At 70.0% G+C, this 113,066-nt stretch carries 105 protein-coding genes, 1 tRNA gene, 1 pseudogene and 1 riboswitch; of the genes and pseudogenes, 35 read left to right on the forward strand and 72 right to left on the reverse strand.

Annotated elements, in window-relative coordinates; genetic code table 11:
- Positions 1 to 248: 248 nt before the first annotated feature.
- Together ACIA8X_RS35725 and ACIA8X_RS35730 are read right to left on the reverse strand one after the other, a co-directional pair.
- The gene (locus ACIA8X_RS35725; protein WP_393458767.1) at positions 249 to 461 is read right to left on the reverse strand and encodes a hypothetical protein; all 213 of its coding nucleotides are present in this window, start codon (positions 459 to 461) and stop codon (positions 249 to 251) included.
- Between the two features lie 89 nt (positions 462 to 550).
- Positions 551 to 632: transfer RNA gene (locus tag ACIA8X_RS35730), tRNA-Tyr, on the reverse strand.
- 226 nt (positions 633 to 858) lie between these two features.
- On the opposite strand from ACIA8X_RS35730, the gene ACIA8X_RS35735 reads away from it, so the two are divergent.
- Complete coding sequence (locus ACIA8X_RS35735; protein WP_393458764.1) at positions 859 to 1,347, forward strand: YajQ family cyclic di-GMP-binding protein; 489 nt, start codon at positions 859 to 861, stop codon at positions 1,345 to 1,347.
- A gap of 120 nt (positions 1,348 to 1,467) precedes the next feature.
- Here ACIA8X_RS35735 and ACIA8X_RS35740 read toward each other — a convergent pair whose 3' ends face one another.
- The gene (locus ACIA8X_RS35740) at positions 1,468 to 1,734 is read right to left on the reverse strand and encodes a GlsB/YeaQ/YmgE family stress response membrane protein (RefSeq protein ID WP_393458762.1); all 267 of its coding nucleotides are present in this window, start codon (positions 1,732 to 1,734) and stop codon (positions 1,468 to 1,470) included.
- 212 nt (positions 1,735 to 1,946) lie between these two features.
- On the opposite strand from ACIA8X_RS35740, the gene ACIA8X_RS35745 reads away from it, so the two are divergent.
- Complete coding sequence (locus ACIA8X_RS35745; RefSeq protein WP_393458759.1) at positions 1,947 to 3,215, forward strand: APC family permease; 1,269 nt, start codon at positions 1,947 to 1,949, stop codon at positions 3,213 to 3,215.
- Positions 3,216 to 3,459: 244 nt separating this feature from the next.
- Here ACIA8X_RS35745 and ACIA8X_RS35750 read toward each other — a convergent pair.
- The 13 genes and pseudogenes from ACIA8X_RS35750 to ACIA8X_RS35810 all read right to left on the reverse strand — a co-directional run bounded on the left by ACIA8X_RS35750 (position 3,460) and on the right by ACIA8X_RS35810 (position 16,922).
- A pseudogene (locus ACIA8X_RS35750) lies at positions 3,460 to 4,028 on the reverse strand (SMI1/KNR4 family protein).
- A 128-nt stretch (positions 4,029 to 4,156) separates the two neighbouring features.
- Positions 4,157 to 4,552 carry a YccF domain-containing protein gene (locus tag ACIA8X_RS35755; RefSeq protein ID WP_393458752.1) on the reverse strand — a complete coding sequence of 132 codons (396 nt, stop codon included), beginning with the start codon at positions 4,550 to 4,552 and terminating at the stop codon, positions 4,157 to 4,159.
- Positions 4,549 to 5,412 (reverse strand): zinc metalloprotease HtpX, encoded by an 864-nt coding sequence (gene htpX / locus ACIA8X_RS35760; RefSeq protein ID WP_393458749.1) that lies wholly within the window; start codon positions 5,410 to 5,412, stop codon positions 4,549 to 4,551. The genes ACIA8X_RS35755 and htpX overlap by 4 nt, the downstream gene beginning before the upstream one ends.
- 271 nt (positions 5,413 to 5,683) lie before the next feature.
- The gene (locus ACIA8X_RS35765) at positions 5,684 to 7,207 is read right to left on the reverse strand and encodes an NADH-quinone oxidoreductase subunit N (RefSeq protein WP_393458746.1); all 1,524 of its coding nucleotides are present in this window, start codon (positions 7,205 to 7,207) and stop codon (positions 5,684 to 5,686) included.
- Positions 7,204 to 8,778: a NuoM family protein gene (locus ACIA8X_RS35770; protein WP_393458743.1), complete on the reverse strand. Its 1,575-nt coding sequence runs from the start codon at positions 8,776 to 8,778 to the stop codon at positions 7,204 to 7,206. Before ACIA8X_RS35770 ends, ACIA8X_RS35765 begins: the two co-directional genes overlap by 4 nt.
- 6 nt (positions 8,779 to 8,784) lie before the next feature.
- Positions 8,785 to 10,779 carry an NADH-quinone oxidoreductase subunit L gene (locus tag ACIA8X_RS35775; protein ID WP_393458740.1) on the reverse strand — a complete coding sequence of 665 codons (1,995 nt, stop codon included), beginning with the start codon at positions 10,777 to 10,779 and terminating at the stop codon, positions 8,785 to 8,787.
- Complete coding sequence (gene nuoK / locus ACIA8X_RS35780; RefSeq protein WP_393458737.1) at positions 10,776 to 11,165, reverse strand: NADH-quinone oxidoreductase subunit NuoK; 390 nt, start codon at positions 11,163 to 11,165, stop codon at positions 10,776 to 10,778. The genes ACIA8X_RS35775 and nuoK (ACIA8X_RS35780) overlap by 4 nt, the downstream gene beginning before the upstream one ends.
- A complete protein-coding gene (locus ACIA8X_RS35785; RefSeq protein ID WP_393458734.1) occupies positions 11,165 to 11,881 on the reverse strand; it encodes an NADH-quinone oxidoreductase subunit J in 717 nt (238 codons plus the stop codon). Before ACIA8X_RS35785 ends, nuoK (ACIA8X_RS35780) begins: the two co-directional genes overlap by 1 nt.
- On the reverse strand, positions 11,878 to 12,393 hold the full coding sequence (locus tag ACIA8X_RS35790) for a 4Fe-4S binding protein (RefSeq protein ID WP_393458731.1): 516 nt from the start codon (positions 12,391 to 12,393) through the stop codon (positions 11,878 to 11,880). Before ACIA8X_RS35790 ends, ACIA8X_RS35785 begins: the two co-directional genes overlap by 4 nt.
- Positions 12,394 to 12,506: 113 nt before the next feature.
- Complete coding sequence (locus ACIA8X_RS35795; RefSeq protein WP_393458728.1) at positions 12,507 to 13,475, reverse strand: NADH-quinone oxidoreductase subunit H; 969 nt, start codon at positions 13,473 to 13,475, stop codon at positions 12,507 to 12,509.
- Entirely contained in the window at positions 13,472 to 15,790 is a 2,319-nt protein-coding gene (locus tag ACIA8X_RS35800; RefSeq protein WP_393458725.1) for an NADH-quinone oxidoreductase subunit C, read from the reverse strand. Before ACIA8X_RS35800 ends, ACIA8X_RS35795 begins: the two co-directional genes overlap by 4 nt.
- Positions 15,787 to 16,509, reverse strand: coding sequence for an NADH-quinone oxidoreductase subunit B (locus tag ACIA8X_RS35805; RefSeq protein ID WP_393458722.1), 723 nt, complete (start codon positions 16,507 to 16,509; stop codon positions 15,787 to 15,789). The genes ACIA8X_RS35800 and ACIA8X_RS35805 overlap by 4 nt, the downstream gene beginning before the upstream one ends.
- A complete protein-coding gene (locus ACIA8X_RS35810; RefSeq protein WP_393458719.1) occupies positions 16,500 to 16,922 on the reverse strand; it encodes an NADH-quinone oxidoreductase subunit A in 423 nt (140 codons plus the stop codon). Before ACIA8X_RS35810 ends, ACIA8X_RS35805 begins: the two co-directional genes overlap by 10 nt.
- A gap of 379 nt (positions 16,923 to 17,301) precedes the next feature.
- Between ACIA8X_RS35810 and ACIA8X_RS35815 the strand changes: the two genes are divergently transcribed.
- The 5 genes from ACIA8X_RS35815 (at position 17,302) to ACIA8X_RS35835 (ending at position 24,258) form a co-directional block, all read left to right on the forward strand.
- On the forward strand, positions 17,302 to 18,510 hold the full coding sequence (locus ACIA8X_RS35815) for a sensor histidine kinase (RefSeq protein ID WP_393458716.1): 1,209 nt from the start codon (positions 17,302 to 17,304) through the stop codon (positions 18,508 to 18,510).
- A 123-nt stretch (positions 18,511 to 18,633) separates the two neighbouring features.
- Complete coding sequence (locus ACIA8X_RS35820; RefSeq protein WP_399460044.1) at positions 18,634 to 19,998, forward strand: sensor histidine kinase; 1,365 nt, start codon at positions 18,634 to 18,636, stop codon at positions 19,996 to 19,998.
- 265 nt (positions 19,999 to 20,263) lie between these two features.
- Complete coding sequence (locus tag ACIA8X_RS35825) at positions 20,264 to 20,962, forward strand: LuxR C-terminal-related transcriptional regulator (protein ID WP_393458710.1); 699 nt, start codon at positions 20,264 to 20,266, stop codon at positions 20,960 to 20,962.
- Between the two features lie 295 nt (positions 20,963 to 21,257).
- Positions 21,258 to 23,186 carry a 2-oxoacid:acceptor oxidoreductase subunit alpha gene (locus ACIA8X_RS35830; RefSeq protein ID WP_399460045.1) on the forward strand — a complete coding sequence of 643 codons (1,929 nt, stop codon included), beginning with the start codon at positions 21,258 to 21,260 and terminating at the stop codon, positions 23,184 to 23,186.
- The gene (locus tag ACIA8X_RS35835) at positions 23,179 to 24,258 is read left to right on the forward strand and encodes a 2-oxoacid:ferredoxin oxidoreductase subunit beta (RefSeq protein WP_393458704.1); all 1,080 of its coding nucleotides are present in this window, start codon (positions 23,179 to 23,181) and stop codon (positions 24,256 to 24,258) included. The genes ACIA8X_RS35830 and ACIA8X_RS35835 overlap by 8 nt, the downstream gene beginning before the upstream one ends.
- 96 nt (positions 24,259 to 24,354) lie before the next feature.
- Here the strand turns inward: ACIA8X_RS35835 and ACIA8X_RS35840 are convergent, their stop codons facing one another.
- From ACIA8X_RS35840 to ACIA8X_RS35850, 3 genes are all read right to left on the reverse strand, one after another.
- Positions 24,355 to 24,618: a hypothetical protein gene (locus ACIA8X_RS35840; RefSeq protein WP_393458701.1), complete on the reverse strand. Its 264-nt coding sequence runs from the start codon at positions 24,616 to 24,618 to the stop codon at positions 24,355 to 24,357.
- A gap of 183 nt (positions 24,619 to 24,801) precedes the next feature.
- A complete protein-coding gene (locus tag ACIA8X_RS35845) occupies positions 24,802 to 25,524 on the reverse strand; it encodes a DUF6082 family protein (protein WP_399460046.1) in 723 nt (240 codons plus the stop codon).
- Positions 25,525 to 25,599: 75 nt separating this feature from the next.
- A complete protein-coding gene (locus ACIA8X_RS35850; RefSeq protein WP_393458695.1) occupies positions 25,600 to 25,950 on the reverse strand; it encodes a winged helix-turn-helix transcriptional regulator in 351 nt (116 codons plus the stop codon).
- Between the two features lie 239 nt (positions 25,951 to 26,189).
- On the opposite strand from ACIA8X_RS35850, the gene ACIA8X_RS35855 reads away from it, so the two are divergent.
- The 4 genes from ACIA8X_RS35855 (at position 26,190) to ACIA8X_RS35870 (ending at position 29,975) form a co-directional block, all read left to right on the forward strand.
- Complete coding sequence (locus ACIA8X_RS35855) at positions 26,190 to 27,044, forward strand: SDR family oxidoreductase (protein ID WP_393458692.1); 855 nt, start codon at positions 26,190 to 26,192, stop codon at positions 27,042 to 27,044.
- 156 nt (positions 27,045 to 27,200) lie between these two features.
- Positions 27,201 to 28,154: an EamA family transporter RarD gene (gene rarD / locus ACIA8X_RS35860; RefSeq protein ID WP_393458690.1), complete on the forward strand. Its 954-nt coding sequence runs from the start codon at positions 27,201 to 27,203 to the stop codon at positions 28,152 to 28,154.
- A gap of 179 nt (positions 28,155 to 28,333) precedes the next feature.
- On the forward strand, positions 28,334 to 28,819 hold the full coding sequence (locus ACIA8X_RS35865) for a VOC family protein (RefSeq protein ID WP_393458687.1): 486 nt from the start codon (positions 28,334 to 28,336) through the stop codon (positions 28,817 to 28,819).
- A gap of 202 nt (positions 28,820 to 29,021) precedes the next feature.
- Positions 29,022 to 29,975 carry a M28 family metallopeptidase gene (locus ACIA8X_RS35870; RefSeq protein WP_393458684.1) on the forward strand — a complete coding sequence of 318 codons (954 nt, stop codon included), beginning with the start codon at positions 29,022 to 29,024 and terminating at the stop codon, positions 29,973 to 29,975.
- 17 nt (positions 29,976 to 29,992) lie between these two features.
- Here ACIA8X_RS35870 and ACIA8X_RS35875 read toward each other — a convergent pair whose 3' ends face one another.
- Entirely contained in the window at positions 29,993 to 31,339 is a 1,347-nt protein-coding gene (locus ACIA8X_RS35875; RefSeq protein ID WP_393458682.1) for a tetratricopeptide repeat protein, read from the reverse strand.
- Positions 31,340 to 31,661: 322 nt separating this feature from the next.
- Here ACIA8X_RS35875 and ACIA8X_RS35880 point away from each other — a divergent pair, with 322 nt between their 5' ends.
- From ACIA8X_RS35880 to ACIA8X_RS35890, 3 genes are all read left to right on the forward strand, one after another.
- Positions 31,662 to 32,183, forward strand: coding sequence for a DUF6668 family protein (locus ACIA8X_RS35880; protein WP_393458680.1), 522 nt, complete (start codon positions 31,662 to 31,664; stop codon positions 32,181 to 32,183).
- Positions 32,184 to 32,209: 26 nt separating this feature from the next.
- A complete protein-coding gene (locus ACIA8X_RS35885; RefSeq protein ID WP_399460047.1) occupies positions 32,210 to 33,595 on the forward strand; it encodes an amidase in 1,386 nt (461 codons plus the stop codon).
- Positions 33,596 to 33,664: 69 nt separating this feature from the next.
- Positions 33,665 to 34,249 carry a flavodoxin family protein gene (locus ACIA8X_RS35890; RefSeq protein WP_399460048.1) on the forward strand — a complete coding sequence of 195 codons (585 nt, stop codon included), beginning with the start codon at positions 33,665 to 33,667 and terminating at the stop codon, positions 34,247 to 34,249.
- On the opposite strand, the gene ACIA8X_RS35895 is transcribed toward ACIA8X_RS35890, so the two are convergent.
- The 5 genes from ACIA8X_RS35895 to ACIA8X_RS35915 form a co-directional block, all read right to left on the reverse strand.
- A complete protein-coding gene (locus ACIA8X_RS35895) occupies positions 34,250 to 35,134 on the reverse strand; it encodes an ABC transporter permease (protein ID WP_393458791.1) in 885 nt (294 codons plus the stop codon).
- A gap of 25 nt (positions 35,135 to 35,159) precedes the next feature.
- Positions 35,160 to 36,224: an ABC transporter ATP-binding protein gene (locus tag ACIA8X_RS35900; RefSeq protein WP_399460049.1), complete on the reverse strand. Its 1,065-nt coding sequence runs from the start codon at positions 36,222 to 36,224 to the stop codon at positions 35,160 to 35,162.
- Between the two features lie 61 nt (positions 36,225 to 36,285).
- Positions 36,286 to 37,563 (reverse strand): outer membrane lipoprotein carrier protein LolA, encoded by a 1,278-nt coding sequence (locus ACIA8X_RS35905; protein WP_393458668.1) that lies wholly within the window; start codon positions 37,561 to 37,563, stop codon positions 36,286 to 36,288.
- A gap of 322 nt (positions 37,564 to 37,885) precedes the next feature.
- Positions 37,886 to 38,896, reverse strand: a complete 1,011-nt coding sequence (locus ACIA8X_RS35910; RefSeq protein ID WP_393458665.1) for a CHRD domain-containing protein — start codon at positions 38,894 to 38,896, stop codon at positions 37,886 to 37,888.
- Between the two features lie 238 nt (positions 38,897 to 39,134).
- On the reverse strand, positions 39,135 to 40,145 hold the full coding sequence (locus ACIA8X_RS35915; RefSeq protein ID WP_393458662.1) for a polyprenyl synthetase family protein: 1,011 nt from the start codon (positions 40,143 to 40,145) through the stop codon (positions 39,135 to 39,137).
- A 207-nt stretch (positions 40,146 to 40,352) separates the two neighbouring features.
- On the opposite strand from ACIA8X_RS35915, the gene ACIA8X_RS35920 reads away from it, so the two are divergent.
- From ACIA8X_RS35920 to ACIA8X_RS35930, 3 genes are all read left to right on the forward strand, one after another.
- Positions 40,353 to 41,855, forward strand: a complete 1,503-nt coding sequence (locus ACIA8X_RS35920; protein WP_393458659.1) for a peptide MFS transporter — start codon at positions 40,353 to 40,355, stop codon at positions 41,853 to 41,855.
- A 19-nt stretch (positions 41,856 to 41,874) separates the two neighbouring features.
- Complete coding sequence (locus tag ACIA8X_RS35925) at positions 41,875 to 43,893, forward strand: CocE/NonD family hydrolase (RefSeq protein ID WP_399460050.1); 2,019 nt, start codon at positions 41,875 to 41,877, stop codon at positions 43,891 to 43,893.
- Between the two features lie 266 nt (positions 43,894 to 44,159).
- Positions 44,160 to 44,347: riboswitch (cyclic di-AMP (ydaO/yuaA leader) on the forward strand.
- Positions 44,348 to 44,352: 5 nt separating this feature from the next.
- A complete protein-coding gene (locus tag ACIA8X_RS35930) occupies positions 44,353 to 45,105 on the forward strand; it encodes a transglycosylase SLT domain-containing protein (RefSeq protein ID WP_393458653.1) in 753 nt (250 codons plus the stop codon).
- 14 nt (positions 45,106 to 45,119) lie between these two features.
- Here the strand turns inward: ACIA8X_RS35930 and ACIA8X_RS35935 are convergent, their stop codons facing one another.
- Together ACIA8X_RS35935 and ACIA8X_RS35940 are read right to left on the reverse strand one after the other, a co-directional pair.
- A complete protein-coding gene (locus ACIA8X_RS35935) occupies positions 45,120 to 45,950 on the reverse strand; it encodes an HAD family hydrolase (RefSeq protein WP_393458650.1) in 831 nt (276 codons plus the stop codon).
- Between the two features lie 168 nt (positions 45,951 to 46,118).
- Complete coding sequence (locus ACIA8X_RS35940) at positions 46,119 to 46,580, reverse strand: carboxymuconolactone decarboxylase family protein (RefSeq protein ID WP_393458647.1); 462 nt, start codon at positions 46,578 to 46,580, stop codon at positions 46,119 to 46,121.
- A 205-nt stretch (positions 46,581 to 46,785) separates the two neighbouring features.
- Here ACIA8X_RS35940 and fahA point away from each other — a divergent pair, with 205 nt between their 5' ends.
- The 4 genes from fahA to ACIA8X_RS35960 all read left to right on the forward strand — a co-directional run bounded on the left by fahA (position 46,786) and on the right by ACIA8X_RS35960 (position 50,445).
- Positions 46,786 to 48,009: a fumarylacetoacetase gene (fahA, locus tag ACIA8X_RS35945; protein WP_393458644.1), complete on the forward strand. Its 1,224-nt coding sequence runs from the start codon at positions 46,786 to 46,788 to the stop codon at positions 48,007 to 48,009.
- A gap of 120 nt (positions 48,010 to 48,129) precedes the next feature.
- Entirely contained in the window at positions 48,130 to 48,927 is a 798-nt protein-coding gene (locus ACIA8X_RS35950; RefSeq protein WP_393458641.1) for a hypothetical protein, read from the forward strand.
- Positions 48,924 to 49,301 carry a GntR family transcriptional regulator gene (locus tag ACIA8X_RS35955; RefSeq protein WP_393458639.1) on the forward strand — a complete coding sequence of 126 codons (378 nt, stop codon included), beginning with the start codon at positions 48,924 to 48,926 and terminating at the stop codon, positions 49,299 to 49,301. Before ACIA8X_RS35950 ends, ACIA8X_RS35955 begins: the two co-directional genes overlap by 4 nt.
- Before the next feature lie 205 nt (positions 49,302 to 49,506).
- On the forward strand, positions 49,507 to 50,445 hold the full coding sequence (locus ACIA8X_RS35960) for a M56 family metallopeptidase (RefSeq protein WP_393458636.1): 939 nt from the start codon (positions 49,507 to 49,509) through the stop codon (positions 50,443 to 50,445).
- 252 nt (positions 50,446 to 50,697) lie between these two features.
- On the opposite strand, the gene recQ is transcribed toward ACIA8X_RS35960, so the two are convergent.
- The 15 genes from recQ to ACIA8X_RS36035 form a co-directional block, all read right to left on the reverse strand.
- Complete coding sequence (gene recQ, locus ACIA8X_RS35965; RefSeq protein WP_393458788.1) at positions 50,698 to 52,728, reverse strand: DNA helicase RecQ; 2,031 nt, start codon at positions 52,726 to 52,728, stop codon at positions 50,698 to 50,700.
- 159 nt (positions 52,729 to 52,887) lie between these two features.
- On the reverse strand, positions 52,888 to 54,537 hold the full coding sequence (gene nuoN / locus ACIA8X_RS35970) for an NADH-quinone oxidoreductase subunit NuoN (RefSeq protein ID WP_393458633.1): 1,650 nt from the start codon (positions 54,535 to 54,537) through the stop codon (positions 52,888 to 52,890).
- Positions 54,534 to 56,105 carry an NADH-quinone oxidoreductase subunit M gene (locus ACIA8X_RS35975; RefSeq protein ID WP_393458630.1) on the reverse strand — a complete coding sequence of 524 codons (1,572 nt, stop codon included), beginning with the start codon at positions 56,103 to 56,105 and terminating at the stop codon, positions 54,534 to 54,536. The genes nuoN and ACIA8X_RS35975 overlap by 4 nt, the downstream gene beginning before the upstream one ends.
- Before the next feature lie 5 nt (positions 56,106 to 56,110).
- Complete coding sequence (gene nuoL, locus ACIA8X_RS35980; protein WP_393458627.1) at positions 56,111 to 58,024, reverse strand: NADH-quinone oxidoreductase subunit L; 1,914 nt, start codon at positions 58,022 to 58,024, stop codon at positions 56,111 to 56,113.
- A gap of 15 nt (positions 58,025 to 58,039) precedes the next feature.
- Positions 58,040 to 58,339, reverse strand: coding sequence for an NADH-quinone oxidoreductase subunit NuoK (nuoK, locus tag ACIA8X_RS35985; RefSeq protein ID WP_003998919.1), 300 nt, complete (start codon positions 58,337 to 58,339; stop codon positions 58,040 to 58,042).
- Positions 58,336 to 59,178: an NADH-quinone oxidoreductase subunit J gene (locus tag ACIA8X_RS35990; RefSeq protein ID WP_393458623.1), complete on the reverse strand. Its 843-nt coding sequence runs from the start codon at positions 59,176 to 59,178 to the stop codon at positions 58,336 to 58,338. Before ACIA8X_RS35990 ends, nuoK (ACIA8X_RS35985) begins: the two co-directional genes overlap by 4 nt.
- Positions 59,175 to 59,786: an NADH-quinone oxidoreductase subunit NuoI gene (gene nuoI, locus ACIA8X_RS35995; protein ID WP_399460052.1), complete on the reverse strand. Its 612-nt coding sequence runs from the start codon at positions 59,784 to 59,786 to the stop codon at positions 59,175 to 59,177. The genes ACIA8X_RS35990 and nuoI overlap by 4 nt, the downstream gene beginning before the upstream one ends.
- Positions 59,779 to 61,143, reverse strand: a complete 1,365-nt coding sequence (nuoH, locus tag ACIA8X_RS36000) for an NADH-quinone oxidoreductase subunit NuoH (protein WP_399460053.1) — start codon at positions 61,141 to 61,143, stop codon at positions 59,779 to 59,781. The genes nuoI and nuoH overlap by 8 nt, the downstream gene beginning before the upstream one ends.
- Positions 61,140 to 63,644 carry an NADH-quinone oxidoreductase subunit G gene (locus ACIA8X_RS36005; RefSeq protein ID WP_399460054.1) on the reverse strand — a complete coding sequence of 835 codons (2,505 nt, stop codon included), beginning with the start codon at positions 63,642 to 63,644 and terminating at the stop codon, positions 61,140 to 61,142. Before ACIA8X_RS36005 ends, nuoH begins: the two co-directional genes overlap by 4 nt.
- Complete coding sequence (gene nuoF / locus ACIA8X_RS36010) at positions 63,641 to 64,990, reverse strand: NADH-quinone oxidoreductase subunit NuoF (protein ID WP_093905357.1); 1,350 nt, start codon at positions 64,988 to 64,990, stop codon at positions 63,641 to 63,643. Before nuoF ends, ACIA8X_RS36005 begins: the two co-directional genes overlap by 4 nt.
- Positions 64,990 to 65,862 (reverse strand): NADH-quinone oxidoreductase subunit NuoE, encoded by an 873-nt coding sequence (nuoE, locus tag ACIA8X_RS36015; RefSeq protein ID WP_393458611.1) that lies wholly within the window; start codon positions 65,860 to 65,862, stop codon positions 64,990 to 64,992. Before nuoE ends, nuoF begins: the two co-directional genes overlap by 1 nt.
- Positions 65,859 to 67,181 (reverse strand): NADH-quinone oxidoreductase subunit D, encoded by a 1,323-nt coding sequence (locus ACIA8X_RS36020; RefSeq protein ID WP_393458608.1) that lies wholly within the window; start codon positions 67,179 to 67,181, stop codon positions 65,859 to 65,861. Before ACIA8X_RS36020 ends, nuoE begins: the two co-directional genes overlap by 4 nt.
- The gene (locus ACIA8X_RS36025) at positions 67,178 to 67,939 is read right to left on the reverse strand and encodes an NADH-quinone oxidoreductase subunit C (RefSeq protein ID WP_393458605.1); all 762 of its coding nucleotides are present in this window, start codon (positions 67,937 to 67,939) and stop codon (positions 67,178 to 67,180) included. The genes ACIA8X_RS36020 and ACIA8X_RS36025 overlap by 4 nt, the downstream gene beginning before the upstream one ends.
- Positions 67,936 to 68,490: an NADH-quinone oxidoreductase subunit B family protein gene (locus tag ACIA8X_RS36030; RefSeq protein WP_328424788.1), complete on the reverse strand. Its 555-nt coding sequence runs from the start codon at positions 68,488 to 68,490 to the stop codon at positions 67,936 to 67,938. The genes ACIA8X_RS36025 and ACIA8X_RS36030 overlap by 4 nt, the downstream gene beginning before the upstream one ends.
- A gap of 15 nt (positions 68,491 to 68,505) precedes the next feature.
- The gene (locus tag ACIA8X_RS36035) at positions 68,506 to 68,865 is read right to left on the reverse strand and encodes an NADH-quinone oxidoreductase subunit A (RefSeq protein ID WP_030950624.1); all 360 of its coding nucleotides are present in this window, start codon (positions 68,863 to 68,865) and stop codon (positions 68,506 to 68,508) included.
- A 713-nt stretch (positions 68,866 to 69,578) separates the two neighbouring features.
- Here ACIA8X_RS36035 and ACIA8X_RS36040 point away from each other — a divergent pair.
- A complete protein-coding gene (locus ACIA8X_RS36040; RefSeq protein WP_393458601.1) occupies positions 69,579 to 70,412 on the forward strand; it encodes a C40 family peptidase in 834 nt (277 codons plus the stop codon).
- Positions 70,413 to 70,520: 108 nt separating this feature from the next.
- On the opposite strand, the gene ACIA8X_RS36045 is transcribed toward ACIA8X_RS36040, so the two are convergent.
- On the reverse strand, positions 70,521 to 72,347 hold the full coding sequence (locus tag ACIA8X_RS36045) for an FAD-dependent oxidoreductase (protein WP_393458598.1): 1,827 nt from the start codon (positions 72,345 to 72,347) through the stop codon (positions 70,521 to 70,523).
- 108 nt (positions 72,348 to 72,455) lie between these two features.
- On the opposite strand from ACIA8X_RS36045, the gene def reads away from it, so the two are divergent.
- Positions 72,456 to 73,097 (forward strand): peptide deformylase, encoded by a 642-nt coding sequence (gene def / locus ACIA8X_RS36050; RefSeq protein ID WP_393458595.1) that lies wholly within the window; start codon positions 72,456 to 72,458, stop codon positions 73,095 to 73,097.
- A gap of 47 nt (positions 73,098 to 73,144) precedes the next feature.
- On the opposite strand, the gene ACIA8X_RS36055 is transcribed toward def, so the two are convergent.
- Positions 73,145 to 74,464 carry a geranylgeranyl reductase family protein gene (locus tag ACIA8X_RS36055; RefSeq protein WP_393458592.1) on the reverse strand — a complete coding sequence of 440 codons (1,320 nt, stop codon included), beginning with the start codon at positions 74,462 to 74,464 and terminating at the stop codon, positions 73,145 to 73,147.
- A gap of 98 nt (positions 74,465 to 74,562) precedes the next feature.
- On the opposite strand from ACIA8X_RS36055, the gene ACIA8X_RS36060 reads away from it, so the two are divergent.
- The gene (locus tag ACIA8X_RS36060; protein WP_393458589.1) at positions 74,563 to 75,069 is read left to right on the forward strand and encodes a GNAT family N-acetyltransferase; all 507 of its coding nucleotides are present in this window, start codon (positions 74,563 to 74,565) and stop codon (positions 75,067 to 75,069) included.
- Positions 75,070 to 75,218: 149 nt separating this feature from the next.
- The gene (locus tag ACIA8X_RS36065) at positions 75,219 to 75,530 is read left to right on the forward strand and encodes a PASTA domain-containing protein (RefSeq protein ID WP_393458586.1); all 312 of its coding nucleotides are present in this window, start codon (positions 75,219 to 75,221) and stop codon (positions 75,528 to 75,530) included.
- Positions 75,531 to 75,560: 30 nt separating this feature from the next.
- Here the strand turns inward: ACIA8X_RS36065 and ACIA8X_RS36070 are convergent, their stop codons facing one another.
- The 4 genes from ACIA8X_RS36070 to ACIA8X_RS36085 are packed head-to-tail and all read right to left on the reverse strand — an operon-like array spanning position 75,561 to position 80,282.
- Entirely contained in the window at positions 75,561 to 76,256 is a 696-nt protein-coding gene (locus tag ACIA8X_RS36070) for a demethylmenaquinone methyltransferase (protein WP_393458583.1), read from the reverse strand.
- The gene (locus ACIA8X_RS36075; RefSeq protein WP_399460055.1) at positions 76,253 to 77,482 is read right to left on the reverse strand and encodes an acyltransferase; all 1,230 of its coding nucleotides are present in this window, start codon (positions 77,480 to 77,482) and stop codon (positions 76,253 to 76,255) included. The genes ACIA8X_RS36070 and ACIA8X_RS36075 overlap by 4 nt, the downstream gene beginning before the upstream one ends.
- Positions 77,483 to 79,846, reverse strand: coding sequence for a bifunctional polysaccharide deacetylase/glycosyltransferase family 2 protein (locus ACIA8X_RS36080; protein ID WP_399460056.1), 2,364 nt, complete (start codon positions 79,844 to 79,846; stop codon positions 77,483 to 77,485).
- 19 nt (positions 79,847 to 79,865) lie between these two features.
- On the reverse strand, positions 79,866 to 80,282 hold the full coding sequence (locus tag ACIA8X_RS36085) for a hypothetical protein (RefSeq protein ID WP_393458578.1): 417 nt from the start codon (positions 80,280 to 80,282) through the stop codon (positions 79,866 to 79,868).
- Positions 80,283 to 80,518: 236 nt separating this feature from the next.
- On the opposite strand from ACIA8X_RS36085, the gene ACIA8X_RS36090 reads away from it, so the two are divergent.
- A complete protein-coding gene (locus tag ACIA8X_RS36090) occupies positions 80,519 to 81,565 on the forward strand; it encodes a chitinase (protein ID WP_399460057.1) in 1,047 nt (348 codons plus the stop codon).
- A gap of 113 nt (positions 81,566 to 81,678) precedes the next feature.
- Here ACIA8X_RS36090 and ACIA8X_RS36095 read toward each other — a convergent pair whose 3' ends face one another.
- The 5 genes from ACIA8X_RS36095 to ACIA8X_RS36115 all read right to left on the reverse strand — a co-directional run bounded on the left by ACIA8X_RS36095 (position 81,679) and on the right by ACIA8X_RS36115 (position 87,131).
- Positions 81,679 to 82,284 (reverse strand): hypothetical protein, encoded by a 606-nt coding sequence (locus ACIA8X_RS36095; RefSeq protein ID WP_399460058.1) that lies wholly within the window; start codon positions 82,282 to 82,284, stop codon positions 81,679 to 81,681.
- Positions 82,285 to 82,291: 7 nt separating this feature from the next.
- Positions 82,292 to 83,506, reverse strand: coding sequence for a cyclic dehypoxanthinyl futalosine synthase (mqnC, locus tag ACIA8X_RS36100; protein WP_399460059.1), 1,215 nt, complete (start codon positions 83,504 to 83,506; stop codon positions 82,292 to 82,294).
- 156 nt (positions 83,507 to 83,662) lie between these two features.
- On the reverse strand, positions 83,663 to 84,406 hold the full coding sequence (locus ACIA8X_RS36105) for a prepilin peptidase (RefSeq protein ID WP_399460114.1): 744 nt from the start codon (positions 84,404 to 84,406) through the stop codon (positions 83,663 to 83,665).
- Positions 84,407 to 84,411: 5 nt separating this feature from the next.
- The gene (locus ACIA8X_RS36110; RefSeq protein WP_399460060.1) at positions 84,412 to 86,184 is read right to left on the reverse strand and encodes a serine/threonine-protein kinase; all 1,773 of its coding nucleotides are present in this window, start codon (positions 86,182 to 86,184) and stop codon (positions 84,412 to 84,414) included.
- A gap of 98 nt (positions 86,185 to 86,282) precedes the next feature.
- Positions 86,283 to 87,131, reverse strand: coding sequence for a menaquinone biosynthetic enzyme MqnA/MqnD family protein (locus tag ACIA8X_RS36115; protein WP_393458560.1), 849 nt, complete (start codon positions 87,129 to 87,131; stop codon positions 86,283 to 86,285).
- A gap of 308 nt (positions 87,132 to 87,439) precedes the next feature.
- Here ACIA8X_RS36115 and ACIA8X_RS36120 point away from each other — a divergent pair, with 308 nt between their 5' ends.
- Positions 87,440 to 87,643, forward strand: a complete 204-nt coding sequence (locus ACIA8X_RS36120) for a cold-shock protein (protein WP_003992177.1) — start codon at positions 87,440 to 87,442, stop codon at positions 87,641 to 87,643.
- Between the two features lie 136 nt (positions 87,644 to 87,779).
- On the opposite strand, the gene ACIA8X_RS36125 is transcribed toward ACIA8X_RS36120, so the two are convergent.
- Positions 87,780 to 88,328 carry a helix-turn-helix domain-containing protein gene (locus tag ACIA8X_RS36125; protein ID WP_393458557.1) on the reverse strand — a complete coding sequence of 183 codons (549 nt, stop codon included), beginning with the start codon at positions 88,326 to 88,328 and terminating at the stop codon, positions 87,780 to 87,782.
- A 104-nt stretch (positions 88,329 to 88,432) separates the two neighbouring features.
- Between ACIA8X_RS36125 and ACIA8X_RS36130 the strand changes: the two genes are divergently transcribed.
- Genes ACIA8X_RS36130 through ACIA8X_RS36145 form a run of 4 tightly spaced genes read left to right on the forward strand, consistent with a single transcriptional unit; the run spans position 88,433 to position 90,402 of the window.
- Positions 88,433 to 89,125: an AzlC family ABC transporter permease gene (locus ACIA8X_RS36130; protein ID WP_393458782.1), complete on the forward strand. Its 693-nt coding sequence runs from the start codon at positions 88,433 to 88,435 to the stop codon at positions 89,123 to 89,125.
- Complete coding sequence (locus tag ACIA8X_RS36135) at positions 89,122 to 89,436, forward strand: AzlD domain-containing protein (protein ID WP_393458554.1); 315 nt, start codon at positions 89,122 to 89,124, stop codon at positions 89,434 to 89,436. The genes ACIA8X_RS36130 and ACIA8X_RS36135 overlap by 4 nt, the downstream gene beginning before the upstream one ends.
- A gap of 24 nt (positions 89,437 to 89,460) precedes the next feature.
- Complete coding sequence (locus tag ACIA8X_RS36140) at positions 89,461 to 89,727, forward strand: hypothetical protein (protein WP_393458551.1); 267 nt, start codon at positions 89,461 to 89,463, stop codon at positions 89,725 to 89,727.
- A 27-nt stretch (positions 89,728 to 89,754) separates the two neighbouring features.
- Complete coding sequence (locus ACIA8X_RS36145) at positions 89,755 to 90,402, forward strand: class I SAM-dependent DNA methyltransferase (protein WP_399460061.1); 648 nt, start codon at positions 89,755 to 89,757, stop codon at positions 90,400 to 90,402.
- 33 nt (positions 90,403 to 90,435) lie between these two features.
- Here ACIA8X_RS36145 and kstD read toward each other — a convergent pair whose 3' ends face one another.
- The gene (gene kstD / locus ACIA8X_RS36150) at positions 90,436 to 92,211 is read right to left on the reverse strand and encodes a 3-oxosteroid 1-dehydrogenase (protein ID WP_399460062.1); all 1,776 of its coding nucleotides are present in this window, start codon (positions 92,209 to 92,211) and stop codon (positions 90,436 to 90,438) included.
- A gap of 104 nt (positions 92,212 to 92,315) precedes the next feature.
- The gene (locus tag ACIA8X_RS36155) at positions 92,316 to 92,870 is read right to left on the reverse strand and encodes a DUF6817 domain-containing protein (RefSeq protein ID WP_399460063.1); all 555 of its coding nucleotides are present in this window, start codon (positions 92,868 to 92,870) and stop codon (positions 92,316 to 92,318) included.
- Positions 92,871 to 93,056: 186 nt separating this feature from the next.
- Here ACIA8X_RS36155 and ACIA8X_RS36160 point away from each other — a divergent pair, with 186 nt between their 5' ends.
- Complete coding sequence (locus ACIA8X_RS36160) at positions 93,057 to 93,968, forward strand: LysR family transcriptional regulator (protein ID WP_393458539.1); 912 nt, start codon at positions 93,057 to 93,059, stop codon at positions 93,966 to 93,968.
- 82 nt (positions 93,969 to 94,050) lie between these two features.
- On the opposite strand, the gene ACIA8X_RS36165 is transcribed toward ACIA8X_RS36160, so the two are convergent.
- From ACIA8X_RS36165 to ACIA8X_RS36185, 5 genes are all read right to left on the reverse strand, one after another.
- Positions 94,051 to 95,187, reverse strand: coding sequence for a sugar ABC transporter substrate-binding protein (locus ACIA8X_RS36165; RefSeq protein ID WP_393458536.1), 1,137 nt, complete (start codon positions 95,185 to 95,187; stop codon positions 94,051 to 94,053).
- A gap of 237 nt (positions 95,188 to 95,424) precedes the next feature.
- The gene (locus ACIA8X_RS36170) at positions 95,425 to 95,646 is read right to left on the reverse strand and encodes a helix-turn-helix domain-containing protein (protein ID WP_393458533.1); all 222 of its coding nucleotides are present in this window, start codon (positions 95,644 to 95,646) and stop codon (positions 95,425 to 95,427) included.
- Entirely contained in the window at positions 95,646 to 96,137 is a 492-nt protein-coding gene (locus tag ACIA8X_RS36175) for a DUF2975 domain-containing protein (RefSeq protein WP_393458530.1), read from the reverse strand. Before ACIA8X_RS36175 ends, ACIA8X_RS36170 begins: the two co-directional genes overlap by 1 nt.
- 115 nt (positions 96,138 to 96,252) lie before the next feature.
- Complete coding sequence (locus ACIA8X_RS36180; protein WP_393458527.1) at positions 96,253 to 98,181, reverse strand: AMP-dependent synthetase/ligase; 1,929 nt, start codon at positions 98,179 to 98,181, stop codon at positions 96,253 to 96,255.
- Between the two features lie 234 nt (positions 98,182 to 98,415).
- Positions 98,416 to 99,747 carry an acetyl-CoA C-acetyltransferase gene (locus ACIA8X_RS36185; protein WP_399460064.1) on the reverse strand — a complete coding sequence of 444 codons (1,332 nt, stop codon included), beginning with the start codon at positions 99,745 to 99,747 and terminating at the stop codon, positions 98,416 to 98,418.
- An 84-nt stretch (positions 99,748 to 99,831) separates the two neighbouring features.
- On the opposite strand from ACIA8X_RS36185, the gene ACIA8X_RS36190 reads away from it, so the two are divergent.
- Both ACIA8X_RS36190 and ACIA8X_RS36195 read left to right on the forward strand, forming a co-directional pair.
- Positions 99,832 to 101,151, forward strand: a complete 1,320-nt coding sequence (locus ACIA8X_RS36190; protein ID WP_399460065.1) for a 3-oxoacyl-ACP reductase — start codon at positions 99,832 to 99,834, stop codon at positions 101,149 to 101,151.
- On the forward strand, positions 101,151 to 102,011 hold the full coding sequence (locus tag ACIA8X_RS36195; RefSeq protein ID WP_399460066.1) for a MaoC family dehydratase: 861 nt from the start codon (positions 101,151 to 101,153) through the stop codon (positions 102,009 to 102,011). The genes ACIA8X_RS36190 and ACIA8X_RS36195 overlap by 1 nt, the downstream gene beginning before the upstream one ends.
- On the opposite strand, the gene ACIA8X_RS36200 is transcribed toward ACIA8X_RS36195, so the two are convergent.
- The 9 genes from ACIA8X_RS36200 to ACIA8X_RS36240 form a co-directional block, all read right to left on the reverse strand.
- Positions 101,993 to 102,655 carry a TetR/AcrR family transcriptional regulator gene (locus ACIA8X_RS36200; RefSeq protein WP_393458515.1) on the reverse strand — a complete coding sequence of 221 codons (663 nt, stop codon included), beginning with the start codon at positions 102,653 to 102,655 and terminating at the stop codon, positions 101,993 to 101,995. The two genes, ACIA8X_RS36195 and ACIA8X_RS36200, sit on opposite strands and share 19 nt — an antisense overlap.
- Before the next feature lie 58 nt (positions 102,656 to 102,713).
- Positions 102,714 to 104,057 (reverse strand): SPFH domain-containing protein, encoded by a 1,344-nt coding sequence (locus tag ACIA8X_RS36205; protein WP_399460067.1) that lies wholly within the window; start codon positions 104,055 to 104,057, stop codon positions 102,714 to 102,716.
- Entirely contained in the window at positions 104,054 to 105,706 is a 1,653-nt protein-coding gene (locus tag ACIA8X_RS36210; RefSeq protein ID WP_393458509.1) for an SPFH domain-containing protein, read from the reverse strand. The genes ACIA8X_RS36205 and ACIA8X_RS36210 overlap by 4 nt, the downstream gene beginning before the upstream one ends.
- A 115-nt stretch (positions 105,707 to 105,821) precedes the next feature.
- Positions 105,822 to 106,124: a DUF4229 domain-containing protein gene (locus ACIA8X_RS36215; RefSeq protein ID WP_393458506.1), complete on the reverse strand. Its 303-nt coding sequence runs from the start codon at positions 106,122 to 106,124 to the stop codon at positions 105,822 to 105,824.
- 87 nt (positions 106,125 to 106,211) lie between these two features.
- A complete protein-coding gene (locus ACIA8X_RS36220; RefSeq protein WP_399460068.1) occupies positions 106,212 to 106,736 on the reverse strand; it encodes a GNAT family N-acetyltransferase in 525 nt (174 codons plus the stop codon).
- A gap of 16 nt (positions 106,737 to 106,752) precedes the next feature.
- On the reverse strand, positions 106,753 to 107,415 hold the full coding sequence (locus ACIA8X_RS36225; protein ID WP_393458502.1) for a UdgX family uracil-DNA binding protein: 663 nt from the start codon (positions 107,413 to 107,415) through the stop codon (positions 106,753 to 106,755).
- Positions 107,416 to 107,445: 30 nt separating this feature from the next.
- A complete protein-coding gene (gene mqnE, locus ACIA8X_RS36230) occupies positions 107,446 to 108,609 on the reverse strand; it encodes an aminofutalosine synthase MqnE (protein WP_393458499.1) in 1,164 nt (387 codons plus the stop codon).
- Between the two features lie 46 nt (positions 108,610 to 108,655).
- The gene (locus tag ACIA8X_RS36235; protein WP_093905400.1) at positions 108,656 to 109,111 is read right to left on the reverse strand and encodes an Lrp/AsnC family transcriptional regulator; all 456 of its coding nucleotides are present in this window, start codon (positions 109,109 to 109,111) and stop codon (positions 108,656 to 108,658) included.
- A gap of 50 nt (positions 109,112 to 109,161) precedes the next feature.
- Positions 109,162 to 109,854: a UbiX family flavin prenyltransferase gene (locus ACIA8X_RS36240; protein WP_393458495.1), complete on the reverse strand. Its 693-nt coding sequence runs from the start codon at positions 109,852 to 109,854 to the stop codon at positions 109,162 to 109,164.
- An 89-nt stretch (positions 109,855 to 109,943) separates the two neighbouring features.
- On the opposite strand from ACIA8X_RS36240, the gene ACIA8X_RS36245 reads away from it, so the two are divergent.
- Positions 109,944 to 110,579, forward strand: coding sequence for a rhomboid family intramembrane serine protease (locus tag ACIA8X_RS36245; RefSeq protein WP_393458492.1), 636 nt, complete (start codon positions 109,944 to 109,946; stop codon positions 110,577 to 110,579).
- A gap of 60 nt (positions 110,580 to 110,639) precedes the next feature.
- Here ACIA8X_RS36245 and mqnP read toward each other — a convergent pair whose 3' ends face one another.
- Positions 110,640 to 111,542 carry a menaquinone biosynthesis prenyltransferase MqnP gene (mqnP, locus tag ACIA8X_RS36250; RefSeq protein WP_399460069.1) on the reverse strand — a complete coding sequence of 301 codons (903 nt, stop codon included), beginning with the start codon at positions 111,540 to 111,542 and terminating at the stop codon, positions 110,640 to 110,642.
- Positions 111,539 to 112,996, reverse strand: a complete 1,458-nt coding sequence (locus ACIA8X_RS36255; RefSeq protein ID WP_399460070.1) for a menaquinone biosynthesis decarboxylase — start codon at positions 112,994 to 112,996, stop codon at positions 111,539 to 111,541. The genes mqnP and ACIA8X_RS36255 overlap by 4 nt, the downstream gene beginning before the upstream one ends.
- Positions 112,997 to 113,066 lie beyond the last annotated feature (70 nt).

The following is a 113,066-nucleotide window of genomic DNA, read 5'->3' on the forward strand; positions in this document are numbered from 1 at the left end:
CGGCTCGATCCACTTCGGATCATCCGCTGAGATCACCCCACCCATGCCCAGCCAACGCACCAACCGCCCCACCGGTTACGGGACAACCTCTAGGGGGTCGGGCCCGGGTGGGAGCGCCCAGGTGAGTGGGCTCAGGTGAGTGGGCCGGGGGGGCGGCGCGGCGGGGGCGCTCCGGCGGCGGCGCGAGACGCTGAGCGAAGGGCTGTTTTGGAGACTGCGGAGAAGAGGTTCGGTGGGCTTTCGGAACCTCAGAACAGCGGAAGCTGACCGGGGAACTCGGGCAGGACGTACCCGTCCAGGGCGGGCTGCGCGGCCCCGAGTTGTGCCAGTCGCCGTGATCCGGGACACGACACCAGCTGCCCGTTCTCCCGCGCGCCGGGCGGATCGTGCCGTGCGAACCGACCAGCGACGACCGCGATCTCACGCCGGCACTCGGGGCAGTTTCTGCGACGCGTCGTCATGGGGTTCAGTGTGCCCCGAGCGTGGTCCTGGGACGTGAAAACCCCCTCCGCTCTACGTTTCCGCAGATCGGAGGGGGTTTCTCTCAGCGTGGCGGCGCCAGGATTCGAACCTGGGAAGGCTGAGCCGGCAGATTTACAGTCTGCTCCCTTTGGCCGCTCGGGCACACCGCCGAGGTTGCTGCCGTTCGAACCGCTTCTTCGGCGGTGCTCCCTGGCAACGACGTAAACAATACCCGATGGGGAGGGGTGCTTCGCCACCCGATTGATCGCCTCCCGGGGGACCAGGGGTGGCTAGGCTTGTCCGGATGCGGCCCGGGGCCTCCCCCGGGCTCGGCGGCCACCCCCACGCCCGCCGATACGCACCCCACACGCACCCCGATACAAGGAGCCACAGGACATGGCCGACTCCAGTTTCGACATCGTCTCGAAGGTCGAGCGGCAGGAGGTCGACAACGCCCTCAACCAGGCCGCCAAGGAGATCTCGCAGCGCTACGACTTCAAGGGCGTGGGTGCCTCGATCTCGTGGTCCGGTGAAAAGATCCTGATGGAGGCGAACTCCGAGGACCGGGTGAACGCTGTCCTCGACGTCTTCCAGTCCAAGCTGATCAAGCGCGGGATCTCGCTGAAGGCCCTGGACGCGGGCGAGCCCCAGCTCTCGGGCAAGGAGTACAAGATCTTCGCGTCGATCGAGGAGGGCATCTCCCAGGAGAACGCGAAGAAGGTGGCGAAGATCATTCGCGACGAGGGCCCGAAGGGCGTGAAGGCTCAGGTGCAGGGCGACGAGCTGCGGGTCAGCTCGAAGAGCCGTGACGACCTGCAGACCGTGATCGCCCTGCTGAAGGGCCAGGACTTCGACTTCGCACTGCAGTTCGTGAACTACCGGTGAGCCACTGACCCACGGGGCCATACGGACTGACGGTTGCAGGGAATACGAGGAAGGGGGGGCGCCCGTCGGAGCCCACCCTTCTCGCCTGCTGGCCGCGGTCCGGGAATGTGCTGCGCTCACTCAGTTGCGCGAGTGGCCGAACAGGATGCGGTAGGCGATCAGGAGCACGAGCGAGCCGCCGATCGCGGCGGCCCAGGTGGCGCCGTCGTAGAAGTCCTTGGTGATCGGGTGGTCCAACCAGCGGGCCGAGATCCAGCCACCGATGAACGCGCCCGCGACGCCGATGATCGTCGTGCCGATGAAGCCGCCCGGGTCCCGGCCCGGCAGCAGGAACTTTGCGATGGCCCCGGCCAACAGCCCCAGGATGATCCAGCTGATGATCGTCATGCCCTGAACCTGCCCTTCCGCGCTGTGCTTTCACTGTCCGCACTGTGTGACTTCTGTGCGGACAGGCTGTGCCTGGCGCGACGTGCGTGTGCGCTGGCGCCGCATGCCGCTCGGCACTGAGTCCGGCTCGCGGCGCGCCTGTTCGTGCGCTGTTGAGGATGAGGACGTCACGGCGGCACTCCTCGGTTGCACTGATCAGTAGGGTTCGAGCCATGACAGGCTCAGATTCCACTTCCCAGCTGCGGCGCACCCTGGGGGTCGGGGACGCCGTGGTCATCGGGCTCGGCTCGATGGTCGGGGCCGGAATCTTCGCCGCCCTGGCGCCGGCCGCGCACGCGGCCGGATCCGGGCTGCTGCTCGGGCTGGCGGTGGCGGCCTTGGTGGCTTACTGCAACGCCATGTCGTCGGCACGGCTGGCCGCCCTGTATCCGGCCTCGGGCGGCACGTACGTGTACGGCCGCGAGCGGCTCGGGGAGTTCTGGGGGTATCTCGCGGGCTGGTCGTTCGTGGTCGGCAAGACGGCTTCCTGTGCGGCGATGGCGCTCACCGTGGGCGCGTACGTCTGGCCGGGGCAGGCACACGCTGTTGCCGTCGCGGCCGTGGTGGCGGTGACCGCAGTGGACTACGGCGGCGTCCAGAAGTCCGCCTGGCTGACGCGGGCGATCGTTGCGGTGGTCCTGGCTGTCCTCGCTTGTGTGGTGGTCGTGTGTCTGGGGTCCGGGGAGTCCGATGCCGGGCGCCTGGACGTCGGGGCCTCGGGGGGCGTGGGTGGGGTGCTGCAGGCGGCGGGGCTGCTGTTCTTCGCGTTCGCCGGGTATGCGCGGATCGCGACCCTCGGTGAGGAGGTGCGGGACCCGGCACGCACCATCCCTCGGGCGATTCCGCTGGCCCTTGGCATCGCGTTGGCGGTGTACGTGTGTGTGGCGGTGGCTGTCCTTTCCGTGCTGGGGGCGGAGGCTCTCGGGGACGCGGGCGCCCCGCTGGCCGACGCGGTGCGGGCGGCAGGGGTGCCGGGGCTGGCGCCCGTGGTGCGAGTGGGCGCGGCCGTCGCCGCGTTGGGCTCGCTGCTCGCCCTGATCCTGGGCGTCTCGCGGACGACGCTGGCCATGGCCCGCGACCGGCATCTGCCCGGTGCTCTGGCAGCCGCGCACCCGCGCTTCCAGGTGCCGCACCGGGCCGAGCTGGCCGTGGGTGCGGTGGTCGCGGTCCTCGCCGCCACGGTGGACGTGCGGGGCGCGATCGGGTTCTCCTCCTTCGGTGTGCTGGCGTACTACGCGGTGGCCAACGTGTCGGCCTGGACTCTCGACTCGAAGCCGACCGCGCGGGTCGTGCCGGCGGTGGGGCTCCTCGGGTGCGTGGTGCTGGCGTTCTCGCTTCCGGGGGTATCGGTTGTTGCTGGTGCGGGGGTGCTGGTGGTGGGTGTGGTCGCGTATGGGGTGCGGCGGTGGGTGGTGGAGCGGTCGGGTGGGCGGGGGCAGTAGGGCCGTAGGGCGGTATAGGGGTGGGGGTCGCTGGTGAGGGGGGCTAGTGGTGGCGGGTGTACGGCCGATTGGCACGAAGGAAAGGCAGCAGGCCGGAAGTGCAGCGGGGCGTAGTGGCACACCGGACGTCATCGAATAGCGCGCGGTAGCCGATATCCGTTGGGTAGCCGACGGATTCCTCTCGACAACGAGCCGTCCGATCAGCGCCCGACGATCCAGCCGGTAATCGCCGGTGCGCGCCTCCTCAGGACAGCGCCCGAGTCTCCGTCGTCCGTATGCGGAAGTCGGCCCAAGGGGCCATCTCCAGTTCCTCGTTCATCTCCTCGTACCAGCCCGTGCCGTCGGTCCAGGCGCTCAGCCAGTCTGTGAGGCTCGGGGCATCCACGTACCAAGCCTTGTCGGCGTCGTCGGCGTTCGGTTCGAAGAGCAGGACGGTGGCCTGGGGGTTGCGGCAGTCCACGCACGCGTACATCGCGCAGCCCCAGTGGGATATCGGCAGGACGCCTTCGGGCCAGGGCCAGTCGGGGGCCTTGCGGGCGTTCTCACGGTTGGTGAGGTACTGCGTGACGGCGGCGGGCTCGTCGGCCGGAGGGTTGTCGAGCAGGGGCAACAGGCCGTACTCCGGGCCGAATCCGCCGTCTCCTATGCGCAGGTAGAGGTCGGCGAGCAGTGGGGCAGGCGGAAGCCGAGGGCGGCCTCGGCACGGGCCAGGGTGGCCGGGTCCACGGGCTCGGGGAGTGAAGGCCAGCCCCACGGGCGGGTGTTGCGGGCCTTGGCCGCCAGCCTCGTCAGCAACTGCTCGTTCTCGGTCATGCATTCATGATGCAAGCCGCCGCTGACAGTCGGTCCGGCCTGTGGATAACCACCGAGTTGTGGAAAACCCCACGCCGGGCTTGGTCACCGCGCCGGTCGGCCAGGACCGACTGCCCCGGCCTGCTCGGCTACCAGCGTGACGCGAACGGCTGGTCCGTCGACACGATTTCGCGGCCCAGCGGGAACAGCGACACCGGGATCAGCTTGAAGTTGGCGATGCCGAACGGGATACCGATGATCGTGACGCACAGCGCGATGCCGGTGACGATGTGGCCGATGGCCAGCCACCAACCCGCGAGGATCAGCCACAGGACATTGCCTATGCAGGAGGGCGCTCCGGCGTCGCGGCGCTCGACGGTCGTGTATCCGAAGGGCCACAGGGCGTAGATGCCGATACGGAAGGCCGCGATGCCGAACGGGATACCGATGATGGTGATGCAGAGCAGGAGGCCCGCGAGCATGTAGCCGAGGAACAGCCAGAAGCCGCTCAGGACGAGCCAGATGACGTTGAGGATGGTCTTCACTGTTGGGGGCCTGCCATCTTTTCGAGCCGGGCGATACGGTCCGCCATCGGCGGGTGGGTTGAGAACATTTTGGAGAACCCCTGACCCGGACGGAAGGGGTTCGCGATCATCATGTGGCTTGCGGTCTCGATGCGGGGCTCGGGGGGCAGTGGGAGTTGCTTGGTGCCGAGCTCGAGCTTGCGCAGGGCGCTGGCCAGGGCGAGCGGGTCGCCGGTGAGCTGGGCGCCGGCGGCGTCGGCCTCGTACTCTCTGGAACGGCTGATGGCCAGCTGGATGAGCGTGGCCGCGAGCGGGCCCAGGATCATGATCAGCAGGAAGCCGAGGATGCCGGGGCCGTCGTCGTCATCGGAGCGACCGATCGGGATCAGCCAGGCGAAGTTGACCAGGAACATGATCACCGAGGCGAGGGCGCCGGCGACTGACGAGATCAGGATGTCGCGGTTGTAGACATGGCTGAGTTCGTGGCCGATGACGCCGCGCAGTTCGCGTTCGTCGAGGAGGCGCAGGATGCCTTCGGTACAGCACACGGCGGCGTTGCGCGGGTTGCGGCCCGTCGCGAACGCGTTCGGCGCCTCCGTCGGGGAGATGTAGAGGCGGGGCATGGGCTGGCGGGCCTGGGTGGAGAGGTCGCGGACCATGCGGTAGAGCCCCGGAGCCTCGAACTCGCTGACCGGGCGGGCGCGCATCGCGCGTAGCGCCAGCTTGTCGCTGTTCCAGTACGCGTACGCGTTCGTGCCCAGTGCGATCAGGACCGCGACGATGAGCCCCATGCGGCCGAAGAAGCTGCCGATGAGGATGATGAGTGCGGACAGTCCCCCGAGGAGTACTGCGGTCCTGAGCCCGTTGTGCCGGCGGTGCACGGTACGCCCTCCAAGTGGTGCGGCAGGGGAACCCTTTGCTGGTCGATCTCCGGTGCCACTGGTGCCGTGGTGTCACGTCCAGTGGACCCTTCCGTACTGGTCAACGCCAGGCGAGGGCCGCGGGTTCCCTTGGGCGTGCGGCGGCGGGCGTGGGCCGTCCGGGTGAGGGCGCCGGCATGCGGGTGCAGGGGCGTGGGTGCGTCACGCGCGAGGGCGTGCGTCACGCGCGCGGGCATGGCTCGTCACGCGCGCGTGCGGAATGCGCCAGGGCTCAGAAGAGTGCGGTGTCGGCGAAGCGCAGGATCAGCTGAGGCGCTCCGGACAGGGCGACGGCGACGACGCCGGTGAGGGCCATCGTGGCCGTCACGGGGGCGGGTACGAGGTGCTTGACCGGCTCGCCCTCGGGGGCACGGAACAGCAGGGCCGTCCACTGCAGGTAGTAGTACAGCGCGATCACGACGTTGACGGCCATGATCACGGCCAGCCAGCCGAGGCCGGCGTCGACGGCGGCGGAGAAGACGGTGACCTTGGCGAACAGACCGATGATGCCCGGCGGGAGTCCGGCGAGGCAGAGCAGGAAGAAGGCCAGGATCAGGGCGGACAGCGGGTTGCGCGCGTACAGGCCGCGGTAGTCGCTGATGCGGTTGAGGGGCTTCGTACGGCCGACGAGTGCGGCCACCGCGAAGGCGCCCAGGTTCACGGCGGCGTACATGAGGGCGTAGGCGACGGTGGAGCCGATGGACCGCTCGGCGTCGTCGGAGTACGCGGCCGCGGCGATCGGCACCAGGAGGTAGCCGGCCTGACCGACGGATGACCAGGCGAGCAGGCGTACCGCGCTGTACGCGCGCGTGGCCTGCTGGCGCAGTGCTCCGACGTTGCCGACGGTCATGGTGAGGGCGGCGAGCGCCGCGAGGGCGGGGCCCCAGACGTCGGCGTAGGACGGGAGGGCGACGACCGTGACGAGGATCAGGCCGGTGAAGCCGACCGCCTTGCCGACGACCGACAGATAGGCCGCGACCGGCAGGGGCGCGCCCACATAGGTGTCCGGCACCCAGAAGTGGAAGGGCACGGCGGCCGTCTTGAAGGCGAAGCCGACCAGGGTGAGAACGACTCCGGTCTGGGTGAGGATCTGGAGCTGTCCGTCGACGTTCTGGATCCGCTCGGCGATCTGCGTGAGGTAGAGGGTGCCCGTGGAGGCGTACACGAAGCTGATGCCCATGAGGCTGACCGCAGTTGCGGTGACCGAGGACAGGAAGAACTTCAGGGCCGCTTCCGAGGACTTGCGGTCGCCGTAGCGCAGACCGACCAGCGCAAATGCCGGGAGAGAGGCGACTTCAAGGGCGACGATCAGGGTCGCCAGGTCCCGGGAGGCCGGCAGGAGGGCGGCTCCGGCGGCCGAGGAGAGCAGCAGGAACCAGAACTCCCCTTCGGGGAGTCCCTTGTTGGCGTCCTTGAGCGCGGTGACCGAGAGGAGGGCCGCCAGGAGGGCGCCGCCGAGGACCAGGAACTGGATGACGAGCGTGAAGCGGTCGGCCGTGTAGCTGCATACGCCGGGGTCGCCGGTGAGGCAGAAAGTGGAGCGGTCACCGTCCAGCAGGGGCAGCAGCAGGAGCGCGGAGGCGGCGAGGCCCAGCACGGAAGTCCAGCCGAGCAGGTCCTTCTTGTGCTCCGCGACGAACAGGTCGGCGACGAGGACCACGAGTCCCGCGACCGCCGCGATGGTGGGCGGCGCAATGGCGAGCCAGTCGACGGACTGGACCAGCGACTCGGCCACGGGCTGGGCCAGGGAGCTCAACGGGTGCCTCCTGCGAGGAGCTGCTGCACGGCCGGGTCGGTCAGGCCGAGGAGGGTCTTCGGCCACAGTCCGGCAACGACGGTGAGGGCGACGAGCGGGGTCCAGGCCGCGAACTCGTACGTCTGGACGTCGGCGAGCTTCGGGGCTTCCTGCGGTACGGCGCCCATGCAGACGCGGCGGACCACGACGAGCAGGTACGCGGCGGTGAGCAGGGTGCCGAAGGCGCCGATCGCCATGAAGGTGAGGAAGGCCGGGCGGCTGAGGCCGGCGGCGGGCTCGAACGCGCCGAACAGCGCGAGCATCTCGCCCCAGAACCCGGCGAGCCCCGGCAGTCCGAGCGAGGCGACCGCGGCGAACGCGAGCAGGCCGCCGAAGCGCGGGGCCTTGCCGTACAGCGCGGCACCTGTCGTCTCGGCGAGGGCGTCGAGGTCGGTCGTGCCCGTACGGTCCTTCAGCGCGCCGACCAGGAAGAAGAGCAGGCCGGTGATGAGGCCGTGGGCGATGTTGGCGAACAGGGCGCCGTTCACGCCGGTCGGCGTCATCGTGGCGATGCCGAGCAGGACGAAGCCCATGTGGCCGACGGAGGAGTAGGCGATGAGGCGCTTGAGGTCGCCCTTCGCTCCCCGCTTGGCGAGGGCGAGGCAGGCCAGGGATCCGTAGATGATCCCGACGACGGCGAAGGCGGCGAGATACGGCGCGAAGTCGGCGAAGCCGTCGGGGGTGATCGGCAGCAGAATGCGGACGAACCCGTACGTTCCCATCTTCAGCAGCACGCCGGCCAGCAGGACCGAGCCGACGGTCGGCGCGGCGGTGTGGGCGTCGGGCAGCCAGCTGTGCAGCGGCCACATCGGCGTCTTGACCGCGAGCCCGATCCCGATCGCCAAAACGGCGATGACCTGCACGGATGCGGTCAGTGACCGGCCGTTGTCAGTGGCGAGTGCCACCATGTCGAATGTGCCCGCCTTGAGTCCGATCAGGAGCAGGCCGAGCAGCATGACCACGGAGCCGAGCAGCGTGAAGAGGATGAACTTCCAAGCTGCCGCGGCCCTGCCCTCGCCGCCCCAGCGGGCGATGAGGAAGTACATCGGGATCAGGACCATCTCGAAGGCGAGGAAGAAGAGGAGCAGGTCGAGGACGGCGAAGGTGGCGAGGGTGCCGGACTCCAGGACGAGCAGCAGTGCGACGAAGGCCTTCGGGGTCGGGCCCGAAGGCATCTTGAAGTACGAGTAGAGCGCGCAGAGGAAGGTCAGCAGCGCGGTCAGGACCAGAAGGGGGAGGGAGATGCCGTCGATGCCGAGGTGGAGGCGCACGTCGAGTGCGGGGATCCAGCTGATGTCCGTGCTGGCCTGCATCTTCGACGGCTGGTCGTGGTCGAAGCCGAGCGCGAGGACGATCGCGGCGATGAGGACCGCGCCAGTGACGGTGACACCGTGCCGGAGGACGGCCTGCTCGGGGGACTTCCTCTTCAGTCCGGGCGGGGCGGGCAGGAGAGCCGCGGCGGCGCCGAGGAGCGGGCCGACGACGACGAACGCCAGAAGGAACTGCATCACGGACTCGTTGATATCGATCACGCCTGCTCACGCTCCCGTGGCGACGAGGACGGCGGCAACCGCGAGGACGACGGTGCCGGCGAGCAGCGCGCTCACATAGGTCTGCACATTGCCGGTCTGGGCGCGCCGGACGGCGATGCCGAGCCAGCGGGGTAGAGCACCCGCCCCACGCACGTAGGTGTCGACGACCTCGCGGTCGAGGAACCGGACGAGACTGGCGCCGGCCTGCACCGGGCGCACGAACAACGCCCGGTACACGGCGTCGAGGTGGAAGCCGACGGCGGCGTGGCGGTGCAGCGGGCCGAGCAGGAGTCGGCCGGGGTCCGCCGGGTCGGGTGCGTAGGCGACTCCGCCGTACACGGGCGCGTGGCTGGCGATGGCCTCGGCCTCGACCTGAGCGGCGTCGCCCTCGGGGTGGGCCGCGACCGCACCCAGCGGGACGCGGGCGGCGATGGCCGTGGTGTGGCGCCAGGCCGCGTAGGTGACGATGCCGCCGATGAGGGCGACGCCCGTGCCGAGGACGGACGTGGTGAGGGTCGGGGCGAGATCGCGGCCGTCGAACCAGTCGGGCAGCGTGCGGTAGGCGAGCGCGCCGACGGCTAGGGACGGGACCGCGAGGACCCACAGCACCACGGTCATCGTCAGCGGCTGCCTGCCGTGGTCGGGTGCCTCGGCGCCCCGGCCGCGGAAGGCCAGCAGCCACAGACGCATCGCGTAGGCGGCGGTGAGCAGGGCCGTGAGCAGGCCGGCGACGAGGACGAGCCAGCCCGTGGCGCCGGGGACGCGCTCGGCGTGGCCGGTGGCGACGTGCTCGGCGGCGCCTAGGACGGACTCCTTGGAGAAGAAGCCGCTGAACGGCGGGATCGCGGCGAGCGCGAGGAGCGCCACGGTCATGGTCCAGAAGGCGTCGGGGACACGGTCGCGCAGGTGGGTCATGCGGGACATGGCGGCCAGCGAGTTGGTGCCGGCGGCGTGGATGATCACGCCCGCCGCGAGGAACAGCAGCGCCTTGAAGGCGCCGTGCGAGAGGAGGTGGAAGACGGCGGCACCGCGGTCGGCGACGGCGAGGGCGCCGGTCATGTAGCCGAGCTGGCCGATCGTCGAGTAGGCGAGGACGCGCTTGATGTCGTCCTGTGCGAGCGCGGCGAGGCCCGAGCCGATCATCGTGACGGCGGCCATGACGGCGAGGACGATCATCGCGGCCTGGGATGCCTCGAAGACCGGGAGGAGACGGGCGATGAAGTAGACACCGGCGGCGACCATCGTCGCGGCGTGGATCAGCGCGGAGACGGGAGTCGGGCCCGCCATCGCGTCGGGGAGCCAGGTGTGCAGCGGGAACTGCGCGGACTTGCCGGCCACGCCTGCGAGGAGCAGCAGGGCGATCAGCGTCGGGTGGTCGAGTCCACCGCTCGCGACGGTGCCGAGGACCTTCGTGATGCGGAAGGACCCGGCGTCGGTGGCGAGCGCGAACAGGCCGATGAGGAAGGGGACGTCACCGAGCTTGGTGACCAGGAAGGCCTTGATGGAGGCGGCGCGGGCCTCCGGGGTCTCCCAGTAGTGGCCGACCAGGAAGTACGAGCAGATGCCCATGATCTCCCAGCCGACCAGCAGCACCATCAGGTCGCCGGAGTAGACGACGAGCAGCATCGCGGAGGTGAAGAGGGAGACGAGCGCGGCGTACGAGGGGTAGCGCGGGTCCTCGCGGAGGTAGCCCGTCGAGTAGATCTGCACGCAGGTCGCGACGACGCCGACCAGGACGGCGACGAGGGCGGCGAATCCGTCGATGTACAGCGCGAGTTCGATCGGGACCGAGCCCGTGGGTGTGAGCTCGGTGGCGGCGTTGATCGCCTGGTCGCCGCCCTGGCGCAGGGCGACCACCGCGGCGAGCACGAGGGACGCGAGCGTCGGCAGGACGGCGAGCGGGCGGACGAAGCCGGGGGCGGTGCGGCCCAGGAGCAGGCCGGCCGCGGCGCCGAGGAACGGAAGGAGGGGGACGAGTACGGCGAGGGTGGTCGTGGTCACGCGGTGGCCTCAGCCTTCTCGGCCTGCGGGGCCGTGGAGGCGTCGCGGTCGGGGCCGTCGTCGTCGTGGCTCTCGGCGGTGTCGCGGAGCTTGTCGATGTCCGAGGTGCCGCGGTTGCGGTAGACGGCGAGGACGATCGCCAGGCCGATGCCGATCTCGGCGGCGGCGATGGTGATCGTGAACAGGGTCAGGGCCTGGCCGGAGTGCAGGGTCTCCTCGGCGGTCTTGCTGAGCCAGACGTCGAAGGCGACCAGGTTGAGGTTGACGGCGTTGAGCATCAACTCGACCGACATCAGGACCAGGATCGCGTTGCGGCGGGCGAGGACGCCGTACAGGCCGGTGCAGAACAGGAGGGCGGAGAGTACGGCGGGATAGGCGAGGTGCATCAGCGGGCGCCTTCCTGCTCGGCCGGATCGGTTCCCTGTACCGGCTTGTTCCGCCCGATCGGGTGATTACGGGAATCTGGGACGGATGAGGAACCACCGGTCACGGCACGGGAGTTCACAGGGGGAGAGCCCGACTCCGTCTTCGCCTTGCGGGACAGGACGATCGCCCCGACCAGGGCGGTGAGGAGGAGGACTGAGAGGGCCTCGAAGGGGAGGACCCAGTTCTGGAAGAGGCTCTCGCCGGTGGCCCTGGTGGAGCCTGCGGCGGGGCCGTCGAGGTCGATCCAGGTCGCGCGGAAGGCGTCGACGACCACCCAGATCAGGGTGGCCGCGGCGGCGACGGCCACGGTGAGGGCGGCCCAGCGGTTGCCGGAGTCGGCGTCCGGGGAGCGGCCGATGGGGGCCTTGGTGAGCATCAGACCGAACAGAAGGAGGACGACGACGGAACCGACGTAGATGAGGACCTGTACCCAGGCGATGAACTCGGCGGTGAGCAGGAGGTACTCGACGGCGAGGCCGCCCAGGGTGACCACCAGCCACAGGGCGGCGTGCACCAGCTGCCGGGTGGTGACGGTGACCAACGCGGCGCCGAAGGTGACCAGGCCGACGAGGAGGAAGGCGATCTCGACGCCGGTCGGGGAAAGGAAGCCGTGGGTCTGATCGGCTGCCGTGGTCGTGGCGTGCGCCGCTGTGGCGCCGACTGCGGCGAGGCTCACGACTCTCCCTCCTGCGGTTCGGCAGGCTCGGCCTGGGCGGCCGCCTGGGCGGTTGCCAGCTTCTCGGCGGTCTTGCGGGCGGCGGCGATCTCCTTGGGCTCCTCCGCGCCGGGGTCGAGAGCGGGCGGGGCCGGGACGGTCCACATCCACTCACGGAGCTTGTCGCGTTCGTGGGTGAGTTCGTGGATGTCGGTCTCGGCGTACTCGAACTCCGGGGACCAGAACAGCGCGTCGAAAGGACAGACCTCGATGCAGATACCGCAGTACATGCACAGGGAGAAGTCGATGGCGAAGCGGTCGAGGACGTTGCGGCTGCGTTCGCGGCCACCGGGGGTCGCCGCCGGGACGGTCTCCTTGTGGGAGTCGATGTAGATGCACCAGTCCGGGCACTCGCGGGCGCAGAGCATGCAGACCGTGCAGTTCTCCTCGAACAGACCGATCACACCGCGGGTGCGGGGCGGGAGGTCGGGCTGGGCGTCCGGGTACTGCGCGGTGACGGACTTCCTCGTCATCGTGCGGAGGGTGACGGCCAGGCCCTTGGCCAGGCCACTACCGGGGACCGACAGGCGGGGCCGCCCGGAGGGCGTCGTTGAGGGGCTGTGGTCGGGTGACGGGCGGGACATGGTTACTGGATCACCACCTTCACGACGCCGGTGAGGGCGATCTGGGCGAGGGAGAGGGGGACGAGGAGGGTCCAGGAGAGCTTCTGGAGCTGGTCCTCGCGCAGACGGGGGTAGGTGACGCGGAGCCAGATCACGATGAAGGCGAGGACCGCCGTCTTCAGCAGGGTCCAGACCCAGCCGAGGCCGTCGGCGCCCCAGGGTCCATGCCAGCCGCCCAGGAAGAGGACGGTGGTCAGGCCGCACAGGACGACGATTCCGGCGTACTCGGCGAGGAGGAAGAGGGCGAAGCGGAGACCGGTGTACTCGGTGTAGGCGCCGAAGATGATCTCCGAGTCGGCGACGGGCATGTCGAAGGGCGGGCGTTGGAGTTCGGCGAGGCCGGCGACGAAGAAGACGATCGCGCCGACGATCTGCCAGGGCAGCCACCACCACTCGAAGGCGTCAACGATGCCGGGGAGGGAGACGGTGCCGGCCGCCATCGCGACGGAGGCGGCGGTCAGCAGCATCGGGAGTTCGTAGGCGAGGAGCTGGGCGGCGGTACGCAGGCCGCCGAGAAGGGAGAACTTGTTGGCGGAGGCCCAGCCGGCCATGAGCGAGCCGAGGACGCCTACGCCCATGACGGCGAGGACGAAGAAGATGCCGGCGTCGATGACCTCGCCGACCGCGCCCTCGCCCGGGCCGATGGGGATGGCGAGGAGGACGAGCAGGTACGGGAGGAGGGCCACGGCGGGGGCCAGCTGGAAGATACGGCGGTCCGCTCCCGCCGGGACAATGTCTTCCTTCTGTGCGAACTTCACGCCGTCGGCGACGAGCTGGGCCCAGCCGTGGAAGCCGCCGACGTACATCGGGCCGAGGCGGCCCTGCATGTGGGCCATCACCTTGTGCTCGGTCTGACCGATGATGAGGGGAAAGGTGAGGAAGACGACGAAGACGATCAGGAGTCGCAGGGTGACGTCGAGTGCGTCGTTCACTGCGGGCCTCCGGCGGGGTCGGTGGGGCCGTCGGTGGGGTGGGTGAGGTCGGTGGGGTTGGTGAGATCGGTGGGGGCTGGCGAGTCCGCGTCCGCGGGGGTTGTCGTGGATTCGGACGGGGCGGGCTCGCGGGGAGCAGCACCGAGGGCTCGCTGGGCTTCGGTGGGCTCTTCGCCGGGTGCCGGGGTCTGGTCGGGGGTTACGGCCTGATCGGCTTCAGGTTCGTGCGTGACTTCAGGTTCGTGCGTGACTTCAGGTTCGTGCGCGACTTCGGGGGCGTCCGCGACTTCGGGGGCATCCGCGGTGGGCGGGCCGGACTCGCCAGGCTCGGACTGTGGCTCGGGCCGATCGGAGGCTGACTCCGACCGCGGCTCGTTTGCAGGGCGGGGCTCGCGGTCGGGATGCGTCTCGTGGCCAGAATGCGACTCGTGGTCGGGGCGAGGCTCGGCTTCGGCATCCGGTTGAGTCACGTCGGTCGCGGGCGCCGCGGAAGTCACGGGCTTCGTGCCGGTCTCCGGCGCAGGCTCGGCCTTGGTCTCCGGCGCAGGCTCGGCCTCGTCCACCGGCGCTGGGTCGGCCTCGTCCACCGGCGTCCGCTCGGCCTTGGTCTCCGGCGCCGGCTCGGCCGCGGCCTGCGGCTCGGGCTCAAGTTCAGCTCGTCCCTGGGGTTCGGGCACGTCGAAGGCTGGGCGGGCGTGGTGCCAAGGGGCGTCCGGGCTGCGGGGAGCCGTGGGGGGCTTCGGAGTGGTCGAGCGGGTCGCGGGCGGGGTGGCTTGGCCGTCCGCATCCACCGGCGTTGCGTCGGATGCCGTTGTGTCGGACGCTGCGGCGCCGGAAGCGGCACCCTGGCTCGCTGAACCCTCCGAGGCGCTGCGTGATCGGCGGGTTCCGGTCGGGGTGGAGCCCGTCCCAGGGCGCTGTGATGCCGAGCCCTCACCCGCGCTACGGGAACGCCGGGTCGGCGGCGGGGTACTGCTCGCGGTCGCGGAGGTGCCGGGCGGGGCCGTGTTCTGGCCATCGCCCGCTCCGCGCTCCTCCACTCCCGCACCCGTCGGGTCCGCGGACCCCTCGGCCCGCTGGCTCGCAGAGCCCTCGCCGGCGCTCCGCGCGCGGCGTGGCGAGGCCGCTGTCCCGGACACGGTCGGCTGCGTGCCGGCACTCGCCGGAGACGCGCCTGCCTCCGTCGCGGGCTCGGTACCCGCCGGAGACGCACCCGCCTCCGTCGCGGACTCGGCCCCCGCAGTGGCGGCCTGGCTGACCGAACCCTCGGCAGCCGTACGAGCACGCCGCGCCGAACTACCCGCCACGGGAGCTCCACCCGCCGAAGCCGAACCCTCCCCAGGAGCCCCGCTCTCCGGGACCGAACCCCCTGCAGGAGCCCCGCTCTCGGAAGCCGCGGACGCCGCCCCCTGCTGACTGACCGACCCTTCCGCCGCCGTACGAGCACGCCGCGCCCCTGCCGCCGGTGCTCCAGCCTCAGACGCGCCCACCTGGCTCGCCGAACCCTCGGCAGCCGTGCGAGCACGCCGCGCCGTACTACCCGCCACGGGAGCTCCACCCGCCGAAGCTGAACCCTCCGCAGGAACTCCACCCGTCGGCGCCGCAGCCTCAGACGCGCCCGTCTGGCTGGCCGAACCCTCCGCCGCCGTACGAGCACGCCGCACCGGCCGCTCCCCCGCCGCCCGTGCCGGGCGATCCCCGGCCGCGCGGCCCGCGCCCCTGGCCGGGCGGGCCGGGGCAGGGGGGAGTTGGCCCTTCAGGGGGCCCCATTCGTTCGGGTCGGGGACGCCGGGGGGCAGCATCTGGCGACGCTTCGGGCCGCCGTGCTCGGACTCGCCAGGCTCCTTGGCGCCGGGCCAGGCCTTGGCCACGCGGGCTGCCAGGACGAAGTCCTTGCGGAGGGGGTGGCCCTCGAAGTTCTCCGGGAGGAGCAGGTGGTCCAGGGCGGGGTGGTCGGCGAACAGTACGCCGAACATCTCGTGCGTCTCTCGTTCGTGCCAGGCCGCGCCCGCGTAGACGCCCACCGCCGAGGGCAGCGTCGGTGACTCGTGCGGGACCGTCGTACGTAGCAGCAGGCGCCGTACCGGAGAGAGAGCGGCGACGTGGGCAGCGACGCGGAAGCCCGTGCCCGGTTCGTCGACCGCGCTCAGCCAGTCGAAGTAGGTGCAGCCCAGCTCGTCACGGGCCGTCTCCAGCGCCGCGATCCAGGATGTCGGGGGTACGTCGACCGTCAGGACCTCGTACGACTCCTCAGCCGTGGCCTCCGAGCCGAAGAGGTCCTCGACGGGAGCGGGCAGCCAGCCGATCGTCGTCATCGGGCCGCCTCCCCCGCACTGCCAGTACCACCGGCCCCGGCAGCACCACCAGTACCAACAGTCCTGCTACCCCCACCAGCACCGCTGTCACCACCGGCCCCCGCCACCTCCGGCCCCCGCACCAGCCCACTCTGCAGCGCCGCCGTCGACGGACGCCCCGTCCCACCCCCGTACCGCTCCCCCAGCGACTCCCGCGCGATCTTCTCCTGGAGCTTCAGGATCCCCTGGAGCAGGGCCTCGGGGCGCGGCGGGCAGCCGGGGACGTACACGTCCACCGGGATGATCTGGTCGACGCCCTTGGTGACGGAGTAGGAGTCCCAGTAAGGGCCGCCGCAGTTGGAGCAGGCCCCGAAGGAGATGACGTACTTCGGCTCGGGCATCTGTTCGTACAGACGCTTCACGGCCGGGGCCATCTTGTCGGTCACCGTGCCGGAGACGACCATCAGGTCGGCCTGCCGGGGACCCGGGGCGAAGGGGATCACGCCGAGGCGGATGAAGTCGTGGCGGGCCATCGACGCGGCGATGAACTCGATCGCGCAGCAGGCGAGGCCGAAGTTGAAGACCCAGAGCGAGTAGCGGCGGCCCCAGTTGAGGATCACCTTCATCGGCTCGGGCGCAAGACGGGCCAACGCGCCCAGCCGCTTCGGCTCCGGGAGCAGAACCGGCTGCCCACTGGTGTCTGGCGTCACGTCCGTGCTGGTGTCTGGCGTCACGTCCATGCCAGGACGCCCTTCTTGTATGCGTAGAGCAGGCCCACGGCCAGGAAGCCGAGGAAGACGAACATCTCGACGAGCGTGGTCGCGCCGTAGCCGGGGTCGGCGAAGACCGTCGCCCAGGGGAAGAGGAAGATCGAGTCGATGGCGAAGATCACGTACAGGAAGGCGTACACGTAGTAGCGGACCTGGGTGTGGGCCCAGCCCTCGCCGACGGGGTCGACGCCGCATTCGTACGTCATCAGCTTCTCGGGCGTGGGGACCACCGGGCGCAGCAGTCGGCCCGCCCCGAAGGCGACGGCGACGAACAGCACGCCGATGGCGGCTAGCAGTCCGACGACCGAGTAGGACTGGAAGTAGTCCGCCGAGACGACGACGTAGTGCGCATCCGCCGCGACGACGACGGTCTGTTCCGACACGTCCGCCCCTCGCTCCCTGACCTCATGACCGATGCCCCAGGAAACAGGCCCTGAGACCAGTGTCCTGCGTTATGTGAACTCGTGAACTACCGGGATCACGTGAACTACTGGGATCACGTGAACATCGGTGATCCCGCGAACAACGGTGATCTCGTGAACACCACTGTTCGACGATCTGTACGCACGGGAGTCTAGGCCCTGCTAAAGACACCGTAAGCAGCCCGTCACGCGTTGAGATCTCGTCGAGATGCGACGGCCGGGTGCGGAGCCCGCTGGGAGGTGCGCGGCCCGGTCGAGTCGCGGGGTGGGGTTTTCCCCCGGAAGATCGCGGAGGTCCGCCTCATGGCGCGGCGGCGCACCGCGCGGCACGCTAGCCCATATGACCGAACGCCCCAGCCCATCGCGGGACGCCGCCGGGCGGCCCGACAGCGGCCGACCACCGCTGCCACCTGCCCGTTTCGCCTACGACCGGACCACCTGGAAGGAGATCGCGCACCTCCTGGCGAACCTTCCGGTGTCGGTGCTCGGCTTCGTCTACGTCACGACCGTGCTGTTCACCGGCGCCCTTCTGACGCTGACAGTGATCGGGGTCCCGCTGCTCGCGGCCGGACTGATCGGCGCGCGGCAGCTGGGCAAGCTGGAGCGGGCACGCGCGCGTGGGCTGCTCGGAGTGCGGGTGGACGAGCCGAGTCCGCTGCCGTTGCGCGGCGGCAGGGACGGCTTCTTCCCGCAGCTGTGGCAGGCGGTGAAGGACCCGGTCGGCTGGCGGACGATCCTGTACGACTTCATCCGGCTCCCTTGGGGAATCCTCACCTTCGCCATCACGCTGACCTCGCTGTTCGTGCTGTGGCCGGTACTGCCGTTCATCGCGCGCGGCCTGGCCAACGCGGACCGGGCGATGGTGCGCGGCCTGCTGTCGCCCTCCGACGAGTTGGAGCGCCGTATCGCCGAACTGGAGTCGGACCGTGGGGTCGTGGTGGACACGGCCGCCGCCGATCTGCGCCGCATCGAGCGCGACCTGCACGACGGCGCCCAGGCCCGTCTCGTCAGCCTCGCCATGGGGCTGGGCCTGGCCAAGGAGAAGCTCCTGGAGGACCCCGACCATGCCGCCGCGATGGTCGCGGAGGCGCACGGTGAGGTGAAGCTGGCCTTGCAGGAGCTGCGCGACCTGGCCCGCGGCATCCATCCGGCCGTCCTGACCGACCGCGGCTTGGACGCCGCCCTGTCGGCGGTCGCCTCGCGCTGCACGGTGCCGGTGAAGGTGACCGTCGATCTGCCGTCCAGACCGGCCGCGGCCATCGAGGGCATCGCCTACTTCACCGTCTCCGAGCTGCTGCAGAACATCAGCAAGCACAGCGGGGCGAAGACGGCGTCGGTCGATGTGTGGCGGTCGGAGAACCGGCTGCTCATACAGGTGTGGGACGACGGTGGCGGGGGCGCGCGCCTCGTCGGCGGTGGGGGCATGCGCGGGCTGGCCGACCGGCTGGACGCCGTGGACGGCCTGTTCGTCATCGAGTCACCGCTGGGCGGTCCTACGACGGTGGCCGCGGAGCTGCCCTGGCGGGACCGCGCCCTCGGGCAGGGGTAGGGAAAACCCCCCGTTCAAGACGCCGACGGCCTCCATGTTGCGCGGACCTGCGGCCTAGCAGGGTGGAGATAGGACGGCACAGCCCCGGCGGGGCTGACGGGACGAGGAGAATGGACGACGCCGATGGCCACGGAGTACGGACAGGGTTACGGGCAGGGGCTCGGTCTCCCCGAGCGCGGCCTTCCCGAGTACGGCGGCGAGCGACGGCACCGGCTACCGGCCGGGCTGCGGGCGCCGTTCGAGGCGCGCAGCTGGCGCGAGTTCGGGTACGTGCTGCTGAGCCTGCCGATCAGCATCGTGCTGTTCGTGTACGCCATCACGATGGTGTCGCTGGGCGCCGGACTGCTGGTGACGTTCCTCGGCATACCGGTACTGGCGGCGGCCCTGGCCGGCTGCCGCGCCTTCGGGGCGCTGGAGCGAGCACGCGCGCGTGCGCTGCTGGACCTGGAGGTGGCGGACCCGGAGCCGCTGCGGATGCGGCGGCGCGGCTTCATCGCGTGGGTGGGCGCCGTCCTGAAGAGCGGGACATCATGGCGGACGTTGCTGTACGCGGTGCTGCACTTCCCATGGGCGGTGTTCTCCTTCGTCGTCGCCGTGAACGTCTGGGCGTACGGCTGGGCGCTGCTGACGTATCCGCTGTGGTTCTGGGTCTTCCCGGTGTGGGCCGGTCAGGACGGCCTTCAGCTGTACGGCGACCAGACCCACGGCATCTACCTCGACAACCCCTTCGAGATCACGGTCACCGCCCTCGTAGGCCTGCTCTTCACACTGGCCACGCCTTGGATCGTGCGGGCGCTGACGATGGTCGACCGGCTGATGGTGCACGGCCTGCTGGGGCCGTCTCGGCTGGCCACGCGCGTGGTGGAGTTGGAGTCGGATCGCGGTGTCGTCGTCGATACGGCCGCCGCCGACCTGCGTCGCATCGAGCGCGACCTGCATGACGGTGCCCAGGCCCGCCTGGTCGCCCTGGCCATGGACCTGGGCCTCGCGAAGGAGAAGCTGGCGGAGGATCCGCAGGCGGCGGCACGGATGGTCGACGAGGCACACGGCGAGGTGAAGACGGCGCTGCAGGAACTGCGCGACCTGGCCCGTGGGATACACCCGGCCGTGCTGACGGACCGGGGGCTGGACGCCGCTCTGTCGGCGGTGGCCTCGCGCTGCACGGTGCCGGTGGAGGTGCAGGTCGACGTGGAGGAGCGGCCGGTGCCGGCGATCGAGGGGATCGCGTACTTCACGGTGTCCGAACTGCTCCAGAACATCAGCAAGCACTCGCAGGCCACCTGGGCGGCCGTGGATGTGTGGCGGGTGGAGAACCGGCTGATGCTGCAGGTCGTGGACAACGGGATCGGTGGCGCGGACGTCTCCGGGGGATCAGGCCTTGCGGGGCTGGCGGAGCGGCTGGACGCGGTGGACGGGATATTGGTCGCGGATTCGCCGGTCGGCGGGCCCACGCGGATTACGGCGGAGCTTCCCTGGCGGACTGTGTAGGGACCATGCCGTTCAACGCAAAGATCGTGCGGTCAGACGCAGGGACCGTGTAGTCAGCGCAGTCAGACGAATGCCATGGCCTGGAGGCGGACCTCGTCCGCCTCCAGGCCGTCGTCACGCCCCCTATGCCCCAGAGCCCTTCGCCTCCTTCGTGCACACGCGATCCGAACTGGGTCGGGCGGGTTATCCACAGGCCCGGTGCGGAGAAGCCGATCGCGGGATACTGAGGTCGCGAGGACAACAGGGCCGGGGGACGCTCGGCCGAATGCCAAGGCGCGGGGGGCCGAGGATCGTGGAGGACAGGGTGCGGGTGGTCATCGCCGAGGACTCGGTGCTGCTCAGGGAGGGGCTGACCCGGCTGTTGACCGACCTTGGGCACGAGGTCGTGGCGGGGGTCGGAGACGGCGAGGCGCTGATCAAGACCATCACGGAGCTGGACGGTCAGGGAGAGCTGCCGGATGTGGTGGTGGCGGATGTGCGGATGCCGCCCACACATACCGACGAAGGGGTGCGGGCGGCCGTGCAGCTACGCAAGGCGCACCCGGGACTCGGGGTGCTCGTGCTGTCGCAGTACGTGGAGGAGCGGTACGCCACGGAACTGTTGGCGGGTTCCAGCCGTGGCGTGGGCTATCTGCTCAAGGACCGGGTCGCCGAGGTTCGTGAGTTCGTGGACGCCGTTGTGCGGGTGGCCGAGGGGGGTACGGCTCTGGACCCGGAGGTCGTCGCCCAGCTGCTGGGCCGCAGCCGCAAGCAGGACGTGCTCGCCGGGCTCACCCCGCGGGAGCGGGAGGTGCTGGGGCTGATGGCCGAGGGACGGACCAACTCGGCGATCGCGCGGCAGCTGGTGGTGAGCGACGGCGCCGTCGAGAAGCACGTCAGCAACATCTTCCTCAAGCTCGGGCTGTCCCAGAGCGACGGGGATCACCGCCGTGTTCTCGCGGTTCTCACCTATCTGAACTCCTGACGGTCGGACACCGTGTCAGTCAAATGGGTGACCGCTCCCGCGGCACCCGGCGAGCAGGCACGAAACCCGCCGCGCAGGCAGGAGCACGGCAACCGAACAAAGAGCAAGGAGCGTCTTCAGAAGAAGCGCCGGGGGGCGTGTAAACCATGACAAGTCAGGGTGGCGAACCGTCTCAAATCCACGTCCGTCATGCGAATGGCCCAGGGAGGGCGACCTTTGCGGACGTAGGGTTGATCCTGGGAAGGCTTGCGGGAAGGCCATGCCCAGACAGCCGCCTCGAAGGAGGTCCAGTTCAGTGACCAGCCAGGTCAGTAGCCCAGCGGAGCAGGCCGACGAAGCCGTCGTGGGAGAGCAGCGCAAACCGGCAGGGACGAAGAACGTCCGCCGGCTGGACCGGGTGATCATTCGTTTCGCGGGGGACTCGGGCGACGGTATGCAGCTCACCGGCGACCGCTTCACCTCGGAAACGGCGACCTTCGGCAACGACCTGTCGACGCTGCCGAACTTCCCGGCCGAGATCCGGGCCCCCGCCGGCACGCTGCCGGGTGTGTCCTCCTTCCAGTTGCACTTCGCCGATCACGACATCCTGACCCCGGGCGACGCGCCGAACGTGCTGGTCGCGATGAACCCGGCGGCCCTGAAGGCCAACATCGGCGATCTGCCGCGCGGCGCGGAGATCATCGTCAACACGGACGAGTTCACCAAGCGCGCGATGCAGAAGGTGGGCTACGACAGCAGCCCCTTGGAGGACGGTTCGCTCGACGGCTACAGCCTCCACCCGGTGCCGCTGACAACGTTGACCGTCGAGGCGCTGAAGGAGTTCGACCTCACGCGCAAGGAGGCCGAGCGCAGCAAGAACATGTTCGCGCTGGGCCTGCTGAGCTGGATGTACCACCGGCCGACCGAGGGCACCGAGAAGTTCCTGACCTCGAAGTTCGCCAAGAAGCCCGACATCGCGGCGGCGAATATCGCGGCCTTCCGCGCGGGCTGGAACTTCGGCGAGACGACCGAGGACTTCGCCGTCTCCTACGAGATCGCCCCGGCCACCACGGCCTTCCCGGTCGGCACCTACCGGAACATCTCCGGGAACCTCGCCCTGTCCTACGGGCTGGTCGCCGCGTCCCAGCAGGCGGACCTGCCGCTGTTCCTGGGCTCGTACCCGATCACGCCGGCGTCGGACATCCTGCACGAGCTGAGCAAGCACAAGAACTTCGGCGTACGGACCTTCCAGGCCGAGGACGAGATCGCCGGCATCGGCGCGGCGCTGGGGGCAGCCTTCGGCGGCTCGCTCGCGGTGACCACGACCTCCGGTCCGGGCGTGGCCCTGAAGTCGGAGAGCATCGGGCTCGCGGTGTCGCTGGAACTGCCGCTGCTGGTGATCGACATCCAGCGCGGCGGGCCCTCGACCGGTCTGCCCACCAAGACCGAGCAGGCGGACCTGCTCCAGGCGATGTTCGGCCGCAACGGCGAGGCGCCGGTGCCGATCGTCGCCCCGTGCACCCCGGGGGACTGCTTCGACGCGGCTCTGGAGGCGGCACGGATCGCTCTGACCTACCGCACGCCGGTGATGCTGCTGTCCGACGGCTACCTGGCCAACGGCTCCGAGCCCTGGCGCATCCCGGACCTGGACGAGCTGCCGGACCTGACCGTGCAGTTCGCCCAGGGGCCGAACCACACCCTGGAGGACGGCACCGAGGTCTTCTGGCCGTACAAGCGCGACCCTCAGACCCTGGCCCGGCCGTGGGCGATCCCGGGCACGCCGGGTCTGGAGCACCGGATCGGCGGCATCGAGAAGGAGGACGGCACGGGCAACATCTCGTACGCCCCGGCCAACCACGACTTCATGGTCCGCACCCGCCAGGCCAAGATCGACGGCGTCGAGGTGCCCGACCTTGAGGTCGACGACCCGCACGAGGCGAAGACGCTGGTGCTGGGCTGGGGATCGACGTACGGCCCGATCACGGCGGCCGTCCGCCGCCTGCGCAACGCCGGCGAGTCGATCGCGCAGGCGCATCTGCGTCACCTGAACCCGTTCCCGCGCAACCTGGGCGAGGTACTCGGACGCTACGAGAAGGTGGTGATCCCCGAGATGAACCTCGGCCAGCTCGCCACCCTGGTCCGGGCGAAATACCTGGTGGACGCCCACTCGTACAACCAGGTCAACGGCATGCCGTTCAAGGCGGAACAGCTCGCCAAGGCTCTCAAGGAGGCCATCGATGCCTGAGACGTCCGCGGAAGGCACGGGCACGATCGAGGCACTCTCACTCGTCCCCAAGGCCGAGGCCCGCCAGTCCATGAAGGACTTCAAGTCCGATCAGGAAGTGCGCTGGTGCCCCGGCTGCGGTGACTACGCGATCCTCGCCGCGGTCCAGGGCTTCATGCCGGAACTGGGCCTGGCCAAGGAGAACATCGTCTTCGTTTCGGGCATCGGCTGTTCGTCGCGCTTCCCGTATTACATGAACACGTACGGCATGCACTCCATCCACGGCCGCGCCCCGGCGATCGCGACGGGCCTGGCCACCTCGCGCCGGGATCTGTCGGTGTGGGTGGTCACGGGCGACGGCGACGCGCTGTCGATCGGCGGCAACCATCTGATCCACGCCCTGCGTCGCAACGTCAACCTCAAGATCCTGCTGTTCAACAACCGGATCTACGGCCTGACGAAGGGCCAGTACTCCCCGACCTCCGAGGTCGGCAAGATCACCAAGTCGACGCCGATGGGCTCGCTGGACGCGCCCTTCAACCCGGTGTCCCTTGCGATCGGCGCGGAGGCGTCCTTCGTGGCCCGCACGGTGGACTCCGACCGCAAGCACCTCACCCAGGTGCTGCGCGAGGCGGCCGCCCACAAGGGGACGGCGCTGATCGAGATCTACCAGAACTGCAACATCTTCAACGACGGCGCCTTCGAGGTCCTCAAGGACAGGCAGCAGGCGGAGGAGGCGGTGATCCGCCTCGAACACGGGCAGCCGATCCGCTTCGGCGCGGACGGTTCGCGCGGCGTCGTGCGCGACGCACAGACGGGTGACCTGAAGGTCGTCACGGTGACCCCGGAGAACGAGTCGCAGATCCTGGTCCATGACGCCCACTCCGCGTCCCCGACCACGGCCTTCGCCCTGTCCCGCCTGGCCGACCCTGACACCCTGCACCACACGCCGATCGGTGTGTTCCGTGCGGCGGACCGTCCGGTGTACGACACGCAGATGGCCGACCAGCTGGACTCGGCGATCGAGCAGAACGGCAAGGGGGATCTGGCGGCGCTGCTCGCTGGTGGGGACACCTGGACGGTTGTGGGCTGACCGGCTCCGTCGACCGGCTTCTCCGAGCAGGCTCGAACAGGGTCGAGGGCCTGGGTGCCGTACGGCGCCCAGGCCCTCGGCGTGAGGCAACAGGCGTCAGGCGTCGGGGATGTCCTTCTTGGCGCGGATGAGGGTGTCCCGGGTGATGACGACGATGCGTTCGTAGTCCGCTCGGGCAGCGTCCGAGGGCAGATGGGGGTCGAGGGCGTCGGTCGCTTCGGTGCCGATGACGGCGAAGTTGCCGTCGGACAGTTCAAAGAGGTCGGGACAGGTCTCGCCGGAGTAGCTGCCCCGCTGACGAGGGGGATCCCCGAGGCGGCGGACGATGATGCCGACGGACTGGTTCTCGATGCGCGCCAAGTGCGGGCCCCTCTCGGGGCCGCGAGACCCCGAATCTCACAGGGGCGGCCATAACGATTGCCGGACCCTGGGGTCACGGTGACCCGGGGGTTTCTTCCAACCTGAGGCGGAATCATTGATGACCTGGGCGACACGCCCCTCATAAACCACTCTTTCGAGTGAATGCAGCGCCGAACTGTTCGATCAGGGTGGCGTGGCTTCGGTGCCGGGTCCGACGATCCACCACTCGTCGGGGTCGTCCGCCAGCTCGTCGATCATGGCGTCGACGGCCCTGCCGACCCGCGCCTCCAGCGACTCCGCGGGCAGGCTCCGGCGGTGCTCGACCGTTCGTTCCCAGTACTCGGCGAAGACCTTGTTGCGGCACAGGACCCGCAGGGTGCCGAGTAGTTCGTCCCAGTCCATCGCGCCGACCCGGTGGGCGAGCAGCAGGATCCCCCACTCGCGGTTGGCGTAGAGCATCGCGCGGCGCTTGCGCTCCGAGATGTCGGTGAGTGTGCTGACGGCGGTGGCGAGCGTGGGATCGTCGATCGCCCGGTCCAGCTGATCCACGACGAGGCGGTAGTGCTGGATCAGGTTCGCGCGGTGGATCTCCTCGGTCATGAGCGTGACCTGACGCAGGAGGCCGACCATGATGTCCTCCTGCCTCCGACGGCGGCGCGCCTCGCGCGCGAACGGGGCCCGTAACCGACCAAAGCCCGCCGCTACCGCAGAACCGATCCTGCTGGCCCGCGCGGCCGGAATCTGTGTGGCCATGTCAAGCAATCCCCCTGGATCCGGTGGCCGCGCACCGAAGGGCGGATCGTGGGCGGGCGCGCGGTGGGCGTTGCACTCCGCACCCAGCCTGCCCGCCGGCTCAAGGCAGCGTGGGAGGCGGAGAGGGGGCGCATGGAAGGACGTGTCTCGCATGTCGACCAACGCCCTGACATATGTGTGCCCTCAGGCGCCGTCGACATGCCTTCGAGCGGACCCCGGAAGCCGGCGTCAGCCCTGCTCGGAGCGACCCTTTCGCGCGTCGTACACCTCCCGCGCCTTCTGCACCTCCCCCATCCGGTCCTTGGTCCACAGCGCCAGCCCGCGCACCTGTTCCGCCGCCTCGCGGCCCAGGTCGGTCAGGGAGTAGTCGACCCTCGGCGGGATCACCGGCTTCGCGTCGCGGTGGACGAGGCCGTCGCGCTCCAGGGTCTGGAGGGTCTGGGTGAGCATCTTCTCGCTCACCCGGCCGATCGCCCTGCGCAGTTCGCTGAAGCGGTAGGGGCGTTCCAGGAGTTCGATCAGCACGAGGACGCCCCAGCGACTGGTGACGTGCTCCAGGACCAGTCGGTAGGGGCACATCGCCTCGCCGAGGTCGTATTTGTTCGACGCTGCACTCGATGGCGCACTCGACGGCGCGCACGAAGTCCCACTCGAGTTCGCACTCGGGTTCGCACTCGACGCCGCACTCTTCGTCTTCTTCGTCGCGCCTGCCACGGTACTTACGGCCATGCAAGTACCTTACTTCAAAGTGGGTACTTTCGCTCAGTTAGTGCACCTCCTAGGGTTAGTGCCAACGCACCCCACAAGGAGTTCTGATCATGAGCATCGTCGTCACCGGAGCCACCGGACACCTGGGCCGCCACGTCGTGGAGCAGCTACTGGAGAAGGTTCCGGCCGACCAGGTCACCGCTGTCGTCCGCACCCCCGAGAAGGTCGCCGACTTCGCCGAGCGCGGCGTGAAGATCGCCGTCGCCGACTACAACGCCCCCGAGACCTTCGACGGGCTCTTCGCGGCCGGCGACAAGGTGCTGCTCATATCCGGCAGCGAGGTCGGCAACGACCGCGTCGGACAGCACCAGGTCGTCATCGACGCCGCCAAGGCCGCCGGCGTAGCGCTGCTCGCCTACACCAGCGCCCCCGGCAGCCTGACGGCCGCGCTCGCCGACGACCACCGGGGCACCGAGAAGGCGCTCCTCGCGTCCGGCCTGCCGTACGCGCTGCTGCGCAACGGCTGGTACCACGAGAACTACACGGAGAACCTGGCCCCGGTCCTCCAGTACAACGCGGTCACCCACGCCGCCGGCGCCGGCCGCGTCTCCTCCGCCTCCCGCGCCGACTACGCGGCCGCCGCGGTCGCCGTGCTGACCGGCGAGGGGCACGAGAACAAGACGTACGAGCTGGGCGGCGACGTCGCCTGGAGCTTCGACGAGTACGCCGCCGAGCTGAGCCGGCACACCGGCAAGGAGATCGCCAACAACGTCGTTCCGGCCGAGGCCCTCGTCGGGATCCTGACCGGCGCCGGGCTCCCCGAGCCGCTCGCCGCGATCCTGGCCGGCGTGGACGCCTCCATCGAGAAGGGCGAGCTGGTCGTGGACAGCGGGGACCTGTCCCGGCTGGCCGGCCGTCCGACCACTCCGCTCGCCGACGCGATCGCGGCCGCGGTCAAGGGCTGACCCCGCCCCCGCGCCCGTATCGCGCGGGTTTGAGAACGGCACCCCCGCGTGTCATGACCGTATGGCAATACGGGCATGACACGCGGGGGCGTTCGGCGTTACCTTCGTGCGGGCCGCCGCATTCGCGCGGTCGGGTGAGTGCGCGAAGGAGGGGCCGTGACCGGGAAGTCGCAGGGCGAGCGGCGTGTAGGACTGCTGAACGGCTTCGCGGCGTACGGGATGTGGGGGCTCGTTCCCCTCTTCTGGCCCCTGTTGAAGCCCGCCGGAGCGGCCGAGATCCTCGCCCACCGGATGACCTGGTCCCTCGTCTTCGTGGCTGTCGCCCTGCTCTTCGTACGGCGCTGGGCCTGGGCGGGTGAGCTGATACGGCAGCCACGGCGGCTGGCGCTGATCGCCCTGGCCGCAGGGGTGATCACCATCAACTGGGGTCTCTACATCTGGTCCGTGAACACGGGCCATGTCGTCGAGGCCTCGCTCGGGTACTTCATCAATCCGCTCGTCACGATCGCGATCGGCGTGCTGCTGCTGAAGGAGCGGCTGCGACCGGTGCAGTGGGCGGCGGTCGGCGTCGGCTTCGCGGCCGTGATCGTGCTGACCATCGGGTACGGGCAGCCGCCGTGGATCTCCCTCGTCCTCGCCTTCTCCTTCGCCACATACGGGCTGGTGAAGAAGAAGGTCAACCTCGGTGGCGTCGAGTCACTGGCCGCCGAGACCGCGATCCAGTTCCTGCCCGCCGTGGGGTATCTGGTGTGGCTGTCGGCGCGAGGGGAGTCGACGTTCACGTCGGAGGGCCCCGGGCATGTGGCGCTGCTCGCGGCCACCGGTGTCGTCACCGCCCTGCCGCTCGTCTGCTTCGGCGCGGCGGCGATACGGGTGCCGCTGTCGACGCTGGGGCTGCTGCAGTACCTGGCGCCTGTCTTCCAGTTCCTGCTCGGTGTCCTGTACTTCCATGAGGCGATGCCGGCCGAGCGGTGGGCCGGGTTCGCGCTGGTGTGGCTGGCATTGACGCTGCTGACGGCGGATGCGTGGCGCTCCGCGCGGAGGGGCCGGGTGGCCGGGCTCAGCGTGCCGAAGGTTGATCAGCCCAGGTCCGCTGCTGTGGACGCCTGAGCCGGAGGGGATCCCTGACCTGGGGGCTGCCGCCCCCAGACCCCCGCTTCGGCCCCGAAAGGGACTCGTCCTCAAACGCCGGACGGGCTGAAAGGCACGGACCGGCGCCGAGAATTGCGGCGAGCCCGCCCGGCGATTCCCATTGCCCGCCCACTCCCCCACCCCCTATGAGTGGTCGCATGACACAGCCAACAGAGGCACCCCGAACCACTCCGGCCCCCCTCCACTGGAAGCTCGTCATCGACTGCGCCAACCCGCAGTCCCAGGCCGACTTCTGGGCCGCCGCGCTGCACTACGAGGTCGAGGACAACAACGCCCTCATCGAGCGGCTGCTGGAACTCGGCGTGCTGCCGCGCGAGGCCGTCGTCGAGTTCCACGCCCGGCTCGCCTTCCGGGACCTGGTGGCCGTACGGCATCCGGACGACCCGTACGACCAGGACAGCGGAACCGGGCGGGGGCGGCGGCTGCTGTTCCAGCGGGTGCCGGAGGCGAAGAGCGTGAAGAACCGGCTGCATCTCGATCTGCACGCGGCGGCCGGGGAGCGTGAGGCCGAGGTCGGGCGGCTGGAGGGGCTGGGGGCGAGTGCGCTGCGGCGGGTGAAGGAGCCGGGCGGGGAGTGGGTCGTGATGGCGGATCCGGAGGGGAACGAGTTCTGCGTGCAGTGAGGAACACGGAGGCCTCACGGGCTCAGGGACCTCAGGACGCAGGCCCTCAGGACGTAGGGCCCCAGGGACGCAGGGTTTTCCCTATTTCGAACTCGGAGTCCGAATAGCGCTCTTGACGGAGAGTCAGGCTCACCCCGACCATCCAGGCACCCCATTCACTGAGGAATCCCTGTGATTCCCAAGGAATTCGGAGCCCCCCACCATGAAGCTCTCCGTCACCTGGCGCGCGGCGGCGGCTGCCGCAGTCGCGTCCGCCACGCTGCTGACCAGCGGGTCCCTGGCCGACGCGGCGTCCAAGGCCGATGTCGAGGCCGCCGCCGCCGCACCGGACATACCCGTGGCGAACGTGAAGGCCCACCTCACCCAGCTGCAGTCCATAGCCACCGCCAACGGCGGCAACCGCGCACACGGCCGCCCCGGCTACAAGGCCTCCCTCGACTATGTGAAGGCCAAGCTGGACGCCGCGGGGTACACCACGGCCATCCAGCAGTTCACGTCCGGCGGCCGTACCGGCTACAACCTGATCGCCGACTGGCCCGGCGGCGACACCAACCAGGTCGTCATGGCCGGCTCGCACCTCGACAGCGTCTCCTCAGGACCCGGCATCAACGACAACGGCTCCGGCTCGGCGGCCGTCCTGGAGACCGCGCTCGCCGTGTCGCGGGCCGGCCTCCAGCCCACCAAGCATCTGCGGTTCGCCTGGTGGGGCGCGGAGGAGCTGGGCCTCGTCGGCTCCCGCTACTACGTCAACAACCTCTCCTCCGCCAACCGCGCGAAGATCAGCGGCTATCTGAACTTCGACATGATCGGCTCCCCCAACCCCGGTTACTTCGTCTACGACGACGACCCCGCGATCGAGAAGACCTTCAAGGACTACTACGCCGGCCTCGGCGTCGCGACCGAGATCGAGACCGAGGGCGACGGCCGCTCCGACCACGCGCCGTTCAAGAGCGCGGGCGTGCCGGTGGGCGGGCTGTTCACGGGGGCGAGCCGTACGAAGACGGCGGCACAGGTGACCAAGTGGGGCGGCACGTCCGGGCAGTCCTTCGACCGCTGCTACCACTCCTCCTGCGACACGACGTCCAACATCAACGACACCGCCCTCGACCGGAACAGCGACGCTGTCGCGTATGCGGTGTGGGAGCTGTCGGAGTGACGTGCTGATCCGCTGACTCAGCTCTTGGGCGGTTCGGCCGACTTGGCGGCACGAGCGGTGAGGCGGTCCATGCGGGCGCGGGCCGACTCCAGCTCCTCGATGTCGTCGGCGGCCGGACCGCCCTCGGCCGTGAGCTCGGTCCACACACCGAGCAGCTCCCTGCCCAGCTCCAGCCCCAGCGCCGGGTCCCGCACGGCCCGCCAGGCCGCAGCCGCGCCGTGGAGGCCGCTGTACGCCGCCTCCGCGTCCCGGGTGCGGTGGTGGGTCCGGGACACGTCGAGGGAGAGACGGAAGGCGTGCACCGGGTCGCCCGTCAAATAGGCGATGTACGCCGCCAGTTCACGCAGCCGCAGCACCTCGGCGTGCTCCAGCCCCAAAACCGCGGACGCCTCCGCCACGGCCCGCTCCGCGAGCTCCGCCGCCTCCGTGGTCCGCCCCGCCTTCACGGCCTCGTTGATCTGGGCCAGCTGCTCGGCGAAGGGGGAGGCATCGGCGGTGGTGGCGGGCTGCTCGTCCCCGAGAACGGCTTCGGCCACGGCGTCGAAGCCTCGGGGTGGGGTGGGTTGGGGGTCGGGGTCCGGGACGAAGATGGGGTCGAGGGCAGGGCGGGTCGCGGGTTCGCGCACGTGGTTCGGCGCCTGATCGATCCTGGGTACGCCTGGAATCTGCGGTACGTCGGCCTGCGGTACGCCGGTCTGCGGTACGCCCACCGGCGATACGCCGGTCTGCGCTACGTCGTCCTGCGGCTCGTCGGTCGGCAGCGGCCTCGCGTCCATCAGTGGCGGTGGGCCGAACTCCCCCAGCGGCGGCGCGACCGTGCCGGGCACGGCGTCCTGGACCGGTCCGGGCAGGGCGCGCAGCCGGAAGGTGGGGGAGGCGTCCTGGGGCGGGCCCGGCAGGGGTCGTAGGACGTGGGTCGGTTTGTCCCGGTACGGGGCCGCTCCCGGAGCGGGCGGCTCCGGCGACGCCGGCTGTACGGGCGACGCGGGCGGCTCCGTAGGAAGCCGTACGGCATCCTCTGGCACCGCCTGCTCCCCCGGCGGAGCCGTCCGCACGGGCTCTGCCGTCAACTGGCTGGAGCCGTCAGCGTCCACCCGCAGCGGGACGACGTAGCCGATGCGCTCGTCGTGGACCGTGGCCTGCACGGGGTGGCCGGAGGCGAGGGCGATGCGATGGAGGTGGGTCAGAACGACGTGCTGGATCTCCTCGCCGGGGGCCGCGGTGACGGGTACGCCGCCGATCGACGCGCCGCCCGCGCCCGGACCGACGGCGGGGACGCGCACGTCGATCGGCGCGGCCACGTGGGCCGCCGAGGCCGCGGCGCGCTTCTGTTCCCGCTTCTTCGCGCGGCTGAATCGAGACATCGCTTCCTCACTCGCATGCGCCGGGGAGTTCACGGACGGCGCGTTCGGGTTCCATGGTGGCCCCTCTCACGATCCGCTGCGCTCCACTGCCCCGGCATCACTATCCGGCCCCACCGGCCGGACCCATACTTCGGACACGTCCTGCACGTCGTACTCGTCGTACACGTCGCACTCGTCATACACGTACTGTCGAGTCTCTCCGGACGCGGGCGGCGCGGACGTCACCATGACGTCACAGACTCGTTCCAGGAGCTTGTGCCACGTCACAGCGTTCTCATGCCTGGCACGAAGATCGGTGGCGTGACGAGGGAGGAGTGCGGGCATGCGGAGTGACATGCACGTGCGACAGGGGCAACCGCAACGCGGGCCGGAGATCTGGATCCGCGGCCCGGTGGCCCTGCCGGAGGATCCACCGCCCTCCCCCGACGCCGGCACACCCCGGCGCTTCTCCTGGGTCGGCACGCACGGTGGGGCTGGCACCTCCACCCTCGCCACGGTCTACGGCGGCCATGACTGCGGGCGGAACTGGCCCGGGCCCGCCGATCCACCGTCGGTACTGCTCGTCGCCCGCACCCATGCGACCGGGCTGGCCGCGGTCCTGAACGCCCTTGAGGTCTTCCGGCGCGGGGAGGCTCCGCACGGGCTCGATCTCGATGCCGTGGTCCTGGTCGCGGACGCGCCGGGACGGCTACCGCGACCGCTCGCCGACCGCGTCAAGGTGATCGAGTCGGTCATCGACGTGTACCGGGTGCCGTGGGTGCCTGCCTGGCGGCTCGGCGATCTGAGGGGGCAGCCACCTCGGGAGGCGACGGCGTTGGCGCGGCTGACGGGGCGACCTCACTGAGGGGCACTTTCACGGAGAATCCTCCCATGACGGACGCTCCCGCCCCCGACCACACCCACGACCACAGCCACACCTACGGCCACACCCGCAGCCACCATGCCGACGACCCCAACCTCGGCCCCAACCTCGGCCCTGACCTCGCCACCTTGTCGGCCCTGGAGATCGCCTCCGCCGTACGCGCGCGCACCCTCCGCGCCGTCGACGTCGTCACCGCGGCCCTCGAACGGATCCGGCGCGCCGACCCCGTCCTGTGCGCCTTCACCGAGGTGTGGGGCGAGGAGGCACTTGAGCGGGCCGGCGAGGTGGACGCACGAGTCGACGCAGGTGAGGGTGAGCTGCTGCCGTTGGCCGGTGTGCCGATCGGGGTCAAGGGACGGCACGGGCTGCGCACCGCGGGCCCACTGCTCACGGCGGGGTGCGTGGCGGTGGGGGCGACATCCGTTCCAGGACGGGGAACTCCCTGGCAGACCTGGGGACTTGGCCGGTACGGCCGTACCGTCAACCCGTGGCGGTACGACCGCACGCCGGGCGGCTCCTCCGCCGGTTCCGCGGCGGCGGTGGCGGCGGGGCTGGTACCGCTGGCGACCGGGAGCGACGGGGCCGGGTCGGTACGGATCCCGGCGGCGTGGTGCGGGGTCGTCGGACTGAAGGTGACCAACGGACGGTTGCCGTCGGCCGACCGCACAGGGCTCATGGCGCCCGGGGTGCTGGCGCGGAGCGTGGGGGATGTGGCGGCGTACTGGGGTGTGATGTCGGGGGCGCACCGGGAGACCCTGCGACCGGACAGGCCGGACAACAACAGCGGGCTGGACGACAAAGCCGGACCAGGCAACAACGGCGGGCCCGACAACAACGGCGAGTCGGCCACCGACGCCAGATCACCCGGCGAGTACGACACCCCCACCGCCGTATGGTCCCCCGACCTCGGCTTCGACTCCCCCGAGCCGGCCATCGTGGCCGTCGCCCACGCCGCGGCCGTACGCCTCGCCGAGGCCGGCGCGCTACGGCTCACCCACCCAGGCGCACCCCTCCACCTCGACAACCCGGCCCCCGCCTGGCTTGCGCTCCGCACCCCGGGAGCCGACCCCGCCCCCGCCCAGCGCATCCGGGCCGCGAACGACAGCCGACTGGACGCCCTCTTCGCCGACGCCGAGCTGCTGCTGACCCCGACCGCTCCCACCTCACCGCACGGCCACGAAGGCCCGGGTGACCGGTACTCCACCGCCCTGACCTGGGCGTTCAACCTGAGCGGACACCCGGCGATCAGCATTCCGTCGGGCTTCGACCCCGATGGCTGCCCGGTCGGGCTCCAGCTCGTGGCGGCGCGTGGCGCGGAAGCGCTGCTGCTCCGAGTGGCAGGAGCGGCTGAGAGGCACATGGGGCCCTGGACAGTTGAATGCGCACGCATATAATGCAGGTGCTATTAATTGCCGTACGCCGGCCACCGGGCCTTCCGTTGTGGCCGACCGTTTGGGGGACCCATGAACCGCCGCTTCCTGTTCGTCCTCGGCAGCAGCCGCCCCGACGGCAACACCGAGCTGCTGGCCCGCAGGGCCGCCGAGCAGTTGCCCGAGGCCGTCGAGCAGCAGTGGATCGACCTGGCCGCGCATCCGCTGCCCGACTTCGAGGACCTGAGGCACGACAGCGACCACGTGCGCCCGACGGAGGGGAACGTGGCGCTGCTGCTCGACGCGACGCTCGCCGCGACGGACGTCGTGATCGCCTCCCCGCTGTACTGGTACTCGGTGTCCGCCCACGTCAAGCGCTACCTCGACTACTGGTCGGGCTGGCTGCGCACCCCCGGCGTCGACTTCAAGGCGACCATGGCGGGGCGCACCCTGTGGGGCGTCACCGCGCTCGCGCACAAGGAACAGGAGGTCGCCGACCCGCTGGTCGGCACGCTCAGCAACTCCGCCGCCTACATGCGCATGCGCTTCGGCGGAGTCCTGCTCGGCAACGGCAGCAAGCCGGGGGACGTACTCCGCGACACGGAGGCCCTCGCCCACGCGAAGACCTTCTTCACCCGCGAGGCCCCGCTCGCCCGCTTCCCGTACGAGACGGAGTGACTACGCGTTGACGTCCTTCGCCGTGAACCGCGCCCAGGCCGCCGAGCCGAACACCGCCGCGTACAGGGCCTGGACACCGAGGTTCTTGACCAGGTCGTCCCAGTACACGGGTTCGCGCATGAGGTCGGCGAAGGACAGCCAGTAGTGGGAGAAGAAGTACGGCTGTATCGCGTGCAGTTGGGGTATCTGGTCGAGGATCTGGACCGTGATCAGCAGCCCGACCGTCGTCGCCATCGCCGCGATGCCGCTGTTGGTCAGCGTCGAGACGAACAACCCGAGGGCCGCCACGCCTATGAGTGAGGCGGCGACGACCAAGGCGATCAGCAGGGCTCTGCCCAGCCCCTCCGCGAAACTGATCCGGGTGCCGGAGATGGTCGTCAGTTCGCCCAGCGGGAAGAGCAGCGCCCCGACGGTGAGCGCCGAGATCGCGACCACGAGGGTGGCCACCAGGCAGAAGGCCATCGTGGTCGCGTACTTGGTGAGCAGCAGGCGGGTGCGGCCGGCGGGGGCGACGAGGAGATAGCGGAGGGTGCCCGCGTTCGCCTCGCCCGCTATCGCGTCGCCCGCGATGACGCCGATCGCCATCGGCAGGAAGAACGGGAGCGTCGCGGCCAGGGCGGTGAAGACCAGGAACAGTCCGTTGTTGGTGATCTGGGAGATGAACGCCGGACCACCACCCTGCGGGCCACCGCCTCCCCCCGACGCACCGTCGCCGGTCTCGATCTTCACGGCGATCCCGACCAGGATCGGCACCGCGGCCAGGACGCCGAGCAGCGCGAGCGTGCGCCAGCGCCGGAAGGTGGTGATCAGTTCGCTGCGGAGGAGACCGAAGGTCCACAACGGACCGGGCTTTAGGGCCCCTTGGGACTCACTGCCTTGCCGCATCCTCTCGCCGCCCCGCTGGATGACCTCAGCCCGCGACATCGAACCCCTCCCCCGTGAGCGCCACGAACGCGTCCTCCAGGGAGGCCCGTTCGACACCGAAGCCGCGGACCCGGACCCCGGCGGTCACCAACGCCGCGTTGACTTCGGCGAGATCACGATCCGGGGGTTCGGCGGTCACCCGGTCCTCGGTGACGATGACGTCGCCGGCGCCCTGCTCCTTCAGCACCCGGGCCGCGTCCCCGGCGTCGGGCGTGGTCACGACCAGCCGGCCGCGCGTCCCGGCCGCCAGCTCCGCCACCGCGCCCTGGATGATCAGCCGACCCTGCGCCATCACCGCCGCGTGCGTGCACACCTGCTCGATCTCGTCGAGGAGGTGGGAGGAGAGGAAGACGGTCGTGCCGTCGGATGCCAGTTCCCTGACCAGGGCACGGATCTCGCGCATGCCCTGCGGGTCGAGGCCGTTGGTCGGCTCGTCCAGGACGAGGAGCCTGCGCGGTTGGAGCAACGCCGCCGCGAGCCCAAGCCGCTGCTTCATGCCGAGCGAGTACGCCTTCGCCTTCTTGCCCGCGGCGGCCGTCAGGCCCACCCGGTCCAGCGCGGCCGCGACGCGGGTGCGCCGGGTGCGCGGATCGGCGGTCGGGTCGGCGGCATCGTAGCGGATGAGGTTGTCGCGGCCGGAGAGGAAGCCGTACAGAGCGGGTCCCTCGATGAGCGCGCCGACGTGCGGCAGTACGGCGCGCGCGGCCCGGGGCATGGGTTGCCCGAGCACGCGTGCGGTACCGGAGGTGGGCGCGATGAGGCCCATCAGCATGCGGATGGTGGTGGTCTTGCCGGAGCCGTTGGGCCCGAGGAAGCCGAAGACGCTGCCCGCCGGGACGGTCAGATCGAGACCGTCCACGGCGAGCTGCCCGCCGCGGTAGCGCTTGGTGAGCGCGCGGGTGGCGATCACCGTGCCGACGTCGCCGGCCTGGTCGGATTGGTCGGCATGGTCGGATCGGTCTGCCCGGGCCACCTGCTCGGCCTGGACGACCTGTTCGACCCGGCCGGATCGATCGACCTCGTCGCCCTCCGCGGCGGGCAGTTCCTCCATGGGCTCCTCAGGCTCCTCAGATTCCTCGACTAGTGCTGCGCGTACGGCGGCCGGTGCCGGGTCACTTCCCCGACTCGGCCGCCTTCACGAGCGCGTCCTTGTCGACCGCGCCCACGTAGACCTTGCCGTCGTCCGTGATCAGGGCGTTGATCAGGCGGGTCTTGAAGACCGTGCCCGAGCCGAACTTGCCGGTGACCTTGTCGCCCAGGGAGTCGAGGAAGCCGCCCATGTCGCCGCCGACCTCACCGCCGGAGGGAACGCCCTCGCCGCCGCTGTCGAAGACGGCCACGGAGTTCCAGCCCTCACCGATGACCTCGGGGCCGCCCTTGGGCGCCTTGCCACGCTCGCCCTCGGACTTCGGGCCACCGAACTCCTTCTCGAACTCCTTGCGGAGTTCGTCCTCGGACTTCGCGGTGCCGTGCTCCGAAGCCGCGCCGTCCAGATCGCCCTCCTCGGTGACCTTCGCACCCTTCGGCGGGGTGAAGTCGAAGGTGGAGGCGGCCGGCTTGGCGAAGCTGACCTGGGTGAAGCCCGCGTCGATCACGGCCGCGCCACCGCTCGACGGGGTCAGCGTGAACTTCAGCGGCATACCGGTCTTGGCGTCCACGGCCACGGTGATCGCACCGACCGTGGTCCCGGACTGCTTCGGCTTGATGAGCAGCCGGTAGGCGTCCCGGCCCGCGACCTGCGCGGTGCCGTCGACGGTGACGGACGTGGTGTCGTCGACCGCCTTCAGGGCTTCCTCGGTGAACTCCTTGGGAGTGGCCGGTACCTCTTCGGCCTTCCCCTTGCCCTTCTCGCCCTGGGGCTCCTCGGCAGTGCCGTGGAACACCTCGTTCGACTTGCTGTCGTAGCCCCAGATGTCCTTGCCGTTGTGGATGAGGCTGTACTCGGCGGCGTTCTCCAGCAGGGAGAGCTTCTGCCGGTCCGGGCCGTCGGCGGCGACGCGCAGCGTGTGCGTGCCGGACGCGAGCTCGGTGAGCTTGGCCGTGGGGTCGGCGGACGACCCCTCACCCGACCCCGACCCCATGGCGCCGGAGGCGAGGGTGGACTCCAGCCCACCGAGGTCGGGCAGGCCCAGATCGGTGGTGATCTTGAAGGTGCCGGACAGCTGCTGCACGTCCGACTTGGCGATCTTCTCGATGAGTTGCTGCGCGGTGATCTCCGGCAGGTCCGGGTCGCCGGAGTCGGCGATCGCCGGGACGAGCCCGATGGTCGCCGCCGCGACTCCCACAACCGTGGCCGGGACGATGTACCGCGCGGCCTTGCGCCGTCGCGCCGCGCGCAGGTCGTCGCCCTCCCCGGCGGTCGTACTGTCGTCGGATGCGTACGGTGCCATGTCTGCCTTACCTCCGTCGTCGGCGGCGGCCAACCGTCTCGTTTCCTCGCCCGCGAGTCTCTCGACCCCGCACTCGTCCACCCCTGAGCCGCCATTCTCACCCGAATCGGTGAGGAGTGGTGATTTCCGTGGTTTCCATCTGACCAAATCCGCCAGGGAGATTCGTCAACCTCCGGAGCCAACTCCGCGTACACCTGCGGTATGACACACGGAGGCGGCGCCTCCCCCGACCCGTAGGGGTTGGCGGGGAAGACGCCGCTGCGGATGCGCGCCGCAGTGCGGATCAGCGTTGCGGATCAGCGTTGCGGATCAGCGTTGCGGATCAGCCGTTGATGAACACGTAGTCCGCCTGGTACGGCACCTTGACGACGGCGCCGGGCGTGCAGGAGCCGGCCGGGGCGACGCCACCGACGGTGTTCAGCCTCAGGATCTCGGCCGTGTCGGCGAGGAGGCCCCGGTGCTCGCCGGACTGAGTGGCCTTCAGATCGAGCTCGGGGATGCTCTTGTCGCCGTTCGGGGTCTTGGAGATGAGGGCCCCCGTCACCGCACTGCCGTCCCGCGCGATCCACTGCGGTGTACCGGAGTTGGGCGCGACGAAGGAGTGCGCGATACGGCCGCCGAGCACGGCGCTGACATCCCGCTGGGCGAAGGCGTTCCCACCGCCCTCAGCCGGCTTGCACTCGTAGATCTGCTTGCCCTTGATGACGGACGCCTGGAAGTTGTCGAGCGCGTCACGGAAGTCGAACTCGGCGACGGTGACCTTGTGGAGCTGCCCCCGTACGGCACCGCCCGGGAACTCGGCCGTGTGGAGGTTGGCGTAGAAGGAACTCGGGTCGGTCTTGAGGGCGTTGAGAAGGGCGGCGTCCTTCACGGTCACGGTGCCGGTGACACTGTGCCCCCTGCTCTTGCCCAGCAGGCCGCCGAAGTCGACCTTGATGCCGCCATTGGTGCCCTTGGCGCCCTGGTGGATGTGGAGGGCGGTCGGCTTGCCGGTGCCGCGCCAGGTGACGGCGACGGACACCTTGTCGCCCTTGACCTTCACGAACTGCACGGCGGCACCGTCCTTGTCGCCGACGGCGGGCCCACCCTGGACGGGAACCTCGTTCGCCCCGCGAAGACTGGCGGCGAGGACGGTGCCGCCGTTACTGCCACCGGCGGCCCCACTCTGGCTCACGATCCCCTGCGCGTCGCCTCCGGCATGGCCCGCGTGGTCAGCACGGTCACCTCCGGCGGCGAAGGCGGGAATCACCGCGGCGGCGACACCACCGGCGGCAGCCACCGCGACAGCGGTGACGATCAGGCTCTTACGGCGCTTCGAGAACGTCGCTTTCATGCCCATGATTCTTTTTTCTCCCCGTATTGCGGCTGACACCCCCTGCGTCAGCTTCTGGGCATGAATACGGAGAGGATCTTAGTTTGGACTCAGTCCAGCATTGTGATGTGCGTCACGCCCATCCAGCCCGTCCGGCGCTTGAGGACGAGGCCCTTTCGGGGCCGAAGCGGGGGTCCGGGGGCGGCAGCCCCCAGGGACGGGTAGGGGCGGCGGGGGCGAACCCCCATCGGGCGAACCCCTATCCGGCCCGATGCACCACGGCGTCGCACAACTCCATCAACGCGGCCTTGGCATCAACATCCGCCAACGGCGCCAGCGCGGCCCGCGCATCCTCCGCATACCGCACCGTGTCCCGCCGAGCCTGCTCCAACGCCGGATGCTCCCGCAACGCGTCCAACGCCTCCGCGAGCCGCGCGTCGTCACTCAGATCGGAGTCCAGCAGCTCGCAGAGCGCGACATCCTCCGCCAGCCCCAACCGCTCGGCCCGCTCCCGCAACCGCAGCACCGGCAGCGTGGGAATCCCTTCCCGGAGATCCGTCCCGGGCGTCTTCCCGGACTCACGGGAGTCACTCGCGATGTCCAGCACGTCATCCGCCAACTGGAAGGCCACCCCCAGCCGCTCCCCGTACTGGGTCAGCACATCGACCACCGTCTCGTCGGCGCCCGACATCATCGCCCCGAAGCGGCACGACACCGCCACCAGGGACCCGGTCTTCCCGCTCAGCACATCCAGGTAGTGCTCAACGGGGTCCCGCCCGTCCTGCGGCCCAGCCGTCTCCAGGATCTGCCCCGTGACCAGCCGCTCGAACGCCTCGGCCTGCACCCGCACGGCCTCGGGCCCGAGGTCGGCCAGGATGTGCGAGGCCCGCGCGAACAGGAAGTCGCCGGTCAATACGGCAACCGAGTTCCCCCAGCGGGCGTTCGCGCTGTCGACCCCCCGCCGCACCGTCGCCTCGTCCATCACGTCGTCGTGGTACAGCGTCGCCAGATGGGTCAGCTCCACCACCACCGCGGACGGTACGACCCCCGGCGCATACGGGTCCCCGAACTGGGCAGTAAGCATCACAAGCAACGGCCGAAACCGCTTTCCACCCGCTCGCACCAGATGCTGGGCGGCCTCGGTGATGAAGGGGACCTCACTCTTGGTGGCTTCGAGCAATCCCTCCTCGACAGCCGCCAATCCGGCCTGGACATCGGCTTCCAGAGCCTGGTCCCGCACGCTCAGCCCGAACGGCCCGACGACGGTCACGAGGGGTCTCCTGTCTGCTGGTGTCTTCTGGCGGTTACACGGTTTGTCGATAGGTCGCTGACATCACTCAAGTCAGCGTATCCGGTCACGTTTCGATCACCGATGCCGCCCACCCGTCCACCACGGGCGGTATCGGATCACGACCGGTATGTTTTTGATCACCTGAAACGGACGGATATCTATCGACTTATAGGGAAGTAGCGGCCCGTGTCCCGAACCCAAGTCGACATCGAGCCCGAGAACGAGCCCCCGCCCGGCGACGACCACGCCTTCTTCGGCCAGCCCAGAGGCCTGCTCACCCTGTCCGGCCTGGAGGTCTGGGAACGCTTCTCGTTCCTCGGCATGCAGGCCATCCTCGTCCTGTACTTCGCCGACGCGGTCTCCTCCGGCGGAATGGGCATGTCGGCCGGAACCGCCGCTTCCGTCTCCGCCGCCTACGGCACCCTCGTCTACCTGGTCTCCGTCGCCGGCGGCTGGCTCGCCGACCGCATCCTCGGCTCGTACCGCGCGGTCCTGTGGGGCGGCATCCTGATCGCCTGCGGCCACTACGCCATGGCGGTGCCGACGGCCGGCATGACCTGGGTGGGCCTCGGCCTGATCAGCGCGGGCACCGGACTGCTCAAGCCCAACGTCGCCACCATGGTCGGCAAGCTCTACCGCACCGACGACGACCGCCGCGACGCCGGATTCGCGCTCTACTACATGGCGATCAACATCGGCGCCTTCGCGGGCCCGCTGGTCACCGGCTGGCTCGGCGACCACAGGGGCTGGCACTGGGGTTTCTCCGCGGCGGCGATCGGCATGACGTTCGGCCTGGTCCAGTACGTCGTCGGCCGCCGGCACCTTGCCGGACGGAAGCACGCCGCCGAATACGCGCTGGCCCCGGCCCCCATGCGCCGGGCGATCCACCTGATCGCCTCGGGTCTGGTCGTCACCGCCGCGCTCGCCGTCCTCCTCGCCGCGGCCGGCTGGCTCACCATGGACCGCTTCGTCGACCTGCTCACCCTCGTCTCGGTGATCGCCCCGGTCGTCTACTTCGCGGTGATGTTCACCAGCCCACGTGTGACCCCCGAGGAACGCGGCCGGCTGCGGCCGTACATCGTCCTCTTCCTCGCCTCGACGGTCTTCAACTTCATCCTCTTCCAGGCGTACTCGACGATGATCCTGCTGGCCTCGACGAACGCCGAGACGACCATCCTCGGCTTCGACTTCCCCGCGAGCTGGTACGCCTCCGCGCTCGGCGCGTTCGAGGTCGCCCTCGCCCCCGTCGTCGCCGCGCTGTGGGTCCGGATGGGGCACAGCCAGCCGCACGCGTCCAACAAGATCGCGATCGGCGTCGTCCTCGGCGGCCTGTCCTTCCTGCTGATGGTGGTGCCGACCTCCGGGCACTCCTCCGACGACTACCTCATGTCCGTCTGGTGGATCGTGGGTTCCTACCTGCTGCTCGGCCTCGGTGACGTCCTCCTGGAGACCTCGGGCATGTCGGCCACGACCAAGCTCGCCCCGGCCGCCTTCGCCAGCCAGACCATGTCCCTGTGGTTCCTCTCCCTCGCTCTCGCCAACGGCATCCAGGCCCAGACGGTGAAGCTCTACGACGACGTCTCCAAGCCCGCCTACTTCGGCGTCAACGGCGCGATCGCGGTGGCCGCGGGGCTGGCCGTGATGGCCTCCGCGCGCTGGCTGCGCCGCACGATGCACCCGGTGCACTGACCCGACGGGGGACCCGCTCATGCACATCCGTACGTCCTTCCCCTACGAGACGACTCACGAGGACCTCTGCATCCCGCTCCCGGACGGGACTCTGCTGTACGCGCGCGTGTGGCGCCCGCTGACCGACGAGCCCGTACCGGCGCTCCTGGAATACCTGCCGTACCGCCTGACCGACTGGACCGCACCCCGCGACCACCAGCGCCACCCCTGGTACGCCGGCCACGGCTACGCCTCCGTGCGCGTGGACATCCGCGGGCACGGCAACAGCCAGGGCATGCCGACCGATGAGTACTCGGCGACGGAGCTGGCCGACGGGGCCGAGGTCGTCAACTGGCTGGCTGCCCAGCCCTGGTGCAACGGCCGGGTCGGCATGTTCGGCATCTCCTGGGGCGGCTTCAACTCCCTCCAGATCGCGGCCCTCGCACCCGAGCCGCTCAAGGCGATCGTCACCGTCTGCTCCACGGACGATCGCTATGACAACGACGTGCACTACATGGGAGGTTCCGTCCTGGCGGTGGACATGCACGCCTGGGCGTCGACGATGCTCGCCTTCGTCTCCCGGCCGCCGGATCCGCAGTACGTCGGCGAGGCCTGGCGCGACATGTGGCTGGGGCGTCTGGAGTCCGTGGACCCGTTCATCCACACCTGGCTGAACCACCAGACCCGCGACGACTACTGGCGCCACGGCAGCGTCTGCGAGGACTACGGCGCGATCGACGCCGCCGTCCTTGCGGTGGGCGGCTGGCACGACCCGTACCGCGACACGGTCCTGCGCCTCGTGGAGCACCTGCCCACCGACCGTGTCCGCGGCCTGATCGGCCCCTGGTCGCACCAGTACCCCGACCGCGGCCTGCCGCCGGGCCCGGCGATCGGCTTCCTCCAGGAGACGTTGCGCTGGTGGGACCACTGGCTGAAGGGCGAGGACACCGGCGTCATGTCCGAGCCCCTGCTGCGCGCGTACGTCAGCGACTCTCACCGCCCTGCCACGGTGTACGCCGAGCTGCCCGGCCGCTGGGTCGGCGAGCCGGCCTGGCCCTCTCCTCACGTGAGCGGGCTGACGTACGCCTTCCAGGGCGCCCCCGTCCTGGTCCGCTCCCCCATGCATACGGGCCTCGACGCCGGCCGTTTCTTTCCCTTCGGCAACGATGCCGACCTGCCGCCCGACCAGCGGGAGGAGGACGGGCGATCGGCGTGCTTCGAGTTCGAAGTGGGCGAGGAGACCTGGGTGTTGGGGCGGCCGAAGGTGCGGCTGCGGCTGACGTCGGAGGTGCCGCGCGGGCAGGTCGTGGCCCGGCTGTGCGACGTGGCGCCCGACGGCTCCTCGACCCTGGTCACGCGGGGCGTGCTGAACCTGTCGGCCCGCCATGGCCGGGATCGTGCGGTGCCGTGGGAGCCGGGGGCCACCGAGGACGTGACCTTCGAGCTGAACGGCATCGGCCACGTCTTCCCGCCCGGTCACCGCATCCGTCTCGCGGTCTCCTCCGCGTACTGGCCGTGGATCTGGCCCCAGCCCGACTCGTCGGCGGGCTTCACCCTCGAACCGGCGGGGAGCTCCCTGGAACTTCCGGTACGCGCACGTGCGTTGGACGGGACAGCGATCGGCTGCGAGGAAACGGAGATCACCTTCGAGGAACCGGAGCAGGCGGAGCCGCTCGGCGTGAACACCCCCATCACGCTGGACGAACCGCGCCCCGAGCGACTCGTCGTACGGGACGTGGCCAAGGGCGAGTGGCGCCTGGAGGTCGACCCTCGCTACGGCGGCACGCGCGTGTACCCCGACGGTCTGGAGTTCACCGAGGACGCCCTGGAGACGTACACGATCAACGAGGCGGACCCCCTGTCGGCCCGCACCCGCTCGGAGTGGTCAATCCGCCTGCACCGCCCGGAGCTGGCGTGGGACGCCACGGTGCACACGCGCTCGGAGATCAGCTGCGGCAAGGAGCACTTCGTCACCTCCAACGAGGTGATCTGCCTGGAGGGCCAAGAGGTACTTTTCCACCGGACATGGGAGAAACGGACTCCACGGACAGCCGGTTAAAGGCGAGTTGGATTCATTGCCCGATTTGCCGCTCTTGTGGATGCCAGTGAGTTGGGTCACGCACGGGTAGTCGCCCACCCTGCCCGGCAGACCGCGTCCCTCCTTGCGCCAAGCGCAAGTTGAGGCTTGGCAACCGCAAAGGATCAAGTGCCCCATACGCACCAGACCATGGTCAACCGGCACGACAGGGGCCACGGCACTTGTTCCGGGCATGTGCTCTCGCATACGTTCCCGCTCGTCGGGCGGACGCCGAATCCTGCCGCCGCCCGATTCACCCACCGACTCACTCACTCACGCACGGCAGGAGCGGGGGACCCAGGTAAGTCGCCGAACCGGCCGCCTTGATGGCGCACCGGCGCGGCTCGGGGTTAAGTCACGCTGCCACCCGGCGGTGCGACCGGGCACCTCCCCGCCCGAACCCGACAGCTCACCTCGCAGGCGCCGGAGAGGAACAGCGCCATGCCCCGAGGCAAGCACCGCCGCCCCCGTACCAGCCCGCTCACCCGCCACGTCATCGCCGCCGGCACCGGCACCGCCGCCCTCGCCCTCCCGCTCCTGAGCGCGACCACCGCGAGCGCCGCAGAGCCGGCCCAGGCCACCGCCCAGGCCACCGCCCCGGCCAAGGTCGGATCCGTCACGTACACCACGAAAAAGGGCGATTCGCTCTACGGAATCGCGGACCGGTACGACGCCCAGGGCGGCTGGAAGCAGCTCTACAAGGACAACCGCAAGGCCATCGGCGACAACCCCCGGCTGATCCACCCGGGCCTCGACCTGAAGGTCCGCGCGACGAAGAAGGCGAGCACGGCGAGCAACACGGCCGACAAGGCGTCCGCCCCCGCCAAGAAGTCCTCCGTCGCCCAGGCGACCCAGGCCTCCGTGAAGACCTTCCCGAACAACCTCGACGGCTGGATCCGCAACGCGCTGGACATCATGGCGCAAAACGGAATTCCGGGATCGTACGAGGGCATTCACCGCAACATCATGCGTGAGTCCTCCGGCAACCCGTCCGCCATCAACAACTGGGACTCCAACGCCGCCAAGGGCACCCCGTCCAAGGGCCTCCTGCAGGTCATCGACCCGACCTTCGCCTCGTATCACGTGCCGGGGACGGTGTACGACCCCTTCGACCCGGTCGCGAACATCGTGGCCGCGTGCAACTACGCGGCCGCGCGATACGGCTCGATCGACAACGTGAACGGGCCCTACTAGGCAAAGACCTGGGCTTACTGGGCGAAATCGGCCAGGCTGCCCACGAACAGTCGCTCGAGGACGACGGCGATGCCGTCGTCCTCGTTCGACAGGGTGATCTCGTCGGCGACCGCCTTGAGTTCGGGGTGCGCGTTGGCCATGGCGACCCCGCGCGCGGCCCAGTCGAACATGGGGATGTCGTTGGGCATGTCCCCGAAGGCGATGGTCTCGTGCGCGCCGAGGCCGAGATGCTCGGCCGCGAGCGCGAGACCGGTCGCCTTGGTGATGCCGCATGGCTGGAGTTCGACGGTCCCGGGCCCCGACATGGTGACCGTAGCGAGGGAGCCGACCACCGAGCGCGCCGTCGCCGCCAACTCGTCGTCCGAGAGGCTGGGATGGCGCAGCAGCACCTTGCTGATCGGCTCGCACCACAGGTCGTCGCGATGCTGGACGCGTACGGCGGGCAGGGTGGGGTGGGGCATCAGATACCCGGGCTCGATGAGCGTGAGGCCGTCGACGCCGTCCTGGTCGACGGCGGCGTACACCTGCCCCACCTCGGCCTCGATCTTGCCGAGCGCGGTCTCCGCCAACTCCCGGTCCAGGGTGACGGACCACAGCAGACGGTCCGCGCCGGCGTCGTACAACTGCGCGCCCTGTCCGCACACCGCGAGCCCCGTGCTGCCCAGGGCGTCGAGGAGCGGCCGCACTCTGGGCGCCGGCCGCCCTGTCACGACGAGGTGCTGTGCACCGGCCGCCGCCACCAGCGCGAGCGCGTCGATGGACCGGTCCGAGAGCGTGTCGTCGCCTCGGAGCAGCGTCCCGTCCAGGTCAGTGGCGATGAGTGAATATGCGATAGGTGCGGCCATGATCAGAGAATACGGACAGGAGGCCCCGTCGACTCGACGCGAACCGGACGGCTGCTGTGTTCACATGTGTTGACACCTGTTCCGGTTGCGGCTCTGGTTCCGCTTCTGTCTCCGGTCCTTTCCCCCGTTCCGCTTCCGGGTGGCAACTTCCCTCCGCTTGTGGCGATTTCACCCCCACGTGGTGCCTGCGGGCTCCTTGATGGTGGTGTTGATTCGGTTGAACATGTTGGTGACGGCGACGGTGAGGATCAGCGCCGACAGTTCCTTCTCGTCGAAGTGGTCGGCCACTTCGTCCCACAACGCGTCCGGCACCGACTCGTGCGAACGGTCCGCGAGCCTCGTCATCGCCTCGGTCAGCTGCAGCGCGGCCCGCTCGGCGTCGGTGAACCAGGGCGCCTCGCGCCAGGCGGAGACCGAGTCGATCCGATCGTCGCTCACCCCCGCCTTGCGCAGATTGGTCGTGTGACCGTGCACACAGGCGCCGCACCCGTTGATCTGGCTGGCGCGCAGCCCGACGATCTCGGCCAGCTCCTGCGACAGGCCACCCTCCCCGATCGCCTGGAAGAGAGTACCGATCCCCTTCATCCCGCCGGACAGGACGTACGCGGGGTTGGTCATCCGTGCCTGCATGGTTCTCGCCTCCTGGGTGAGTGATTCCGTCCTCACTGCACTGACGAAGCGGAGAAGCCAGGTGTGACCGCACTGCGGCGACCTGGTGATTCGCCGGCTCGGCGACGCGATCTCCGCACTGCCCAAGACACGCGACTCACACGTAACGTGTGGCCCGAACACATGGCAATGGCATACGGAGCGGATGAGAGTGAGGCAGCACCCCATGCCCCCCTTCGATCTCCCCGAGGGCGACCCCTTCGGCACGCACAACCTTCCGTACGGCGTCTTCTCCCTCCCCGGCTCGGACTCCGCGCGCAGGATCGGCGTCCGGCTCGGCGACCACGTCCTCGACGCGGGCAAGGCGGCCTACACGCTCGGCTCGCCGTACGCCCCGCTGCTCGCGCAGGACACCCTGAACCCGCTGCTCGCCGCCGGCCGCACCACCTGGTCGGACGTGCGGCGCGCCCTGACGGCGTGGGTGACGGTGCCGGCGCACCAGGAGGCCATCGCGGACCTCCTCCATCCGCTGTCGTCGGTGACCCTGCACCTCCCCTTCGAGGTCGCTGACTACGTCGACTTCTACGCCTCCGAGAACCACGCCCGGAACGTCGGCCAGATCTTCCGCCCGGACGCCGCGGACTCCCTGACCCCCAACTGGAAGCACCTGCCGATCGGTTACCACGGCCGCTCGGGCACGGTCGTGGTCTCCGACACGTATGTCGTACGGCCCTCCGGCCAGCGCAAGGCCCCCACCGATCCGGCGCCGCTCTTCGGCCCGTCGGTCCGCCTCGACATCGAGGCCGAGGTCGGCTTCGTGGTCGGCGTCCCGTCGGAGATGGGCCGTCCGGTGGCACTGGGCGACTTCCGCGAACACGTCTTCGGCCTGTGCCTGCTCAACGACTGGTCGGCACGCGACATCCAGGCCTGGGAGTACGTCCCCCTCGGCCCGTTCCTCGGCAAGTCCTTCGCCACCTCGGTGTCGGCGTGGATCACCCCGCTCGACGCGCTGGAGGAGGCCCGGGTGGCACCCCCCGAGCGGACGGACCCCCTGCTGCCATACCTGGACGATTCCGACCCCTCAGCGGAACCCGGCGGCTACGACCTGCGCATCTCGGTGGCCATCAACGGCCACGTCGTCTCCGAGCCTCCTTTCTCCACCATGTACTGGACGGCGGCCCAGCAACTGGCCCATATGACCGTGAACGGCGCCTCGTTGCGCACCGGCGACCTGTACGGCTCCGGCACGGTGAGCGGCCCGACGGAAGCCGAACGCGGGTCACTGCTGGAGCTGACCTGGAACGGCCGGGACGCTCTTGAACTCCCCGACGGCAAGCGGACGTTCCTGGAGGACGGCGACGTGGTGACACTGTCCGCCTGGGCTCCGGGGCCGGGCGGGGTTCGCGTGGGACTGGGTGAGGTCACCGGGCAAGTTGTAGCAAGCGTTTGACACAAACCTCGGAGAGGCCGCATCTTGTACTCACCACTTGATACAAGCGGTGAGTACAAGTCTGCGTACGTGCGTGCCAAATCCGCGTACGAACCATCTCCACGGGGGTCTGTGTCTCTCATGCTCGAAGTCGGTTCGCGCCCATCCACGTCGGCGCCCGCGTCCCGCGCACCCGTCGACCGCTATGCCCGCTGGACAGGCCTGGCCGTCGGGGTGTCGGCCGCCCTCTGGCTGTCGCCCCTGAACAACGGAGAGGGCACCCTCTACGCGATCCTGGCCTTCGGCCTGTGCGCGGTCGCCGGCGTACTTCTCGGCGACGCGCTGACCGCGCCGCGCCGGGGCGCCGTACGCACGGCCGGCCTCACCCCACGCCGGGTCCGGGACTACGTCCCGCCTCGCATGACCCTCCTGCTGCTCTGCCTCGCAGCCGCACTGGTCGTCCTGCTGACGACGGCAGCCGCGGTGGCGTCGCCGGACGACCTGGGCCGTGCGGGGCGCGCTCTCACGGTGGCGTGCGGGGGCGTGACTCAGTCGTACACGCCTTGGCCCGGCCTCTACTACGGCCTTCCCACCCTGGCTTCCCTCACCCTCTCCACAGCCGCTTGCGGCTGGTCCCTGCGGCGCATCTCGACCCGCCCCGGCGACGAACAGTCCCGCCGCGACCGGGCGTTGGCGATCGTCGCGGCGTGGGGGTTGGTGGTCTCGTCCTCCCTGTTCGGCGCGGCCTCGACGGTGTCGGGCGCACTGATGAGCACGACGTGCGACGGCGTGGCCGGAGCCGTGGGGAACTGGACGGTGTGGCCGCTGGGGCTGCTCGCCCTGATCACGGCACCGTGGTGCCTGTTCACGATCATCTCGCCTCGGGCGACGGCGTGGAAGGGCCGTCGGCACCACACCCGCGGGGTCGGCCAGCAGTGAGCGGGGCGGCCCTGCGCGTCGACACGACCAGCCCGGTCCCGCCGTACGAACAGATCCGTGCCCAGCTCGCCGCCCTGATCTCCACCGGCCGTCTCGCCGAGGGCGAACGCCTTCCGACGGTACGGCAGTTGGCCGCAGACCTGGGGCTGGCCACGGGAACAGTGGCACGGGCGTACCGCGAACTGGAAGCAGCATCCCTGATCCGCACCCGGCGAGGTGCGGGCACCCGCGTCGCCCCGCTCCCCACAGGCGCCCACCGCCCGGATCGGGCTGAACTGGCTGCACTGGCACGACGGTTCGCAGCGGAAGCACGTGCGCTGGGAGCGGACGACACAGAGGTGGAGGCGGCGATCCGGGAGGCGCTACGGGGGTAGGGGGTGACGGCGATCCGGGAGCCGCTACGCGCGTATGAGGTAGTGGCGGTACCCGAAGGCCGCGAAGGTTGGCGAGTTCGGCGACTCTTCACCGCTGACTCCGGCGACCGTCACCGTCATACTGGCTGGCGGTGGTGTGTTCCTCGCCCACCGCCCCGCACAGCCGCCCTCGCACCTTCCCTGACCAGGATCCGGAGCCCTTGGCATGACCGTCTGCCTGCTCCTGTTGAGCATCGTCGCCCTGACGGCCGCCGTACCCGTCCCGCGAGCGCTGACCCGGGCGAACTGGCCCGAACGGGAACCCGTGGTCGCGCTCTGGGTATGGCAGTGCCTGGTCGCCACCGTCCTGCTGAGCTGCCTGACGGCCCTGGCCCTGGGCACCGCGGCCGTCTTCGGCACGGTGCGTGCCCAGCTCTTCGCTCCGGCGCCGCCGTCGGTGACCGAGGCGTACGACCTCTCGGCCGCGCCCACCTGGGCTGCCGTACTCAGCGTGCTGCTGGCCTGCGGTGCGGCATGGACGACCGCGATGCTGGCCCGCGAGCTCGTCGAGGCGCGCCGGCGACGCGGCCAGGCCAGGGCCCACCTGCGCGAACGCGCCCCCGACCTGCCCGCCGGCCTGGGTTCGGCGCGCGGCCCGCTCCTGGTGCTGGAGGACGAGTACCCGGACGCCTGGTGGATGCCCGGCAGCCCTCCCCAGCTGATCGTCACCACGGGGGCCCTGCACCGCCTCACCGACCACCAGCTCGACGCGGTCCTCACCCATGAGCGTGGCCACGCCCAAGCCCGCCACGACTGGCTGCTGCACCTCTCCACCGCGCTTGCCACCGGCTTCCCCCGCATCCCGTTGTTCGCCCACTTCTGCGACCAGACCCACCGCCTGGTCGAACTCTCCGCCGACGACACCGCGTCCCGTCGCTGCGGTCACCTCACGACGGCCCTGGCCCTGATCGAGCTCAACCAGCACCGGGGCGTTCTCTCCTGCTCCTCCACCAACCGCCTCCTTGGCGAACGCGTCAACCGCCTCCTCCAGCCCCCACCCCGCCTGGGCCGCCGCCACCGGGCCCTCACCACGGCACTGGCAGCGCTGGTGCCGCTGCTCCCCCTCCTGATCACGTTCGCGCCGGGGCTGACAGCGCTCGGCTGACGCCCGAATCCGAGGCAGGGGGTGCCGGCGTAGCCGGTCATCTCGGGCCAGCTGCTTGATCAGTCCGGCCGAACTGGGGCCGCCGATGCCGCGGAGTCAGCGAGCAGCCGTAGGGGCGTAGACGGGCACGCTGGGACAGCTACGCGGCACCCCACCAGCGCCGGGCTGCCCGCCCCACCCCGGCCCACGTCAACGCCGGGCACACGTCAGTCCCTCCCCCGCTCCCAACCCTCAGGCCCAGTCCCCGGCCCTCTACTCCCAGTCCTCCGGCTCCGCATCCATCTCGGGCCAGTCGTCCGCCCCGGGATCCGCACCCGGATCCGCCTCGTCCGCCGCCCCCGCGCCGGGCTCCCCACGCACCGAACGCAACACCTCCAGCACCCCCTCCCCATACGTCGCCAGCTTCTTCTCCCCCACTCCGCTGACGCTCCCGAGCTCCCGCACGGACGCCGGCCACACCGTGACGATCTCCCGCAACGTCGCGTCATGGAAGATCACATACGCCGGTACTCCCTGCTCCCGAGCCTGCTCGCCACGCCAGGCACGCAGCGCCTCGAAGGCCGGCGCCAGTTCCTCCGAAAGCTCGGCCACCGCGGCCTTCGCCTTGCGCTCCCCCCGCCCGGAGCCCGCGGAACCCGACCCCGACGCCGACCGCGAGGCCGCCGGCTTCTTCGGCTCCTTGCGCAGCGGCACATCCCGCTCCCGCCGCAGCACGGTCCCGCTGGCCTCCGTCAGCACGAGGGTGCCGTACTCCCCCTCGACCGCGAGCAGCCCCTGCGCCAGCAACTGCCGGACGACACCGCGCCATTCGCCCTCGCTCAGCTCCTCGCCGATGCCGAACACGGACAACTGGTCGTGGTCGAACTGGATCACCTTGCCCGTGCGCTTACCCAGCAGGATGTCGACGATCTGCACGGCGCCGAACTTCTGCCCTCGCTCCCGCTGCAGCCGCACCACCGTCGACAGCACCTTCTGTGCCGCGATCGTGCCGTCCCAGGTCTCCGGCGGGGTGAGGCAGGTGTCGCAGTTGCCGCAGCCCATCCGGTCCGGGTCCTGGCCGAAGTAGGCGAGCAGCTGACCGCGCCGGCACTGGGCCGTCTCGCACAGCGCCAGCATCGCGTCCAGGTGCGCGGCGGCCCGGCGCCGGAACGCCTCGTCGCCCTCGCCCGACTGGATCAGCTTGCGCTGCTGTATGACGTCGTTGAGGCCATAGGCCATCCAGGCCGTGGAGGGCAGTCCGTCCCGTCCGGCGCGGCCCGTCTCCTGGTAGTAGCCCTCGACCGACTTGGGCAGGTCGAGGTGGGCGACGAAGCGGACGTCCGGCTTGTCGATGCCCATTCCGAAGGCGATGGTCGCCACCACGACCAGTCCCTCCTCCCGCAGGAACCGGGACTGGTGCGCCGCGCGTGTGCCCCCGTCCAGGCCCGCGTGGTACGGCACCGCCTCGATGCCGTTGCGGCTCAGGAACTCGGCCGTCGCCTCCACGGACTTGCGGGACAGGCAGTAGACGATGCCCGCGTCACCCGTGTGCTCCTCGCGCAGGAAGCTCAGCAGCTGCTTCTTCGGGTCCGCCTTGGGCACGATCCGGTACTGGATGTTGGGCCGGTCGAAGCTTGCCACGAAGTGCCGGGCCGTCGGCATGCCCAGCCGCTCGGTGATCTCCTGGTGCGTCGCGTGCGTGGCCGTCGCCGTGAGCGCGATCCGCGGGACGTCCGGCCAGCGCTCGCCGAGCAGCGAGAGCGCCAGATAGTCGGGACGGAAGTCGTGGCCCCACTGGGACACACAGTGCGCCTCGTCGATCGCGAAGACGGCGATCTTGCCGCGCGACAGCAGGTCCAGCGTCGAGTCGAGCCGCAGCCGCTCCGGCGCGAGGTAGAGCAGGTCCAGCTCACCCGCCAGGAACTCTGCCTCCACCACCCGCCGCTCGTCGAAGTCCAGGGTGGAGTTGATGAACCCGGCGCGCACGCCGAGCGCCCGCAGCGCGTCCACCTGGTCCTGCATCAGCGCGATGAGCGGCGAGACGACGACGCCCGTACCCGGTCTGACCAGCGACGGGATCTGGTAGCACAGCGACTTCCCACCGCCGGTCGGCATGAGCACGACGGCATCCCCGCCGTCCACCACATGCTCGATGACGGCTTCCTGCTCGCCCCGGAAGGCCTCGTACCCGAAGACCCGGTGCAGCGCGGCCAGCGCCTCGCTCCTGCCCGCCCCACCCGTCCCGGCCGCCTCTGGCGCCTCGGTCACCCTTGGCATCTCCCTGATCCCACCCGTCACACCCATCGCCATGTCCCCCGTACGTCGTCCCTCGACCACTGCATCCACGATAGGGGCCCGCACCGACAGCCCCGGAGTTATCCACAGGCTCGCGCCCACCGCAGCACAGCGGCCCGGCACCCCTCGGAGGGAAGCCGGGCCGCCACCGCTCATGCGGGCGGCGCGTCAGCGCACGAACACTCCCGCCTGCCCGGCCAGATCCAGGAAGTACTGCGGGGCCACGCCCAGCACCAGCGTGACCGCCACGCCGACTCCGATCGCGGTCATCGTCAGCGGCGACGGAACGGCGACCGTCGGCCCCTCCGGGTTCGGCTCGCTGAAGAACATCAGCACGATGACGCGGATGTAGAAGAACGCCGCGATCGCGGACGAGATCACACCGACCACGACCAGCGGGCCCGCCCCGCCCTCCGCCGCCGCCTTGAACACGGCGAACTTCCCGGCGAAGCCGGAGGTCAGCGGGATGCCGGCGAAGGCCAGCAGGAACACCGCGAACACGGCCGCCACGAGCGGCGAACGGCGTCCGAGACCGGCCCACTTGGACAGGTGCGTCGCCTCACCACCCGCGTCACGCACCAGCGTCACCACGGCGAACGCGCCGATCGTCACAAAGGAGTACGCGCCCAGGTAGAAGAGGACGGACGACACCCCGGACGGCGTGGCCGCGATGACACCCGCGAGGATGAACCCGGCGTGTGCGATCGATGAGTACGCCAGCAGCCGCTTGATGTCGGTCTGCGTGATCGCGACGATCGCACCGCCCAGCATGGTGACGATCGCCACGCCCCACATGACCGGCCGCCAGTCCCAGCGCAGGCCGGGCAGGACGACGTACAGAATGCGGAGCAGCGCGCCGAACGCGGCCACCTTCGTCGCCGCCGCCATGAACCCGGTGACCGGCGTCGGCGCACCCTGGTAGACGTCGGGCGTCCACATGTGGAACGGCACCGCGCCCACCTTGAACAGCAGCCCCATGACGATCATCGCGGCGCCGACGAGCAGCAGCGCGTCGTTGCCCATCGTGTCCGCGAGTGCCGGGCTGACCTCCGGCACCGTGCCGTCGACGACCTGCGCGATCGTCGCGTACGACACGGAGCCCGCGTAGCCGTAGAGCAGCGCGATGCCGAACAGCGTGAACGCGGAGGCGAAGGCACCCAGCAGGAAGTACTTGACCGCGGCCTCCTGCGACATGAGCCGCTTGCGGCGGGCCAGCGCGCACATGAGGTACAGCGGGAGCGAGAAGACTTCCAGGGCGATGAACAGTGTCAGCAGGTCGTTGGCCGCCGGGAAGATCAGCATGCCCGCGACGGCGAACATCAGCAGCGGGAACACCTCGGTGGTGGTGAACCCGGCCTTCACGGCGGCCTTCTCGCTGTCGCTGCCCGGCACGGACGCCGCCTGCGCGGCGAAGGAGTCGACCCGGTTGCCGTGCGCCGCCGGGTCGAGTCGCCTCTCGGCGAAGGTGAACAGGCCGACCAGGCCCGACAGCAGGATGGTCCCCTGCAGGAACAGGGCCGGTCCGTCGACGGCGATCGCGCCCATCGCGGCGATGCCCGCCTTGGTCGTGGCGTACCCGCCGGCCGCCAGCGCGACGACCGCCGCGAAGGCTGCTACAAGTGCCACGACGGAGACGAACACCTGCGCGTAGTAACGGGACTTGCGCGGGACGACCGCCTCGATCAGCACGCCTACGATCGCCGCACCGACGACGATCAACGTGGGCGAGAGCTGTCCGTACTCGATCCTCGGCGCGTCGATCTTCGAGATCGGGTCGGCCGCGGTTGTCCACAGGCTGTGGACGGCTGATGCGCTCACTTGGCCGCCTCCACCTCGGGCTGGGGGTCCTTCTTCTGTACGTCGGACATGGTCTGCTTGACCGCCGGGTTGACGATGTCCGTGACGGGCTTCGGGTAGACGCCCAGGAAGATCAGCAGTACGACCAGCGGGGCGACGACCACGAGCTCGCGCACCCTGAGGTCGGGCATCGCCGAGACCTCCGGCTTCACCGGGCCCGTCATCGTCCGCTGGTAGAGGACGAGGGTGTAGAGCGCGGCGAGCACGATGCCGAAGGTGGCGATGATGCCGATCACCGGGTAGCGCGTGAACGTGCCGACCAGGACCAGGAACTCACTCACGAAAGGCGCCAGGCCCGGCAGCGACAGGGTCGCCAGACTGCCGATCAGGAAGGTGCCGGCGAGCACGGGCGCGACCTTCTGCACTCCGCCGTAGTCGGCGATGAGCCGCGATCCGCGCCGGGAGATCAGGAAGCCGGCCACCAGCATCAACGCAGCCGTCGAGATGCCGTGGTTGACCATGTACAGCGTCGCGCCGGACTGGCCCTGGCTGGTCATCGCGAAGATGCCCATGATGATGAAGCCGAAGTGCGAGATCGACGCGTACGCCACCAGCCGCTTGATGTCCCGCTGCCCGACCGCGAGCAGCGCACCGTAGATGATGCTGATCAGCGCCAGGACGAGGATGGCGGGCGTCGCCCACTTGCTGGCCTCCGGGAACAACTGGAGGCAGAAGCGGAGCATCGCGAAGGTGCCGACTTTGTCGACGACCGCGGTGATGAGGACGGCGACCGGAGCGGTGGCCTCCCCCATCGCGTTGGGCAGCCAGGTGTGCAGCGGCCACAGTGGGGCCTTCACCGCGAAGGCGAAGAAGAAGCCGAGGAACAGCCAGCGTTCGGTGTTCGTCGCCATGTCGAGCGTGCCGTTGGCCCTGGCCTCGGCGATCTCCTGAAGGCTGAAGTTCCCGGCGACCACATACAGGCCGATCACCGCGGCCAGCATGATCAGACCGCCGACCAGGTTGTAGAGCAGGAACTTCACAGCCGCGTACGACCGTTGGGTGGCCGCCGTCTTCTCGCCGTGCTCGTGGGCACGGTCCCCGAAGCCGCCGATGAGGAAGTACATCGGGATGAGCATGGCTTCGAAGAAGATGTAGAAGAGGAAGACGTCGGTGGCCTCGAAGGAGATGATCACCATCGCCTCGACGGCCAGGATCAGGGCGAAGAAGCCCTGCGTCGGCCGCCAGCGCGAGCTGCCGGTCTCCAGCGGGTCGGCGTCGTGCCAGCCCGCGAGAATGATGAACGGGATCAGCAGCGCCGTCAGCGCGATCAGCGCCACCGCGATGCCGTCCACGCCCAGTTCGTACCGGACTCCGAAGTCCGCGATCCAGGCGTGGGATTCGGTGAGTTGGTAGCGGTCGCCGTCCGGGTCGAAGCGGACCAGGATCGTGATCGCGAGGGCGAGCGTGGCGAGCGAGACGAGCAGCGCCAGCCATTTGGCGACGGTGCGCTGCGCGGCCGGTACGGCGGCCGTGGCGATCGCCCCGATCGCCGGGAGCACCGCCGTGGCTGTCAGCAGAGGAAAGGACATCGGTATCAGACCGCCCTCATCAGCAGGGTCGCGGCGATGAGGATCGCCGCACCGCCGAACATCGAGACCGCGTACGACCGCGCGAAGCCGTTCTGGAGCTTGCGCATCCGTCCGGACAGGCCGCCCATGGAGGCCGCCGTGCCGTTGACGACGCCGTCGACCAGGGTGTGGTCGACGTACACCAGGGAGCGCGTGAGGTGCTCGCCGCCTCGTACGAGAACGACGTGGTTGAAGTCGTCCTGGAGCAGGTCGCGCCGGGCGGCCCGGGTGAGCAGCGACCCGCGCGGGGCGACGACCGGGACCGGGCGGCGGCCGTACTGGCCGTAGGCGGCGGCGACACCGATGACCATGCACGCGACGGTCGCGCCGGTGACCACGCCCGCGCTGATCGGCGGGTGGCCGTGCTCGAAACCGGTGATGGGCTCCAGCCAGTGCACGAAGCGCTCGCCGATGCTGAAGAACCCACCGGCGGCCACCGACCCGACGGCCAGCACGATCATGGGGATCGTCATGACCTTGGGCGACTCGTGCGGGTGCGGCTCGTTGCCCTTCTCGTCCGGCTGCCAGCGCTTCTCGCCGAAGAACGTCATCAGCATCACGCGCGTCATGTAGTACGCCGTGATGGCCGCGCCCAGCAGTGCGCAGCCGCCGAGGATCCAGCCCTCGGTGCCGCCCTTGGCGAACGCCGCTTCGATGATCTTGTCCTTGGAGAAGAAGCCGGACAGACCTGGGAAGCCGATGATCGCGAGGTAGCCGAGGCCGAAGGTGACGAAGGTGACCGGCATGTACTTGCGCAGGCCGCCGTACTTGCGCATGTCGACCTCGTCGTTCATGCCGTGCATGACCGAACCGGCGCCGAGGAACAGCCCGGCCTTGAAGAAGCCGTGCGTCACCAGGTGCATGATCGCGAAGACGTAGCCGATGGGGCCGAGGCCCGCGGCGAGGACCATGTAGCCGATCTGCGACATGGTCGAGCCGGCCAGCGCCTTCTTGATGTCGTCTTTCGCGCAACCGACGATCGCACCGAAGAGGAGCGTGACGGCACCGACGATGGTGACGACCAGCTGGGCTTCCGGCGCCGCGTTGAAGATCGCTCCGGAGCGGACGATCAGGTAGACGCCCGCGGTCACCATCGTCGCGGCGTGGATGAGGGCCGAGACCGGGGTCGGGCCCTCCATCGCGTCCCCGAGCCAGGACTGCAGCGGCACCTGGGCGGACTTGCCACACGCGGCGAGCAGCAGCATCAGGCCGATGGCGGTGAGCCTGCCCTCGCTCGTGTCGGCGACGAGCCCGGCCTCCTCACCGGTGCCGAGCACCGGCCCGAAGGCGAACGTGCCGAACCACAGGAACATCAGCATGATCGCGATCGACAGGCCCATGTCGCCGACGCGGTTGACCAGGAAGGCCTTCTTCGCGGCGGTGGCGGCGCTGGGCTTGTGCTGCCAGAAGCCGATCAGCAGGTAGGAGGCGAGACCGACGCCCTCCCAGCCGACGTACAGCAGCAGGTAGTTGTCGGCGAGGACGAGCAGCAGCATCGCCGCGAGGAACAGGTTCAGATAGCCGAAGAAGCGGCGGCGCCGCTCGTCGTGCTCCATGTACCCGACCGAGTACAGGTGGATCAGCGAGCCGACGCCGGTGATCAGCAGCACGAACGTGATCGACAGCTGGTCCAGGCGGAAGGCGACGTCCGCCTGGAAGCCCTCGACCGGGATCCAGCTGTACAGGTGGCTCGTCAGGGTCCGGTCTTCGGCGCCCTTGCCCAGCAGGTCGGCGAAGAGGACCACACCGAAGGCGAAGGAGACGAACGACAGGAGCGTGCCGATCCAGTGGCCGACGGCGTCCAGACGCCGGCCGCCGCACAGCAGTAGGGCCGCTCCGAGCAATGGCGCCGCGATCAGCAGCGCAATCAGGTTCTCCACGATTCTTCCGACCCCTTAGAGCTTCATCAGGCTTGCGTCGTCGACCGAGGCCGAGTGGCGGGAACGGAACAGCGACACGATGATCGCGAGCCCGACAACGACCTCGGCGGCGGCGACGACCATCGTGAAGAAGGCGATGATCTGGCCGTCGAGATTGCCGTGCATCCGGGAGAAGGCGACGAGCGTGAGGTTGCAGGCGTTGAGCATGAGCTCGATGCACATGAAGACGACGATCGCGTTGCGCCTGATCAGCACGCCGGTGGCGCCGATCGTGAACAACAGGGCGGCGAGGTAGAGGTAGTTGACCGGGTTCACTTCGACGCCTCCTCGGACCGCTTGAAGGTCGACGGCTCGATCGCGGTCCGCTCCAGCCGTTCCTCCGCGCGCTGCTCCAGCGCCCGCAGGTCGTTGAGCGCCTCGGTGGACACGTCTCGGATCTGGCCGCGCTCGCGCAGCGTCTTGCTGACCGTGAGGTCGGACGGGGTGCCGTCGGGCAGCAGCCCGGCGATGTCGACGGCGTTGTGCCGGGCGTACACGCCGGGTGCCGGCAGCGGCGGGACGTGCTTGCCCTCGCGCACACGCTCCTCGGACAGCTCGCGCTGGGTCTTGGCGCGCTCGGTGCGCTCGCGGTGCGTGAGCACCATGGCGCCGATGGCGGCCGTGATCAGCAGGGCGCCGGTGATCTCGAAGGCGAAGACGTACTTGGTGAAGATGAGGGCCGCGAGGCCCTCCACATTGCCGTTCGCGTTCGCCTGGGCGAGGCCGTTGAACTCCGTCAGGGTGGCGTTGCCGATGCCGGCGGTCAGCAGGATGCCGAAGCCGAGCCCGCAGAGAAGGGCCAGCCAGCGCTGGCCCTTGATGGTCTCCTTCAGGGAGTCCGCGGCCGTGACGCCGACCAGCATCACCACGAACAGGAACAGCATCATGATCGCGCCGGTGTAGACGATGATCTGCACGACGCCCAGGAAGTAGGCGCCGTTGGCGAGGTAGAACACCGCCAGGATGATCATGGTCCCGGCGAGGCAGAGCGCGCTGTGCACGGCCCTCTTCATGAAGACGGTGCCCAGGGCGCCGAGCACGGCGACGGTGCCGAGGATCCAGAACTGGAAGGCCTCTCCGGTGGAGGTGGAGTAGGCGGCGAGCTGCGCGCTCACGCTTCCACCTCCTGATCCTCAGGCTTCTCTCCCTTGGACACGGCCACTTGGCGCTCGGTCCCGGGCGCGGCCTCCGTCACCAGACCCCGGTAGTAGTCCTGCTCATCCGTTCCCGGGTAGATGGCATGAGGGCTGTCGACCATGCCGTCCTCAAGACCGGCGAGCAGCTGCTCCTTGGTGTAGATGAGGTTGGCGCGGCTGGAGTCGGCGAGCTCGAACTCGTTGGTCATCGTCAACGCGCGCGTGGGGCACGCCTCGATGCACAGGCCGCACAGGATGCAGCGGGCGTAGTTGATCTGGTACACGGCGCCGTACCGCTCGCCCGGCGAGTAGCGCTCCTCGTCGGTGTTGTCGGCGCCCTCCACATAGATGGCGTCGGCGGGGCAGGCCCAGGCGCACAGTTCGCAGCCGACACACTTCTCCAGGCCGTCCGGATGGCGGTTGAGCTGGTGCCGTCCGTGGAAGCGCGGAGCGGTGGTCTTCTGCTGCTCCGGGTACTGCTCGGTCAGCCGCTTCTTGAACATGGCCTTGAAGGTCACGCCGAAGCCGGCCACGGGGTTCTGGAAACCAGGCGACGTATGCCCGGCCTCCTTGGGCTCCTCAGCCATCGGACGCCTCCTTTCCATCCAGAGATCCGTCACTCTGAGTATCGGGTCCACCACTGACAATCAGCTCCCGCTCCTGGCGCGAGCGGCGCCGCGGCACCGGTGGAAGCTCCTGTCCGGGCAGTGGCGGTACGGGGAATCCGCCCGCCATCGCGTCGAAGGCGGCGGGTTCCTCGACAGGTTGCGCGCCCGCCTTCGTCCGCTCGCGGAACATGTCCACGACGAAGGAGAGGAGCAGGAGCGCAAGGACTCCACCACCGACGTAGAGGGCGATGTCGGCGAAGTCGTAGTTCTCGTTCCGGAGCGTGCGCACGGTCGCGACGAGCATCAGCCAGACGACGGAGACCGGGATGAGGACCTTCCACCCGAGCTTCATCAGCTGGTCGTAGCGGACGCGAGGCAGCGTGCCGCGCAGCCAGATGAAGAAGAACAGCAGCAGCTGGACCTTGATCACGAACCAGAGCAGCGGCCACCAGCCGTGGTTCGCGCCCTCCCAGAAGGCACTGACCGGATACGGCGCCCGCCAGCCGCCCAGGAAGAGCGTCACCGACACGGCCGAGACCGTCACCATGTTCACGTACTCGGCGAGCATGAACATCGCGAACTTGATCGAGGAGTACTCGGTGTTGAAGCCGCCGACCAGGTCGCCCTCGGACTCCGGCATGTCGAAGGGGGCGCGGTTGGTCTCGCCGACCATCGTCACGATGTAGATCAGGAAGGAGACCGGCAGCAGGACGATGTACCAGCGGTCCTGCTGCGCCTCGACGATCGCCGAGGTCGACATCGACCCGGAGTAGAGGAACACCGAGGCGAAGGCGGCGCCCATGGCGATCTCGTACGAGATCATCTGCGCACAGGAGCGCAGACCGCCGAGCAGCGGATAGGTGGATCCAGAACTCCAACCCGCCAGCACGATGCCGTAGATGCCGACCGAGGCGACCGCGAGGATGTAGAGCATCGCGATCGGCAGGTCGGTGAGCTGCATCGTGGTGCGCTGGCCGAAGATCGAGATCTCGTTGCCGGCCGGGCCGAAGGGGATCACCGCGATCGCCATGAAGGCCGGGATGGCCGCGACGATCGGTGCGAGGACGTAGACCACCTTGTCCGCGCGTTTGACGATGAGGTCTTCCTTGAGCATCAGCTTGATGCCGTCGGCGAGCGACTGGAGCATGCCCCAGGGGCCGTGCCGGTTGGGGCCGATGCGCAACTGCATCCACGCGACGACCTTGCGCTCCCAGACGATGGAGAACAGCACGGTCACCATCAGGAAGGCGAAGCAGAACACCGCCTTGATGACGACCAGCCACCAGGGGTCGCGGCCGAACATCGAGAGGTCTTCAGCGGCGAGGAAAGGGCTCATGCCTCCACCTCCTCGGGGGCCTCGGTCGCGAGGGTCGCCGGGCCGATGCGGACGAGTGCGCCGGGCAGCGCCCCGGTGTCGGAGGCGACGCCGCCACCGGTGGAGTTGAGCGGGACCCACACCACCCGGTCGGGCATCTCCGTGATCTGCAGCGGGAGTTCGACTACTCCGGAGGGGCCGGTCACGGCCAGTGCGTCGCCGCTCTTCACCCCGGCCTCGGCGGCCGTGGCGGCCGACAGGCGCACATGGGCGGCGTGCCGGGTACCGGCGAGTGCCTCGTCGCCCTCCTGGAGGAGGCCCTGGTCGAGCAGCAGCCGGTGCCCGGCGAGGACGGCCTCACCGGCGGCCGGTCGCGGCAGTTGGGCGGCGGTCTCCAGGGGTTCGGTGGCCCGTGGTCCGTCCCAGGGGCCGAGCCGGTCGATCTCCGCGCGCGTGGTGCGCAGATCGGGCAGACCCAGGTGTACGTCCATGGCGTCGGCCAGCATCTGCAGCACGCGCGCGTCGGTCGGGGCGAGGCGGCGGGTCATCTGGTCGGGCTTGAGCGCGGCCTCGAAGAACCGCACCCGGCCCTCCCAGTTGAGGAAGGTGCCGGCCTTCTCGGCGACCGCGGCGACGGGAAGTACGACATCGGCGAGCTCGGTCACCTCGCCGGGTCGCAGCTCCAGGGACACCACGAAGCCGACCTCGCCGAGCGCCTCACGCGCGCGTGCCGGATCGGGCAGGTCGGCGACCTCGACGCCCGCGACCAGCAGAGCCTGGAGTTCACCCGTCACGGCGGCCTCGACGATCTGGCCGGTGTCACGTCCGTAGCGGAGCGGCACGTCGGCCAGCCCCCAGACGGCGGCGACCTCCTCACGCGCGCGTGGGTCGGTCGCCGGACGTCCGCCCGGCAGCAGCGACGGCAGCGCACCGGCCTCGACGGCACCGCGCTCCCCCGCCCGGCGCGGGATCCACACCAGCTCGGCGCCGGTCGCGGTCGCGGCCCGTACGGCGGCGGTGAGCCCGCCCGCCACAGCGGCCAGCCGCTCACCGACGACGATCACCGCACCCTCGGTGCGCAGCGCCTCGGCCGCCTGCGCACCGGGCTCCTCCAGGCCTACGCCGCTCGCGAGCGCGTCCAGCCACTCGGTCTCGGTGCCCGGGGCGGCCGGCAGGAGCGTGCCACCGGCCTTCTCCAGGCCGCGCGTGGCGTGCGTGGCGAGCGAGAAGACCTTCTGTCCGTGGTTGCGCCATGCCTTGCGCAGCCGCAGGAAGATGCCGGGCGCTTCCTCCTCGGCCTCGAACCCGGCCAGCAGGACAGCCGGTGCCTTCTCGAGGGAGGCGTACGAGACGCCCGTACCGTCGAGGTCACGGCCGTGCCCCGCGACCCGGGCCGCCAGGAAGTCGGCCTCCTCGCCGCTGTGCACGCGCGCGCGGAAGTCGATGTCGTTGGTGTCGAGCGCCACGCGCGCGAACTTGCTGTACGCGTAGGCGTCCTCGACGGTGAGCCGGCCGCCGGTCAGGACGCCGGTCCGGCCGCGTGAGGCGAGCAGTCCCTGGGCCGCGATCTGCAGCGCCTCCGGCCAGGAGGCCGGTTCGAGATCGCCCTCGGCGTTGCGCACGAGCGGTGTCTGGAGCCGGTCGCGCTGCTGGGCGTACCGGAACGCGAACCGGCCCTTGTCGCAGATCCACTCCTCGTTGACCTCGGGGTCGTTGGCCGCGAGGCGTCGCATGACCTTGCCGCGCCGGTGGTCGGTGCGGGTGGCGCAGCCGCCGGAGCAGTGCTCGCAGACGGACGGCGATGAGACCAGGTCGAAGGGGCGGGAGCGGAACCGGTACGCCGCCGAGGTGAGCGCGCCGACCGGACAGATCTGGATGGTGTTGCCGGAGAAGTACGACTCGAAGGGGTCACCCTCACCGGTGCCGACCTGCTGGAGCGCGCCCCGTTCGAGCAGCTCGATCATCGGGTCGCCCGCGACCTGGTTGGAGAACCGGGTGCAGCGGGCGCACAGCACGCACCGCTCGCGGTCGAGCAGCACCTGCGTGGAGATCGGGACGGGCTTCTCGTACGTCCGCTTGCGTCCCTCGAAGCGGGACTCGGAGTGCCCGTGCGACATGGCCTGGTTCTGCAGCGGGCACTCACCGCCCTTGTCGCAGACCGGGCAGTCCAGCGGGTGGTTGATGAGCAGGAGCTCCATCACACCCTTCTGGGCCTTTTCGGCGACCGGCGAGGTGAGGTGCGTCTTCACGACCATGCCGTCCGTGCACGTGATCGTGCAGGACGCCATCGGCTTGCGCTGGCCCTCGACCTCGACGATGCACTGGCGGCAGGCGCCGGCCGGGTCGAGGAGGGGGTGGTCGCAGAAGCGGGGGATCTCGATGCCGAGCTGCTCGGCGGCCCGGATGACCAGGGTGCCCTTGGGCACGCTGATCTCGACGCCGTCGATGGTCAGCGAGACGAGATCTTCCGGCGGGACCGCCGCCTCTCCCCCTCCCGAGGGAGCGCTGGTGGTCACGGTCATGCGTTCACCTCCGTGCGGGAGTCGGCCCAGACCGTCGACTTGGCCGGGTCGAAGGGGCAGCCACGGCCCGTGATGTGCTGCTCGTACTCCTCGCGGAAGTACTTCAGCGAGGAGAAGATCGGCGAGGCGGCACCGTCGCCGAGGGCGCAGAAGGACTTGCCGTTGATGTTGTCGGCGATGTCGTTCAGCTTGTCGAGGTCGCTCATCACGCCCTTGCCGGCCTCGATGTCGCGCAACAACTGCACGAGCCAGTAGGTGCCTTCGCGGCAGGGTGTGCACTTGCCGCAGGACTCGTGGGCGTAGAACTCGGTCCAGCGGGTGACGGCACGGACGACGCAGGTCGTCTCGTCGAAGCACTGGAGAGCCTTGGTGCCGAGCATGGAACCGGCGGCGCCCACTCCCTCATAGTCGAGGGGGACGTCGAGGTGCTCGTCGGTGAACATCGGCGTCGAGGAGCCGCCCGGCGTCCAGAACTTGAGGCGGTGACCCGGGCGCATTCCGCCGCTCATCTCCAGGAGCTGGCGGAGCGTGATGCCGAGCGGGGCCTCGTACTGGCCGGGGCTCGCGACATGGCCGCTGAGCGAGTACAGCGTGAAGCCCGGGGACTTCTCGCTGCCCATCGACCGGAACCACTCTTTGCCCCGATGCAGAATCGCGGGAACCGACGCGATCGACTCGACGTTGTTCACAACAGTTGGGCAGGCATAGAGACCTGCCACCGCAGGGAAGGGAGGACGAAGCCGCGGTTGACCACGGCGGCCTTCGAGCGAGTCGAGCAGTGCGGTCTCCTCACCGCAGATGTACGCGCCCGCGCCCGCGTGCACGGTGAGTTCGAGGTCGAGGCCACTGCCCAGGATGTTCTCGCCGAGGTAGCCGGCCGCGTAGGCCTCGCGCACGGCCTCGTGCAACCGCCGCAGAACAGGGACGACTTCACCACGCAGATAGATGAAGGCATGCGAAGACCTGATGGCATAACACGCGATGACAATGCCCTCGATGAGGCTATGCGGGTTCGCGAAGAGGAGCGGAATGTCCTTGCAGGTTCCGGGCTCCGATTCGTCGGCGTTGACAACTAGATAGTGCGGTTTTCCATCACCCTGAGGAATGAACTGCCATTTCATTCCCGTCGGGAATCCCGCGCCTCCGCGCCCGCGCAGACCTGAGTCCTTGACGTACGCGATCAGGTCGTCCGGGGACATGGCGAGCGCCTTGCGAAGTCCCTCGTAACCCTCGTGCCTTCGGTAGACGTCCAGCGTCCAGGACCTGTCCTCGTCCCAGAAGGCCGACAGCACGGGTGCGAGCAGCTTCTCGGGGCTGGTGTCTTTCAGCTCGGGTGCCAAGGTCATCACTCCCCCTCCTCGGCGGTAGGCCCTGCCGGGTGGGCTGGGTCGGATGCCGATGTGTCCTGCGGCGCGTCATGCGAACTGAGGTGTTCGGTCGGCGACGGCTCGTGCACCGCACCGTTCTGCGGCTCCTCGTGGGGGCCGCCCTCCCGCGGATGGACCACGCGCGCGGGTGCGGTCTCTCCCCTGGCCAGGCGGAGGCCCACCAGCGATGCCGGTCCCGCACTGCCGCTCTCCTCGACGGCCCCGGGCCGCTCGTCGGGGAAGCCGGCCAGAATCCGCGCGGTCTCCTTGAAGGTGCACAGCCGGGCCCCGCGCGTCGGCTCGACGGGCCTGCCCTCGCGCAGGTCGTCGACCAGGCGCTTGGCACTGGAGGGGGTCTGGTTGTCGAAGAACTCCCAGTTGACCATCACGACCGGCGCGAAGTCGCAGGCCGCGTTGCACTCGATGTGCTCCAGGGTGACCTTGCCGTCGTCGGTGGTCTCACCGTTGCCGACGGCCAGGTGCTCCTGGAGCTCCTCGAAGATCGCGTCACCGCCCATCACAGCGCACAGGGTGTTGGTGCAGACGCCCACCTGGTAATCACCGCTCGGCTTGCGCCGGTACATGGTGTAGAAGGTGGCGACCGCGGTGACCTCGGCCGTGGTCAGGTGCAGCATGTCCGCGCAGAACTGCATCCCGGTGCGCGTCACATGCCCCTCCTCCGCCTGCACGAGGTGCAGCAACGGCAGGAGGGCGGACCGGGAGTCCGGGTAGCGGGCGATGACGTCACGCGCGTCCCTCTCGAGGCGCTCTCGAACGTCGTCCGGGTAGCCGGGCGCGGGCAGTTCGGGCATGCCCAGGCTGACGCCCCGCTCAGAAGAAGAGGTGGTCACCGGTCGACGCCTCCCATCACGGGGTCGATGGACGCGACGGCGACGATGACGTCGGCGACCTGGCCGCCCTCGCACATCGCCGCCATGGCCTGCAGGTTGGTGAAGGACGGGTCCCGGAAGTGGACCCGGAAGGGGCGGGTGCCGCCGTCCGAGACGGCATGCACCCCGAGCTCGCCCTTGGGCGACTCGACGGCCGCGTACACCTGTCCCGGCGGGACGCGGAAGCCCTCGGTGACCAGCTTGAAGTGGTGGATCAGGGCCTCCATGGAGGTGCCCATGATCTTCTTGATGTGGTCGAGGGAGTTGCCGAGCCCGTCCGGTCCCAGGGCGAGCTGGGCGGGCCAGGCGATCTTCTTGTCGGCGACCATGACCGGGCCGGGCTGCAGCCGGTCCAGGCACTGCTCGACGATCCCGAGCGACTGGCGCATCTCCTCCAGGCGGATCAGGAAGCGCCCGTAGGAGTCACAGGTGTCGGCGGTCGGGATCTCGAAGTCGTACGTCTCGTAGTCGCAGTACGGCTGCGTCTTGCGCAGGTCGTGCGGGAGGCCCGCGGAGCGCAGGATCGGGCCGGTGGCGCCGAGGGCCATGCAGCCGGCCAGGTCGAGATAGCCGATGTCCTGCATGCGGGCCTTGAAGATGGGGTTCCCGGTGGCGAGCTTGTCGTACTCCGGGAGGTTCTTCTTCATCTTCTTCACGAACTCGCGGATCTGGTCCACCGCGCCGGGCGGCAGGTCCTGGGCGAGTCCGCCGGGCCTGATGTACGCGTGGTTCATGCGCAGGCCCGTGATGAGCTCGTAGATGTCGAGAATCATTTCACGATCACGGAATCCGTAGATCATGATCGTGGTGGCGCCGAGTTCCATGCCGCCGGTGGCGATGCACACCAGGTGGGAGGAGAGCCGGTTCAGCTCCATCAGGAGCACCCGGATGATCTTGGCGCGCTCGGTGATCTCGTCCTCGATGCCGAGGAGCTTCTCGACGGCGAGACAGTAGGCGGTCTCATTGAAGAAGGACGTCAGGTAGTCCATGCGCGTCACGAACGTGGTGCCCTGCGTCCAGGTCCGGTACTCGAGGTTCTTCTCGATACCGGTGTGGAGATAGCCGATGCCGCAGCGGGCCTCGGTGACCGTCTCGCCGTCGATCTCCAGGATCAGGCGGAGCACCCCGTGGGTGGAGGGGTGCTGGGGGCCCATGTTGAGGACGATGCGCTCGTCGTCGGCGCGGGCCGCGGCCTGGACGACCTCGTCCCAGTCGCCACCGGTGACCGTGTATACGGTGCCCTCGGTGGTCTCACGGGCGGATGCTGACTGCGTGCTCACGAGTACGACCTCCGCTGGTCCGGAGCCGGGATCTGGGCGCCCTTGTACTCGACGGGGATGCCGCCGAGGGAGTAGTCCTTGCGCTGCGGGTGGCCCTGCCAGTCGTCCGGCATCATGATCCGCGTCAGGGCCGGGTGGCCGTCGAAGACGATGCCGAAGAAGTCGTACGTCTCGCGCTCGTGCCAGTCGTTCGTCGGATACACGGAGACGAGCGACGGGACATGCGGGTCGCCGTCGGGGGCGCTGACTTCGAGACGGATCAGCCGGTTGTGGGTGATCGAGCGCAGGTGGTAGACCGCGTGCAGCTCGCGGCCCTTGTCGCTCGGGTAGTGGACACCGCTGACGCCGGTGCACAGTTCGAAGCGCAGGGCCGGGTCGTCGCGCAGGGTGCGGGCGACGCGCAGCAGGTGCTCGCGTTCGATGTGGAAGGTGACCTCGCCGCGGTCGACGACCGTCTTCTCGATGGCGTTTGCGGGCAGGAGGCCCTGTTCCTCCAGCGCGCCCTCGAGTTCGTCGGCGACCTCGTCGAACCAACCGCCGTAGGGGCGGCTCGCCGGTCCAGGGAGCCGCACCGAGCGGACCAGGCCGCCGTAACCGGAGGTGTCGCCGCCGTTGTCGGCGCCGAACATGCCGCGCTGGACGCGGATCTCCTCGCCGCCCTGGCCGCGCTGGCCGGGGAGGTTGGAGGCGGAGAGGTCCTTCTCGGGGTTGACCCCGTTCGACCCGTTCGCCCCGTTGGTGCCGTTCGCGTCGCTCACCGCAGCAGCCCCTTCATCTCGATCGTGGGCAGGGCCTTGAGCGCCGCTTCCTCCGCTTCCCGGGCAGCCTCCTCGGCGTTCACGCCGAGCTTGGAGGTCTGGATCTTCTCGTGCAGCTTGAGGATGGCGTCCAACAGCATCTCGGGCCGTGGCGGGCAGCCCGGGAGATAGATGTCGACCGGGACGATGTGGTCGACGCCCTGCACGATCGCGTAGTTGTTGAACATGCCGCCCGAGGAGGCGCAGACCCCCATGGAGATCACCCACTTGGGGTTCGGCATCTGGTCGTAGACCTGCCGGAGCACCGGCGCCATCTTCTGGCTGACCCGGCCGGCGACGATCATCAGGTCGGCCTGGCGCGGGGATCCGCGGAAGACCTCCATGCCGAAACGCGCCAGGTCGTAGCGGCCGGCGCCGGTGGTCATCATCTCGATGGCACAGCAGGCGAGGCCGAAGGTGGCCGGGAAGACGGACGATTTGCGCACCCAGCCCGCGGCCTGCTCGACGGTGGTCAGCAGGAATCCGCTCGGCAGCTTTTCTTCGAGTCCCATGTCGTTAAAGGCCCCTCAGTCCCATTCCAGGCCGCCGCGCCGCCATACGTACGCGTACGCGACGAAGACGGTGAGCACGAAGAGCAGCATCTCCACGAGCCCGAAAATCCCCAGGGAGTCGAAGGTGACGGCCCAGGGGTAGAGGAAGACGATCTCGATATCGAAAATGATGAAGAGCATCGCCGTCAGGTAGTACTTGATGGGGAAGCGCCCGCCGCCGGCCGGCGTGGGGGTCGGCTCGATACCGCACTCGTAGGCTTCGAGCTTGGCCCGGTTGTATCGCTTCGGACCGATCAGCGTGGCCATGACCACGGAGAAGATCGCAAAGCCTGCCCCGAGGGCTCCCAGTACGAGGATGGGCGCATACGCGTTCACCGCTCCTCGCTCCTCTCAGTCGGCATTGACTGCTGGCGGTTGCACTGGGCTCACAGCCGCCCCACCGGTCCCACGAGCCCCGCTCGTCCCGGCGAAGATCGAGAACATGTGAAGCAGGTCACAAGCCCAACTGCCTCGCATCCTATGCCCGCCGCTCTGTGATCTGCGACACGGGGTATTACACAAGCTTTGTGATCTCCACCACCTGACGAAGGATCATGAAGCCGGATGAGCGGTGATCTTCATACGAGAAGCGTCCGAGTGATCACCAGAGGTGACATTTTCGCTCGTCGGCGCAGCTCGCAGGGTGCGTCTCCATATCAAGAGAGTTCTCTTGCATGCAAATTGGTGCTGGACGGGGCACCTTGATAGAGGAGCGCGTTCACACCTCGGAGGGAGCTTCGAAGCGGGATGTGGACGCGTGCACGCATTCACGAGCGGCGCGGGCGGGATTCAGGCACGGGACGCGCACAGCCTCGTAATCGTTGCGTGACCTCCACCACATCGATGAGAGACCTCTGAGAACCGGGCTTGGCCACCGGTCCCAACAAGTGGTAGGTGCTGGGCAATCCGGACTTAATGATGAAAGGCCGTGATCACGGGCGTGTTGCGGAGCGTCCGCAATGTCCGTTACGGCGTCAATAAAGGGTGACCCGCAGGGGAATTGGGGCGGCCATTGAACAACTGTGGCGCAGCACACGTTTCTTGAAGGTATGGAGGAGCCCCTGATACCGGTTGTTCTCATGTCCCACACCGCTCACATACGTAGCCACCGGAAGCCCCGCCGTAGCGCGTCGTCGTCCATAGCGATGCGTGCCGGAGTTGCCGGTGGCGTCCTCAGCATGGCAGCGGCGGGTGCGTCGGCCACGGCGAACGCCGCCGAGCCGGTGACCCAGACCATCGAACTGCCCACCCTCACGGGTGACCTGGCGGACCAGCTCGCCCAGTCCGCGGACGCCACTCAGCTGGCGGCGGCGAACTACGAGCTCGACGCCGAGCGTGACGCGGCCGCCGCGTCCGCGGCCAAGGAAGCCAAGAAGGACCTCGCCGAGGCCAAGAAGAAGGCCGAGGCGAAGAAGAAGGCCGAGGAGGCCCGTAGGGCCGCCGCGGAGGCCGCCGCCTCGCGCAGCACGGAGCGGGCCACCCTGTCCGCCTCCGCGGGCACGAGCGTCGACATCCCCGCTCCCGCCAGCGGCAGCGTCGGCACGGTCATCTCCTTCCTCCAGGCGCAGGTGGGCGACGCGTACGTCATGGGTGCCACCGGCCCCAACGCGTGGGACTGCTCCAGCCTGGTCCAGGCCGCGTTCAAGCAGGTCGGCGTCGACCTGCCGCGCGTCTCGCAGGACCAGTCGATGGCCGGCACCGACATCCCGCTCTCGCAGATCCAGGTCGGCGACATCCTCTACTGGGGTGGCAAGGGCTCCGCCTACCACGTGGGCGTCTACATCGGGAACGGCCAGTACCTGGACGCGGCCAACCCGTCCAAGGGCGTCGTCATCCAGGACCTTTCCGGGTACCCGGCGTCGGGCGCGGTGCGCGTGCTCTGACGTACGGTCGTACGCAGTCGTACGGATGGGGCCGCAGCCGCTCGGGGGCAGCGGCCCCTCCGTCCTGTTCTGGGCGGCCCTCCGTCCCGTCCTGGGCGGCCCTCCGCCCTACCCGAGGTCGAAGGTGTTGGGTAGGCCCAGCTTGTAGCGCACCTCGTCGACCCGCTTCAGCGGCTCCAGCTCCGGGGGTCGGTACAGCTCCCAGATCTCACAGCGGTCGGCGCCCGAATTGTCCGCGTCCAGGAGCGCGTTGACCGCGATGCGGGCCGACTCGTTGGCGCCCTCCATCGTCGCCAGGTCCACGTCGGTGCGGACGTAGTCACCCGCGAGGAAGAAGTTCGGGACCTTCGTGCGGGCCGTGGGGCGGTTGTAGAGCGTGCCCGTGGGGTGGATGAGGAGTTGCTCGCGGTTGCGCGGATCGGGGCCGCCCAGGCCCGTCACCGCCGGGTCCATGAACCAGCCGAGGCGGTCCTCGTCCCGGAGCGTGGTCTTGCCGGCGTCGTTGAGGCCGTCCTTCAACTGGGCCCAGAGTTCGGCGACGACCTCCTCCTTGGTGCACTCCTTGGCCGTCTTGCCGTACAGGATGCCCGGCTTGTCCCACTCCGAGATGATGGCGGAGAGGCAGTCGTGGGCGCGGCCGTCGCCGTAGTCGCGCGAGAAGTCCCGTCCGTCCCAGAACTGGGCCTGGCCGATGCCGGTCACCGACCAGGGTGAGTCGAGGCAGTTGATGTGGCCGTGCACGACGGGTGTGGGCGTGCGCAGATAGAACATCACGCCGGTCATCCAGTCGGTCTGGAGGGCGTCGCAGCGCCCGAGCTGCGGGTCCGCCGCGCGGAGGGACGGGCCCCACGTCCCGCGCGCGTGCTCGACCGGCAGCGCGGAGATGTAGTGGTCGGCGGTGACGGTGCGTTCGTCGCCGCCGTCGCGGGCCGAGACGCGGACGCCGGTCACGCGGGCGCCGTCGTGGAGGACCTCGCGGACCTGGGCGCCATGGACGAACTGCACGCCGAGGGAGCGCAGGTGGGTCTCCCAGGGGTCGATCCAGGCCTCGCTGGTGGGGGCGTTGAGGATGCGGTCGATGTCGGCATCGCCGTCCATCCCGCGGCCGAGCAGGCCCCACAGGAGCAGGGCCTCGATGATGATCCGGCCGACGGTTCGGGTGGACGCGACCTCCGCGCGCGTGGCGACGAGATTGCGGGTCTGGCCGATGCCGAGGACGGTCCGGTACTCGTCGCTCATCTCCTCGGCGCGGATGAAGTCCCACCACGCGACCTTCTCCCACACCTCCTCGCGTCGGGCGTCGCAGCTGGTGAGGTGGACGAGGAGGCGGTCGGCGAAGTAGGCGGCCTCGTGGGCGGGCAGGCGGGTGCCGAGGTCCAGCACCGAGAGGACCTGGTCGCGGATCCAGCCAAGGGTGAGGTCGCCCGGCCGGGGCGGGGTGGTGGCGCGGCGGAGCGGGAAGTGGAGGTCGGGGCGGCCGCCGGCGCGGGCGAACAGGGCCTCGGTGCCGCTGACGAGGTTGTCGTGGACGCCGTTCGCGTTGCCGGTGACGGGGATGCGGCGCATCGTGTCCGGCAGGTTCCGGTAGAAGCCGGGGAAGAAGCGGAAGCCGTGCTCGGCGGGGAGGTCCGCTCGGCCACCGGCGGCCGTGCCGGGGACGGGCATCGAGCGGGCCTTGCCGCCGAGGGTGTCGTAGTACTCGTAGACGGTGACGGCGTAGCCGCGTTCGGCGAGTTCGTGGGCGGCACTCAGGCCGGAGACTCCCCCGCCGAGGACAGCGACGTGTTTGCCGGACGCGGCCCGCGCGCTGCCCGCGGGCCATAAGGAGAGGGCCCCTGCCACTCCCCCGGCACCGGCCAGGAAGCGTCTGCGGGAGTGGCCGGATCGCGTGTGACCTGTCTTCTCCTGGGGCTCCTGCGCGTGTTCTGTTGTCATGAGTCCCGGAGGGTAGGGAGGGTTCGCCGAGGTCGGAAGCCTGTTTCACGCCCGGCCACAGCATCCTCACAACCCGCGACGAGAGAAAGACAGAGAGGGAGAAAAGCGATGCCCAGCGTTTTCGTGCAAGGCAGGCCCGTGGAGTCGTATCCGCCGCTCGCGCCCGAGGCCCGGCGCGGTTCGGTGCGCAGGATCACCGAGGTCGGTGAGCAGGTGCTGCACAAGCCGTGCCGGGATGTGACCGAGTTCGGGCCCGACCTCGCCGCGCTCATCGACGACATGTTCCTGACGATGTACATCGCCGACGGAGCGGGACTCGCGGCGAACCAGGTCGACGTGGATCTACGGCTGTTCGTGTACGACTGCCCGGACGACGACGGAGTCCGACATGTCGGGCACATCGTCAATCCGGTGCTTCAGCCGATCGAGACCTCGGACAGGAGGCTCCTCGACGACTCGGAGGGCTGCCTCTCCGTCCCGGGCGCGGTGATGGCCGTACCGCGCCCGGACCGGGCCGTGGTGCACGGGCTCGACAAGGACGGGGAGCCGCTCGTGATCGAGGGCACCGGGTACTTCGCCCGCTGCCTCGCGCACGAGGCCGATCACTGCGCCGGGCAGGTCTATCTGGACCGGCTCTCCAAGCGGGAACGCAAGGACGCGCTGCGGCAGGTGGCGGACCGGCGGGACGAGGTGTTCGCGCGCCGGGCCGCCAACGTCGAGGCCCTCAGTAAGGCCCGGCCGACCGGCTGACCGGTACTGGACCCAGGGTCGGGCCCGGCCGACCGGCTGACCGGCGGCTAGGCCTTCGGCGCCACCTTGCTGAGGCCGTTGATGATGCGGTCCATCGCGTCGCCGCCCGTCGGGTCGGTGAGGTTCGCGAGCAGCTTCAGCGTGAACTTCATCAGCAGCGGGTGGGTCAGGCCGCGCTGGGTCGCGATCTTCATGACCTTCGGGTTGCCGATGAGCTTCACGAAGGCGCGGCCCAGCGTGTAGTAGCCGCCGTAGGTGTCCTTCAGGACGCGCGGGTAGTGCTGGAGGGCGAGTTCACGGCCGCCGGGCGTGGAGCGGGCGTGGGCCTGGACGATGACGTCGGCGGCGATCTGGCCGGACTCCATGGCGTAGGCGATGCCCTCGCCGTTGAAGGGGTTCACCAGGCCGCCGGCGTCGCCGACCAGCAGCAGGCCCTTGGTGTAGTGCGGTTGGCGGTTGAAGGCCATCGGCAGGGCGGCGCCGCGGATCGGGCCGGTCATGTTGTCCGGCGTGTAGCCCCAGTCCTCCGGCATGGAGGCGCACCAGGCCTTCAACACCTCGCGCCAGTCCAGCTCCTTGAAGGAGTCGGAGGTGTTGAGCACGCCCAGGCCGACGTTGGACGTGCCGTCGCCCATGCCGAAGATCCAGCCGTAGCCGGGCAGGAGGCGGTCCTCGCCGGGGCCGCGGCGGTCCCACAGCTCCAGCCAGGACTCCAGGTAGTCGTCCTCGTGGCGGGGGCTTTCGAAATACGTCCGTACGGCCACGCCCATCGGGCGGTCCTCGCGGCGGTGCAGGCCCATCGCGAGGGAGAGGCGGGTGGAGTTGCCGTCGGCGGCGACGACCAGGGGTGCGTGGAAGGTGACCTCGCGCTTCTCCTCGCCGAGCTTGGCGTGGACGCCGGTGATACGGCCGGTGCGGTCGTCGATGATCGGGGCGCCGACGTTGCAGCGCTCGTAGAGCCGGGCGCCCGCCTTCTGTGCCTGGCGGGCGAGTTGCTCGTCGAAGTCGTCGCGCTTGCGGACCAGGCCGTAGTCGGGGAAGGAGGCGAGATCAGGCCAGTCCAGCTGGAGGCGCACACCGCCGCCGATGATGCGCAGGCCCTTGTTGCGGATCCAGCCGGCCTCCTCCGAGATGTCGATGCCCATGGCCACGAGCTGTTTGACCGCGCGCGGGGTCAGGCCGTCACCGCAGACCTTCTCCCTCGGGAACTCGGTCTTCTCCAGCAGGAGTACGTCGAGGCCGGACTTGGCCAGGTGGTACGCCGTCGTGGCGCCGGCCGGCCCCGCCCCCACGACGATCACATCGGCGGTGTTCTCGGAGAGGGGCGAGGCGAGAGGTGAGGAGACGGGCTCGGTCACGTCGGTCACGGCGGGATCTCCCCAAGTTCGAAATCTGTGTGCCGACCGGCACTGGACATGGGCAGTCTATTCAGCAGCATTGATCACCCGGCTGAAGGGCTGCCTCCGTGAACCGAGCTCTCCCTGTCGTACGGCTCCGTGTCCCCACCGACGAGGACGCCGTCGCCTGGCACCGGATCTTCGCCCACCCGGATGTCATGGAGTTCCACGGCGGCAGGGCCGCGGAGCTGTCGGTCTACGAGGAGCTGACCGCCCGCCAGCGTCGGCACGACGCCGAGCGCGGGTTCTGCCTGTGGACCATGCTCGACGAGGACGGGCGGGCCATCGGCTTCACCGGAGCCCAGCCGTGGGAGCGGGAGTGGGGTCCGACGGGTGAGATCGAGATCGGCTGGCGGCTCGGGCGGGAGTACTGGGGCCAGGGGCATGTCACGGCGGCGGCGCGCATGACGCTGGAGCGGGTGCGGGCGGCCGGGGTGCCGAGCGTGGTGGCGATGGTCGACGCCCGCAACGCGCGGTCGATCGCGGTGACTCGGCGGCTGGGGATGGAGCTGGCCGAGGTGTTCACCACCCCGGACGCCCGGCACAAGGGTCACTGCTACCGGCTCGATCTGTGACCGCCGAACCGCACCTTCAGCTTCGGTCACCCTAGGTAATCGACTGCTACAGAAAGGCACTTGGCGCTTCCGGACGGTACCCCCGGGCGGTTACCCTGCCAGTACCGCTGGGGGTGACATCTGTGCGCATAACACCCAAAACGCCCGAGGTGCGCGTACCGAAGCTCGTCGGACTGATGGCCATGGACGCGCGCGAGGCCGCGAAGTCGCAGGGTCTGGTCCTCAACGCGCCGGACCGGCCGGACTTCCACCTCACGGTCGTCGACTACGTCGTACGCCAGTATCCCCAGCCGGGTGCCGAGGTGCCGCGGGACTCGATGGTCTACATCTGGTTCGACGTCGGCGAGGGCGAGGGGGGCGGAGGGGTACGCGAGCCACGCATCCCACGGCCACCGGGGGGCGGGCTGCAGCGCGAGCTGGACGAGCCCGGGGACCCCTACGTCGTCGTCAGCTCTGCTTGAAGTCCGGCAGTTCTGCTGGAAACCCGGCGCTCAGCTCTGCTTGAAGCCCCGGTGCAGGGTGACCACCCCGCCCGTCAGGTTCCGCCAGGCCACCTTCGTCCAGCCGGCCTTGCGCAGGTGCTCGGCGAGGGCGGGCTGGTCGGGCCAGGCTCGGATGGACTCGGCGAGATAGACGTAGGCGTCGGGGTTGGAGGACACCGCGCGGGCGACCGGGGGCAGGGCGCGCATCAGGTACTCGGTGTAGACCGTGCGGAAGGGCGCCCAGGTCGGGTGCGAGAACTCGCAGATCACGACCCGCCCGCCGGGCCGCGTCACCCGGTACATCTCGCGCAGGGCGGCGTCATAGTCCTGGACGTTGCGCAGCCCGAAGGAGATCGTCACGGCGTCGAAGGTGTCGTCCCTGAACGGCAGCCTCGTCGCGTCGCCCGCCGTGAACGGCAGCCAGGCGTGGTTGCGCTTGCCGACCTGGAGCATGCCGAGGGAGAAGTCGCAGGGGACGACGTACGCCCCGGTCTGCGCGAAGGGCAGCGAGGAGGTGCCCGTCCCCGCGGCCAGGTCGAGGACCTTCTGCGCGGGGCGGGCGTCGACGGCCTTCGCGACCTCCTTGCGCCATCTGCGGTCCTGGCCGAGCGACAGCACGTCGTTGGTCAGGTCGTACCGTTCCGCCACGTTGTCGAACATCGAGGCGACTTCGTGCGGCTGCTTGTCCAGGGATGCGCGGGTCACCGGCCCATTGTGGCAGTACGGCCTCCTGGCAGAAGCGTCGGCTTCTTCTTCCCGGCCACGTCCTCCACCCATCCGCACAGCAGGACGAAGATCGCGATCAGGATCCAGCCGATGCCGAACATGAACCACTGGCTCTCCAGCGGCAGGTACTTCTCGAACGCGGGCACGTTCCAGAACTGGTCGATCAGCAGGACGGCGAGGATCAGGGCGATCTCGTGCCAGAGGTAGATCGTCACGGCGCGGGCGTTGAAGATCGTGACGAGTCGGTCGAGGGCGGCGATGGGGGTCCCCCCGCTCGAGCGAAGCCGAGAGTGGGGGAGGGTGAGCGCGGCGAAGTCGACCTTGAAGCGCGCCTTGGCGTACATCAGCAACGCCACATAGCCGGCCGACCAGAAGGCCTGGGCGAGCGGGATGTCGTCCAGGTCGTAGGAGCCGGTCTCGGCCTGGTGGGTGAAGGCGTACCAGCCGCCGTAGCCGATCGCGGCGAGCGAGAGGAGGACGACCGCGAAGGGCTTCAGCCGCTGGAGGACGCCGTCGCGGTGCGCGAAGCCGAGGATCCAGCAGAAGAGGAAGGTGGCCAGGTCGGTGAGCGCGCTGCCGAAGCGGTTGTCCGGCGGCTCCCAGAGGAAGTGCAGGACCAGGATCGGCCCCAGCGACAGGAGGAGCACCGGTATCGGGGCCAGGCGGAACACCCGCAGCATCAGCGGGGAGAGCAGGACGAACCAGATGTACGTCCGCAGGTACCAGAGGATCTCCCAGGCCTGCTGGCCCCACGCGTTGCCCGGCGGGTCGCCGAGCGGCACGATCCAGTAGACGATCTGCCAGCCCGGCATCCAGTCGTGGATCAGCATCGCGACGACCACGAAGACGCCCCAGAACCAGAAGGGGGGCAGCAGTCGGCGCAGCCGGCCGCGGATCACCTTCAGCGCGGGGCGCTCCAGGGACTTGGCCATGAGGGTGCCGGCCAGGGCGAACATGACCCCCATGGAGGGGAAGACCATGCCCGCCCAGGCCCAGCCGAAGGTGTGGTAGGTGACGACGCGGATGAGGGCGACCGCCCGGAGGGTGTCGAAGTAGCGGTCCCGTCCGGCCGGCCTGGGTGGGGGTGGTGACGTGTCGGTCTCCCCGCCCACAGCGGCCGGTACGACCGGAACCGCGCCGACCGGAACCGCGCCGACCTGACCCCCGCCGACCTGAACCGCGCCCCCTCGCCTGTGCGAACCCACTCAGCTCACCCCCGCCGGCGTCCCGACCTCACCGGTCCGCTTCAGCTTCTGCCAGCGCAGACGGCCGCCCGTCAGCGCGGTGATGCAGGAGTGGATGAGGACGAGGTACATCATCTGGCGGTAGGCGAGTTGCTGGAGGGGCATCATCAGCAGGTAGCGGTACTGCTCGCGGTCCAGGCGGAAGGCATAGGCCGCGCACACGAGTTGCACGCCGAGCACCGCCAGCCACGCCAGCAGGGCCGCCTTGAAGTCGATGAAGATCATCGAGTAGGCGGTGAACACGTCGATGAGCGGGGCGAAGACCGGCGTGACGATCTGGAAGATGACGACGAGAGGCATGCCGACACGCCCGAAGCGACCCGAAGGACCCTTGTCCGTCAAGGACTTGCGGTGCTTCCACAGCGCCTGCATCGTGCCGTACGACCACCGGTAGCGCTGCGACCACAGCTGCTTGAGCGAACCCGGCGCCTCCGTCCACGCGCGCGCGTGCTCCTGGTAGACGACCCGCCAGCCCGCACGGTGCATCGCGATGGTGATGTCGGTGTCCTCGGCGAGCGTGTCCCCGCTCATGCCGCCGACCTCGAGGACCGCCTCCCGGCGGAACGCGCCGATCGCGCCCGGGATGGTCGGCATGCAGCGCAGCAGGTCGTACATACGGCGGTCCAGGTTGAAGCCCATCACGTACTCGATGTGCTGCCAGGCCCCGATGATCGTGTTGCGGTTGCCGACCTTGGCGTTGCCGGCGACCGCGCCGACCTCGGGGTCGGCGAAGGGCTGCACCAGCTGCCGTACGGTGTCCGGCTCGAAGACCGTGTCGCCGTCCATCATCACGACGATGTCGTAACTGGCGCTGCGCACACCGTTGTTGAGCGCCGCCGGCTTGCCCGCGTTCTCCTGGCGGATGACCCGGACGTTGTTCATGCCGAGCTCGTGGGCCGCGTTGCGGGCGATCTCGGAGGTGCCGTCCGAGGAGCCGTCGTCGACCACGATGATCTCGATCGGATGGGTGCTCTGCGCCAGCGACTTGAGGGTGTTGGCGATGCACTTCTTCTCGTTGTACGCCGGGACGATCACGCTCACCGGCTCGTAGACCGGCGCTCCCCAGCTGAACCGGCGTGTGTTGCGCTGCCGGTAGTGGCGGCGGGCGAGGAGCAGCATCATGCCGAAGCGGCCCATCACGGCGACGCCGACGACCATGAGGCCGACCGACAGCACCGGTACCGCCCATTCGGCGACGGCCACGGCCCCGATCAGGGCCTTCCCCTCGTACAGCGTCGCGCCGGTGGCCTCACGGTGGGCGGCCTGGAGGGTCGAGATCCCCGACCCCGCGCCGCCCGCACCGGTCTGCCCGTTCGCACCCTGCTGCCCCTGACCGCCGGGCTGCTGACCGCCGTCCGCCTGTGCGCCGACGCCACCCGCCTGTGCGCCACCCGTCTGGGCACCGCCGGGCTGCTGACCGGACCCGGCCTGCTGACCGCCGGCCTCCTCCTCCTGGAGAGCCCCGCTGATCGTGGTGAAGGTGTACCCCTTCGCCTTCATCTTCTCGATGTACGTCGGCAGCGCCTTGATCGTCTGCGACCGCTCGCCACCGGCGTCGTGGAACAGGACGGACGCGCCCTCCCCGTCCTCCGGCGTGGCCCAGTTGATGATCTTCTTGACGCCCGGCCGCTTCCAGTCGTCGCTGTCGGTGTCGACGAAGACGCTGGTGTAGCCGTCCTCGCCGAGCTTCTTGTAGACGGGCCAGCTGTAGTTGTCGATGGCGTCCGTCTCGGAGGAGTACGGCGCCCGGAACAGCGTGGTCGTGATGCCGGCCGCGCCCGCGAGCGCGAGCTGGGTCTGCTGCATCTCGCGGTTGACGCGGGCGTCGCTCTGGTAGGAGAGGTCGACGTGGGTGAAGGTGTGGATGCCCACCTCGTTCCCCTGCTCGACCATGTCCGCGACGATCGACGGGTAGCGCGAGACCATCGAGCCGACCAGGAAGAACGTGGCGGGGATGTCGTACTTCTTCAGGATGGCCAGGACCTGGGGGGTCCAGGTGGGGTTCGGGCCGTCGTCGAAGGTGAGCGCGATCGTCTTGTCCGGCACGGAGACCGTGGTCGCCTGACCGCCCCGGAAGGTCAGGATCGGCCCGCCGTCGAGGATCTTGTCGGGTACGTCGCTGGAGCTGGCGCCGGTGCGCACCCGCTGGTCGCCGCCGACCTCGGCGCGCAGATAGCCGTCGAGCAGCATGACGCTGGTCAGCGCGAGCAGGAGCAGTCCGGCGAGGATGACGCGGGGTTTCTGCAGGGCCGCGGCCTTGCCCGCCGCCCGCTGGATCCGGTTCGGGGCGCGCCGGCGGCCGCGTGAGGGAGTCGTCGTAGTCATGAGTGTGGGTGCGTTCCGGTCAGTTGGCGGCGGCCGGGGAGGCCGACACGGTCGGGGCGGCACTGGGCGGCTCGCCGGTCGCGGTGCCCGACGGCGGAGTGCCGGTGGGCTTCGCGGGCGGGGAGGCGGCACCGCCCTGCGGCTGGGCGCCGCCGGGGCCCGAGTTCGGGCCACCCGCAGGGCCGCCGCCTGCGAAGGGCAGCAGCTCGGACGGGGTGAGCGAGGTGCCGACGCCCATGAACGCCATGCCCAGCACGACCGCGTACCCGAGGCAGGTGACGCCCAGGAGAAGACCGATGCGCCGCAGCAGCTTGGAGCGGCGTCCGGAGTTGTCAACGAACACGGGCCCTTCGGCGGACCCGTTGCCGCGTTTGCGGCGGCGACCGCGCGCAGCGGGCTGGGCGGCGCGGTTTTCGATGGCAGGCTCGGATTGCATTCCCCGGATATTAGGGAGCCTTTATGTGCCAACGACTCTGTACTTCATGTGAGACGCCCATGAGAAACGCCTTAACCTGTCCGTTCCCTGAGAGTTTCCCCGAAGGCCTGCGCACCTCACAGCCCTGTGAAAGGAGTTGACGGCTCAGCCTCGGCGGAGTGTGAGACATTGCCGAGCGGAACAACTGTCAGATATTTCAGCCTGAGGCAGAAATCACGAAAGCGGGTACATGCGCAATGCGGAGTTTCCGAACGACGGCGACCGGGCTCACCTGCATATTTGCACTGGCCATCACGGGGTGCTCCGCGAGCTCGGACGACGGTACGGCGGACGCGGCGCCCTCGCCCCCGCAGCAGCCCGGCACGTCCCCCTCCGCGTCGGCCTCGTCCAGCCCGTCGAGCGCATCGAGCACGTTCTACGCCCCTTACGTCAGCGCCACCGAGGGCTCCGACCTCGACTCCGCCGGCTCCCCGTCGACGTACAACCTGGCCTTCGTGATCTCTGACGGCAGTGACTGCACACCCAAGTGGAACGGCACCGACGCCATCTCCGACTCGGCCGTGAAGTCCCGCATCTCCAAGCTCACCCAGGACGGCGCCACGGTCCGGGTCTCCTTCGGCGGCGCCTCCGGCAAGGAGCTGGCGGCCACGTGCGACAGCGCGTCCGAGCTGGCCGAGGCGTACGGGAAGGCGCTGGACGCGGCGGGTTCCTCGCTGGCCGACTTCGACATCGAGGGCGACGAGCTGACCGACTCCGACTCGGTGGACCTGCGTTCGGAGGCGATCGCCCTGCTGCAGAAGGAGCGCGCCGACCTCAAGGTCTCCTTCACGCTGCCGGTGATGCCGTCCGGGCTGGACGACGACGGCGTGGCGCTGCTGGAGTCCGCCAACGAGCACGATGTGCAGGTCTCCAGCGTCAACATCATGACCATGAACTACGGCGAGTCGTACACCGGCGACATGGGTGACTACGCCCTCACCTCGGCGAAGGCCACGCACGCCCAGTTGAAGGAGATCTTCGGTACGTCGGATGCGACCGCGTGGAACGCGATGGCGTTGACCTCGATGCTCGGCACGAATGACGTCGACAATGAGACGTTTTCGCTCGATGACGCGGCGCAGGTGCGGGAGTTCGCGGAGGAGAAGGGGGTTGGGTGGGTGTCGATGTGGGCGACGTTTCGGGATCAGGAGTGTGGTGACGATTCGTCATCCGATGACGCGTTGACGAATTGCAGTGGGGTGGATCAGGAGGACGGGGCGTTTGCGGAGGCGTTTTCGGGATGAGCTCGGGGGGTTCTGTTGTATGCGGGCTGCGGGTCGTTGGTGGTTGATCGCGCCCACGCGGCGGAGCCGCATATCGATACAGCCCCGCGCCCCTAAAAGACGAGGGCGCTTTCCTACCGTCGGCGGTAGACGATCCGGCCTTCCGCCACCGTCGCCACGCACGTCCCCGCACCCCGCTCTGCCAGTTCCGTCTCGTCGCGTACGTCGAACACCGCGAACCGGGCGGCTGAGCCCTGCTCCCTCGGCTGAGCGAAATCCACCGGCATCCCACAGGCGTACGGGTCGAGCGACGCCACTCCGCCGGGGCGCCCGATCCGGCCCACGATCCCCAGGCCGGAGCGGTGCACGGCGTCGCGCACCGCGCGGTTGCGTACGGTCTCGCAAGCCGCCGCGACCGTGCCGTGGGCCAGCATCCGCTGCACGCCACGCCGGGCGCTCGCACCCCAGCGGGCGTCGTCCATGGCAAGGGCCGCCAGCGCGTCGCCGGTCAGGGGCTCGGTGCCCAACTCGTCGGCCTCGCGCGGATCGGGGTGGTACGCCTCCTCCAGCAGCTCCGTGCCGTACAGGTTGACGATCCCGGGCGTCAGAATGCCCGGCCACTCCCGCACCCGAGCCCGCGGATGCGCGGCGACCAGCTCCTCCAGCGCCCCCGCGTCGGCGATCCACGCGCCCTTGACGACAAGCGCGTGGCCCCGGGAGTCGGCGTGAATCGTCAGCACAGGCAGGTCAGTTGGAAGCCAGGATCTTCAGCTCGGGATGCGCCGTGCCGCCCTCGATCGCCGTGGACGAGATGTGGGACATGACCCGCTCGTCGACCGGGTCGTGCGCCGGGTCGTCGTGCACGACCAGGTGCTCGTAGGTCGTCGCCCGCTGCGCCGGCACCCGGCCCGCCTTGCGGATCAGGTCGATGATCTCCATCCGGTTGGAGCGGTGCTTGGCACCCGCGCTGGAGACGACGTTCTCCTCCAGCATGATCGAGCCGAGGTCGTCCGCGCCGTAGTGCAGCGACAGCTGGCCGGCCTCCTTGCCGGTGGTCAGCCAGGACCCCTGGATGTGGGCGATGTTGTCCATGAACAGCCGCCCGATGGCGATCATCCGCAGGTACTCGAAGATCGTGGCCTGCGTACGGCCCTTCAGGTGGTTGTTCTCGGGCTGGTAGGTGTACGGGATGAAGGCCCGGAAGCCGCCCGTGCGGTCCTGGACGTCACGGATCATCCGCAGGTGCTCGATGCGCTCGGCGTTGGTCTCGCCCGTGCCCATCAGCATGGTCGACGTCGACTCCACGCCCAACCGGTGCGCGGCCTCCATGATCTCCAGCCAGCGCTCACCGCTCTCCTTCAGCGGGGCGATGGCCTTGCGCGGGCGCGCGGGCAGCAGCTCGGCGCCGGCGCCCGCGAAGGAGTCGAGACCGGCCTCGTGGATCCGGGTGATGGCCTCCTCGACCGACACACCGGAGATCCGGGCCATGTGCTCGACCTCGCTCGCCCCCAGGCTGTGGATGACGAGCTGCGGGAACTCCTTCTTGATGGCGGCGAAGTGCTTCTCGTAGTACTCGACGCCGTAGTCCGGGTGGTGACCGCCCTGGAACATGATCTGCGTGCCGCCGAGTTCGACGGTCTCGGCGCAGCGCCGCAGGATGTCGTCGAGGTCGCGGGTCCAGCCCTTGGCCTTGTCCTTGGGGGCGGCGTAGAAGGCGCAGAACTTGCACGCCGTGACGCACACGTTCGTGTAGTTGATGTTCCGCTCGATGATGTACGTCGCGATGTGCTCGGTACCCGCGTACCTGCGGCGGCGTACGGCGTCGGCGGCGGCGCCCAGCGCGTGCAGCGGGGCGTGGCGGTACAGCTCCAGCGCCTCTTCGGGGGTGACGCGTCCACCCGCGGCGGCACGGTCGAGGACGGCTGTGACATCAAACGACGTGAGGTCGGCCTTCTCGGTCACCGGGACGTCCCTTTCGTCAAGGGTTGTGGACGGATCCGTCCATCCGTGGAAGGAACCTTCCGTCCATGGATGGACGGATCCGTCCATCCGTGGAAGGAACCTTCCGTCCATGGACGGACCGAACCAGCCTACGCCAGGCCTTTTGCCAGGCCGACCTCAGGCCGCGTACGCCCCGATCAGCAGCCCCACGAACGCCCCGCCGAGCAGAAACGGCCCGAACGGGATCGCCGACTTGCGCCCGGTCCGCCGCAGGGCGACGCGCCCCCAGCCGTACAGCGCTCCGGACAGGAACCCGGCGAAGGTGCCGAGCATGACCGTCGGCCAGCCGTACCAGCCCAGGACCGCCCCCGCCGAGAGCGCCAGCTTCACATCGCCGAAGCCCATGCCGCCGGGGTTGAGGAGGTACAGCACGAGGTAGAAGGCGCCGAGCGCGAGGGCGGCCCACAGGGCGGTCGGCCAGTCACCGGCGTGTTCGGGGACGAGGGCGACCAGGCCGAGCAGCGCGAGCGCGGCGCCCGCGAGCGGAAGGGTCAGCGGGTCGGGCAGCCGCCGCACCCGCAGGTCGACGGCCGCGAGCAGCACGCCGACGGGCGCCAGCAGCAGCCATACGCCCAACTCGGGCCGGGTGCCGGTGGCGGCGGCGAGGGCGGCGCAGACGAGGGCGGTGGCGGTGGCGAGCGTCGGGGCGCCGGGGCCGTACGGCTCACCGGTCCCGCACGGTCCGCACCGGGCCCGCCCGATCCACCCGCGGATCGGATGCCCTGCGGGGCACCGCTCCCGCCACGCCTCCTCCTCCGACACCTCCGACGACACGGAGAACCGGTAGGCGGCCCTCGGCAGGAGCGAACCCGCCGCGACACCCCACAGCGCGGCGACGGCCACGAGCAGAGCGGTCACCACACCCGTCACCCGACCTTCGACAACCGAGCCTCGGGTTTCCCCTCCGCGTCGCTCTCCGAGCGGTACACCAGGTCGTCGCCCGCCGGTGTGATCCGGACGGTGTGCGGGGTCGGGTTGCAGCCGGCGTGGTTGCCCTTCCTGCCCGCGGACGTGACGACGAGCTCCTTCGCCGTCACCTTCTTCAGGGTCAGTACGTCGTTGCAGACGCCGCCGAGCAGATCCGTGTTGCGGAGGGTGCCCAACTCCTCGCCGACGTCGGCCTTGTGCACGGTGAGCCGGAAGGTCCCCGCCGGCAGCGCGCCGTCCAGGGCGCTGGCCTCGCCCTCCCAGGTGCCGAGGTAGCGGGCGGGGACGGCGCTCGCGGCCGGGGTGGAGTAGTCCGTACCCGGGGACTGCGAGGAGGCCGCCCCCGAATCGGCGGATGTGTCCCCGTCCCCGTCGCCGCCCGGCAGCAGCTCGAACACGAACACGGAGCCCACGGTCACCGCCGCGAACGCCCCCGCCACCGCGAGCGCCACCGTGCAGCTCATCCGCCGCCCCCGGCCGCCGTCGCCCGACGTCGAGGTCGCCGCGACGGAGAGGGAGAGCTTGCCGGGGCGGTGCTCGGACGCCGGGGCGGTGTCCTGAGGAGGTATCGCGTCACGCGGTTGGGGTACGGCGACGGGGGCCCCGGAAGCGGAGGCGGTCCCTGGCGTCGGCGCTGGAGTGGGCGTATGCGTGGGCGCTGGAATGGGCGCGGGCGCTGGAATGGGCGTGGGCGCTGGAGTTGACGCCGGCGCACCCCCCGGCATCACTGGCGGCGGCCCGAACTCCCCGACCGTCGCCCGCCGGCTGAACCCCACCGGCCCCGAGGCGACATCCGCTCCCGCATTCCCCGTCTCCCCGGCCTCCAGATTCAGCAGCTGCACGGCACTACGGCTGACCTGCTCGACCAACGCCCCCGGCAGCCAACCGCCCGCCACCTCCCGGGCCGCCCCGTCCGGAGCCAGGCGCCGGGCCACCTCCGCCGGCGCGGGCCGCGCACCCGGCTCCTTGGCCAGGCAGGCCGCGACCAGGTCCCTCAACTCACCGTCCAGAGCGTCGAGTTCGGGCTCCTCGTGGACGACCTTGTAGAGCAGCGCCGCCGACGAGTCCCCGGAGAACGGCGGCTCCCCGGTCGCCGCGTACGCCAGCACCGCGCCCAGCGAGAAGACGTCCGCCGCGCCCGTGGCGCCGTTGCCCAGGATCTGTTCGGGCGACATGTAGCCGGGGGAGCCGATCGAGACGCCGGTCGACGTCAGGGACGCGGTGCCGTCCATGGCCCGGGCGATGCCGAAGTCGATGAGCAGGGGGCCGTCCAGCGTCAGCAGCACGTTCGACGGCTTCACGTCCCGGTGCACCAGCCCCAGTTCATGCACCGCCGCCAGCGCCTCGGCCAGCCCCGCCCCCAGCACCCGTACCGAAGGCGCGGGCAGCGCACCCGAGCCGGTGACCGCCGCCGCCAGTGACGGCCCCGCCGCATACCCCGTGGCCACCCACGGCACCGCGGCCTCGGGATCCGCGTCCAGCACGGGCGCCGTCCAGGCACCGCCCACCCGGCGCGCCGCCGCCACCTCCCGGCGGAAGCGGGCGCGGAACTCCTCGTCCAGCGCGAAGTGCGGGTGCACGATCTTGACGGCGACCGTACGGCCGCCCGCGCTGCGTCCGACGTACACCCGCCCCATCCCGCCGGAACCGAGCCGCCCGAGCAGCCGGTACGGCCCGACGGCGGTCGGCTCGTCAACTCCGAGCGGCTGCATCGGCGCCCACTCCTCCCCCGTACGGCCCTGTTGGGCCCGTGAACTGGCAGCAGGTTAGTGCGGAAGCACCCCACAGCACCCCCGCAGCGCCCCGCCCTTTACGGCTGGAGCAGATCCACCTTCACATCCGCCGGAAATCCCGTGGTCGGCCCCACCCGGCGCGCGAACTCCGCGACCGCCTCAAGCTGCGGGCCGCCGAAGCGGAAGTCGAGGGTGGTGAAGTACCGCTCCAGGATCCGCTCGTCGAAGGCCTCCCAGCGGGCCGCCTGCTCGGCGACCTTGCCGACCTCCACCAGGGAGAGGTTGCGGGAGTCGAGGAACGCCTCGTGGACCTTGCGGGTGATGACCGGCTCGCGCTCCAGGTAGTCCCGGCGCGCCGCCCACACCGCGAAGACGAAGGGCAGACCGGTCCACTCCTTCCAGAGCGAGCCGAGGTCATGGACTTCGAGGCCGAAGCGCGGGCCGTCGAGGAGGTTGGCGCGAAGTGCCGCGTCCCCGATGAGTACGGCCGCCTCCGCCTCCTGCATCATCAGGCTGAGGTCGGGCGGGCACGTGTAGTAGTCGGGCCGTACGCCGTACCGGTCGGCCAGCAGCAGCTGGGCCAGGCGTACGGACGTGCGGGACGTCGAGCCCAGGGCGACCCGGGCGCCGTCCAGCTCGTCCAGCGGGACCTGCGAGACGATCACGCAGGACATCACCGGGCCGTCGCAGCCGACGGCGATGTCGGGGAAGGCGACCAGGTCGTCGGCGTTGCGCAGGAACTCGACGAGGGTGATCGGCCCGATGTCGAGGTCTCCCCGCACGAGCTGCTCGCTGAGCTTCTCCGGGGTGTCCTTGGTCAGCTCGAAGTCGAGGAGCGTGCCCGTCCTCGCGAGCCCCCAGTAAAGGGGCAGGCAGTTCAGGAACTGGATGTGGCCTACGCGCGGCCTGGTGCGAGAATTGTCCACATCGCGAGGCTAGACCCTTTGGGGTACGGTGCACCCTTCAGGGTCGTGACACCCCCGTCACAACATCCCGTCAACCCCGACACGGGTCCTCAAACGTCCGAGTGACGTGATCTTGACCTCTATTGCTTTCGGCTGCCTGCATGCTAGGCTCGCCGCAAGTTGCAGTTTGGTTTCCCTTGCAGTACAGAGCCTGCGGAGCATGTAACCGCGGGCTCTCGTCGTTTTCAGACGTATGCAGTTGTGCAGCACTTGTTTTCACACTTGCAGGGTTCTGGAGCAGGGCAACCCTTTGGGCCCAAGGAGGGCTTATGGCTACCGGAACCGTGAAGTGGTTCAACGCCGAAAAGGGCTTTGGCTTCATCGCCCAGGAAGGCGGCGGCCCCGACGTCTTCGTTCACTACTCCGCGATCAACGCGAGCGGCTTCCGTTCGCTGGAGGAGAACCAGCAGGTCTCCTTCGACGTGACCCAGGGCCCGAAGGGCCCGCAGGCGGAGAACGTCACCCCCGTCTGATCAGTCCGATCAGTCTGATCATTCGGTCTCGGAGCCTGGTGCTTTGATCCGGAACAGATAGCAGTACCCAAGGAGCCCCGTGCCGCAAGGCAATGGGGCTCCTGCCTTTTCTCCGCACCCCCCTCCCCCCCGGGGGCTAGATGTGCTGCATGATCAGCACGAAGGTCGTCCCGGGCGCCAGCGCCTCGTACGAGTGCGGCACGTCTCCGCGATACGACATGTAGTCACCGGGCCCCAGATCGGCCTCGTCGCCCCGAGGCCCCGCCTTCACCCGGCCCGTGCCGACGATCAGGTGCTCCACGCTCCCCGGAATGTGCGGCTCCGACTCCCGGGCGGCGCCCGGCTCCGCGCGCAGGTGGTAGATGTCGCGGCGAGCTCCGGGCGGACTGGCGGAGAGCAGGGTGGCCACGAAGTCCGCCCGTTCCGAGGCGACGGTCGGCCCCTCGCCCGCCCTGATCACCTGTACGGCCGGTGCCGGCGGCTCCACCAGCGCGCTGAACGGCACACCGAGCGCCACCCCCAGCGCCCACAGCGTCTCCACGCTGGGATTCCCGCCGCCCCCCTCCAGCTGGGACAGCGTGGACTTCGCGATGCCCGCCCGTTTGGCCAGCTCGGACAGCGACAGCCCGGCCCGGGTGCGCTCGCGCCGCAGCGAGGCGGCGATCCAGGTGAGGGGCTCGCTCATGGGTTCACTCCCGTCGTTCGCTCTACCGGTACGCTCGTTCGCCTTGACGAACACCGGTCCGGCTGTTCATTCTGGAAAACATGCGTTCGCTACTCCGAACACCGATGATGGCACCCCTCGCACCCCTGGCACCCCTCGCACCCCTGGTGCGCGACAGCTCCCTCGTCTGGCTGGCCGGCGGCGTCGTCGGCGTCTCCTTCGGCGCGATCGCCGTCGCCGGTGGGCTGCCGGTGTGGGTGCCGGTGGTGATGTCGCTGGTCGTGTACGCGGGCTCGGCGCAGTTCAGCGCGGTCGGCGTGCTGCTCGCCGGGGGCGGGCCGGTGGCGGCCGCGACCACCGGACTGCTGCTCAACACCCGCACGCTGGCCTTCAGTCTCGCCGTCGCGGACATCATCGGCCGGGGCCGCCTCGCCCGCCTCCTCGGCGCGCACCTGGTGACCGACGAGACGGTGGCCTTCGCCCTCGCCCAGCCGGATCCGGCACGGCGGCGGGCGGCCTTCTGGATCTCCGGGCTCGGTCTGTTCGCCGTGTGGAACCTCGGCGTCCTGGCCGGGGCGCTGGCCGGTGGCGCGCTGGGCGACACCGGCACCTGGGGCCTGGACGCGGCCTTCCCCGCCGTCCTCGTCGCCCTGGTGCTGCCCGCCCTGCGCGAGGGTCCGGCCGTACGGCGCGCCGCGCTGCTCGGCGCCGGTCTGGCACTGGCGGTGACGCCGGCCGTCCCGGCGGGGGTGCCGGTGCTGGTGGCGCTGGTCGGGCTCACCGTGTACGGGCGCGACGGCGGGAGGCGTACGGCATGAGCGCCACGGTGGCCATGATGCTGGCGCTGGCGGTCGGGACGTATGCCTTCCGGCTGGTCGGGCCGGTGCTCCACGGGCGCGTCGAACTCCCGGCTCGTGTGCGGGAGTTGCTGTCGGCGGGCGCGATCGTCCTGCTGGTGGCCCTGCTCGCCACGGGCGCGCTGACCGAGGGCGGCGGCTTCGCGGGGTGGGCGCGGCCGGCCGGGGTGCTGGTGGCGGGGGTGCTGGCGTGGCGCGGGGCGCCGTTCCCCGTGGTGGTGCTGGGGGCGGCGGGGGTCACTGCGGTGCTACGGGCGGTGGGGGTGGCGTGAGGCCCCCCGTGGGAGAATTGCCTGGTGACTAGCGGTGAAGAGAACAACAGAGAGAACCACGCAGAGAACAACCCCGAGGAAAATGGCGGCACTCCCGCCGACAGCAACCTGGCGATCGGTCTCTCCCTCGGCCTCGCCTTCGGCACGAGCATCGGCATCGTGTTCGGGCTGATCATCTTCAAGGACCTGGCGCTCGGACTCGCCCTGGGGATGTGCCTGGGCCTTGCCGTCGGCACCGCGTTCGGGGTGGGCTTCAAGCGGACCGGTGAGCCGGAAAACGAAGGCGAGTAGTCGGCGACTTCGCTAGGGTCCCCGGCCATGACCGACGCCGACTTCCTCGCCACCACCCGCACCTTCTACGACGCCATCGCCGAGGACTACGCCGAGCTCTTCCGGGACGAGCTGGCGCACAGGCCCCTGGAGCGGGCGGTGCTGGGGGTGTTCGCCGAACTCGTCGAGGGGGACGGCCCGGTGGCCGACCTGGGATGCGGGCCGGGTCGGACGACGGCCCGCCTCGCCGCGCTGGGGCTGCCGGTGTTCGGGGTCGACCTGTCGGAGTCGATGCTCGCGATCGCCCGCCGCGAGAACCCGGGGCTGCGTTTCGAGCAGGGTTCGATGCTGGAGCTGGACCTCCCCGACGGTGCGCTGGTCGGCGCGCTGTCCTTCTACTCCTCCATCCACACCCCCGTGGATCAACTCCCGGCCCTCTTCGCCGAGTTCCACCGCGTACTGGCCCCCGGCGCACCCCTGCTCGTCGCCTTCCAGGCCGGCGACGAACACCGGCACCACGACCGCCCCTTCGGCCACCCGGTCTCGCTCACCTTCCAGCGCCGCCGGCCGGAACACATCGCCGACCTGCTGACGGCGGCGGGCTTCGCCCTCGTCTCCCGGACGGTCCGCGAGCCCGACCCGGCGCTCGACGAGACGTCCCAACAGGCGTTCCTGATCGTCAGGAAGTCCGCGTAGCCCTCGCCCAGGGGCCTCGCCCAGGGGCCTCGCCTAGGGGTTCCCGGCGATGTCCCGTGCCGCGATGTACCCGAACGTCATCGCCGGGCCGATCGTCGAGCCGGCCCCCGCGTAGCTGTGGCCCATCACGGCGGCGCTGGCGTTCCCGGCGGCGTACAGGCCGGGGATCACCGAGCCGTCCTCCCGCAGCACCCGCGCCCGCGCGTCGGTGAGCAGGCCGCCCTTGGTGCCGAGGTCGCCGGGGACGATCCGGAAGGCGTGGTAGGGAGGGAGCCAGAGGGGCGCCAGGCAGGAGTTCGGGAGGATCGACGGGTCCGTGTAGTAGTGGTCGTAGGCGCTGTCGCCCCGGTGGAAGTCGGGGTCCTCGCCGCGCAGCGCCTGGGAGTTGAAGCGGTCCACCGTCGTCCGCAGTGCCGTCGCCGGGACGCCGATCGAGCGCGCGAGCCCGTCCAGGGTCCAGGCCTTGTGCGCGGCGCCCGAGCCGTACCAGGCGTCGGGCAGGGGCAGGGTCGGCAGGACGTCCTTGAAGAGGTAGCGGTTGCGGTAGTGCTGGTCGACGATCAGCCAGGACGGGATGGCCGGGTCCGTGTCGTTGACGTCGTACATCGTGTGGACGACGTCGCTGTAGGGGGCGGCCTCGTTGACGAAGCGGGCGCCGGCGGCGTTGATCAGCAGGCCGCCGGGGAGGGTGCGCTCGGCGAGGCAGAAGTACGGCTGGCCGGGGAGCGGGATCGCCGGGCCCCACCAGGCGTCGTCCATCAGGCCGAGGGCGGCGCCGACGCGGTGCCCGGCCCGGATGCCGTCGCCGGTGTTCTCCTTCGCGCCGACCGTCCAGTCCGTGCCGATGGGCTGGCGCTGGTAGGTCGCGCGCATCGCCGCGTTGTGCTCGAAGCCGCCCGAGCCGACGATGACGCCCCGACGGGCGCGGACCAGGCCAGGCGTGCCGTCGCGGGTGACGACGGCTCCGCTCACGGCGCCGCCCTCGACGTACAGGTCGGTGAGGGGCGTGCCGAGCCACACCGGCACCCCGGCCGACCGCAGCCCGAGCCGCAGTCCCGCCGCCAGCGACTGCCCCATGGTCAGCGGCTTCTCGCCGCGCAGCGCCGCCGCCGTGCCCCGCGCCAGACACTCCGCCGCCACCGCGGCGCCCTTGGCGTTCACCGCGGCCAGCGCCAGCCACTTGTAGTCGGCGCTGTAGACGACCATGCCGGCGGGCACGTCCATGTACGGCGGGTTCAGCCGGGCCAGTTCGGTACCCAGGAGGTTGCCGTCGAGTTGGCCGGGCTCGATGGAGCGGCCGTTCGGGAGGCCGCCTGGCAGCTCGGGGTAGTAGTCGCTGTACCCCTCCATCCAGCGGAAGCGGAGGGGGCTGTTGGCCGTGACGAAGGAGAGCATCGCGGGGCCACTGGCCAGGAAGGCGTGCTGCCGGTCGGCGGGGACGTCGGGCCCGACCACGGCCGCGAGGTAGGCGGCGGCCTTGGCGGGCGTGTCCGGCACTCCGGCCGCGAGGATCACGGAGTTGTTGGGAATCCAGATCCCGGCACCGGACCGGGCGGCGGATCCGCCGAAGGTCGGGGCCTTCTCCAGCACCACACAGCTCAGGCCCTGCTTGGCGGCGGTCAGGGCGGCGGTCATGCCGGCGGCTCCGGAGCCGATGACGACGACGTCGTACGTGCCGAGGAGGGGTAGGTCGGCGGCTCGGGCGGTCGGTTGGGTGGCTCCTACGACGCCGAAGGCCCCGGCCGTGCTCACGGCGCCGGCGGCGAGTACGTGTCTTCGTGAGGGGTTCGTGCCAGTGGTCGTGATCATGGCCATGGTTGCCGCTCCCGCCCGGACCGTCCAAAGAGCCGACCGCCCCCGCCAGTCCTGACTATGTGTCAGAAATGCGAATGTGACGCGGCCGCCCTGTGAAGTCAAGGGCCGGGCAGTCGCACCAGACAGTCGTTCCAGGCCGCCTGGCTCAGCAACGGCCGGAAGCGGGTGAACAGGGCGAGCAGGTCGGCGCCGTAGCGGTCACGGAACGCGGGATCGTGGTCGACGAGGTCGAGTTCGTTGGCGGCGGTGAGCTCGGCGAAGTCACGGCGGAGGTGGGTGTCCGGCGTGTGGGAGCGGCCGGTGAAGCGATCGCGGAAGGGCGAGCCCTCGTCCGCGAGGGTCGGATAGGCGGCGGCGCGGTCGCAGGAGCCGTAGAAGTACACGATCGACTCCGCCTCCACCCCGATGATCCCCGCCAGTTCGCTACGGCGGTCGAGCGGCAGCAGGGCCACGGGGAAGCCGTCCGTGCCGTAGAACGCGTGGCAGAGACCGGCGAGTTGGAGGGCCGGCCGGGCGTTCCAGCCGGCGAGGCGGGACCGTACGCGGCGCAGGTGGACGAGGAGGGTGCCGCCGGGGTGCGGGAGGGTTCCGGCACCGAGGTCCTCCAGGAGGGACTCGGCGGCGGCGATGGCGGCGGCGATGGGGGTCGACACGGACTGTCCTCTCGGAACTTGCGGTCGTTTGTGGGTCGGCACCCGCCCCCTGCCCCGCACCGGTCCGGACTCGGCGGAGGCGAGGAGCGGGTTGCCGCCCTGGGCCCGGTGAAATCGTCGTACACCGGTCAAAGCCCAGTCAATCCTTGGGATTTGTCGCTGCCCCCAAGCGATAACTTGGAGGTCATGACCCTCGATGACCTGCGCGTGTTCGTGGCCGTGTGCCGGGCCGGGAGCCTGAGTTCGGTGGCCCGGGAGCTGAAGTGCACGCAGTCGGCGGTGAGCCAGCATGTGAGGCGGCTGGAGCGGGAGACCGGGGTCGCGCTGCTGGAGCGGCAGCCCCGGGGCGTCGTACCGACCCAGGCCGGGCGGGTACTGGAGGCGGCCGCCGCCGAGGGCATCTCCGGGCTGGATCTGGCGATACGGCGGCTGCGGGACCTGGTCGACGGCGAGAGCGGGTTCGTGCGGGTGGCGACCGGGGCGACGACGGTACGGCACTTCATGTCGGAGGCGGTCGTCGCGTACCGGCGGCGCCATCCCAAGGTCAACCTGGAGTTCCGGACGGTGAGTTCGGGCCGCGGCAGCTTCGACGCGCTGGCCGACGGCACGCTCGACCTGGCCTGGATCACCCTCGGCCCACCGGTGCGCGGCATCGAGCAGCGGCCGGTGGTGGAGCTGCCGTGGGTGCTGGCGGTACGGGCCGACGATCCGCTGGCGCGGCGGCCGTACGTCGATGTCGGCGCCGATCTGCGGGACGTACGGCTGATCCGGCTGCCGCCGAACTCCGCCTCGGCCGCCCATCTGGACGCCGCCTGCGCCGAGCTGGGCGTCCGGCTCGCGCACGACACGAGTGTCGCCGACTGGGACACGGCGCTGCTGCTGGCCGAGCTGGGGGTCGGGCGGGCGGTGGTGCCGGCGTTTCCGGGGCTGCCCGCCCCCGGCACCGGGGACGGCACCCGCGACCTGCGCCTGATCCCCCTGCCCGCCCTGCGCCCCCTCCCGGTCGGCTGGGCGGTCCGCCGCTGGGACGCGCTCAGCCCACCGGCGAGGGCGTTCGCCGACCTGGTGGAGGGGTACCGCAGGGGCGGGAAGGGCTGAGCCGCGGACAGGGCCGCCTCCCGGCCCGACCAGCCCAAAGGGCTACCTTCGACCCAGCCGGCCCAAAGGGCTTCCTTCCGGCCTAGTTGAGGCCGATCGCCGCACAGTCCGCCGCGTACTCGGCGGTGCAGATGTCCTTGACGGTGTAGACGCCGTCCTGGACCACGGTGTCCTTGATGTTCTTCTGCTTGACGGCGACCACCGACACCAGCTGCGCCGGAATGTCCTTCTCCGACGCGCTGTCGACCGAGTCCTGGGTCAGCGCGTCGAACTCGATGTCACGCCCCTGGACCTTGTACACGGCCATCTTCGCGGCGTTGGTCGCCTCCTGCGCGAACGGCTTGTACACCGTCATGAACTGCTCGCCCGCGACGATCCGCTGCACCGCGTCCAGGTTGGCGTCCTGCCCGGTCACCGGCGGCATCTTGGTGACCCCGGCGTCCTTCAGCGCCTCGATGACGGCGCCCGCCATGCCGTCGTTCGCGGAGTAGACGGCGGCGATGTTGTTCAGCCCGACGGAGGCGATCGCCCGCTCCATGTTCTTCTTGGCGATCTCGGGCGACCACTTGTCGGTGTCGTACCGCTTGACGATGTCGACCTCGCCCTCCAGCTCGTCGAGCGCGCCCTTCTTGAACCGGCCCGTGTTCGGGTCGGCGGGGTCGCCGTTCATCATGACGACCTTGCTGGACGCGGCCTTCGAGCCGAGTTCCTCGACGAGCGAGCGGCCCTGGACCTCGCCGACGAGTTCGTTGTCGTGGGAGACGTAGGCGTCGACGGGCCCCTCGGCGAGCCGGTCGTAGGCGATGACCGGAATGCCCGCGTCATCGGCCTTCTGCACGTCCGAGGCGATGGCCTTGGCGTCCAGCGCGTCGACCAGGATCACGTCCACCTGGTCGTCGATCATCTGCTGGAACTGCTGGCTCTGCTTGTCCGGGCTCGCCTCCGCGTTGGCGTAGGCGACCTTGCCCTTGCCGTTGGTGAGAGAGCCGACTTCCTTCTTGATGAGGGGGTAGTCGAACTTCTCGAAGCGTGCCGTGTCCTTGTCGGGCAGCAGCAGCCCCACCGTGATGTCGTCGCCCTTCTCCGGCGCCTCGGAGCTGTCACCGCCCCCGATGCCGTCGATGACACCGCACGCCGTGAGCGACAGGGCCGAGACGGACGCGACGACGACTATGCCGATACGGCGCAGGGCAGGGGTGTGGGGGGTACGAACGTTCACTTGCTGGTGCCTTCCGAGCGGAGGAGCGGCGTTGCTACCCGGGTTGGCCGTAGCCAACGCGGATACGGCATGTCACGTCAAGGTGTTGTCGTAACGAGACGGCAACCGTTTTCCAGGTTTACCGCGCGTCAACTTTGAGCAAGACCTCGACTCACACCGCCCTACCCACATCCCGCTCCGCAACGCCCCAGGTCAGAGCGGGGAGAGAGACGAGAAGCAGGATCCCGGAAGGGCACGTCATCCACCTGCGGCGTCCTCGGCCTCCCAGCGCAGCAGGTCGCCCGGCTGGCACTTGAGCACCTCGCAGAGCGCGGCGAGCGTCGCGAAGCGCACCGCCTTGGCGCGGCCGTTCTTGAGTACCGCCAGGTTGGCGGGCGTGATCCCCACGCGGTCGGCGAGCTCGCCCACGGACATCTTCCGCTTGGCCAGCATCACGTCGATGTCGACGGCGATCGGCATCAGATCACCTCGTCCAACTCGGCCTGCATCTGCGCCGCTTCGACGTCTCGTGCGACGGCCTGGGCGAGCAGCATCCGCAGGACGAGCACGATGAGCGCGACCCCGAGGATGGCCACGCCGATCCCGCCCATGATGACGGTGACGCCCGGGTCTTCCCGCTGGCCCGGCGCGTTGACGGCCGTGACCGCGAACCACACGAGGGCGGCCGCCACGATCGCGCCGATCACACCGTCCACGTACCGGAAGGCGGCGTGGGAGAACACGGTTCCGCGTCGCACCATCGTCACCAGCCGCCATACGCAGACCAGGGCGACCTGGGCCGACCCCATGCCCAGGATCGTGATCACGCGCAGCGGGGTCAGCGGGAGAGACCCGTCCTCCGGGTCGTTCCCGCTGACCAACGCCCACATCATCAACGCCTGTACGAACACGGTGCCGGCGAGCACCACCACGAGCACGGCGCGCAGCGCACGTACGGTCAGCTTTCCCACGACCCATCCTCCCATCGAGTTACGATGGGAATCTATCGAGATTCGATAGATGAAGCAAGGGCTGGGAAGGCGCAAGGACTGGGAGTGAGGCGAGGCCGGGCGGGCCGCGTCGCCGCTACTTCTCGTACAACCCCTCCACCACCGCCGCGAAGTCCCGCATGACCGCCCCCCGGCGCAGCTTCATCGACGGGGTGAGATGGCCGTCCATCTCCGTGAAGTCCGTCGGGAGGATCGCGAAGCGGCGGATCGACTCCGGGCGGGAGACCAGCTTGTTCGCCTCGTCCACCGCGCGCTGCAGGATCGCCCTCAACTCCTCGTCGACCACGAGGAGTTCGGCGGGGACCGAGTGCTTGCCGTTCATTCGGCGCCAGTGGGTGACGCCGTCCATGTCCAGGGTGATCAAAGCCGACACGTACGGCCGCCGATCGCCGACGACCATGCACTGCGAGATCAGCGGATGCGAGCGGAGCCAGTTCTCCAGGGGCGCCGGCGCCACGCTCTTGCCGCCCGCCGTGATCAGCATTTCCTTCTTGCGGCCGGTGATCGTGAGGTAGCCCTCGTCGTCGAGTTCGCCGATGTCGCCGGTCGCCAGCCAGCCGTCCGCCGCCGCGGGGACCACGCCGCCCGCCGCCGGGTCCCAGTAGCCGCGCAGCACCTCCTCGCCGGAGATCAGGATCTCTCCGTCCGAGGCGATACGGATCCGGGTGCCGGGCAGCGGCCAGCCCACGGTTCCCAGGCGGGGCTTCAGGGGCGGGGTCACCGTCGCCGCGCCCGTCGTCTCGGTGAGGCCGTAGCCCTCGTAGATCTCGATGCCCGCGCCGGTGTAGAACGCGGCGAGGCGGCGGCCGAGCGGTGAGCCGCCGCAGATCGCGTACTTCACGCGGCCGCCCATGGCGTTGCGGATACGGCGGTAGACGAGCGGGTCGTAGAAGGCGCGGGCCGTTTTCAGTGCCGCGCCCGGGCCGCCGCCCGTCCCCGCGTGCCGGGCCTCCATCGCCTCGCCGTAGCGCTCGGCCACCGACGCCGCGCGGTCGAAGGACGACACCCGGCCGCCCGCCTCGGCCTTGGCGCGGGCGGAGTTGAAGACCTTCTCCAGCATGTAGGGGATCGTGAGCAGACACGTGGGGCGGAAGGCCGCCAGGTCGGGGAGCAGGTGCTCCGCCTTCAGGCTCGGCGCATGGCCCAGGCGCACCCGGGCCCGGATACAGGCCACCGCCACCATGCGGCCGAAGACGTGCGACATGGGGAGGAAGAGCAGCACCGACGCCTCTTCGCTCGTCCTCGCCTTGAAGATCGGGTAGAGCAGCTCGATGGCGTTGTCCACCTCGGCGAAGAAGTTGCCGTGGGTCAGCGCGCAGCCCTTGGGGCGGCCCGTCGTACCCGAGGTGTAGATGAGCGTCGCCAGCGTGTCCGGCGCCAGCATGCCCCGCCGTACGCCCACCTCGCCCTCCGGCTGCTGGGCGCCCAGCTCGGCCAGCCGCTCCACATGCCCCTTCTCCATCACCCACATGTGGCGCAGGTCGGGCACCCGGTCCAGTTCGGGGCCGAGGGCGGCCGCCTGGGCCGCGGTCTCCGTGACCAGGGCGACCGCGCCGGAGTCCTGGAGGATCCAGCGGGTCTGGAAGACGGAGGAGGTGGGGTAGACGGGGACCGTCACCAGACCGGCCGCCCAGGCCGCGAAGTCGAGGAGCGTCCACTCGTAGCGGGTGCGCGCCATGATCGCGATCCGGTCGCCCGGCACGAACCCCTCGGCGATCAGGCCCTTCGCCACCGTCTGTACCTGCTCGGCGAACTGAGCCGCCGTCACGTCCGTCCATCGCCCGTCATCGGCCCTGCGGCTGAGGATCACCGCGTCCGGGGCCGCGCTCGCGTTGTCGAAGGGCAGGTCCGCGAGCGACCCATGGGTCACCTGGGGCGCGAACGGCGGTACGTACGCCTCCCGCACCGCCCCGTCCAGGCGCCGCGTCTCTGGCTGGACCAGCTGCGGTCCGGGAGCGTCGTCGAAGGCGGCCGACGGGGCGAAGGAGGGAAGCGGGGTGGACACGGGCGGCTCCTGCGGCGGGCGTGCAGCGAAGAAACGCTTTGCTGCATGAGTACGTGCCTCGCGCACCATGGCGTTCACCTGCGGAGGCCGGCGGAACGGGGTTACCGCTGGTTAGGCAGGTGATCGTACGGGCCCCGCGTGTGGGCGTTGTGCTGGTTCGGCGAGGGTCCGGGGCCGGGTATGTGCAACGTCGAGGGTTATGTGAGGGGCCCTCAGCTTCGTCTCACCGTTTCCTTACCTTCGCTCCAGAACGGCCGTCACCCCCTGCCCGCCCGCCGCGCAGACGGAGATCAGACCGCGAACCGAACCCCCCTTGTCCGCAAGCGACTTGGCCAGCGTCGCCACGATGCGCGCACCGGTCGCGGCGAAGGGATGACCGGTGGCCAGGGAGGACCCGGTCACGTTCAGGCGGGCCCGGTCCACGGGCGCGAGACCCCGCTTCTCCCAGGCCGCCAGCGTGGCCAGCACCTGGGAGGCGAAGGCCTCGTGGATCTCGATGAAGTCGAAGTCGGGGAGCGCGAGTTCGGCCCGCTCCAACATGCGCGGGACGGCGTACGCCGGCGCCATCAGCAGTCCGTCCCCGCCGCCCTCACCGCCCTCACCTTCCGGACCGTCCGCACTGGCCGCACCGGCCGCGACATCACCGTGCACGAAGTCCACGGCCGCCGTCTCGTACGCGGTGAGATACGCCAACGGCTCCAGCCCCCGCCGCTCCGCCCACTCCTCACTCGCCAGCAGCACGACCGCCGCCCCGTCCGTGAGCGGCGTCGAATTGCCCGCCGTCATGGTGGGGTTGGGCGCGTCGAGCCCGAACACGGGCTTGAGTGCGGCGAGTTTCTCGGGCGTCGAGCCGGGGCGCATGTTCTGATCGCGGGTCAGACCCCGGAAGGGAACGACCAGATCCTCGAAGAATCCGCGTTCGTACGCCGCCGCCAGCCGCCGGTGACTCGTCGCCGCCAGCTCGTCCTGGGCCTCGCGGGAGATGCCCCAGGTTCGGGCGGTGACGGCGGCGTGCTCGCCCATGGAGAGCTTCGTGCGGGGCTCGGCGTTGCGCGGGATGTCCGGGACGAGGTGGGTGGGCCGTACGCGGGAAAGCGCCTTGAGCCGACCCCCGAGCGACTTCGCCCTCCTGGCCTCCAGCAGGATCCGGCGCAGCTCGTCGTTGACGCCGAGGGGCGCGTCACTGGCCGTGTCCGCGCCGCCCGCGATCGCCGACTCGGTCTGCCCGAGCGCGATCTTGTTGGCGGCGGCGATGACCGCCTGCAGCCCGGTGCCGCAGGCCTGCTGGATGTCGTACGCGGGCGTGCGCGCGTCCAGCTTGGAGCCGAGGACGGTCTCGCGGGCGAGATTGAAGTCACGGCTGTGCTTGAGGACGGCCCCTGCCACGAATTCGCCAACCGTGCCCGGAGCGGTCAGGTCGTACCGCTCGACCAGCCCGTCGACGACCGCCGTGAGCATGTCCTGGTTGGACGCGGTGGCGTACGGGCCGTCGGAGCGGGCGAACGGGACGCGGGTGCCGCCGATGATCGCGACGCGTCGTACCGCCGGTGGTTTCACGTGGCTCATCTCCACCCTCTCCTCACCCCCACCATGCCTTACCTCGGGTAACCTTACTCCGGAGTCAGCACCGGATCGTACGGGGAGTGGGACATGGCCGACCGCTATCTGAGCTTCACCGGAACCGGGCCAGGGCGCTTCCTCACCCGTCGCCTCGGGTTGCCCCAGCCCGCACCGCTGAAACGCTGGTCAGCGGAGCGGCCCGCGCAGGCGGGCGACCGGCTGCTGCTCACGGCCGGCAAGTCGGACCTGGAGCTCGCCGCCGCCGAGCCTGGCCTCGGTCTGACGGCCTCCTCCGAGCGACCGGATGCCGTTCTCCTGGACGCCACCGGCGTCCGGGACATCGAGACCCTCGCCGAAGTGCACGCGGCCCTCCACCCCGTCGTACGCTCGGTCGCCGCGAGCGGCCGAATCGTCGTGCTCGGCGCACCCCTCGACCCCGCCGACCACCACCAGGCAGCCGTCCAGCAGGCACTGGAGGGCTTCACCCGCTCCCTCGGCAAGGAGATCGGGCGAGGGCGGACCGTGAACCTCGTCCGCCTGACGGACGCCCGCGCCGCCGAGTCGACCCTCCGCTTCCTCCTCTCCCCCAAGTCGGCGTACGTCAGCGGCCAGGTCATTGAAGTGGGCGCCCGCGAGGCCGGGGACACCCGCGAGGCCGAGGCCCTCACCGACCCCGACCGCCCCCTCGCCAACCACACCGCCCTGGTCACCGGCGCAGCCCGCGGCATCGGCGAGGCCGTCGCCGAGACGCTGGCCAGGGACGGTGCCCGGGTCGTCGTACTCGACGTGCCGCAGGCCGAACAGGACGCGCGGCGTGTGGCCGACCGGCTCGGCGGCACCGCGCTCACGCTCGACATCACCGCCCCCGACGCGGGCGAGCGCATCGCGGCCGCGCTGCCCGACGGCCTGGACGTCCTCGTCCACAACGCCGGGGTCACCCGTGACCGGCGACTGGTCAACATGCCCGCCGAGCGCTGGAGTTCGGTGCTGGACGTCAACCTCGCGAGCGTGCTGCGCACGACGGACGCGCTCCTGGCGAGCGGGGCGATGCGGCGGGGCGGCCGGATCGTGGCGACGGCGTCGATCGCGGGGCTGGCGGGGAACTCCGGACAGACCAACTACGGAGCGAGCAAGGCCGGCATCGTCGGCCTGGTCCGCTCCCTCGCGCCGCGCGCGCTCGCCGAGCACGGGGTGACGGTCAACGCGGTCGCGCCGGGCTTCATCGAGACGAAGATGACCGCCGCGGTTCCCCTTCTCATCCGGGAGGCGGGGCGCCGGATGAACTCCCTCGCGCAGGGCGGGCTGCCGGTCGATGTCGCCGAGACGACGGCCTGGCTGGCCGATCCCGGGTCCGGGGCCGTCAACGGCCAGGTCGTGCGCGTATGCGGCCAGAGCCTGCTGGGGGCCTGATGTCCCTCGTCCTCACCAGTGCTCCTTCCCTTCCGCCCCTGCTCGCCCGGGGCGCCCTCCTGTCACCCTTCAAACGGCCCAGCCCCGACGCGGAGTTCCCGCGCGCCCGACTCGTCCTGCCGGACCTGCGCGTCGACCTCGCCCGGCTGGCCGCGTACGAGAGGGTGTGCGGGTTCCCCACCGGGGAGGACGCCCTGCCGGTGACGTATCCGCATGTGCTCGGCTTCCCGCTGGCGATGCGGCTGATGAGCGGCCGGGACTTCCCGCTGCCGCTGCTCGGTCTCGTCCACACCTCGATCACGATCACTCAGTACGAGGCCGTCGCGGCCACCGGGGAGTACGAACTCTCCGTACATGTCGACGGGTTGGTGCCGCACCGGCGCGGCACGGAGGCGGCCGTCGTCACCGAGATGCGGACCGGCGGCGCCGGCGGCGCGGACGGCAAGGTCGTATGGGAGTCGCGGAGCACGTATCTGGCCCGGCATCGCACCTCGCGGCAAGAGCCCGCGAAGGATGCACCGGAGGCACCGAAGCCCCTGCCCGAGGTCGCCGAATGGCGTCTCGCCGGGGACGTCGGACGCCGCTACGGCGCCGCCTCGGGTGACCGCAACCCCATCCACCTGTACCCCCTCACCGCCCGCCTGTTCGGCTTCCCGCGCGCCATCGCGCACGGCATGTGGACGGTGGCCCGCTGCCTCGCCGCGCACGGGGTGCCGGAGCGGGCGCGGGTGGACGCCCGGTTCAGGGCGCCGGTGCTGTTGCCGGGGACGGTGACGTACGCGGCCGAGGACGGGCGGTTCGAGCTGCGGGGCGGCGAGCGCGTCCACCTGGCCGGGGAGGTCTATCCGCTCACCTCGTGAGCGGCCTCCGGCGGGGTCCAGGGCCGGCCGGTCATGAGGTTGCCGAGGCCCGACCAGGCGAAGTTCATCAGGGTGGTCGCCGTCTGTCTCGCCGTCACGCCCGGCGTGGCGTTGGCCCAGGCCGCCAGGGACTCCGCCGCGCCGACCAGGGCCTCGGCGAGACCGGCGACCTCGCCCTCGGGGAGGTCGGGGTCGCGGTGGGCCTCGCGGGCCGCCGCGAGGATCAGCTGGGTCACGAACGCGACGATCTCCGCGCGCATCGCGGCGATCTCGGAGGCGAACGGCTCACCATGGGTACGGGCCTGGAGGTGCAGGACGGACCAGCCGTCCGGGTTCTGCGCGGTGTGCGTGAAGAACGCCCCGAGCCCTTCCCAGAGTTGGCGTTCGGCGGGCAGCTCGCGGCGTACCCCCGCCCGTATCGCCTCGGTGAGCGAGGCCGCCTCACGGCGGATGCAGGCGGTGAAGAGGTCTTCCTTCGAGTTCAGGTACAGATACACCAACGGCTTGGACACGCCCGCGAGTTCGGCGATCTCGTCCATCGACGCGGCCATGTATCCCCGCTGGCCGAAGGTCCGCACAGCGGCGTCCAGCATCTGCTGCTCACGGACGGCACGCGGCATCCGCTTGGTCTTCAGAGCGCCCATGCCGATTAGCGTACGGGCCGGGAGGGCGATCCCACCCGGCCCGCGGTGAACCGCCGTGCTACTCCTCGCCGATCACCTCGTCCGCGAGCCGCGACACCCGGTCGACCCGGTCGGCCCACACCTGCCCGTCACCGGACGGCAGGGCCGTCAGCCGGGGCAGCAGCTGCGCGGTGAGGAGGGTGGACAGGGCGGACGTGTCGGCGCCCGTGCCGTCGGTCCGTACGACCACCGGCTGCGGGGCCCGCCCGGCGAGCTTCGCGCCCACCTCCAGGCGGCGCCGGGCCAGTTCGTACTGCAGGACGGCGCGGTTGTCGCGGTAGGCCATGGCGAGGGCGCGCTGGGCGCGGGCCTCGTTCTCGGCGGCGATCAGGCCGCTGCGGCCCCGCGTCTCGATCTCGAACCGCACGCGCTGGGCGTTGGTCTCCTGCTGCTCAAGCAGCTGGGCGACCTCTTCGCGGGCCCGGTTCAGCGCTGCCTTGACCTCGACGATCCGGGCGTCCCGCACCTTCTTGGCGCGCTCGATGTCCATGCCCAGCTGGTCGATCCGGCGCTTGCGGATGAGCCCCCACTCCTGGTCGTACGCCGTGCGCTCCTTGGCGACCCGCTCCCGGGTGGCCAGGTGCTGCTGGTACTGCGCCGGCAGCTGCACGTCCGGGATGTTGGAGCCGGTGATGCGCACGCCGTAGCCGGACAGCTGGCGGTTGAGCAGCTCCTGCATGTCGGCCACGTCCGAGCCGCGCAGGTCGTAGGCCCGCTCGGTGCGCATCTTGCGCGCCCGCTGCCGGATCGCGTCCTGGACGGCGCTGGAGAGCACCAGGTCGAAGTTGCCCGCGCCGATGGTGCGCACGAACAGCACGGCGTCGGTGATGCGGAACTTCAGGAAGAACTCGATGGAGCGCAGCGGGACGTTCTCCTGCGTGGGGCAGGCCATCACCGGCGCCGAGTACGGGATCTCGGTGGCCGTGTCGACGACGAAGTCGACCCGGGACCACGGGTGCCACAGATAGTGGCGGCCGGCGTCGAGGGTGCGGACGACGGCGCCGTAGCGGGTCTGCACGCCGTTGGTGCCCTGCTCGATCTCGACGATCGAGGAGCGCCACCACCACAGCGCGCCGATCAGCAGCAGGACGACGCCGCCGGCGAAGGAGAGGGCGGCGAGGGTGCCGTAGGCGAGTTCCCCCGCGGTCGAGTCGGCCTCGCCGAGGGACAGCATCACGCCCATGAACAGGGCGTAGACGCCGAGCCACAGCGGCAGCATCCACCACAGGCGGCGCCGGTGGCGGGGGATGATGACCGGGATCAGGGTGTCGGCCTCGCCACCGCGCAGCAGTCGCGCGACGTCGGCCCAGGGGGCGACCTTCTCGGAGATGACCGACCGGCGGTTCGTACGGGCGCTGCTCACGGGGCGGCCTCCTCGGCGGGCTCGGACGGGTCGGTCGGCTCGGTCGGCTCGGCGGCCTCGGGCACCTGCGGCACGGTGGGCCGCTCGGCGGCCAGCAGCGCGCCGATCTCCGCCTCACGGCCGGCGATCCGCTCGGCCACCTCGCCCAGACGCGACCGTACGGCGGCCATGTCCTCGTCGCTGAACAGCTCCGTGCCGCGCTCGCCGACCAGTTCGCGGGCCAGCTCCAGGAAGTCGATCCCGGCGGCGCCTGAGCCGTTCGCCGTGCCACCGATGCGCACCAGCCGAGGCAGGTGGTCGGCGACCTGCTCCAGGGTGTCCAGCACCTGCTGCTGGTAGCGGTACTCCAGGATCTCCGGCGCCTCGGCGGCCGTGACCGCGCGGATGTCCAGGGCCTGGGCCTCCAGCAGGGCCGCGTTGGCCTTCGCCTCCGACTCGGCCTGGACGTAGCGCTGCCGGGCGAGGGCCTCGGCGCGGTTGGTCTCGCGCTCGACGGCCGTGTCCATCTGCGCCTGGTACTGGGCGATGTCGGCCTGGATCGCGGAGAGCGTCTCGTGGCTGGAGGCGAGTTCGCGGGTCAGGTCGCCCTCGTCCTGCTCCTTGCGCAGCTGGAGCGCGTACTCGTGGGTGTACGCCTCCTTGGCCACCCGCACCATCTCGGGCGCCGCCAGGTCCATGCGGTAGCGCTGGTCGGCGGGTTCGGCGTGGGTGATGTTGGCGTTGGTCAGCTCGACGGCCGGGCGGAACTGCTGGTTGAGCTGCTCCAGCAGACGGCCGGTGTCCTCGCCGACCATGTCGTAGATGCCGGCCGCCTCCTGCTCGTAGATGAGGCTGCGGATGGTCTCGCTCACGGCGTTGTTCAGCTTCTCCTCGAAGCCGCGCACCGCGCCCAGCGTGTAGACGAACTCGGTGGGGTCGCTGATCCGGAACTGGATGAACAGGTCGATCGACGCCTTCACGCCGCCCCTGGTCGGGGCCTCGCGCACCGGCGCGTTGAACGGGTACTCGATCGTGGTGTTGACGATGTACGACACCCGCTTCCAAGGGCTCAGCAGCACGACCCGGCCCGGTCCGACGACCTTCTCCAGCTTGCCGAACCGGGTGATCATCGCCTGGCAGCCGTCCGGCACCATGACCATGCCCTGCCGCCACCACACGAAGCCGACGGCGAGTACGGCGATGAGCCAGTAGTGCACGCCGAACAGCGGGTTGGTCAGGACGTCGCCGCCCGCCGCGCCCACGAGCGACGCACCCACCACGCCCAGCACGAGCAGCGTCAGCACCGGCAGCATGGAGACCCACGAGCGGCCCTTGGGAATCACCATCGGGCAGATGGCGTGCACGACTTCGCCGTCCTCGCGCACCTGCTCGCTGCGGCCGAGCGCCTCACCGGCCTCGTCCAGCGGCACGGTCTTCTGCCGCATCACGGTGGCGGTGGAGCCGCCCTGTTCCCGGGCGGCCGGGAAATCTGCCGGGTCGATGCCCTGGCCCTGTGCGTCGTACTCCTCGCCGCCTGCTCCCGATGCTCCCCGTCCGCCGACCTGCCGCCGCAGTTCCTCCTGCGCGGCCGTCCGCGGATCGGTGCCGGAGGCTACGGCCTCGGCAACGCGTCGTGCGCTTTTCGCTCCCTGCGCGCGCGCTCGTGCCACGGTTCCCCCTTACGTTGTTTCAGGCATCCCACCTCGGGGGCCCGGACAAGGGTAAGGGGGTCACCCGGACAGTTACCTAGCGGTAGCACTGCCGGGATCCGGAAGAGACCGGATCCTAGGAAGCCTGGCCCTGCGCCCGAGCCGCCTCGTCGACGACCTCGTCCTCCTGGCTGCGGTTGGCCTCCAGGTTGGCCTTCGCGCGGTCGACCCTCTCGACGATCTGCACGGAGGCGCGGTCGCGCTCCTTGCGCAGGACGACGAAGCTGATCGGGGCCGAGATCACCAGGGACAGCAGGATGACCCACATGCCGTTGGAGTCGCCGAGACCGCGCGGGGCGAGGCCGGAGTAGACGAGGCCCGAGACGACCACGAGGCAGCCCACGAAGATCCCGAGGCGCATCAGTGTGTAGCGGAGCATCTCAATCCACTCTTCCGAATCCAAATGGGGCCACCGTCCAGTGAAGCACGCCGACCCGCCGATCTTGCAGGGGGGGCGATACGCGGCTCAGCCGAGCGGCAGCAGCATGATCACGTCGTCCCGGTCGTCGCCCGGCGCGACCCGGATGGCGGCCGGGATCCGGCCGACCTCCTTGTAGCCGCAGGAGCCGTAGAAGCGCTCCAGGCCGAGGCCGCCGCGGCAGGTGAGGCGGATCGCGTCGATGTCGTCGAAGGTGCGGGCCGCCCTCTCCGCGGCCGCCAGCAGGTCGCGGCCGTAGCCCTTGCCCTGGTGGCGGGGGTGCACCATCACCGTGTAGAGCCAGATCCAGTGGACCATCAGGCGGTGCGAGTTGAAGGTGAGGAAGGCGGTCGCGGCGACCCGCCCGTCCTCGTCGTGCCCGACGAGCAGCCGCCTGCTCCCCTCGGCCATCCCGGCGAACTGCCGCACCAGCTCCGGCCGGATCTCCTCCCGCGTCACCGGCGGCACGAAGCCCACGGCTCCGCCCGCGTTGGAGACGTCGGTCCACAGGTCGAGGATGCCGTCGCGCAGGGTTGGGGTAACGGCGGGGTCGAGAGTGAAGGTAAGGGACACGGCGCCATCGTAGCTATTACGACAGCGCTCGCGCCGCCACTTTCAGATCCGAGACAAGCCCCTCGTACGCGGCCTTGCGGTCGCCCTCGTCCCGCACCCGCAGCACCGACGCCGGATGCACCGTCGCCACCAGCTTCTCCTGCCGCCCGTGAACCTCCCGCTCCAGCAGCGCCCCGCGCACCTCCCCGACCCGGAACGACGAGCCGAGCAGCGCCTTGCCCGCGCTCGCGCCCAGCAGCACGATCAGCTCGGGCTTGACGACGGCCAGTTCGGCGGCCAGCCAGGGGGCGCACGCCGTCATCTCGCGCAGGGTCGGCGGCTTGTGGATGCGGCGCTTGCCGGGTTCGGTCGGCGTGAACTTGAAGTGCTTCACGGCGTTCGTGACGTACGCCTCGCCCGGCTCGATGCCTGCCTCTGCGAGGGCCCGGTCGAGCAGCCGACCAGCTGGGCCGACGAACGGTTTGCCCTGACGGTCCTCCTGGTCGCCGGGTTGTTCGCCGACGAGCATGACGCGGGCGTGCGCGGTGCCCTCGCCGAACACCGTCCGGGTGGCGTCCCGGTGGAGGGGGCAGCCCCGGCATTCGGCGGCGGCGCGGCGGAGAGCCGGAAGGCCGCGGCGCCCTTCCGGGACAAACGGTTGCGCTGTGTAGGCGTCCTCAGGCGCTCGGGTGGTCACCATCTGGGCCGAGTACCCGCGACAGGGGTTTGCTCACACCCTCATCGGCTGCGGGGACTCTCGGCGCAGCGGATCCGAACCCTCGTACTCCCGAATGATCTCGTACCGCGTGTTCCGCTCCACCGGCCGGAAACCCGCATCCCTGATCAGGTCCAGCAGGTCCTCACGGGTCAGCTTGTTCGGCGTGCCGAAGTTGTCCGCGTCGTGGGTGATCTTGTACTCGACGACCGAGCCGTCCATGTCGTCGGCGCCGTGCTGGAGGGCCAGTTGGGCGGTCTGGACGCCGTGCATGACCCAGAAGACCTTGACGTGCGGGACGTTGTCGAAGAGGAGACGGGAGACGGCGAAGGTCTTGAGGGCCTCCGCGCCGGTCGCCATCTGGGTGCGCGCCTGCAGCCGGTTGCGTACCTTCCCGTCCTTCATGTCCACGAAGTCGTGCTGGTAGCGCAGCGGGATGAAGACCTGGAAGCCGTTCGTCTCGTCCTGGAGTTCACGCAGGCGCAGGACGTGGTCGACGCGGTGGCGGGGCTCCTCGATGTGGCCGTACAGCATGGTGCACGGGGTCTTGAGGCCCTTTTCGTGCGCCAGCCGGTGGATGCGGGACCAGTCCTCCCAGTGGGTGCGGTGGTCCACGATGTGCTGACGGACCTCCCAGTCGAAGATCTCGGCGCCGCCGCCGGTCAGGGACTCCAGACCGGCGTCGATGAGCTCGTCGAGGATCTCGGAGGCGGAGAGCCCGGAGATGGTCTCGAAGTGGTGGATCTCCGTCGCCGTGAAGGCCTTCAGCGAGACGTGCGGAAGGGCGGCCTTCAGCTCCCGCAGCGAGCGCGGGTAGTAGCGCCACGGCAGGTTCGGGTGCAGCCCGTTGACGATGTGGAGCTCGGTGAGGTTCTCGCTCTCCATCGACTTGGCGAGCTTCACCGCCTCCTCGATGCGCATCGTGTACGCGTCCTTCTCGCCCGGCTTGCGCTGGAAGGAGCAGTAGGCACAGGAGGCCGTGCACACGTTGGTCATGTTGAGGTGGCGGTTGACGTTGAAGTGGACGACGTCGCCGTTCTTGCGCGTACGCACCTCGTGCGCGAGGCCGCCGAGCCACGCCAGGTCGTCCGACTCGTAGAGCGCGATGCCGTCCTCGCGGGTCAGCCGTTCACCGGCCCTGACCTTCTCCTCCAGCTCGCGCTTGAGCCCGACGTCCATGCCCACACCTTTCTCCGACGACCTGTCCAACCGTACGTCCACGCCTCTACGCCTCTTCGGGCAGCTCTCCGACCCGGTTCTCCCACTTCGTGGAGAGCACGATCGTCGTACGGGTCCGGGAGACGCCCGTGGTCCCGCTGAGCCGCCGGATGATCTTCTCCAGCCCGTCCACGTCGGCCGCGCGCACCTTGAGCATGTACGAGTCGTCACCGGCGATGAACCAACAGTCCTCGATCTCGCCGAGGTCCCGCAGGCGGTCCGCCACGTCCTCGTGGTCGGTGGCGTCGGAGAGCGAGATGCCGATCAGCGCGGTGACGCCGAGGCCGAGCGAGGCGGCGTCGACGGTGGCGCGGTAACCGGTGATGACACCGGCCGCCTCCAGCCGGTTGATGCGGTCGGTGACGCTGGGTCCCGACAGGCCGACGAGGCGTCCCAGCTCCGCGTAGGAGGCCCGGCCGTTCTCCCTCAGGGCCTGGATGAGCTGCCTGTCCACCGCGTCCATGCGATTCGAAGCCTTCCGCTGAAGAGTTCCAGAGATGATGAGAGGTACTGCTACCGGACCGAAGGGCCGCCGCTGCCGCCGCCCAGCTCGCCCTTCCACCGCCGGTACAGGTCGTGCTCGACGCCCGCCGCGTCCAGCACACGTCCGGCGACGAAGTCGACCAGGTCCTGGATGTGGGTCGCGCCCGCGTAGAAGCCCGGCGAGGCCGGCACGACGCTCGCGCCGAGGTCGTCCAGCGCGACGAGATGCCGGAGGGTCTGGCCGTTCAGCGGGGTCTCCCGCACGGACACGACCAGGGTGCGGCGCTCCTTGAGGGTGACGCTCGCCGCCCGCTGCAACAGATCCTTGGACAGCCCGAGCGCGACTCCCGCGACGCAGGCCGTCGAGGCGGGCACGATCAGCATGCCCTTGGTGGGGTACGACCCGGAGGACGGCCCGGCCGCGAGGTCGCCCGCGCTCCAGTGCCGTACGCCGGCGAGATCGACCTCGAAGGTCCCGGGCTTGCCGTCGGCCCCGCGGGACAGCCATTCCCGCAGGTCGTCCCGCCAGTGCGCGTCCCGGAAGGTCAGGCCCGTCTCGTCGAGCAGCGTGAGCCGTGAGGCCCGGCTGACGACCAGGTCGACGCTCTCCCCGGCGGCGAGGAGCGCGCGCAGCACCGCGGCCGCGTATGGGGTGCCGGAAGCGCCGGACACCCCTACGATCCAAGGCGTACGCGGCGTCTCTCCTGGCTTGACTGGGTTCACGACTCCGAGCCTATCCGGCCTGGCGGGGTGGGAACCGACCAAGGGGGTCCGGGCGTTCCCAAGGGGGATGAAGTCGGTCGGGGGTTGCCATGTCGGGTACTTCGGGGACATCGGGTGTGTGGGGCGCGCGGCGCGAGTGGTCGCGGGGTGAGCGCGCGAGGACCGCGGCCAAGCTGATGCTGGGCTGGGTGGCGCTGCTGTGGCTGCTGGAAGTGGCCGACGTGATCAGCGGGCACGCGCTGGACGGCTTCGGCATCGTCCCGCGCACCCCGTCCGAGCTGGTGGACGTCGTCCCGTCCGCCTTCGTCCACTTCGGCTTCGCCCACGTCGCCGCGAACAGCGTGCCGCTGCTGGTCCTGGGCTTCCTGGCCGCGCTCGGCGGCATACGCCGGTTCGCCGCGGTCTGCGCCCTCGTCATCGTCGCCGACGGCTTGGGCGTCTGGCTGATATCCCCGTCCGGCACCAACACCGCGGGCGCCTCCGGCCTGATCTTCGGCCTCTTCGGCTTCCTGCTCGTCACCGGCTTCGTGGAACGCCGCCCGCTCGGCATCCTGGCCGGCCTACTGGTGGCCGCGATCTGGGGCGGGTCCATACTGGCGGGCCTCGCCCCGACCCAGTCCGGCGTGAGCTGGCAGGGGCATCTGGTGGGGCTGGTGGCGGGAGTTGCGGCGGCGTTCGTGCTGCGGCGCCGCAAGTCCGACGGGCGTACCGAACTGCTCGCCTAGCCGGGTCGGCCCCGGCCTGTGAGGCCCCCGGCCTGTGAGCGCGCCGACCGGCGAACCCCGCTAGACGGTGAGCCCGCGCACCAGCAGGTCCAGCAGCGCACACACGAACAGGGCGATCCCGATGAACCCGTTGACGCTGAAGAACGCCCTGTTCACGCGGGACAGGTCGTGTGGGCTGACGATCGAGTGCTCGTAGAGGAACGCTGCGGCCACGATCAGCAGGCCCAGCCAGAAGAAGGCGCCCGCGTCCGTGGCGAGGGCGTACCAGACGAAGAGGGCCGTCGTCGCCGTGTGGCAGGCGCGGGCGCCCCAGATCGCCGCCGGGATGCCGAAGCGGGCCGGGACCGACATGACGCCGATCTCGCGGTCGGTCTCGATGTCCTGGCAGGCGTAGATCAGGTCGAAGCCGCCGATCCAGATGCCGACGGCGAGGCCGAGGACCACCGCGTCCCAGGACCAGGTGCCGGTGATGGCCAGCCAGCCGCCGACCGGGCCCATCGCCTGGGCCAGGCCCAGGATGGCCTGGGGGAAGTTCGTGAAGCGTTTGCCGTAGGGGTAGACGACCATCGGGATCACCGCGATGGGGGCGAGGGCCAGGCACAGGGGGTTCAGCAGGGCCGCCGCGCCCAGGAAGATCACCAGGGCGACGAGGGCGCCGGTCCAGGCGTGCCGGACCGACATCGCGCCCGTCACCAGCTCACGCTGGGCGGTGCGCGGGTTCCGCGCGTCGATCTCGCGGTCGATGATCCGGTTGACCGCCATCGCGAAGGTGCGCAGGCCGACCATGCAGATCGTCACCAGGAGCAGCCGGCCCCAGTGGATGTTCCGGTCCATCTGGAACATCGCGGTGAGCGCCGCGATGTACGCGAAGGGCAGCGCGAACACCGAGTGCTCGATCATCACAAGACGCAGGAACGCCTTCGTGCGTCCCGGCTGCGGAATCGCGGCGGAGGCGCTGCTCACAGCCCGTACTCCTTCCAGCGGCGGTCGACCTTCGCCGCCGTCTCCGGGTCGGACTCCACCATGTCCGGCCAGCCGCCGTCGCGGGTGTAGCCCTCCTCGGGCCACTTCTTCGTCGCGTCGATCCCCGCCTTGCCGCCCCAGAACTGCTGGTAGGAGGCGTGGTCGAGATGGTCGACGGGGCCTTCGACGACCGTGAGGTCGCGGGCGTAGTCCGCGTTGCCGAGGGCCCGCCAGGCGACCTCGTGCAGGTCGTGGACGTCGCAGTCGGAGTCGACGACCACGATCAGCTTCGTCAGGGACATCATGTGGGCGCCCCAGATCGCGTGCATCGTCTTCTGCGCGTGCTTGGGGTACTTCTTGTCGATCGAGACGATCGCGCAGTTGTGGAAGCCACCGGACTCCGGCAGGTGGTAGTCCACGATGTCCGGGACGATGATCTTGAGCAGCGGCAGGAAGAAGCGTTCCGTCGCGCGGCCCAGGGGACCGTCCTCCGTCGGAGGCCTGCCCACCACGATCGACTGGAGCAGGGGTCGGCGGCGCATCGTCACGCAGTCGATCGTCAGGGCGGGGAAGGGTTCCTGCGGGGTGTAGAACCCGGTGTGGTCGCCGAACGGCCCCTCCGGCAGCATCTCGCCGGGCTCCAGCCAGCCCTCCAGCACGACCTCCGCCTGCGCCGGCACCTGCAACGGCACCGTCTTGCAGTCCACCATCTCGATCCGCTTGCCGGCGACGAACCCCGCGAACAGGTACTCGTCGATGTCACCGGGAAGCGGGGCGGTGGAGGCGTACGTCACCGCGGGCGGGCACCCGAAGGCGATGGCCACGGGCAGCCGCTCACCCCTCCTCGCCGCCACCTGGTAGTGGTTCCGGCTGTCCTTGTGGATCTGCCAGTGCATGCCGATGGTGCGCTTGTCGTGGCGCTGGAGGCGGTACAGGCCCAGGTTCCGTACGCCGCTCTCGGGGTCCTTGGTGTGCGTGAGCCCCAGGTTGAAGAAGGAGCCGCCGTCCTTGGGCCAGGTGAACAGGGCCGGCAGCCGCTCCAGGTCGACCTCGTCGCCGTGCAGCACGACCTCCTGCACCGGCGCGCTGTCCGACTTCACCTTCTTCGGCGGTACGTGCGTCATGGCGCCGAGCTTCCCGAAGGCCTCGCGGACGCCGATGAACCCGTGCGGCAGCTCGGGCTTGAGCAGCCCGCCGATCTTGTCGGAGATGTCGCCGTAGGACTTGAGCCCCAGGGCCTTCAGCAGCCGGCGGTCCGTGCCGAAGACGTTCATCGCGAGGGGCATCGACGACCCCTTCACGTTCTCGAAGAGGAGCGCGGGACCGCCGGACTTCTGCACGCGGTCGACGATCTCCCCGACCTCCAGATACGGATCGACCTCAGCCTTGACGCGCTTGAGGTCGCCTTCGCGTTCCAGTGCCCTGAGCAGGGAACGAAGATCGTCGTAAGCCATGGGGTCAAGTATCCCCGAGCGGCTACCCTGGCCCTGAACCCGGGGGCCGTGCCCCCGGGCCCGACGACCG

It is taken from the genome of Streptomyces sp. NPDC051738, assembly GCF_044453205.1.
Classification (GTDB): domain Bacteria; phylum Actinomycetota; class Actinomycetes; order Streptomycetales; family Streptomycetaceae; genus Streptomyces.

Bases quoted from the DNA above. Each gene is read 5' to 3' on its own strand.
- ACIA8X_RS35725 (WP_393458767.1), bottom strand. From the start codon at position 461: ATGACGACGCGTCGCAGAAACTGCCCCGAGTGCCGGCGTGAGATCGCG.
- ACIA8X_RS35735 (WP_393458764.1), top strand. From the start codon at position 859: ATGGCCGACTCCAGTTTCGACATCGTCTCGAAGGTCGAGCGGCAGGAG.
- ACIA8X_RS35740 (WP_393458762.1), bottom strand. From the start codon at position 1,734: ATGACGATCATCAGCTGGATCATCCTGGGGCTGTTGGCCGGGGCCATC.
- ACIA8X_RS35745 (WP_393458759.1), top strand. From the start codon at position 1,947: ATGACAGGCTCAGATTCCACTTCCCAGCTGCGGCGCACCCTGGGGGTC.
- nuoK (WP_393458737.1), bottom strand. From the start codon at position 11,165: ATGCACCTCGCCTATCCCGCCGTACTCTCCGCCCTCCTGTTCTGCACC.
- ACIA8X_RS35790 (WP_393458731.1), bottom strand. From the start codon at position 12,393: ATGACGAGGAAGTCCGTCACCGCGCAGTACCCGGACGCCCAGCCCGAC.
- ACIA8X_RS35800 (WP_393458725.1), bottom strand. From the start codon at position 15,790: ATGACGACGATCGGCTGGCTGCCCGCTCCCGTCGAGGACCTCTTCGGC.
- ACIA8X_RS35805 (WP_393458722.1), bottom strand. From the start codon at position 16,509: ATGGACGTGACGCCAGACACCAGCACGGACGTGACGCCAGACACCAGT.
- ACIA8X_RS35815 (WP_393458716.1), top strand. From the start codon at position 17,302: ATGACCGAACGCCCCAGCCCATCGCGGGACGCCGCCGGGCGGCCCGAC.
- ACIA8X_RS35820 (WP_399460044.1), top strand. From the start codon at position 18,634: ATGGCCACGGAGTACGGACAGGGTTACGGGCAGGGGCTCGGTCTCCCC.
- ACIA8X_RS35825 (WP_393458710.1), top strand. From the start codon at position 20,264: ATGCCAAGGCGCGGGGGGCCGAGGATCGTGGAGGACAGGGTGCGGGTG.
- ACIA8X_RS35835 (WP_393458704.1), top strand. From the start codon at position 23,179: ATGCCTGAGACGTCCGCGGAAGGCACGGGCACGATCGAGGCACTCTCA.
- ACIA8X_RS35845 (WP_399460046.1), bottom strand. From the start codon at position 25,524: ATGCGAGACACGTCCTTCCATGCGCCCCCTCTCCGCCTCCCACGCTGC.
- ACIA8X_RS35850 (WP_393458695.1), bottom strand. From the start codon at position 25,950: ATGTGCCCCTACCGACTGGTCCTGGAGCACGTCACCAGTCGCTGGGGC.
- ACIA8X_RS35855 (WP_393458692.1), top strand. From the start codon at position 26,190: ATGAGCATCGTCGTCACCGGAGCCACCGGACACCTGGGCCGCCACGTC.
- ACIA8X_RS35865 (WP_393458687.1), top strand. From the start codon at position 28,334: ATGACACAGCCAACAGAGGCACCCCGAACCACTCCGGCCCCCCTCCAC.
- ACIA8X_RS35870 (WP_393458684.1), top strand. From the start codon at position 29,022: ATGAAGCTCTCCGTCACCTGGCGCGCGGCGGCGGCTGCCGCAGTCGCG.
- ACIA8X_RS35875 (WP_393458682.1), bottom strand. From the start codon at position 31,339: ATGTCTCGATTCAGCCGCGCGAAGAAGCGGGAACAGAAGCGCGCCGCG.
- ACIA8X_RS35880 (WP_393458680.1), top strand. From the start codon at position 31,662: ATGCGGAGTGACATGCACGTGCGACAGGGGCAACCGCAACGCGGGCCG.
- ACIA8X_RS35885 (WP_399460047.1), top strand. From the start codon at position 32,210: ATGACGGACGCTCCCGCCCCCGACCACACCCACGACCACAGCCACACC.
- ACIA8X_RS35890 (WP_399460048.1), top strand. From the start codon at position 33,665: ATGAACCGCCGCTTCCTGTTCGTCCTCGGCAGCAGCCGCCCCGACGGC.
- ACIA8X_RS35895 (WP_393458791.1), bottom strand. From the start codon at position 35,134: ATGCGGCAAGGCAGTGAGTCCCAAGGGGCCCTAAAGCCCGGTCCGTTG.
- ACIA8X_RS35900 (WP_399460049.1), bottom strand. From the start codon at position 36,224: ATGGAGGAACTGCCCGCCGCGGAGGGCGACGAGGTCGATCGATCCGGC.
- ACIA8X_RS35905 (WP_393458668.1), bottom strand. From the start codon at position 37,563: ATGGCACCGTACGCATCCGACGACAGTACGACCGCCGGGGAGGGCGAC.
- ACIA8X_RS35910 (WP_393458665.1), bottom strand. From the start codon at position 38,896: ATGAAAGCGACGTTCTCGAAGCGCCGTAAGAGCCTGATCGTCACCGCT.
- ACIA8X_RS35925 (WP_399460050.1), top strand. From the start codon at position 41,875: ATGCACATCCGTACGTCCTTCCCCTACGAGACGACTCACGAGGACCTC.
- ACIA8X_RS35930 (WP_393458653.1), top strand. From the start codon at position 44,353: ATGCCCCGAGGCAAGCACCGCCGCCCCCGTACCAGCCCGCTCACCCGC.
- ACIA8X_RS35935 (WP_393458650.1), bottom strand. From the start codon at position 45,950: ATGGCCGCACCTATCGCATATTCACTCATCGCCACTGACCTGGACGGG.
- ACIA8X_RS35940 (WP_393458647.1), bottom strand. From the start codon at position 46,580: ATGCAGGCACGGATGACCAACCCCGCGTACGTCCTGTCCGGCGGGATG.
- fahA (WP_393458644.1), top strand. From the start codon at position 46,786: ATGCCCCCCTTCGATCTCCCCGAGGGCGACCCCTTCGGCACGCACAAC.
- ACIA8X_RS35950 (WP_393458641.1), top strand. From the start codon at position 48,130: ATGCTCGAAGTCGGTTCGCGCCCATCCACGTCGGCGCCCGCGTCCCGC.
- ACIA8X_RS35960 (WP_393458636.1), top strand. From the start codon at position 49,507: ATGACCGTCTGCCTGCTCCTGTTGAGCATCGTCGCCCTGACGGCCGCC.
- recQ (WP_393458788.1), bottom strand. From the start codon at position 52,728: ATGGGTGTGACGGGTGGGATCAGGGAGATGCCAAGGGTGACCGAGGCG.
- ACIA8X_RS35975 (WP_393458630.1), bottom strand. From the start codon at position 56,105: ATGTCCTTTCCTCTGCTGACAGCCACGGCGGTGCTCCCGGCGATCGGG.
- nuoI (WP_399460052.1), bottom strand. From the start codon at position 59,786: ATGGCTGAGGAGCCCAAGGAGGCCGGGCATACGTCGCCTGGTTTCCAG.
- nuoH (WP_399460053.1), bottom strand. From the start codon at position 61,143: ATGAGCCCTTTCCTCGCCGCTGAAGACCTCTCGATGTTCGGCCGCGAC.
- ACIA8X_RS36005 (WP_399460054.1), bottom strand. From the start codon at position 63,644: ATGACCGTGACCACCAGCGCTCCCTCGGGAGGGGGAGAGGCGGCGGTC.
- nuoF (WP_093905357.1), bottom strand. From the start codon at position 64,990: ATGACCTTGGCACCCGAGCTGAAAGACACCAGCCCCGAGAAGCTGCTC.
- ACIA8X_RS36030 (WP_328424788.1), bottom strand. From the start codon at position 68,490: ATGGGACTCGAAGAAAAGCTGCCGAGCGGATTCCTGCTGACCACCGTC.
- ACIA8X_RS36040 (WP_393458601.1), top strand. From the start codon at position 69,579: ATGGAGGAGCCCCTGATACCGGTTGTTCTCATGTCCCACACCGCTCAC.
- ACIA8X_RS36045 (WP_393458598.1), bottom strand. From the start codon at position 72,347: ATGACAACAGAACACGCGCAGGAGCCCCAGGAGAAGACAGGTCACACG.
- def (WP_393458595.1), top strand. From the start codon at position 72,456: ATGCCCAGCGTTTTCGTGCAAGGCAGGCCCGTGGAGTCGTATCCGCCG.
- ACIA8X_RS36080 (WP_399460056.1), bottom strand. From the start codon at position 79,846: ATGACTACGACGACTCCCTCACGCGGCCGCCGGCGCGCCCCGAACCGG.
- ACIA8X_RS36085 (WP_393458578.1), bottom strand. From the start codon at position 80,282: ATGCAATCCGAGCCTGCCATCGAAAACCGCGCCGCCCAGCCCGCTGCG.
- ACIA8X_RS36090 (WP_399460057.1), top strand. From the start codon at position 80,519: ATGCGGAGTTTCCGAACGACGGCGACCGGGCTCACCTGCATATTTGCA.
- ACIA8X_RS36110 (WP_399460060.1), bottom strand. From the start codon at position 86,184: ATGCAGCCGCTCGGAGTTGACGAGCCGACCGCCGTCGGGCCGTACCGG.
- ACIA8X_RS36120 (WP_003992177.1), top strand. From the start codon at position 87,440: ATGGCTACCGGAACCGTGAAGTGGTTCAACGCCGAAAAGGGCTTTGGC.
- ACIA8X_RS36125 (WP_393458557.1), bottom strand. From the start codon at position 88,328: ATGAGCGAGCCCCTCACCTGGATCGCCGCCTCGCTGCGGCGCGAGCGC.
- ACIA8X_RS36130 (WP_393458782.1), top strand. From the start codon at position 88,433: ATGATGGCACCCCTCGCACCCCTGGCACCCCTCGCACCCCTGGTGCGC.
- ACIA8X_RS36135 (WP_393458554.1), top strand. From the start codon at position 89,122: ATGAGCGCCACGGTGGCCATGATGCTGGCGCTGGCGGTCGGGACGTAT.
- ACIA8X_RS36145 (WP_399460061.1), top strand. From the start codon at position 89,755: ATGACCGACGCCGACTTCCTCGCCACCACCCGCACCTTCTACGACGCC.
- kstD (WP_399460062.1), bottom strand. From the start codon at position 92,211: ATGATCACGACCACTGGCACGAACCCCTCACGAAGACACGTACTCGCC.
- ACIA8X_RS36160 (WP_393458539.1), top strand. From the start codon at position 93,057: ATGACCCTCGATGACCTGCGCGTGTTCGTGGCCGTGTGCCGGGCCGGG.
- ACIA8X_RS36170 (WP_393458533.1), bottom strand. From the start codon at position 95,646: ATGCCGATCGCCGTCGACATCGACGTGATGCTGGCCAAGCGGAAGATG.
- ACIA8X_RS36185 (WP_399460064.1), bottom strand. From the start codon at position 99,747: ATGAGCCACGTGAAACCACCGGCGGTACGACGCGTCGCGATCATCGGC.
- ACIA8X_RS36190 (WP_399460065.1), top strand. From the start codon at position 99,832: ATGGCCGACCGCTATCTGAGCTTCACCGGAACCGGGCCAGGGCGCTTC.
- ACIA8X_RS36195 (WP_399460066.1), top strand. From the start codon at position 101,151: ATGTCCCTCGTCCTCACCAGTGCTCCTTCCCTTCCGCCCCTGCTCGCC.
- ACIA8X_RS36200 (WP_393458515.1), bottom strand. From the start codon at position 102,655: ATGGGCGCTCTGAAGACCAAGCGGATGCCGCGTGCCGTCCGTGAGCAG.
- ACIA8X_RS36215 (WP_393458506.1), bottom strand. From the start codon at position 106,124: ATGCTCCGCTACACACTGATGCGCCTCGGGATCTTCGTGGGCTGCCTC.
- ACIA8X_RS36225 (WP_393458502.1), bottom strand. From the start codon at position 107,415: ATGGTGACCACCCGAGCGCCTGAGGACGCCTACACAGCGCAACCGTTT.
- mqnE (WP_393458499.1), bottom strand. From the start codon at position 108,609: ATGGACGTCGGGCTCAAGCGCGAGCTGGAGGAGAAGGTCAGGGCCGGT.
- ACIA8X_RS36235 (WP_093905400.1), bottom strand. From the start codon at position 109,111: ATGGACGCGGTGGACAGGCAGCTCATCCAGGCCCTGAGGGAGAACGGC.
- ACIA8X_RS36245 (WP_393458492.1), top strand. From the start codon at position 109,944: ATGTCGGGTACTTCGGGGACATCGGGTGTGTGGGGCGCGCGGCGCGAG.
- ACIA8X_RS36255 (WP_399460070.1), bottom strand. From the start codon at position 112,996: ATGGCTTACGACGATCTTCGTTCCCTGCTCAGGGCACTGGAACGCGAA.